The sequence below is a fragment of the Streptomyces sp. YS415 genome, assembly GCF_023544665.1.
Classification (GTDB): Bacteria; Actinomycetota; Actinomycetes; order Streptomycetales; family Streptomycetaceae; genus Streptomyces.
Window position 1 is genome coordinate 1 of the sequence record NZ_JAMJFL010000017.1, and the last position, 113512, is coordinate 113512.

100 protein-coding genes and 2 pseudogenes are annotated in these 113512 nt (G+C 72.4%); 44 read left to right on the top strand and 58 right to left on the bottom strand.

Annotated elements, in window-relative coordinates:
- The 7 genes and pseudogenes from M8H82_RS21895 to M8H82_RS21925 form a co-directional block, all read right to left on the bottom strand.
- A pseudogene (locus M8H82_RS21895) lies at window positions 1–599 on the bottom strand (hypothetical protein); the annotation flags it as partial.
- Window positions 600–879: 280 nt separating this feature from the next.
- Window positions 880–1488: a hypothetical protein gene (locus M8H82_RS21900; protein ID WP_250076568.1), complete on the bottom strand. Its 609-nt coding sequence runs from the start codon at window positions 1486–1488 to the stop codon at window positions 880–882.
- Window positions 1489–1588: 100 nt separating this feature from the next.
- Complete coding sequence (locus M8H82_RS21905) at window positions 1589–2857, bottom strand: MFS transporter (protein ID WP_284049192.1); 1269 nt, start codon at window positions 2855–2857, stop codon at window positions 1589–1591.
- Between the two features lie 7 nt (window positions 2858–2864).
- Entirely contained in the window at window positions 2865–4259 is a 1395-nt protein-coding gene (locus M8H82_RS21910) for a CitMHS family transporter (RefSeq protein ID WP_250076569.1), read from the bottom strand.
- A gap of 135 nt (window positions 4260–4394) precedes the next feature.
- A complete protein-coding gene (locus M8H82_RS21915; RefSeq protein ID WP_250076570.1) occupies window positions 4395–6626 on the bottom strand; it encodes a molybdopterin oxidoreductase family protein in 2232 nt (743 codons plus the stop codon).
- Window positions 6627–6760: 134 nt separating this feature from the next.
- The gene (locus M8H82_RS21920) at window positions 6761–7378 is read right to left on the bottom strand and encodes a TetR/AcrR family transcriptional regulator (protein ID WP_250076571.1); all 618 of its coding nucleotides are present in this window, start codon (window positions 7376–7378) and stop codon (window positions 6761–6763) included.
- Entirely contained in the window at window positions 7375–7953 is a 579-nt protein-coding gene (locus tag M8H82_RS21925) for a hypothetical protein (RefSeq protein ID WP_250076572.1), read from the bottom strand. Before M8H82_RS21925 ends, M8H82_RS21920 begins: the two co-directional genes overlap by 4 nt.
- A gap of 163 nt (window positions 7954–8116) precedes the next feature.
- On the opposite strand from M8H82_RS21925, the gene hmgA reads away from it, so the two are divergent.
- From hmgA to M8H82_RS21945, 4 genes are all read left to right on the top strand, one after another.
- Window positions 8117–9433, top strand: a complete 1317-nt coding sequence (hmgA, locus tag M8H82_RS21930; protein WP_250076573.1) for a homogentisate 1,2-dioxygenase — start codon at window positions 8117–8119, stop codon at window positions 9431–9433.
- 27 nt (window positions 9434–9460) lie between these two features.
- Window positions 9461–10210 carry a GntR family transcriptional regulator gene (locus M8H82_RS21935; RefSeq protein WP_250076574.1) on the top strand — a complete coding sequence of 250 codons (750 nt, stop codon included), beginning with the start codon at window positions 9461–9463 and terminating at the stop codon, window positions 10208–10210.
- A gap of 16 nt (window positions 10211–10226) precedes the next feature.
- Window positions 10227–11369 (top strand): type ISP restriction/modification enzyme, encoded by a 1143-nt coding sequence (locus tag M8H82_RS21940; protein ID WP_250076575.1) that lies wholly within the window; start codon window positions 10227–10229, stop codon window positions 11367–11369.
- A 91-nt stretch (window positions 11370–11460) separates the two neighbouring features.
- Window positions 11461–12657: a CaiB/BaiF CoA-transferase family protein gene (locus M8H82_RS21945; RefSeq protein WP_250076576.1), complete on the top strand. Its 1197-nt coding sequence runs from the start codon at window positions 11461–11463 to the stop codon at window positions 12655–12657.
- Between the two features lie 17 nt (window positions 12658–12674).
- Here M8H82_RS21945 and M8H82_RS21950 read toward each other — a convergent pair whose 3' ends face one another.
- The 3 genes from M8H82_RS21950 to M8H82_RS21960 form a co-directional block, all read right to left on the bottom strand.
- Window positions 12675–12944 (bottom strand): hypothetical protein, encoded by a 270-nt coding sequence (locus tag M8H82_RS21950; RefSeq protein ID WP_250076577.1) that lies wholly within the window; start codon window positions 12942–12944, stop codon window positions 12675–12677.
- A 126-nt stretch (window positions 12945–13070) separates the two neighbouring features.
- Window positions 13071–13859 (bottom strand): anti-sigma factor domain-containing protein, encoded by a 789-nt coding sequence (locus tag M8H82_RS21955; protein WP_250076578.1) that lies wholly within the window; start codon window positions 13857–13859, stop codon window positions 13071–13073.
- Window positions 13856–14398, bottom strand: coding sequence for a sigma-70 family RNA polymerase sigma factor (locus tag M8H82_RS21960; protein ID WP_250076579.1), 543 nt, complete (start codon window positions 14396–14398; stop codon window positions 13856–13858). The genes M8H82_RS21955 and M8H82_RS21960 overlap by 4 nt, the downstream gene beginning before the upstream one ends.
- A 207-nt stretch (window positions 14399–14605) precedes the next feature.
- Here M8H82_RS21960 and M8H82_RS21965 point away from each other — a divergent pair, with 207 nt between their 5' ends.
- The 4 genes from M8H82_RS21965 to M8H82_RS21980 all read left to right on the top strand — a co-directional run bounded on the left by M8H82_RS21965 (window position 14606) and on the right by M8H82_RS21980 (window position 20709).
- Window positions 14606–16132 (top strand): DUF4331 domain-containing protein, encoded by a 1527-nt coding sequence (locus M8H82_RS21965; protein WP_250076580.1) that lies wholly within the window; start codon window positions 14606–14608, stop codon window positions 16130–16132.
- 243 nt (window positions 16133–16375) lie between these two features.
- Window positions 16376–17551 (top strand): tetratricopeptide repeat protein, encoded by a 1176-nt coding sequence (locus M8H82_RS21970; protein WP_250076581.1) that lies wholly within the window; start codon window positions 16376–16378, stop codon window positions 17549–17551.
- Window positions 17548–19074: a nickel transporter gene (locus tag M8H82_RS21975; RefSeq protein WP_250076582.1), complete on the top strand. Its 1527-nt coding sequence runs from the start codon at window positions 17548–17550 to the stop codon at window positions 19072–19074. The genes M8H82_RS21970 and M8H82_RS21975 overlap by 4 nt, the downstream gene beginning before the upstream one ends.
- A 33-nt stretch (window positions 19075–19107) precedes the next feature.
- The gene (locus tag M8H82_RS21980; protein WP_250076583.1) at window positions 19108–20709 is read left to right on the top strand and encodes a serine/threonine-protein kinase; all 1602 of its coding nucleotides are present in this window, start codon (window positions 19108–19110) and stop codon (window positions 20707–20709) included.
- Window positions 20710–20713: 4 nt separating this feature from the next.
- On the opposite strand, the gene M8H82_RS21985 is transcribed toward M8H82_RS21980, so the two are convergent.
- Window positions 20714–21508, bottom strand: a complete 795-nt coding sequence (locus M8H82_RS21985) for an SGNH/GDSL hydrolase family protein (protein ID WP_250076584.1) — start codon at window positions 21506–21508, stop codon at window positions 20714–20716.
- A 222-nt stretch (window positions 21509–21730) separates the two neighbouring features.
- Here M8H82_RS21985 and M8H82_RS21990 point away from each other — a divergent pair, with 222 nt between their 5' ends.
- From M8H82_RS21990 to M8H82_RS22015, 6 genes are all read left to right on the top strand, one after another.
- On the top strand, window positions 21731–22105 hold the full coding sequence (locus M8H82_RS21990) for a hypothetical protein (protein WP_308293270.1): 375 nt from the start codon (window positions 21731–21733) through the stop codon (window positions 22103–22105).
- Window position 22106: 1 nt separating this feature from the next.
- Window positions 22107–23204, top strand: a complete 1098-nt coding sequence (locus M8H82_RS21995; RefSeq protein WP_250076586.1) for a GNAT family N-acetyltransferase — start codon at window positions 22107–22109, stop codon at window positions 23202–23204.
- A gap of 333 nt (window positions 23205–23537) precedes the next feature.
- On the top strand, window positions 23538–24365 hold the full coding sequence (locus M8H82_RS22000) for a glycosyltransferase family 2 protein (protein WP_250076587.1): 828 nt from the start codon (window positions 23538–23540) through the stop codon (window positions 24363–24365).
- Complete coding sequence (locus M8H82_RS22005) at window positions 24362–25360, top strand: glycosyltransferase family 2 protein (protein WP_250076588.1); 999 nt, start codon at window positions 24362–24364, stop codon at window positions 25358–25360. Before M8H82_RS22000 ends, M8H82_RS22005 begins: the two co-directional genes overlap by 4 nt.
- Window positions 25353–26153 (top strand): polysaccharide deacetylase family protein, encoded by an 801-nt coding sequence (locus tag M8H82_RS22010; protein WP_250076589.1) that lies wholly within the window; start codon window positions 25353–25355, stop codon window positions 26151–26153. Before M8H82_RS22005 ends, M8H82_RS22010 begins: the two co-directional genes overlap by 8 nt.
- Window positions 26146–29811, top strand: a complete 3666-nt coding sequence (locus M8H82_RS22015) for a lipopolysaccharide biosynthesis protein (protein WP_250076590.1) — start codon at window positions 26146–26148, stop codon at window positions 29809–29811. The genes M8H82_RS22010 and M8H82_RS22015 overlap by 8 nt, the downstream gene beginning before the upstream one ends.
- A gap of 4 nt (window positions 29812–29815) precedes the next feature.
- Here the strand turns inward: M8H82_RS22015 and M8H82_RS22020 are convergent, their stop codons facing one another.
- Window positions 29816–31228 carry a xylan 1,4-beta-xylosidase gene (locus M8H82_RS22020; protein WP_250076591.1) on the bottom strand — a complete coding sequence of 471 codons (1413 nt, stop codon included), beginning with the start codon at window positions 31226–31228 and terminating at the stop codon, window positions 29816–29818.
- Between the two features lie 131 nt (window positions 31229–31359).
- On the opposite strand from M8H82_RS22020, the gene M8H82_RS22025 reads away from it, so the two are divergent.
- Window positions 31360–32454, top strand: a complete 1095-nt coding sequence (locus M8H82_RS22025; RefSeq protein ID WP_250076592.1) for a DUF5925 domain-containing protein — start codon at window positions 31360–31362, stop codon at window positions 32452–32454.
- A 15-nt stretch (window positions 32455–32469) separates the two neighbouring features.
- Window positions 32470–33240 carry a DUF72 domain-containing protein gene (locus M8H82_RS22030; RefSeq protein ID WP_250076593.1) on the top strand — a complete coding sequence of 257 codons (771 nt, stop codon included), beginning with the start codon at window positions 32470–32472 and terminating at the stop codon, window positions 33238–33240.
- Here the strand turns inward: M8H82_RS22030 and M8H82_RS22035 are convergent, their stop codons facing one another.
- Complete coding sequence (locus M8H82_RS22035; RefSeq protein WP_250076594.1) at window positions 33241–33609, bottom strand: GntR family transcriptional regulator; 369 nt, start codon at window positions 33607–33609, stop codon at window positions 33241–33243.
- Between the two features lie 72 nt (window positions 33610–33681).
- Here M8H82_RS22035 and M8H82_RS22040 point away from each other — a divergent pair, with 72 nt between their 5' ends.
- The 3 genes from M8H82_RS22040 to M8H82_RS22050 all read left to right on the top strand — a co-directional run bounded on the left by M8H82_RS22040 (window position 33682) and on the right by M8H82_RS22050 (window position 35547).
- A complete protein-coding gene (locus tag M8H82_RS22040; RefSeq protein WP_250076595.1) occupies window positions 33682–34614 on the top strand; it encodes a GNAT family N-acetyltransferase in 933 nt (310 codons plus the stop codon).
- Window positions 34595–35095 (top strand): DUF402 domain-containing protein, encoded by a 501-nt coding sequence (locus M8H82_RS22045; protein WP_250076596.1) that lies wholly within the window; start codon window positions 34595–34597, stop codon window positions 35093–35095. Before M8H82_RS22040 ends, M8H82_RS22045 begins: the two co-directional genes overlap by 20 nt.
- A 314-nt stretch (window positions 35096–35409) precedes the next feature.
- Window positions 35410–35547 (top strand): hypothetical protein, encoded by a 138-nt coding sequence (locus M8H82_RS22050; RefSeq protein WP_250076597.1) that lies wholly within the window; start codon window positions 35410–35412, stop codon window positions 35545–35547.
- An 8-nt stretch (window positions 35548–35555) separates the two neighbouring features.
- Here the strand turns inward: M8H82_RS22050 and M8H82_RS22055 are convergent, their stop codons facing one another.
- Window positions 35556–36005 carry a GNAT family N-acetyltransferase gene (locus M8H82_RS22055; RefSeq protein ID WP_250076598.1) on the bottom strand — a complete coding sequence of 150 codons (450 nt, stop codon included), beginning with the start codon at window positions 36003–36005 and terminating at the stop codon, window positions 35556–35558.
- A gap of 170 nt (window positions 36006–36175) precedes the next feature.
- Between M8H82_RS22055 and M8H82_RS22060 the strand changes: the two genes are divergently transcribed.
- Entirely contained in the window at window positions 36176–37204 is a 1029-nt protein-coding gene (locus M8H82_RS22060; protein ID WP_250076599.1) for a lytic polysaccharide monooxygenase, read from the top strand.
- 56 nt (window positions 37205–37260) lie between these two features.
- Here the strand turns inward: M8H82_RS22060 and M8H82_RS22065 are convergent, their stop codons facing one another.
- The 5 genes from M8H82_RS22065 to bagM all read right to left on the bottom strand — a co-directional run bounded on the left by M8H82_RS22065 (window position 37261) and on the right by bagM (window position 42364).
- A complete protein-coding gene (locus tag M8H82_RS22065) occupies window positions 37261–38121 on the bottom strand; it encodes a triacylglycerol lipase (RefSeq protein ID WP_250076600.1) in 861 nt (286 codons plus the stop codon).
- A 236-nt stretch (window positions 38122–38357) separates the two neighbouring features.
- Window positions 38358–39443: a prephenate dehydrogenase gene (locus M8H82_RS22070; RefSeq protein ID WP_250076601.1), complete on the bottom strand. Its 1086-nt coding sequence runs from the start codon at window positions 39441–39443 to the stop codon at window positions 38358–38360.
- Window positions 39444–39668: 225 nt separating this feature from the next.
- A complete protein-coding gene (gene bagN, locus M8H82_RS22075; RefSeq protein WP_284049203.1) occupies window positions 39669–41138 on the bottom strand; it encodes a bagremycin/ferroverdin biosynthesis UbiD family decarboxylase BagN/FevL in 1470 nt (489 codons plus the stop codon).
- Window positions 41122–41778 carry a hypothetical protein gene (locus M8H82_RS22080; protein ID WP_250076603.1) on the bottom strand — a complete coding sequence of 219 codons (657 nt, stop codon included), beginning with the start codon at window positions 41776–41778 and terminating at the stop codon, window positions 41122–41124. The genes bagN and M8H82_RS22080 overlap by 17 nt, the downstream gene beginning before the upstream one ends.
- Entirely contained in the window at window positions 41717–42364 is a 648-nt protein-coding gene (gene bagM, locus M8H82_RS22085) for a bagremycin/ferroverdin biosynthesis UbiX family decarboxylase BagM/FevK (protein WP_250076604.1), read from the bottom strand. Before bagM ends, M8H82_RS22080 begins: the two co-directional genes overlap by 62 nt.
- A 61-nt stretch (window positions 42365–42425) precedes the next feature.
- Between bagM and bagL the strand changes: the two genes are divergently transcribed.
- From bagL to bagJ, 3 genes are all read left to right on the top strand, one after another.
- A complete protein-coding gene (gene bagL, locus M8H82_RS22090; protein ID WP_250076605.1) occupies window positions 42426–42881 on the top strand; it encodes a MarR family transcriptional regulator BagL/FevM in 456 nt (151 codons plus the stop codon).
- A 74-nt stretch (window positions 42882–42955) separates the two neighbouring features.
- Window positions 42956–44332, top strand: coding sequence for a bagremycin/ferroverdin biosynthesis FAD-dependent oxygenase BagK/FevA1 (gene bagK / locus M8H82_RS22095; protein WP_250076606.1), 1377 nt, complete (start codon window positions 42956–42958; stop codon window positions 44330–44332).
- 66 nt (window positions 44333–44398) lie between these two features.
- Window positions 44399–45757: a bagremycin/ferroverdin transporter BagJ/FevB gene (gene bagJ / locus M8H82_RS22100; protein ID WP_250076607.1), complete on the top strand. Its 1359-nt coding sequence runs from the start codon at window positions 44399–44401 to the stop codon at window positions 45755–45757.
- Between the two features lie 96 nt (window positions 45758–45853).
- On the opposite strand, the gene bagI is transcribed toward bagJ, so the two are convergent.
- From bagI to bagA, 7 genes are all read right to left on the bottom strand, one after another.
- Complete coding sequence (bagI, locus tag M8H82_RS22105; RefSeq protein WP_308293271.1) at window positions 45854–46861, bottom strand: AfsR/SARP family transcriptional regulator BagI/FevR; 1008 nt, start codon at window positions 46859–46861, stop codon at window positions 45854–45856.
- 164 nt (window positions 46862–47025) lie between these two features.
- Window positions 47026–47949 (bottom strand): bagremycin/ferroverdin biosynthesis o-aminophenol oxidase BagH/FevF, encoded by a 924-nt coding sequence (bagH, locus tag M8H82_RS22110; protein WP_250076609.1) that lies wholly within the window; start codon window positions 47947–47949, stop codon window positions 47026–47028.
- Window positions 47950–47983: 34 nt separating this feature from the next.
- The gene (gene bagZ, locus M8H82_RS22115; RefSeq protein WP_250076610.1) at window positions 47984–48358 is read right to left on the bottom strand and encodes a bagremycin/ferroverdin biosynthesis copper chaperon BagZ/FevE; all 375 of its coding nucleotides are present in this window, start codon (window positions 48356–48358) and stop codon (window positions 47984–47986) included.
- Window positions 48359–48484: 126 nt separating this feature from the next.
- Window positions 48485–49861 carry a bagremycin/ferroverdin biosynthesis FAD-dependent oxygenase BagG/FevA2 gene (bagG, locus tag M8H82_RS22120; protein ID WP_250076611.1) on the bottom strand — a complete coding sequence of 459 codons (1377 nt, stop codon included), beginning with the start codon at window positions 49859–49861 and terminating at the stop codon, window positions 48485–48487.
- Between the two features lie 131 nt (window positions 49862–49992).
- Window positions 49993–51015 (bottom strand): phospho-2-dehydro-3-deoxyheptonate aldolase BagF/FevY, encoded by a 1023-nt coding sequence (bagF, locus tag M8H82_RS22125; protein ID WP_250076612.1) that lies wholly within the window; start codon window positions 51013–51015, stop codon window positions 49993–49995.
- A gap of 15 nt (window positions 51016–51030) precedes the next feature.
- On the bottom strand, window positions 51031–52359 hold the full coding sequence (gene bagE / locus M8H82_RS22130; RefSeq protein ID WP_250076613.1) for a bagremycin/ferroverdin synthetase BagE/FevW: 1329 nt from the start codon (window positions 52357–52359) through the stop codon (window positions 51031–51033).
- Window positions 52356–53945, bottom strand: a complete 1590-nt coding sequence (bagA, locus tag M8H82_RS22135) for a bagremycin/ferroverdin biosynthesis tyrosine ammonia-lyase BagA/FevW (RefSeq protein ID WP_250076614.1) — start codon at window positions 53943–53945, stop codon at window positions 52356–52358. Before bagA ends, bagE begins: the two co-directional genes overlap by 4 nt.
- 169 nt (window positions 53946–54114) lie before the next feature.
- Between bagA and bagB the strand changes: the two genes are divergently transcribed.
- The 9 genes from bagB (at window position 54115) to M8H82_RS22180 (ending at window position 62985) form a co-directional block, all read left to right on the top strand.
- Window positions 54115–54888 (top strand): bagremycin/ferroverdin biosynthesis DhnA-type aldolase BagB/FevI, encoded by a 774-nt coding sequence (bagB, locus tag M8H82_RS22140; RefSeq protein ID WP_250076615.1) that lies wholly within the window; start codon window positions 54115–54117, stop codon window positions 54886–54888.
- Between the two features lie 18 nt (window positions 54889–54906).
- The gene (gene bagC, locus M8H82_RS22145) at window positions 54907–56013 is read left to right on the top strand and encodes a bagremycin/ferroverdin biosynthesis 3,4-AHBA synthase BagC/FevH (protein WP_250076616.1); all 1107 of its coding nucleotides are present in this window, start codon (window positions 54907–54909) and stop codon (window positions 56011–56013) included.
- A gap of 4 nt (window positions 56014–56017) precedes the next feature.
- Window positions 56018–56380 (top strand): SAV_915 family protein, encoded by a 363-nt coding sequence (locus M8H82_RS22150; protein WP_250076617.1) that lies wholly within the window; start codon window positions 56018–56020, stop codon window positions 56378–56380.
- Between the two features lie 135 nt (window positions 56381–56515).
- Complete coding sequence (gene bagY, locus M8H82_RS22155; RefSeq protein ID WP_250076618.1) at window positions 56516–57616, top strand: LuxR family transcriptional regulator BagY/FevT; 1101 nt, start codon at window positions 56516–56518, stop codon at window positions 57614–57616.
- A gap of 200 nt (window positions 57617–57816) precedes the next feature.
- Window positions 57817–58506, top strand: coding sequence for a hypothetical protein (locus tag M8H82_RS22160; protein WP_250076619.1), 690 nt, complete (start codon window positions 57817–57819; stop codon window positions 58504–58506).
- A gap of 1 nt (window position 58507) precedes the next feature.
- A complete protein-coding gene (locus M8H82_RS22165) occupies window positions 58508–60190 on the top strand; it encodes a GH3 auxin-responsive promoter family protein (RefSeq protein ID WP_250076620.1) in 1683 nt (560 codons plus the stop codon).
- 71 nt (window positions 60191–60261) lie between these two features.
- Entirely contained in the window at window positions 60262–61128 is an 867-nt protein-coding gene (locus tag M8H82_RS22170) for an SAM-dependent methyltransferase (RefSeq protein WP_250076621.1), read from the top strand.
- Window positions 61125–62255, top strand: a complete 1131-nt coding sequence (locus tag M8H82_RS22175; protein WP_250076622.1) for a hypothetical protein — start codon at window positions 61125–61127, stop codon at window positions 62253–62255. The genes M8H82_RS22170 and M8H82_RS22175 overlap by 4 nt, the downstream gene beginning before the upstream one ends.
- A gap of 25 nt (window positions 62256–62280) precedes the next feature.
- Entirely contained in the window at window positions 62281–62985 is a 705-nt protein-coding gene (locus tag M8H82_RS22180) for a DUF6182 family protein (RefSeq protein WP_250076623.1), read from the top strand.
- Between the two features lie 52 nt (window positions 62986–63037).
- Here M8H82_RS22180 and M8H82_RS22185 read toward each other — a convergent pair whose 3' ends face one another.
- Both M8H82_RS22185 and M8H82_RS22190 read right to left on the bottom strand, forming a co-directional pair.
- Window positions 63038–64012, bottom strand: coding sequence for a hypothetical protein (locus tag M8H82_RS22185; protein WP_250076624.1), 975 nt, complete (start codon window positions 64010–64012; stop codon window positions 63038–63040).
- Window positions 64009–67422, bottom strand: a complete 3414-nt coding sequence (locus M8H82_RS22190; RefSeq protein WP_250076625.1) for a DNA polymerase III subunit alpha — start codon at window positions 67420–67422, stop codon at window positions 64009–64011. The genes M8H82_RS22185 and M8H82_RS22190 overlap by 4 nt, the downstream gene beginning before the upstream one ends.
- Window positions 67423–67553: 131 nt before the next feature.
- Here M8H82_RS22190 and M8H82_RS22195 point away from each other — a divergent pair, with 131 nt between their 5' ends.
- On the top strand, window positions 67554–68588 hold the full coding sequence (locus M8H82_RS22195; protein WP_250076626.1) for an ABC transporter permease: 1035 nt from the start codon (window positions 67554–67556) through the stop codon (window positions 68586–68588).
- Between the two features lie 134 nt (window positions 68589–68722).
- Here M8H82_RS22195 and M8H82_RS22200 read toward each other — a convergent pair whose 3' ends face one another.
- From M8H82_RS22200 to M8H82_RS22210, 3 genes are all read right to left on the bottom strand, one after another.
- Window positions 68723–69805, bottom strand: a complete 1083-nt coding sequence (locus tag M8H82_RS22200) for a S1 family peptidase (protein WP_250076627.1) — start codon at window positions 69803–69805, stop codon at window positions 68723–68725.
- Window positions 69806–70189: 384 nt separating this feature from the next.
- Window positions 70190–71098 (bottom strand): S1 family peptidase, encoded by a 909-nt coding sequence (locus tag M8H82_RS22205; RefSeq protein ID WP_250076628.1) that lies wholly within the window; start codon window positions 71096–71098, stop codon window positions 70190–70192.
- 227 nt (window positions 71099–71325) lie between these two features.
- A complete protein-coding gene (locus tag M8H82_RS22210) occupies window positions 71326–72489 on the bottom strand; it encodes a DUF5685 family protein (protein WP_250076629.1) in 1164 nt (387 codons plus the stop codon).
- Window positions 72490–72803: 314 nt separating this feature from the next.
- Between M8H82_RS22210 and M8H82_RS22215 the strand changes: the two genes are divergently transcribed.
- Window positions 72804–73241 carry a cell division protein SepF gene (locus tag M8H82_RS22215; protein ID WP_250076630.1) on the top strand — a complete coding sequence of 146 codons (438 nt, stop codon included), beginning with the start codon at window positions 72804–72806 and terminating at the stop codon, window positions 73239–73241.
- A gap of 36 nt (window positions 73242–73277) precedes the next feature.
- On the opposite strand, the gene M8H82_RS22220 is transcribed toward M8H82_RS22215, so the two are convergent.
- Together M8H82_RS22220 and M8H82_RS22225 are read right to left on the bottom strand one after the other, a co-directional pair.
- The gene (locus tag M8H82_RS22220; RefSeq protein WP_250076631.1) at window positions 73278–74456 is read right to left on the bottom strand and encodes an acyl-CoA dehydrogenase family protein; all 1179 of its coding nucleotides are present in this window, start codon (window positions 74454–74456) and stop codon (window positions 73278–73280) included.
- A gap of 88 nt (window positions 74457–74544) precedes the next feature.
- Window positions 74545–76140, bottom strand: coding sequence for an MFS transporter (locus M8H82_RS22225; RefSeq protein ID WP_250076632.1), 1596 nt, complete (start codon window positions 76138–76140; stop codon window positions 74545–74547).
- 580 nt (window positions 76141–76720) lie between these two features.
- Between M8H82_RS22225 and M8H82_RS22230 the strand changes: the two genes are divergently transcribed.
- Entirely contained in the window at window positions 76721–77725 is a 1005-nt protein-coding gene (locus M8H82_RS22230; protein ID WP_250076633.1) for a phosphatase PAP2 family protein, read from the top strand.
- 92 nt (window positions 77726–77817) lie between these two features.
- On the opposite strand, the gene M8H82_RS22235 is transcribed toward M8H82_RS22230, so the two are convergent.
- From M8H82_RS22235 to M8H82_RS22250, 4 genes are all read right to left on the bottom strand, one after another.
- Window positions 77818–78033, bottom strand: a complete 216-nt coding sequence (locus M8H82_RS22235) for an I78 family peptidase inhibitor (RefSeq protein ID WP_250076634.1) — start codon at window positions 78031–78033, stop codon at window positions 77818–77820.
- A 264-nt stretch (window positions 78034–78297) separates the two neighbouring features.
- On the bottom strand, window positions 78298–79323 hold the full coding sequence (locus tag M8H82_RS22240) for a YafY family protein (RefSeq protein ID WP_250076635.1): 1026 nt from the start codon (window positions 79321–79323) through the stop codon (window positions 78298–78300).
- A gap of 104 nt (window positions 79324–79427) precedes the next feature.
- The gene (locus M8H82_RS22245) at window positions 79428–80720 is read right to left on the bottom strand and encodes an ABC transporter substrate-binding protein (protein ID WP_250076636.1); all 1293 of its coding nucleotides are present in this window, start codon (window positions 80718–80720) and stop codon (window positions 79428–79430) included.
- Window positions 80689–81240: a hypothetical protein gene (locus M8H82_RS22250; protein WP_250076637.1), complete on the bottom strand. Its 552-nt coding sequence runs from the start codon at window positions 81238–81240 to the stop codon at window positions 80689–80691. The genes M8H82_RS22245 and M8H82_RS22250 overlap by 32 nt, the downstream gene beginning before the upstream one ends.
- A 131-nt stretch (window positions 81241–81371) precedes the next feature.
- Between M8H82_RS22250 and M8H82_RS22255 the strand changes: the two genes are divergently transcribed.
- The 3 genes from M8H82_RS22255 to M8H82_RS22265 are packed head-to-tail and all read left to right on the top strand — an operon-like array spanning window position 81372 to window position 85161.
- Window positions 81372–81848, top strand: a complete 477-nt coding sequence (locus M8H82_RS22255) for a hypothetical protein (protein WP_250076638.1) — start codon at window positions 81372–81374, stop codon at window positions 81846–81848.
- Entirely contained in the window at window positions 81848–84475 is a 2628-nt protein-coding gene (locus M8H82_RS22260; RefSeq protein ID WP_250076639.1) for an ATP-binding cassette domain-containing protein, read from the top strand. The genes M8H82_RS22255 and M8H82_RS22260 overlap by 1 nt, the downstream gene beginning before the upstream one ends.
- Window positions 84472–85161, top strand: coding sequence for an ABC transporter ATP-binding protein (locus M8H82_RS22265; protein WP_250076640.1), 690 nt, complete (start codon window positions 84472–84474; stop codon window positions 85159–85161). Before M8H82_RS22260 ends, M8H82_RS22265 begins: the two co-directional genes overlap by 4 nt.
- On the opposite strand, the gene M8H82_RS22270 is transcribed toward M8H82_RS22265, so the two are convergent.
- Window positions 85124–85687: a transglycosylase family protein gene (locus M8H82_RS22270; protein WP_250076641.1), complete on the bottom strand. Its 564-nt coding sequence runs from the start codon at window positions 85685–85687 to the stop codon at window positions 85124–85126. The two genes, M8H82_RS22265 and M8H82_RS22270, sit on opposite strands and share 38 nt — an antisense overlap.
- A gap of 404 nt (window positions 85688–86091) precedes the next feature.
- Between M8H82_RS22270 and M8H82_RS22275 the strand changes: the two genes are divergently transcribed.
- Together M8H82_RS22275 and M8H82_RS22280 are read left to right on the top strand one after the other, a co-directional pair.
- Entirely contained in the window at window positions 86092–86877 is a 786-nt protein-coding gene (locus tag M8H82_RS22275) for a hypothetical protein (protein WP_250076642.1), read from the top strand.
- A gap of 61 nt (window positions 86878–86938) precedes the next feature.
- Window positions 86939–87256 carry a hypothetical protein gene (locus M8H82_RS22280; protein ID WP_250076643.1) on the top strand — a complete coding sequence of 106 codons (318 nt, stop codon included), beginning with the start codon at window positions 86939–86941 and terminating at the stop codon, window positions 87254–87256.
- Window positions 87257–87304: 48 nt separating this feature from the next.
- Here the strand turns inward: M8H82_RS22280 and der are convergent, their stop codons facing one another.
- From der to aroH, 5 genes are all read right to left on the bottom strand, one after another.
- Complete coding sequence (der, locus tag M8H82_RS22285; protein ID WP_250076644.1) at window positions 87305–88780, bottom strand: ribosome biogenesis GTPase Der; 1476 nt, start codon at window positions 88778–88780, stop codon at window positions 87305–87307.
- Between the two features lie 58 nt (window positions 88781–88838).
- A complete protein-coding gene (locus M8H82_RS22290; protein WP_250076645.1) occupies window positions 88839–89537 on the bottom strand; it encodes a 1-acyl-sn-glycerol-3-phosphate acyltransferase in 699 nt (232 codons plus the stop codon).
- Window positions 89495–90181 (bottom strand): (d)CMP kinase, encoded by a 687-nt coding sequence (gene cmk / locus M8H82_RS22295; RefSeq protein WP_250076646.1) that lies wholly within the window; start codon window positions 90179–90181, stop codon window positions 89495–89497. The genes M8H82_RS22290 and cmk overlap by 43 nt, the downstream gene beginning before the upstream one ends.
- A 100-nt stretch (window positions 90182–90281) precedes the next feature.
- Window positions 90282–91367 carry a prephenate dehydrogenase gene (locus tag M8H82_RS22300; protein ID WP_250076647.1) on the bottom strand — a complete coding sequence of 362 codons (1086 nt, stop codon included), beginning with the start codon at window positions 91365–91367 and terminating at the stop codon, window positions 90282–90284.
- Window positions 91364–91726 (bottom strand): chorismate mutase, encoded by a 363-nt coding sequence (gene aroH, locus M8H82_RS22305; RefSeq protein ID WP_250076648.1) that lies wholly within the window; start codon window positions 91724–91726, stop codon window positions 91364–91366. Before aroH ends, M8H82_RS22300 begins: the two co-directional genes overlap by 4 nt.
- 232 nt (window positions 91727–91958) lie before the next feature.
- Here aroH and M8H82_RS22310 point away from each other — a divergent pair, with 232 nt between their 5' ends.
- Together M8H82_RS22310 and M8H82_RS22315 are read left to right on the top strand one after the other, a co-directional pair.
- Complete coding sequence (locus tag M8H82_RS22310; protein WP_250076649.1) at window positions 91959–92390, top strand: Rieske (2Fe-2S) protein; 432 nt, start codon at window positions 91959–91961, stop codon at window positions 92388–92390.
- Window positions 92391–92412: 22 nt separating this feature from the next.
- Entirely contained in the window at window positions 92413–93156 is a 744-nt protein-coding gene (locus tag M8H82_RS22315) for a DNA polymerase beta superfamily protein (RefSeq protein WP_250076650.1), read from the top strand.
- Here the strand turns inward: M8H82_RS22315 and M8H82_RS22320 are convergent.
- From M8H82_RS22320 to M8H82_RS22390, 15 genes and pseudogenes are all read right to left on the bottom strand, one after another.
- Window positions 93082–93834, bottom strand: coding sequence for a DNA polymerase beta superfamily protein (locus M8H82_RS22320; RefSeq protein ID WP_250076651.1), 753 nt, complete (start codon window positions 93832–93834; stop codon window positions 93082–93084). The genes M8H82_RS22315 and M8H82_RS22320 overlap by 75 nt on opposite strands.
- Before the next feature lie 3 nt (window positions 93835–93837).
- The gene (locus M8H82_RS22325; RefSeq protein WP_250076652.1) at window positions 93838–94842 is read right to left on the bottom strand and encodes an ADP-ribosylglycohydrolase family protein; all 1005 of its coding nucleotides are present in this window, start codon (window positions 94840–94842) and stop codon (window positions 93838–93840) included.
- The gene (locus tag M8H82_RS22330) at window positions 94839–95555 is read right to left on the bottom strand and encodes an NUDIX domain-containing protein (RefSeq protein ID WP_250076653.1); all 717 of its coding nucleotides are present in this window, start codon (window positions 95553–95555) and stop codon (window positions 94839–94841) included. Before M8H82_RS22330 ends, M8H82_RS22325 begins: the two co-directional genes overlap by 4 nt.
- A gap of 60 nt (window positions 95556–95615) precedes the next feature.
- Window positions 95616–97031, bottom strand: coding sequence for an MFS transporter (locus tag M8H82_RS22335; protein WP_250076654.1), 1416 nt, complete (start codon window positions 97029–97031; stop codon window positions 95616–95618).
- Window positions 97032–97081: 50 nt separating this feature from the next.
- Window positions 97082–97627 carry a TIGR03086 family metal-binding protein gene (locus M8H82_RS22340; protein WP_250076655.1) on the bottom strand — a complete coding sequence of 182 codons (546 nt, stop codon included), beginning with the start codon at window positions 97625–97627 and terminating at the stop codon, window positions 97082–97084.
- Window positions 97624–98583 (bottom strand): sigma-70 family RNA polymerase sigma factor, encoded by a 960-nt coding sequence (locus M8H82_RS22345; RefSeq protein ID WP_250076656.1) that lies wholly within the window; start codon window positions 98581–98583, stop codon window positions 97624–97626. The genes M8H82_RS22340 and M8H82_RS22345 overlap by 4 nt, the downstream gene beginning before the upstream one ends.
- Window positions 98584–98715: 132 nt before the next feature.
- Window positions 98716–99879, bottom strand: a complete 1164-nt coding sequence (locus tag M8H82_RS22350; RefSeq protein ID WP_250076657.1) for a pseudouridine synthase — start codon at window positions 99877–99879, stop codon at window positions 98716–98718.
- Between the two features lie 11 nt (window positions 99880–99890).
- Window positions 99891–100541, bottom strand: a complete 651-nt coding sequence (scpB, locus tag M8H82_RS22355) for an SMC-Scp complex subunit ScpB (protein ID WP_250076658.1) — start codon at window positions 100539–100541, stop codon at window positions 99891–99893.
- A complete protein-coding gene (locus M8H82_RS22360; protein WP_250076659.1) occupies window positions 100538–101617 on the bottom strand; it encodes a ScpA family protein in 1080 nt (359 codons plus the stop codon). Before M8H82_RS22360 ends, scpB begins: the two co-directional genes overlap by 4 nt.
- 18 nt (window positions 101618–101635) lie before the next feature.
- Window positions 101636–102199 (bottom strand): hypothetical protein, encoded by a 564-nt coding sequence (locus M8H82_RS22365; protein ID WP_250076660.1) that lies wholly within the window; start codon window positions 102197–102199, stop codon window positions 101636–101638.
- On the bottom strand, window positions 102184–103362 hold the full coding sequence (locus M8H82_RS22370; protein WP_250076661.1) for a ParA family protein: 1179 nt from the start codon (window positions 103360–103362) through the stop codon (window positions 102184–102186). The genes M8H82_RS22365 and M8H82_RS22370 overlap by 16 nt, the downstream gene beginning before the upstream one ends.
- A 372-nt stretch (window positions 103363–103734) precedes the next feature.
- Window positions 103735–104859 carry an alanine dehydrogenase gene (gene ald, locus M8H82_RS22375; protein WP_250076662.1) on the bottom strand — a complete coding sequence of 375 codons (1125 nt, stop codon included), beginning with the start codon at window positions 104857–104859 and terminating at the stop codon, window positions 103735–103737.
- 130 nt (window positions 104860–104989) lie between these two features.
- Window positions 104990–107051, bottom strand: a pseudogene (locus tag M8H82_RS22380) (tetratricopeptide repeat protein).
- 186 nt (window positions 107052–107237) lie between these two features.
- Window positions 107238–107864: an NUDIX hydrolase gene (locus M8H82_RS22385; protein WP_250076663.1), complete on the bottom strand. Its 627-nt coding sequence runs from the start codon at window positions 107862–107864 to the stop codon at window positions 107238–107240.
- An 83-nt stretch (window positions 107865–107947) separates the two neighbouring features.
- Complete coding sequence (locus M8H82_RS22390; protein ID WP_250076664.1) at window positions 107948–109597, bottom strand: CTP synthase; 1650 nt, start codon at window positions 109595–109597, stop codon at window positions 107948–107950.
- 509 nt (window positions 109598–110106) lie between these two features.
- On the opposite strand from M8H82_RS22390, the gene M8H82_RS22395 reads away from it, so the two are divergent.
- Both M8H82_RS22395 and M8H82_RS22400 read left to right on the top strand, forming a co-directional pair.
- Entirely contained in the window at window positions 110107–111909 is a 1803-nt protein-coding gene (locus M8H82_RS22395; protein ID WP_250076689.1) for a glycoside hydrolase family 15 protein, read from the top strand.
- A 249-nt stretch (window positions 111910–112158) separates the two neighbouring features.
- Window positions 112159–113379 carry an MFS transporter gene (locus M8H82_RS22400; RefSeq protein WP_250076665.1) on the top strand — a complete coding sequence of 407 codons (1221 nt, stop codon included), beginning with the start codon at window positions 112159–112161 and terminating at the stop codon, window positions 113377–113379.
- The last annotated feature ends 133 nt before the right edge of the window (window positions 113380–113512 follow it).

A 113512-nucleotide genomic window follows, 5' to 3' on the forward strand; every position in this document is an offset into this window, starting at 1 on the left:
GGGTCGGTCCTGACCGGGTGCCGGGGGGCGGGGCGCGGGGCGGCTCCCCGCGGATCGGCCGCTGCGGGGCGCGGAGCTGCCCCTCGCGGGTCGCTTCCCGCCGGGTGCCGGGGGGCCGCCTCACGCGGGTCGGCCCCGGCCGGGGGGCGGGCTGTGCCACGCGGGTCGGTCCCCTCCGGCTGCCGCGCACCCGCACCGGTCCCCTCCGGGCGCCGCGCCACCCCGTGGGGGTCCGTTCCCAGGGTGCGCTGTACGGGCGCCCCCTGCTCACCGGCCCCCTGCGGGCGCTGCTGCGATGCGCCCCGCGCGTCGGTCCGAGCCCCTGCGCCCGGCGACGCACCGGCGCCCTGTGCAGCACCGGAGCCCGCCTGGGCACCGCCCTTCGACGGCGTACCGGAGCCCGGCGCCGCGCCGCCCTCGGGCTGCGCACCGCCCCCCGGCTGCGCACCGGAGACCGGCGACGAACCGGAGACCAGCGCCGCGCCGGAGCCCGGCAGGGACCCCGGCCGGGCGGCCTCGGCCGTGCCGCCCGCCACGGTCTTGCCGGGCTCCTCGCCCTGGCCCCACCAGACGACGCCCGCCACCAGCGAGACGGCCACCGCGACCGTTCTCGTCAGGCGGTAGGCGCGCGTCCGGAACCAGGGCCGGCGCCCGCGCCCGGGGGGACGCGGCGCGGCGGCCTGCGGCCCGGCGCCCGCGAGGGGCGCGGGGCCGCGTCGGGGCGCCGCCTGGCGGTGGGGTGCGGCCGGCCGCGACGGCCTCGCCGCACCCGACCGCCCACGGGCCCCGGCACCCGACCGCCCACCGGCCCCAGCTCCACCTCTCCCGGCACCAGCCCCGGCTCCCCCGGCCCCGGCCCCGCCTCTCCCAGCGGAGTGCTTACGCTCCATGCGGGCGGCGACGGAGTCGGAACCACACCACCCCGCTCACCGCGGCCAGGCCCACGGCGGCGGCGCCGGCGACCGGGGCGAAGGCGTCGTCGCGCGCCATGCCGCCGCCACCGGCCGGCGGACCGCCGTTCGGCACGGGGGGCGCCGTGGGCTTGGACACCGGGCAGTTGACGTTGAACAGCTTCTGCTTGCCCACACCGTGACCGAGGTTGGTCTTCCAGGTGAGCTTGTACTGCCCGTTGGGCAGAGCGAGCGGGATGGTCTGCGCGCTGCGGGTCTGCCCGACGGTGACCGTGTTGTCGGGGTACGACGCGTTGGGCAGCTGGCCGCCGCCCGTAATCGGAGGCTGGGTTTTGACGGTCCAGGTGACCACCTCGCTGGGGGCGAAGTTCAACGCGGCGAGGTAGAAGTCGCAGACCTGGGGCTCGTCGCGCTGGTCGTCGAGGGGGGTGCCCACCTTGTGGATCTTGATGTCCCCGGTGTCACCGGCCGGCTGGGCGAGGGCGGCGGGGGCTCCTACGGCCGTCCCGGCGAGGGTCAGGGCCGCGAGGGCGGCGGCGCGCGCTCCGGCGCGGCGTGGCAGAGACGTGGTGGGCATGCGAGTCCTCCGAGTCGGATGATTGTCGTACAAATCCTGCTTCATCTGACTCTTTGTCACATCTCGCCCGCCGAGGGACGAAGCCGCGCCCTACGACCCGTCAGTCATCCCTCTTACGGCTCACAGCCGCCCGGGACCGGCGAGCCCACGGCGGCCTCCCCGCGCGCGCTCCTCGCGGGCCCTGCGCGGGTCCCGGCGCCCGCACCGCGACGCCCGCCGACGCCAGCAGCAGCACGCCCAGCATCACGAACGGCGCCGCCACTCCGGCGACGCCCGCGACCAGGCCCGCCGTGGCGGGCGCGGCGACCTGGCCGAGGCGGTTGCCGGTCAGCCGCAGGGCGAGGGCGGTGGAACGGGCGCCGTCGGGGGCCGCCTGGACGACCGTCGTCATGGACAGCGGCTGGCCGACGCCGAGGCAGAACCCGAGCGCGGCGAGGATCAGGGCCAGCGCCCACACCGGCACCGGCAGCGCGACACCGGCGCACAGCACGGCCGCCAGCAGACAGGTGACCGTCAGCAGGGCGGCCCGGCCGAGCAGGCGGAGCAGCGGTGTCAGCACCAGTCGGCAGGCGATGGTGGCCGCGGCGCGCAGGCTCAGCAGCAGCCCGATCACCGAGGGGGCGATGCCCCGGTGCTCGCCGACCACCGGGAGGTAGGCGGTGAGGACGTCGGTCGCGGACAGCACGGAGAGGCTGATCAGGATGCCCGCCGGCACGCCCCGGCTGCGCAGGATGCGGTGGACGGGGACCCGTTCGCCCTGCCGGGTACGGGAGTTGGGCGCCGTACGACGGTCCTCGATGCGCCACAGCGAGGTGAGCGCCACCGCTGCCCCCGCGCCCGCGACGAGCAGCGCCAGCGCACTGGTGCCCGCCATGTCCCGGCCGCCGATCAGCGCGCCCGCCGCGACCGGGCCGACGAGCTGGCCGAGGGAGGCGCCGATGGTGAAGTGGCCGAAGTTGCGGTCCTGTTCGTGCGGGGCGGACTGGCGGGCCACCAGGGACTGGGCGCCGATCACGAAGGAGAGGTGACCGAGGCCCATCACCCCGCTCCACAGGGCCATGGTCCACAGCGAGTCGGCCAGACCGCTCAGCGCGCAGCCGCCCACTATCAGGACCACACCGGCCGGCAGCAGGGGCGCGCAGCGGCCGTGGTCGGTACGGCGGCCGAGGGGGACGGCGGCGAACAGCGGGAGCAGCGCGTACACCCCGGCGATGACGCCGACGGCCCGCTCGTCGGCGCCCAGCGCCAGGGCCCGGTAGGAGACGGCGGGCCGGGCCATCGACACCGCCCCCTGCGCGAAGCTGAAGGCGATGACGAGGCGGAGCAGCCAGCCGCGGTTCCCACCGGGCCGCACGATGACGTCGTCCATGGAGCGGTCAGATGATGCCGAAGAGGATGCCCGCGCCGAGGATGACGAGGCAGGTGGCCGCGGCCCACTTGACCACGAACCGCGTGTGGTCGCCGAAGTCGACCCGGGCCATGCCGACCAGGACGTACACGGCCGGGACGAGCGGGCTCGACATGTGCAGCGGCTGGCCGACCAGCGAGGCACGGGCCATCTCCAGCGGGGAGACCCCGTGCGCGGCGCCGGCCTCGGCGAGGACCGGCAGGACGCCGAAGTAGAAGCCGTCGTTGGACATGAAGTAGGTCAGCGGAAGACTCAGCAGGCCGGTCACGAGCGCCATGTGCGGGCCCATGCCCTCGGGGATGACGTCCACCATCCAGGTGGCCATGCTGTCGACCATGCCGGTGCCCTGGAGGACGCCGGTGAAGACGGCGGCGGCGAAGACCATGCCGGAGACGTTGAGGACGTTGTCGGCGTGGGCGGCGAGCCGGGCGCGCTGGTCGGGGATGCGGGGGAAGTTGACGGTGAGGGCCAGCGCGGCGCCGAGCAGGAACAGCACCGGGATGGGCAGCCACTCCAGGATCATGGCGGTCAGGAGCACGACCGTGAGCAGCGCGTTGAACCAGTAGAGCCGCGGGCGCAGGGTGGCCCGGTTCGGGTCGAGGCCCTGGAAGCCGTCGTCCTCGGCCTCCGCGCCGGTGCCGGAGCCGGCGGAACCGGCGGGCGGCGTGCCCTGGCCGGCGCCCGTGCCCACCAGCACGGTCTCGGTCTCCTTCTCCGTCTCCTCGACCAGCACCTCGTCCAGCGTGAGCACACCGAGCCGCTTGCGCTCGCGAAGACCGAGCACGTACGACAGCACGAACACGAAGAGCAGGCCGACCAGGAGCGCCGGGATCATCGGGACGAAGATGTCGCTGGCGTCCAGCTTCAGCGCGGTGGCGGCGCGGGCGGTGGGGCCGCCCCAGGGGAGGGTGTTCATCACGCCGTTGGCCATGGCGGCGACACCGGTCAGCACGACCAGGCTCATCTTCAGGCGCTTGTACAGCGGGTACATCGCCGAGACCGTGATCATGAAGGTGGTCGAGCCGTCGCCGTCGAGGGAGACGATCGCCGCGAGGACGGCCGTGCCGACGACGATCCGCATCGGGTCGGCCTTCGCGAACTTCAGGATGCCGCGCACGATCGGGTCGAAGAGGCCGACGTCGATCATCACGCCGAAGTAGACGATCGCGAACATGAGCATCGCCGCGGTGGGGGCGAGGCTGGTGACGCCGTCGATGACGTAGTCACCGAGGTGGGCGCCCTTCCCGACGAAGACGCAGAACAGTGCCGGGATCAGCACGAGCGCCGCGATCGGCGACATCTTCTTCATCATGATCAGGACCAGGAAGGTCGCGATCATGGCGAAGCCGAGGATGGTCAGCATGAAATGGATACCTAACGTTCGCCCTTGAACATCCCACCAGGGCCGGCGGTGCGACGACGTTAGGTCTCTTCAAACCGCGTTAACAAGACGTTGACGTGCGAGCAATAAGCGCAAAACTCCAGGTCAGGGCTTTGCTCAGGTCACCGGGGTGAGCTGGACGGGGAATCCGTTGAGGACGGCGTTGCCCGACAGCGGGTCGAGCAGACTGCCGTCGAGGAGCTGGTTGACGTTGGCGCCGGGCTCCTTGCGGGCATGGCTCAGCCGGGTCCCGGGCCGGTCGTGCCCCCAGCCGTGCGGCAGGCTGACCACGCCGGGACGCACGGCCTCGGTGACCTCCGCGGGCGCGGTGACCTCTCCCCCGGCCCCCTTCAGCCGTACGGCGGCCCCGTCCCGCACGCCGAGCCGTTCGGCGTCGTCGGGGTGGATGTGCAGGGTGCAGCGGTTGCTGCCGCCGGTGAGGGCGGGCACGTTGTGCATCCAGCTGTTGTTGGACCGCAGATGGCGGCGGCCGACGAGGACGAGCCCGTCGGGGCGGCGCTTGAGGGCTTCCCTGAGCCGGGGCAGGTCGTCGGCGATCGGCTCGGGCAGCAGCTCGACCTTTCCGCTCCTGGTCTTCAGCGGCTGCGGCAGCCGGGGCCGCAGCGGGCCGAGGTCGATGCCGTGCGGATGCGCCAGCAGCTGGTCGAGGCTCAGCCCGTCGGGCCGGGCGCCGAAGCCGTCGCCGTAGGGGCCGAGGCGGAGCATCATGTCGAGCCGCCGCTCCGGTCCCGTGTCGCCGCTGAGCCGGTCCTGCAGCTCGCGCGGGTCGCGGCCGTGGACCGGGGAGTGCGGCTCCTTGACCGCCTTGCCCAGGGTCTGGTCGATGACGAGCTGGTCGACGGCGGCCGGATCGGCGCCGTGCATCCCGCTCGCGGCGAGGACCAGCCGGGCCAGGATCTCCGTCTCGGCCATGCGGCCGGGCTCCAGCGGGACGGCGGCGCGGGTGTAGCGGACCTGGTTGCGCACGGCGAGGGTGTTGAAGGCGAAGTCGTGGTGCGGGCTCTGGGAGGGCGGGGGCGGCGGGAGCACGACCGTGGCGTGGCGCGAGGTCTCGTTGAGGTAGGGGTCGACGCTGACCATGAAGTCCAGGGCGTCCAGCGCCTTGTCGAGCCGGTCGCCGTCGGGGGTGGAGAGCACCGGGTTGGCGGCGATGGCGATGAGCGCCCGGACGGGCTCGCCCCGCTCGGTCGGGGTGTCGATCTCCTCGGCGAGGGCGGAGATCGGCAACTCCCCCTTCGCTTCCGGGTACTGGCTCACCCGGGAGTGCCAGCGGGCGAGCCGGAAGCCGTGGCCGGGGCCGGCGGGCCGGGGGGTCCGGTCGGTGGCCGCCTGCGGGAAGAGGGCGCCGCCGGGGCGGTCGAGGTTGCCGGTGAGGATGTTGAGGACGTCCACGAGCCAGCTCGCCAGGGTGCCGTGGGCGACGGTGCAGCTGCCGATGCGGCCGTAGACGGCGGCGGTGGGCGCGGCGGCGAGTTCGCGGGCGAGCGTGCGGATCGTGTCCGCGTCGACGTCACAGGCGTCCGCGACGGCCTCGGGGGTGAAGTCGCCGATGGCGGTGCGGAGTTCGGCGAGCCCTTCCAGATGAGGGGTCAGCTCCCCCGTACCGACCAGGTCCTCCTCGAACAGCACGGCCGCCATGGCGGCGAGGAGCAGCGCGTCGGTGCCGGGGCGGACGGCGATGTGCCGGTCGGCGAGCTTGGCGGTCCGGGTGCGGCGCGGGTCGATGACGGTGAGGGTGCCGCCGCGGGCCTTGAGGGCCTTGAGCCGGCCGGGGAAGTCGGGGGCGGTGCACAGACTCCCGTTGGACTCCAGGGGGTTGGCGCCGATCAGGAGCAGGTGGTCGGTGCGGTCGAGGTCGGGCACCGGGATGGCGTTGGCGTCGCCGAACAGCAGGCCGCTCGACACATGCTTGGGCATCTGGTCGACGGTGGACGCGGTGAACAGGCTGTGGGTGCCGAGGGCGCCGATCAGGACGGGCGGGTAGAGGGCGCCGGCCATGGTGTGGACGTTGGGGTTGCCGAGGACGATCCCGACGGAGTGCGGCCCGTACCGCTCGACGACGGACCGGATCCCCGCGGCGACGGCGTCGAAGGCCTCCTCCCAGGTGGCCTCGCGCAGCACGCCGTCCTTGCGCACGAGGGGCCCGGTGAGGCGGTCCGGATCACCGTCGACGGCCCCGAAGGAGGCCCCCTTGGGGCAGATGAACCCCTTGCTGAACACGTCGTCCCGGTCCCCCCGGGCCGCGGTGATCCGGCTTCCCTCGACGGTGAGCGTCAGGCCACAGGTGGCCTCGCACAGGGGACAGATGCGCAGAGCGGTGCGGGACACGGGTCCTCCTGGGGCGGCGGCAGCGGCGCGCGGACGTGACTGCGAGCATACCGACCGGTAGGGATGCTGGGGAGGGGGTGCGGGAGACAGGTCGCGAAGACGCTGCTCCGGGCGGCCCCGACCTGGGCTCCCGTTCAGCCCAGAACCCTCGCCAGATACGCCCGCAGCAGCTCCCGCGCCTCGCCGATGATCCCCTCGTCCCCTTCCGGGGCGACCCGGAAGGCGAGGTGGACCAAGGTGTCGGCCGTCTCCACGGCGACCAGGAAGACGCGGCGCAGCTCCTCGTCGGGGGTGCGGCCGAGGTAGTCGGAGAGGAGTTCGGTGAGGCGGTCGGCGACCCGGTGGTTGGGTTGCGCGGCGCGGGTGCCCACCGGTATCTGGTTGCCGAAGTCGACCAGGGCGAAGCCGGGGGCGGTGCGTTTCATCAGCAGGTACTCGTCGAGTACGGCGTCCATGGCCGTCCGCCAGTCGCGGACGGCGCCGGCCGCCAGGCGCTCGGTGACGCGGTCGGCGTAGCGGTCGAGGTTGCGCTGGGCGAGGGCGTCGGCCATCTGGCGCTTGTTGCCGAAGAAGCGGTAGACGGAGCCGATGGGGACGCCGGCGCGCTGGGCGACCGCGCGGGTGCTCAGGCCGTCGTAGCCGACCTCGTCGAGGAGGCCGGCGCAGGCGTCGAGGATCCTGGTGAGCCGTTCGGCACTGCGTCGCTGGACGGGCGCGCGGCGGAGCGAGGTCGCGTGGGGCACGGGCTTCATGATGCCTTTCCGGCTCGGTCCGGTGAACCTTGCCCTCCTGTACGGACGCCGCTGTCCCCTGCACTCAAGTACGGCTCCGCCCCGGAAGCCGTGATGTCGGCCGTGCTCTCGACCGGCTCCCCGTCCACCGCCCACACCGTGCCGTCGTCGGCGTAGAGCCGGGCGGTGACGTGGTGCGTGCCGCGCGGGACGAGTTCGGCCGGGAGGCGGTACTCGGGGGTGCGCAGCTCGGCGATCGGCCGGCCGTCGAGATAGAGGTGCGCCACACCCCGGCCGGCCACCGGGACCTCCTTCGTGCCGGCGGGCGAGAAGCGGAAGCCGCGGACGGTCAGCCGCACGTCCCAGCTCTCGTCGGCGTTGGGCTGCACCTCGATCCGGACCTCGGGCGCCTGGTCCTCGTCCACCTCGCGGTAGAGCCGGCCCTCCTCGTCGGCGTCGTCGAGCAGCTCGCCGACCGGCGAGGCCGACTCGCCGTTCCCCTGTTCCTGTGTGCCACTGGAGCCGCAGCCCACGGATCCGGTCAGCAGCAGGACACAGACCGCGAGCGCGGCGAGCAGCGCCCGCGTCCACGACATGCCCGGGAGCGTAGAACACCGGTCCGACACGGCGGATCCCCCTGAGGTCTGGTTCGGGTCGTCCCTAGTGAGGAGAACCCGAGTACCACCCCTGCACCTCTTGCGCCCGCCGAGTCACAATCCTACGGTGATGCATAGGATTGATGAGGGCGAGGGAGCGATCATGAGCAGGGACGTGCGGAAGACCGCGGAGGGGCTGTCGTATCTCCAGGGATTCGGCAACGAACACAGCTCGGAGGCGGTGCCCGGGGCCCTGCCCGAGGGCCGCAACTCACCGCAGCGGGCGCCGCTCGGGCTGTACGCGGAGCAGCTGAGCGGTTCGGCGTTCACCGAGCCGCGGGCCCACAACCGCCGCTCGTGGCTGTACCGGATCCGCCCCTCCGCGGCCCACCCGGCGTTCACGCGCATGGACAACGGCCCGGTCCGCACCGCGCCCTTCACGGAGTCGGTGCCCGACCCCAACCGGCTGCGCTGGAACCCGCTGCCCGACCCGGCGCCCGGGACCGACTTCCTGGCCGGTCTGTGGACCCTCGGCGGCAACGGCGACGCGACCCAGCGCACCGGCATGGCCGTGCACCTCTACAGCGCCAACGCCTCCATGGACCGCGTCCTCAGCGACGCCGACGGCGAGCTGCTGATCGTCCCGGAGCACGGCGGGCTGCTGCTGCGCACCGAGTTCGGGCTGCTGCACGCCGAGCCGGGACATGTGGCGCTGATCCCGCGCGGGGTGCGCTTCCGGGTCGAGCTGCTGGACGGCACCGCGCGCGGCTACGTCTGCGAGAACTACGGCGCCCCCTTCCAGCTCCCCGACCTCGGACCGATCGGCGCCAACGGCCTCGCCAACGCCCGCGACTTCCGGGCACCCGTCGCCGCGTACGAGGACGTCGAGGGGCCGGTGGAGGTCGTCAACAAGTTCTGCGGCAACCTCTGGCGGGCCACGTACGGCCACTCCCCGCTCGACGTGGTCGCCTGGCACGGCAACCACGTGCCCTACGTGTACGACCTGCGCCGCTTCAACGTCATGGGGACGATCTCGTACGACCACCCGGACCCGTCGATCTTCACGGTCCTCACCTCCCCCTCGGACACGCCGGGGCTGGCCGGCGTCGACTTCGTCGTGTTCGCGCCGCGCTGGCTGGTGGGCGAGGACACGTTCCGGCCGCCGTACTTCCACCGGAACGTGATGAGCGAGTACATGGGCCTGATCGAGGGCGCCTACGACGCCAAGGCGGAGGGCTTCGTGCCGGGCGGGGGCTCGCTGCACAACATGATGTCGGCGCACGGCCCGGACCGGGAGACCTTCGACCGGGCGAGCGCCGCCGAGCTGAAGCCGCAGAAGATCGACGACGGACTGGCGTTCATGTTCGAGACGCGCTGGCCGGTGACCCTGACCGCGCACGCGGCCGAGGCGGAGCACCTGCAGCGGCGCTACGACGACGTGTGGCAGGGCCTCGAACGCCACTTCCGCCCCTTGCACTGATCAATTCCTGCCGGTACGGATGACCCCGTGACCTCCTTCGCCCCGGACTCCATCGTCCTCAACCGCAAGCTGCCGCTCTGGTACCAGGTGTCGCAGTCGCTGCGCGCCTCGATACTCGGCCGCCGGCCCCAGGACCCGCTGCGCCTGCCCACGGAGGAGCAGCTGGCGGGGCACTACGGGGTGAGCGTGCTGACCATGCGGCAGGCGCTGAAGGAGCTGGAGGACGAGGGGCTGATCAGCCGGCACCGGCGCCGGGGCACGTTCATCGAGCCGCATGTGCAGCGGGGAGCGCCGGTGCGGCTGCTGGGGTCGGTGGACGCGATCGTGGCCCAGCAGTCGGGGATGACGACCCGGATGCTGGACCACGGCAAGGGGCCGGTCCCCGCCGAACTCGCCGAGTACTTCCCGGATCCCGGCGAGGTGGGGACGTACCACCGCCTGCGCAGCGACGAGAAGACGGGTGAGCCGACCAACCACGCCCGCAACTACGTCCGTCCGGAACTGGCCGCCCGTATCGACCCGGCGGACCTGGCGCGCTGGCCGATGACGAAGGTGCTGCGCGATGTCGTCGGGGCGGACATCAGCCGCATCACGGACACGGTGGAGGCGCGGCTGGCGGAGCCGGAGACGGCCCGGCTGCTGGAAGTGCCGTTGCTGAGCCCGATCCTGCACTACACGGGCGTTACGTACGATTCGGCCGGACGTGTGCTGGATGTGGCGGTCATCAACTACCGGGGCGACCGCTTCTCGTTCACGGTGACTCTCGACGCGACGTAACCGGCCACGTCGTACGATGCCCAGCGTGACGCGCGACGACGCTCCGCCGCTGGCGGACCTCATGCCGTGGTCCGTCGCACCGCTTCGGCTGGGCCGGGGGTGGCCGACGGGCCCCGACGCGACCTGTCTGAAGGCCCGCTGGGACGCCTTCGTCAAGGCGGAGGGCCCCGACCGGGAAGCGCTGCTGGAGCCGACCCGCTCGCGCACCCTGCACTCGGCGGTGGGTCAACTGCCGGGCCACCCGGGCGGTACGGAGAAACTGGTCCGCGCCTCGGGCCCGTGCCCGGAACCGGTGCGGGTGCTCCGCGCGCCCTTCGACGAGCAGTGGCTGATCCCGGACCACCGCCTGATCGACGCGGCCCGGCCGGAGCTGTGGCGGGTGGCGGACGACCACCAGACATTCCTGGTCGAGACCCCCGGCCGGCTGCTCGCCACCTCCCTCCTCCCCCTGCTGCGCCCGGGCCGGATCCGCCCCCTCTACCGCCGCCCCGGCGGCACGGAACCCAACCTGGCCCCGGGCCTGCTGGACCACCTGGCCTCCCGCCTCGGCCTCTCCCCCACCCCCGCCGACCTCCTGGCCTGGACCCTCACGGCGGCCCGCCCGGACCTCACGGTCCCCCTCCCCGACGACCCCCAGGTGTGGGCGCGGGGCGTGGAGTGGGGCCACCGCGTCCTGTGGCTGATGCGCCGCGACGGCGACCGGCCCAAACTCCCCGGCGGCCGCCGCCCGTACGTCCGGGCCCCGCTCCCCTCCCGTCCGCTGACTCTCCTCTACGACCGCGAGGAGGAGGCCCTGCACCTGGACGAGGGCCGCATCTCCCCGGTGCCGCCCGAGGCCTGGGACTACGAGATGGACGGCGTCCGCGTGCTGGAGCAGTGGTTCACGGTCCGTACGGCCGAGGCGGCGGAACCGGGCACCCTGGCGGCGATCCGCCCGCCGACCTGGCCGCAGGCGTGGACGTCGGAGCTGCTGGAGCTGATCACCGTGCTCGCCCTGCTGGCCGAACTCCAATTGCCGCAGGAGGATTTGACGTCCGGGATCACCGCGCGGGAGCTGCGCGAGGCGGGCGTGCTCCCGGTACCGGAGTCGGCACGCCGCCCGGCCTCGGTGCTCGACGGCCACGAGGAGGGCCCCGAGGGCCAGCTCGCCCTGATCTAGGCCCCTCCGAGTTCGAAGCAGCCCCAGGGGCGCCGGCCGCCCCCACGGCGCCCATGGCGCCGGTCGCCCGCCGCCAGGCATGATCGCCCGCATGGAATCTCAGCCGCTTCCCCTCGCCGGGGTCACCGTCGTCGCCGTCGAGCAGGCCGTCGCGGCCCCCTTCGCCACCCGGCAGCTCGCCGATCTGGGCGCCCGGGTGATCAAGGTCGAGCGGATCGACGGCGGTGACTTCGCGCGCGGTTACGACACCGCCGCCCGCGGTCTCGCCTCGCACTTCGTGTGGTGCAACCGCGGCAAGGAGTCGATCGCCGTGGACCTGAAGGACCCTCGCGGCCTGGACGTCGTACGACGCCTCGTGCGTGACGCGGACGTCTTCGTGCAGAACCTCGCCCAGGGCGCCGCCGCCCGGCTCGGCCTGGACGCGGCCACTCTGTGCGCCGCGCACCCGCGCCTGATCGCCGTGGACATCTCGGGGTACGGCGCCGGCGGCCCGTACGCCGACAAGCGGGCCTACGACATGCTCGTGCAGTGCGAGGCGGGCCTGGTGTCGGTGACCGGGACGCCCGCGCAGCCTGTGAAGGCGGGGATCCCGGCGGCGGACATCGCGGCGGCCATGTACGCCTTCTCCGGCGTGCTCGCGGCGCTGGTGCGCAGGGGCGTGACCGGGCGGGGCGGTCCGGTGGAGGTGTCGATGCTGGAGTCGCTGGCGGAGTGGATGGGACATCCGCTGCACCACACCCTGCACGGCGGCACGGCACCGGCGCGCACCGGCCTCGCGCACGCCGTCATCGCGCCCTACGACGCCTATCCGACGGCGGACGGGGGCCGGGTGCTGCTGTCCGTGCAGAACGACCGGGAATGGCGGCGACTGGCCGAACAGGTACTGGGACGGCCGGAGTTGGGCAGCGACCCGGCCTTCGCCACGAACGCGGCGCGGGTGGCGCACCGGGAACGCACGGACGAACTGGTCGGGCAGGCGCTGGGCGCGCTCGGCACGGACGAGGCGCTGGCGCGTCTGGAGGGGGCGGGTCTGGCGTGTGCGCGGTTGCGGGATCTGCGCGAGGTGGCGGACCATCCGCAGCTGGCGGCCCGGGAGCGGTGGCGGGAGGTGGGATCGCCGGTGGGACCGCTCAGGGCGCTGCTGCCGCCCATCACGCTGCCGGGCGGGGACGCGGCACGCATGGGGGACGTGCCCGCGCTCGGGGAGCACACCGAGGAGCTGCTGCGCGCCGTGGGAATGACGGACGACGAGATCGCAGCGCTGCGCCGGGACGGTGTGGCCGCCTGAGCGCGGGGCGCGAATGCCTAGTGGCCGCCGAACAGCGAGCGGCGCAGCCGGCGCAGCGGCGCGAAGAGCGAGACGCGACGGACCCGCGCCCGCCGGTCGCTCTGCTGACGCACGGGCTCACGGGCGGTCAGCTCACGCATCAGCAGGGTCGCCTCGGCCGTCTCCCGCTGCGGCACGGCGGGACCACCCAGCACCGAGAGATGGCGGTCGAGGCGCGAACTGGTCGCACTGCTCCCGCAGGTGATCGCAGGGACCCTGGCCCTGCTGCGCACTGTTATCTGTTCCATGTCACTCCCCACCCGTACGAGTCCACCCGGCCCGGGCAGGGTAACCCTATCGCCCCCTCGGGGCACTCGTGTATCGCGGTCACAGGATTCACCTTCCCCGTAAGGGTGTTGACGACTCATCCATGATTACTCTCCGAATCCGACAGATTTCAGGGCGAGTTGGACAACCGGCTGAGTAGTGGGCTGCGGCGAGCCGCCGTCCGGCTCGACGGTCACAGCCAGTGACGTGGCGGAGGTGTCCAGTCCGGACGCGACCAAGGGCGTGTCACCGTCGAAGAGCCCGAGGGAGCGCGGTTGCGCGCCCGGGCGCATGAGCCACAGTTGGCGCACCCGGTCGCCCGGAAGGTCGCCGTAGCCGCCGAGGGTGATCACCGCGCTCCCCTCCGACGCGGAGGCGATCACGCCGATGCTCCGGCCCTCGGCGTCCCGCCCGGTGCTCGCGCGCGCGTCCGGAGCGGCGAGAACGTGGGCGATCTCACGTGCCTGCGCCCGCTCGGCGTCCAGCTGCTCCTGCTGCCGGTTCGCCTGTACGGCGAACAGGGAGGCGACGACGAGGGCAGCGGCGGCCGTGGCGGTGGCGAAGGGCGCGAACAGCGGCCGCCTCGCCCGCACCCGGCCCGGCGGCGGCCGCGTCCCCCACACGTGCGGCGGCAACTGCGGCTCCCGCGCCCGCACGGGCTCCTGAGCGGTCGTCCGTACGGCGGCCAGGACCCGTTCGCGCAGCGCGGCCGGCGGCGGCGCGGACGTCGACCAGGCCAGCCGTACCGCGTCCTCGGACAGGGTCCGTACCTCCGCGGTGCAGCGCTCGCACGTGCGCAGGTGTTTCTCGAAGCGCACGCGCTCCCCCGGTTCCAGGGCGTCGAGGGCGTAGGGGGCGGCGAGGGAGTGGAGGTGCCCACGGCGGAAGAGGCTCATGCGGCACCTCCGAGGCACTCACGCAGCCGGGTCAGTCCGTCCCGCATCCGGGTCTTCACCGTGCCCAGCGGCAGGGAGAGCCGCTCGGCGACCTCGCGGTAGGTGTAGCCGTCGTAGTAGGCGAGGGTGACGGACTGCCGTTGCAGGGCGGTCAGCCGGTCGAGGCAGCGGCGCACCCATTCGCGCTCCAGGCCCGCCTCGACCTCCTCGGACACCTGGTCGAAGGCGGGGTGATGGGACCGCCGTGCCTCGCGCTGCTCGCGTTCGCCGGCCGCGCGGGCGCTGCGCACCCGGTCCACGGCCCGGCGATGGGCGAGGGTGAGGATCCACGACAGGGCGCTGCCCCGGCCGGGGTCGAATCGCCCCGCGGACCGCCACATCTCCAGCAGCACCTCCTGCGCCACCTCCTCCGACTGCGCCGGGTCCCGCACGACCCGCCGCACCAGGCCGAACACCGGCCCCGACACGATCCCGTACAACTCCTCGAAGGCGAGCTGGTCCCCGCTCGCCACGAGCAGCAGCAGCTCGTCCGCCTCCAACTCGCCTCCCCCTCCCGCGAGACCGCATCTCGGCCGTCCCGTCCCACGAGGTATTCGCAACGCACCCACCTCCGGATGGGGTTACGGATCAGCGGGCCGAAAACGCGGGTCGGCGGGGCGCCGAATCAGTTTCGCCCCGGACCAATCCGCCCGGCACCCCGCTCCGAATCCCGGTGCGTCAGGCAAGCTGAACCGAGGACGGACGGCATGACACCAATCTCCAGGAGCGGCGCGGGACGCGCGAGTGTCGCGACCCTCATCTGTGGGGCGCTGGCCGCCGGTGGGCTCGCAGCCGCCGGCGTGACCGCGCTGGAACCGGGGGCGGCCGCCGCCTCCAGCCACCGGGAGGCCCCGCTGATCTCGGGGACCCCGCAGTACGACAACACGGACGTGTACGCGTTCGTCAGCCCCGACAAGCCGGACACGACGACGATCGTCGCGAACTGGATCCCCTTCGAGGAACCGGCCGGGGGACCGAACTTCTTCACGTTCGCGGAGGACGCGCAGTACGACCTGCACATCGACAACAACGGCGACGCGCAGGGCGAACTGGTGTACCGGTTCACCTTCCGGACGCACGTGAAGAACAAGAAGACGTTCCTGTACAACACCGGGCCCGTCGAGAGCCTGGACGATCCCGACCTGAACATCACGCAGACCTACGACGTCGAGCTGCTGCGGCTGAAGAACCAGCACCTGGTGTCGCGGACGAAGGTCGCGAACGACGTGCCGGTGGCGCCGTCGAACGTCGGCAAGGCGTCGATGCCGGACTACGCGAAGCTGCGTTCCCAGGCGGTCCATGAACTCGCCGGTGGCGCCACGTCGTTCGCCGGCCAGGCCGATGACCCCTTCTTCCTCGACCTGCGGGTCTTCGACCTGCTGTACGGCGGGGATCTGAGCGAGGTCGGCAACGACACGCTCAAGGGGTACAACGTCAACTCCATAGCCCTCCAGGTGCCCACGCACATGATCACGGAGTCGGCCGAGCAGCCGATCGTGGGGATCTGGTCGACGACCCAGCGCAAGAACGCGCGGGGGCACTTCACCCAGGTGTCCCGGCTGGGCATGCCGCTCGTGAACGAGGTCGTCAACCCGATCAGGGACAAGGACAAGTTCAACGCGAGCGCGCCCTGGAACGACGGGCAGTTCCTGAAGAACGTGACCGAGCCGGAACTGCCGAAGCTCATCGAGGGGATCTACAAGATCCCGGCGCCGGCCGAGCCGCGCAACGACCTCGTCGAGGTGTTCCTGACGGGCGTGAAGGGACTCAACCAGCCGCCGCACGTACGTCCCGCGGAGGAGCTGCGGCTGAACACCTCCATCGAGCCGGCCGCCGAGCCGAAGCGGCTGGGCGTGCTGGACGGGGACAACGCCGGGTTCCCCAACGGGCGGCGGCTGACCGATGACGTGATCGATGCGTCGCTGCAGGTCGTCGAGGGTGAACTGGTCGGCGCCAAGAACGACTTGGGGGACGCGGTCGACAAGAACGACAAGGAGTTCGAGAAGGCGTTCCCGTACGTCGCGCTGCCGACGGAGGGGTCCCGGGGGCCCCTGGCGAAGGGGACGTCCGGGGAGAACGACGTGCGCAACCAGCTCGGCGACGCGTTGTCCTCCGGAGGTTCGGCGGACGACACCACGCTGATCGCGGCTTCCGCGGGGGCGGGGGCCATCGGGGTCGTTCTGGTCGGGGCCGGGCTGCTGTGGTGGCGGCGGATGCGGGAGCGGGCCTACTAGGCGCCGTCGGGGTGCGGGGGTCGTTGTCGGGTGCGGCTTCGTTGTGGCTGGTCGCGCCGTTCCCCGCGCCCCTTACGGGCGTATTCCTACCGTTTCATCGTCAGTGATCTAGGAGAGGGCATGACATCGCGCGTCCGACTTGGGCTTTGTGGCGGACTGCTGGCTGTTGCGCTCACCGCGGGGGCCGTTGCCTTCGGAGGGGGCCAGGACGCTCCGGGGCGTGGGGTCTCTGCTGTGTCGCCGGTGGCGCTCAGGTCCGGTGACCTTGGGGCGCTTCAGGAGCATCTGCGGCGCCAGCCAAGGGACTTCACCGGCTGGGCGGCCCTGGGGCTCGCGTATGTGGAGCAGGCCCGCACGACCGGCGACGCCTCCCGCTACCCGCAGGCCGAGCGGGCCCTGAAGCGGTCGCTCGCGGTGGAGCCCGGCAACGATCCGGCCCTTGCCGGGCAGGCCGCCCTGGCCGCCGCCCGGCACGACTTCCCCGGTGCGCTCAGGTACGCCGACCGGGCCCTGTCCGCCAACCCCTACAACGAGCGCGCCCTGGCCACCCGTATCGACGCCCTCGTCGAACTCGGCCGCTACGACGACGCCGCACGGGCCGCCGACACCGCCGACGCACGTCGGCCGGGCGTCCCCGTCTTCACCCGGTACGCCTACGTGCACGAGCTGCGCGGAGACGTGCGGACCGCGCGGCGCGTCCTGGAGCAGGCCCTCTCCTCCGCCACCGCGCCCCCGGACGTGGCGTACGTGGCCACGCAGCTCGGCCAACTCGCCTTCCAGCAGGGCGACTACGAGGAGGCGCTGCTGCAGTTCGCGCGCGCCCTCGGCGCCGACGACTCCTTCCTGCCCGCGCTGGAGGGACGGGCCCGCGCCCAGGCGGCCGGAGGGGACCCGGAAGCGGCCGTGCGGGGCATGGAGGCCGTCGTCGAGCGGTCACCGCTCCCCGGGCCGCTCGTCCTGCTCGGCGAGCTGTACGAGGCCGACGGCCGGGAAGAGCGCGCCCGCGACCAGTACGCCCTCCTCGACGCCTGGAGCGCGCTCGCCCGCGCCAACGGCGTCAACGCCGACCTGGACACCGCGCTCGCCGCCGCCGACCACGGCGACCCCGCCACCGCCCTGCGCGCGGCCCGCGCCGAGTGGGACAGGCGCCGCACCGTGCACACCGCGGACGCCCTGGCCTGGGCGCTGCACCGGAGCGGCCGGGACGAGGAGGCGCTGCCCTACGCGCGCCGGGCCACGGCCACCGGCTACCGCAACGCCGCGTTCCTGCACCACCGCGGCATGATCGAGCGCGCCACCGGCCACGAGCGGGACGCGAGGAAGCACCTGTCGGCGGCCCTGCGCCTCAACCCGGGCTTCTCCCCCCTCGGCGCCCGCGAGGCCCGCGCCGCGCTGAAGGACCTGGAGGCGGGCGAGTGACCCTCCGTCGAACGGTCGCCTCCGCGGCGGCCCTGCTCACGGCCGTCGGCGCGCTCCTGCTGGCCGGCTCCCCGTCCGCGAGCGCGCACCCCCTCGGCAACTTCACGGTGAACCGGTACGACGGACTCGTCGCCGCGCCCGGCGTCCTGCGCGTGGACCATGTCGAGGACCTCGCCGAGATCCCGGCCACGCAGGCGAAGCCGGACGTCGAACGGCTGGGCCTCGACGCGTGGGCCGGACGGCGGTGCGCCGCCGCCGCCCGCGACAGCGCCCTCACCGTGGACGGCCGGAGCGTCGCCCTCACTGTCGGGACCGCTCACGCGCGCCGGGGGCCCGGACAGGCCGGGCTCGACACGCTCCGCGTCGAGTGCGTGCTGTCGGCACCGCTGCCCGACGCCGACAGCCTGAAGCTCGGCTTCCGGGCCGCCGGCGCGGAGTCCGGGCCCGGCTGGCGGGAGATCACCGCACGCGGCGACCGGATGACACTCACCGTCTCCGACGTACCCGAGGAGTCGCTGTCCCGGGAACTCACCGACTATCCGGCGGAGTTGCTCTCCTCCCCCGCCGACACCCCGGCCGCCTCCCTGACCGTGCGGCCGGGCGGTCCCGCGCTGGCCGAGGAGGAGCGGGACGCGCCCGCCGCCTCCGTGCTGCCGCGCGGCGCCGACCGCTGGACGCGGGCCCTGGACTCCCTGGTGGCCCGCAACGACCTCACCGTCGGCTTCGCCGCGCTCGCCCTGTGCGTCGCGGTCGGCCTCGGCGCGCTGCACGCCCTCGCCCCGGGCCACGGCAAGACGCTCATGGCGGCGGTGGCCGCGGCCCGCGGTGGCCGCGCCCGGATGAAGGACGTCCTGCCGCTCGCCGCCTCGGTGACGGTCACCCACACCCTGGGCGTGGTCGCCCTGGGCCTGCTGATCACCGCGGGGTCCACCGCGGCACCGTCCGTGATCGCCTGGCTGGGCGTCGCCGGCGGCGCCCTCGTCACCGCCGCCGGCGCGACGCTCGTACGGCGGGCCTGGCACGCCCGCGGCCACCGCCACGCGCACACCCCGGCCCACGTCCACGAGCGCACCCCGGTACTGGCCGGCGCGCACACCCACGAGCACGCCCACCCGGTCACCCACACCACCCATGCCACCCACACCCACGGTGGCCACACGCACACCCACGCCACCGCCCCCACCGTGCGCGGCACGATCCTGCTCGGGTTCGCCGGAGGGCTGGTGCCCAGTCCCTCGGCCGTCGTGGTCCTGGTCGGGGCCGCGGCGCTCGGGCACGCCTGGTTCGGGCTGCTGCTCGTCGTGGCGTACGGGATCGGGCTCGCGCTCACCCTCAGCGCCGCGGGGTTCGCCGTGGTGCGCCTGGGGGCCGGGGCGAGCCGGGCGCTGGAGCGGCGCCCGCGCTGGGCCGCCCGTCCGGCGGCGGCCCTGGTCCGCCGTACCGCACCGCTGGTGTCCGCGGTGGTCGTCGTAGCTCTTGGGGTCGGATTGGTGTGCAAGGGGGCGGCATCCGCACTCGGTTGAGCTACTTTGTGAGGAAAAGGAGATTTCGCGCGCATGCGAATGGGGGCGCCCGTGTCCGACGCACCGGGCAGTGAACGAGTGATCGCGGGCCGCTACCGTCTCCTGTCCCCCCTCGGCGAGGGCGGCATGGGGACGGTCTGGCGCGCCCGGGACGAGGTGCTGCACCGCGAGGTCGCCGTCAAGGAGGTGCGGGCCCCGCACGGTCTGCCGGCCGCCGACGTGGAGCGGATGTACGCCCGTCTGGAGCGCGAGGCGTGGGCGGCGGCCCGGGTCGCGAACCGGAACGTCGTGACGGTGTACGACGTGGCCCTGCAGGGCGGCCGGCCGTGGATCGTGATGGAGCTGGTCCGCGGTATCTCGCTGGCCGAACTCCTGGACGCCGAGGGCCCGTTGTCCCCGCAGCGCGCGGCGCACATCGGGGCCGAGGTGCTGGCGGCACTGCGGGCCGCGCACGGGGCGGGGGTGCTGCACCGGGACGTGAAGCCGGCCAACGTCCTGCTGTCGAACGACGGCCGGGTGGTGCTCACCGACTTCGGGATCGCGACGGTCGAGGGCACCTCCGCGCTGACGATGACCGGCGAGGTGATCGGCTCGCCCGAGTTCCTCGCCCCGGAGCGGGCGCTGGGCCGCAGACCGGGACCGGAGTCCGACCTGTGGTCGCTCGGCGTGCTGCTGTACGCGGCCGTCGAGGGCAACTCCCCGTTCCGCCAGGACACCCCGCTCAGCACCCTGCGCGCGATCGTCGACGACGAGCTGCCGGCGCCGCACCGGGCGGGCCCGCTCGCGCCGGTGATCGAAGGGCTGCTGCGCAAGGACCCCGCCGAGCGGCTGCCGGCGGAGCGGGCGGAGGAGGAGCTGCGGATCGTCGGCGCGGGCGGCACCCCGCGGGCGGGGACGGTGCGGGCGTCGCCGTACGCCCCGACCCTCGCCGGGCACCGGCAGCCGCCGCCGACCCCGCCGCTGCCCTATGCGGCGGCGCCCACCGCTGCCACTGGTGCCACCGCTGCGGAGCGCCCAGGCCGGAACCGTCGGGCCGCCGTCGTCCTGGTCGCCGGTCTCGCGGTGCTCGCGCTGGCAGTGGCCGGTCTGATGTACGCGCTGCTCAACGGCGAGAGGGACGGCGACCGCGGCGGGAGCGGCACCACCAGCCAGGCGCAGACGGAGGCGGAGGCGACCCCCTCCGAGAGCGAGGAGGACAGCGCCCCGGAGCCGACGCCGAGCGAGACGCGGACGGAGTCGAGCCCGCCGCCGCAGTCGGTGGAGGTGTCGCTGGCCGGATCGCACACGGAGTACGAGGGTTCCTGTCCGCCGCCGGAGGGCGAGGCCCCGGCCTTCACCGCGACGTTCACCGTGGGCCGGCTGCCCGCGGAGGTCAGCTATCGCTGGGTGTCGCGGGACGGCGAGGTGATGGACCAGGGCTGGAAGACGCTGTCGTTCCCCGAGGGGGGCTCCCGCACCAAGGAGGACCGGGCGTTCGTGACCACGTACGACGACAGCGGGACGTTCGAGAACGAGATCAGTGTCGAGGTCCGGGACCCGGTGGAGACGACATCCGACCCGGTCGCGTTCTCGGTGACCTGTGTGACGGAGACCCCGACGGGCGGGGTCTCCCCTTCCCCTTCGCCGAGCGACTGAAGGATCAGGCCGCGCTGTTGAGGACCGGCAGATAGCCGCCGGACTGGCCGGCCGCGGTCGGGTGGTACGAGTCGCCGATGTTGAGCCAGTTGACACTGTGCAACCAGGAGCTGCCGGAGCAGATCTCGTGGCCGGTGAAGGTGGTGCGGACGTCGCCGAACGTGAAGGAGTGCGCGGCGGCGCGGCGGGCGACGGCGGCGTCCAGGTAGTCGGCCGCGTCGTTGATGGCCTTGCGCTTGGTCTCCGACAGGCCGAGGCAGGCCTGGCCGAGCTTGTAGAAGCGCGGGTAGCCGAGTACGACCACCCGGGCGGACGGGGCCTTGGCGCGGATCGCCGAGTAGACGCTGTCGAGCTTGCCCGGGAGCGTCGAGTCGACATACGCCTTGGCGGTGTTGATGCGGGAGATGCAGGAGCTGTCGGACTGGAGCACACAGGTCGTCATGACGTCGGCGAACCCGGCGTCGTTGCCGCCGACGCTGATGGAGACCAGGGCGGTGCTGGAGCTGAGCGGGCCCATCTGGTTGGCGAGAACATCACCCGTTCGGGCGCCGGAGCAGGCGGTGAAGGCGAACGACGAGGGTGAGTTGGCGGCCGCCCAGAGGTACGGGTGGGCCTTCGTGCTGCGCTTGCAGTCGCCGCTGGAGCCGATGTAGCTCCCGGCGCCGACGCCCGAGGCGTAGGAGTCGCCGAGGGCCACGTACGGGCCGGGGGCTGCCTGGGCCGCGCCGGCGCCGGTGAGCACGGTGCCGGCGGCGAGGAGGAGTGAGCTGACGTAAGCGGCGATTCGGGAACGTCTCATGGAACCTCCCTTTAGCAGGATTGCTGCCATAACTGTGGTAGCAGCTACGCGTGTTGACGGGAAGTGTGCATGTCAACAATTCAGCCGCGCGCCCCCCGCGCCGTCTTGACGGCCGCCGCGGGCCTGCGCCACATTGAAGCCCGGCATCCGGCGCTTCGGGGGGCAAAGTCGCCAATGCAGACGTTCAGGCTGAAGACATCTTCATCGGACGGCGTTCAGCGCGTGCGACCGGGCCCTGAGGACCTGGCGCCGCTGCTGGCGGGCGCCGCGACGGCCGTGGGGGCGGCCGGAGCACTGCTCGCGCTCGCCGGCAGCGACTCTCCGCTGCGCGGCCCGCTCACACTGTTCTTCCTGCTCGCGGCACCGGCCGCGGCCATCGCCGCCGCCCTGCGCGGGCTCGAACCCTTCGGCCGGACCCTCGCCTCGCTGGCGGGCGCCGTGGTCGTCAACATGCTGGTCGCCCAGGGGATGCTGACCCTGCACCAGTGGTCGGCCACCGGCGGCATCGTGGCCGTGACCGCGCTGAGCTCCCTGCTCTTCCTGCTGGTCCTGGCACGGCGGCTGCACGGCCGTACGGAAAGAAAGCGGAATCCCTGACGTGGACATCAGCGTGTACCGTCCCGGCGAGCTGACGGCCGCCGACCGGACGGCGTGGACGGCGATGCAGTCCAAGGCCCATCTGCACGGGTCGCCCGAGCTGGCCAACCCCTTCCTGTCACCGGAGTTCGCGCTGGCCGTCGGCCGCTGCCGCTCCGGCGTGCGGATCGCCGTCGTACGCGAGTCCGGCGAGCCTGCCGCCTACTTCCCGTACCAGCGCACGGCCGGCGGAGTGGGCCGGGCCGTCGGGCTCGGGGTCTCCGACGCCCAGGGCGTGGTGCACCGGCCCGGTTTCACCTGGGACGCCCGCGACCTGCTGCGTGCCTGCGGGCTCGCGGTCTGGGAGTTCGACCACCTCGTCGAGGGCCAGCAGGCGTTCCGCGCCGGGGCCACCGGGACCTTCCCGTCGCCGGTCATGGACGTGGAGCAGGGTTACGAGGCGTACCTCGGCGAACTGCGGGAGCGAGCGCCGAAGTTCACCCGGACCACGCTCGCCAAGGAGCGCAGGCTGGGGCGCGACCACCCGGGCGTGCGGTACGTGCACGACGAACGGGACCCGGCGGCGCTGCACACCCTGATGGGCTGGAAGTCGGCGCAGTACCGCAGGACCGGGCGCAGCGACCGGTTCGCCCAGGACTGGATCACCCGCCTGGTGGAGCAGCTGTTCCACTCCCGCACCGAGTCGTTCGCCGGGGTTCTGTCGGTGCTGTACGCCGGGGACAAGCCGATCGCGGCGCACTTCGGGCTGCGCAGCGAACGGGTGCTGGCCTGCTGGTTCCCGGCGTACGACCCGGAGTTCGCGAAGTACTCCCCGGGCCTGGTGCTGCACCTGCGGATGGCCGAGGCGGCCGCCGCTGACGGCATCGCCTACCTGGACCTCGGCCGGGGCCAGAAGGAATACAAGGACTCCCTGAAGTCACGCGAACTCAGCGTGGCCGAGGGGTGGGTGACCCGGCGTCACCCGGTGGCGTTCGGGCACCGGGCACGCCGTGCCCCGGTACGGGCCCTGCGCAATGTCGTGGTGTCCCGGCCGGAGCTGTTCGAGCCCGCCGACCGGCTGCTCAAGAAGGTGGGAAAGATCAGGTCAGGTCGGTTGTAACGGATAAACCGTCAAAAACGTGAGGCCTCGTTCCAGGTCTTGCCATACAGGAGCAATCGTCAATATCGTCATACATCTCACCCGCATCGGACCACCATTCAGCGGACCAGGGGAGGGCTCAGGGCCGCGGTGGCAACCGGCGCGGGGCGCGGTAGGGGGGTGCCGCACTCGGTCGGCGTACTTCGAGTACGGGTGACCGAGGCGTGCCGCGCAATCGGCTGCCGCTTCGCGGGAGCCGACGAGCTATGCCAGTAATAACCCCCCTTTCGAACCGGACACACAGCCGGGCCGCCCCAGGGGCGGGCGGCCCACCGGACGAGAGGGATCAGACTCATGAGCTCAGTTCTGCGCCCGGCCACCACGGGTGACACCTACGAGTACCGCACGGCACGGACCTACCGGCCCGTCTCCTCGCATCTGGCGATAGCGCCGCCGGTGAGCGTGGTGATCCCGGCCATGAACGAGGCGGAGAACCTTCCGTACGTCTTCAAGACCCTGCCGGACTGGATCCACGAAGTGGTGCTGGTCGACGGCAACTCCACCGACGGCACCGTCGAGGTGGCCCGCGAACTGTGGCCGGACGTCAAGGTCGTGGAGCAGCGGGGCAAGGGCAAGGGGGATGCCCTGATCACCGGGTTCGAGGCGTGCTCCGGCGACATCATCGTGATGGTCGACGCGGACGGCTCCGCCGACGGGCAGGAAATCGTCAGCTACGTCTCCGCGCTGGTCTCGGGCGCCGACTTCGCCAAGGGGTCCCGCTTCGCCAACGGCGGCGGCACCGACGACATGACCTTCATCCGCAAGCTCGGCAACTGGGCGCTGTGCACGATCGTCAACCGCAAGTTCGGCGCCCGCTACACCGACCTGTGCTACGGCTACAACGCCTTCTGGCGGCACTGCCTGGACAAGATCGACCTCGACTGCACCGGCTTCGAGGTGGAGACCCTGATGAACATACGGGTGGTCAAGGCGGGTCTGCGGGTGCAGGAGATACCCAGCCACGAGTACCTCCGCATCCACGGCACCAGCAATCTGCGCGCGGTGCGGGACGGGTTCCGGGTGCTCAACGTGATCCTCAGGGAGCGCTCCAACCGGCGGGCCCTGCGCCGCCGCACCGAGCGCTCCGTGCTGCTCGACTCGGTCCGGGGAGAGGTGTCTTGAGCGGTCCCGGCATCTCCGTCGTGATCTGCGTCTACACCGAGGACCGCTGGGAGGACATCCTCGCGGCGGTCGCCTCGGTGCGGGCGCAGTCCCGCCCGGCGCTGGAGACGCTACTGGTCGTCGACCACAACGACCTCCTGCACGAGCGCCTGGCCCAGGAGTACAAGGAGGCCACGGACGTGCGGGTGCTCGCCAACGCGGGTCCCCGCGGCCTGTCCGCCGGCCGCAACACCGGTATCGCCGCCTCCTACGGCGAGGTGATCGCCTTCCTCGACGACGACGCCGTGGCCGAGCGGGACTGGCTCCGGCACTTCGCCGCCTCCTATACCGACCCGCGGGTCATGGCGGTCGGCGGACGCACCGAGCCGATCTGGGCCTCGGGCCGCCGCCCGGCCTGGATCCCCGAGGAGTTCGACTGGGTGGTCGGCTGCACCTACCGCGGCCTGCCGCCCGGCCGGGTCCGGGTCCGCAACGTCCTCGGCGGCAACGCCTCCTTCCGGCGCACGGCGTTCGACGTGGCGGGCGGTTTCGCCACCGGTATCGGGCGCGACGGCGACAAGCGGCCGCTGGGCTGCGAGGAGACGGAGCTGTGCATCCGGCTCAGCCGGGCCAGGCCCGACGCCGTACTGCTGATCGACGACCGCGCGGTGATCCACCACCGGGTGCCCGAGGCGCGCGAGCACTTCGGGTACTTCCGCACCCGCACCTATGCCGAGGGTCTGTCGAAGGCGCTGGTGGCCCGGAGTGTCGGCGCGGACAAGGGGCTTGAGTCCGAGCGCCGGTACACCACCCGGGTGCTGCCGGCCGGGGTGGTCCGCGGGCTGCGGGACGCCGTGCTGGCCCGGCCGGGGGGTGCGGGCCGGGCGGGCGCGATCGTCGCCGGGGTGCTCACCGCGGCCGGTGGGTATGTCGTCGGGAGCGTGCGGGCGCGCCGGGGTGCGGTGACGTACTCGGTGGCGGCGATCGGCGACGACCGAGGGGGCGGGGATGGGTGAGCAGGCTGTTCCGATCCTCATGTACCACGCCGTGTCGGCCGAGCCGAGCGACGCCGCCCGCACGCTGTCGGTGACGCCCGAGGCGTTCGCCGAGCAGATGGCGGTCGTCGCGGGACTGGGTCTCGCCCCGGTCAGCACGGCCGAGCTGGCGTCCTGTTGGCGCGACGGGCGCCCGCTGCCCGCCCGGCCCGTGCTCATCACCTTCGACGACGGCTACGAGGGCGTGCACCGGCACGCCCTGCCCGTGCTCGCCGGGCACGGCTTCCCGGCCACCCTGTTCGTCTGCACCGGCTGGCTGCGCGGCCCGTCCGGCACCGGCGGCGCCCCGGACACCATGCTCGACTGGGACCAGGTCCGGGACCTGGCCGCCGCCGGGGTCGAGATAGGCGGCCACAGCCACACCCACCCGCAGCTCGACCAGCTCCCGGACGACGCGCTGCGCCGGGAGCTGATCCTGTGCAAGGAGATCGTCTCGGACCGGCTCGGCGCGGTCCCCGCCTCGTTCGCCTACCCGTACGGCTACTCCAGCCGCCGGGTGCGCGAGGCGGTGCGCGAGACGGGATACGCCCAGGCGCTCGCCGTGGGCAACGGCCTCGCCCGGCGCCGGCAGGGACCGTACGCGCTGCGCCGGGTCACCGTGCGGCGCGGCACGGGCGCCGAGGAGTTCCAGCGGCTGGTCGAGGGCCGCGCGATCACCCGTACGTTCGCCCGGGACCTCGCCCTGACCAAGGGGTACGCCCTGGTCCGCAGAGCCCGCCAGGTCCGCCGGAAGGCCATCCGTTCACGTGTCTGACACGACGACCACGACCGAGACCCCGCAGTCCGGGACCGAGCCGCCCGAGCCGTCGGGGCGCGGCAGCCAGCTGTTCCGCAACGCCTACGCCCTGATGCTCAACACCGGCATCTCCGCGGTGCTCGGTCTCGGCTTCTGGCTGGCCGCGGCCCGCTACTACTCCGAGTCGGCGGTCGGCCAGGGTTCGGCCGCGATCGCCGCGATGAAGTTCCTCGCGGGCCTGACCGCGGTGACCCTGACCGGTGCGCTGGCCCGGTTCATCCCGGTTGCGGGCCGGGCCACCGGGCGGCTGATCTTCCGTACGTACGCGGGCAGTTCGGTGATCGTGGCGCTGGCGGCGGGCGTCTTCCTGATCACGCTGGACCGGTGGGGGCCGTCGTACCGGTTCCTGGACGGGCCGGTCAACGGGCTCGGGTTCATCGCGGCCGTCGTCGCGTGGAATCTGCTGACCCTCCAGGACGGGGTGCTGACCGGGCTGCGCAGCGCGCTGTGGGTGCCGGTGGGCAACACCGCGTTCTCGGCGGTGAAGCTGGGCCTGCTGATCGCCTTCGCGGCGGCCGTTCCGACGACCGGGGTGTTCGTCTCCTGGGTCGCGGCCATCGCGATCTCGGTGCTGCCCCTGGGCTGGCTGGTGTTCCGGCGGCTGGTGCCCCGGCACGTGAGGTCCACCGAGGAGCACGCCGAGCCGCCCTCGCTGCCGGAGATCGGCAGGTTCCTCGCGGGCGACTACACCGGCTCGCTGTTCTCGCTGGCCGTGGTCTATCTGATCCCCGTGATCGTGGCCGCGCAGGTCAGCTCCGAGGACAACGCGTACTTCTACATCACCGCGACCATCGGCGGCACGGTCAATCTGCTCGCCATCAACATGGGCGCCTCTCTCACCGTCGAGGGCTCGCACGACCCGGGCCGGCTCGCCGCCAACACGCGGGCCGCGCTCAAGCGCATGGCGAAGATCATGATCCCGGTGGCGGCGGTCCTGTTCTTCGGGGCGCCGTGGATCCTCGGCGTGTTCGGCTCGGGGTACGCGGACGCGGCGACCCCGCTGCTGCGCTGGTTCGCCCTCGGCGGGCTGCTGCGGGTCGTGATGGAGACGTACTTCGCGGTGCTGCGCGCGCAGAGCCGCACCGCGGGACTGGCCTGGCTCCAGGGCCTGCTGTGCGCGCTGGTGCTCGGGCTGACCCTGGTGCTGCTGCCCCGGATGGGGCTGACCGGTGCGGGGGTCGCGGAGATCTGCGCGCTGGCGGTGATCGTGGCCATCGCGGCGCCCAAGCTGTACCGCACGCTCCTGACCGCCCCGGCCGACGCCCCCGGGAGCGCCGCGCCCGACGGCGGCCACGACGCTCCGGAGGCGCGCGAGCCGGCCAGGCGAGGCGCTGCCTGGGCGCTGGACAGCGACACGCTCGCGCTCGGCATACACGTCGACTTCGACCACCTGGACCGCCGCCCCGACGTCCGCCCGGGGCCCGGCACCCCGCCCATGGGGCTGCCCGCGGTGCGTCGGCCCACGTGGGCGGTCGCGGCGCCGGTGGAGAAACCGCTGCCGGAGGTGGACGCGCCGTTCGAGACGGAGGAGAAGGCGGTCGTACCGGAAGTGCCGGAGCGGGTACGGGAGGAGCAGCCCGAGGAGCCCGCGGGTTCACGGCTGCTGCCCACCCGCAAGGGTGTCGTCCTCGGCTGCCTGCTGACGGCCGCGCTGCTGCTGTACTGGGTGCCCGCGCTGCGACTGGGCGAGGCCAACCTGGACGAGATGGGCGGGCTCGGGCTGGTCTCCGTGCTGCCCCTGCCGACGCTGGTCGGCGCCGGGCTGCTGGTCACGGTCTTCGCGTCGCTGCTCTGGCTCGGCCGTGAGCACCGGGCCCTGCTGCTGGTCACCCTGCTGGCGACCGTCGTCTCGCTGCACGCCCTGCCCGCACTGATCGAGACCGAGCCGCGGTTCGCCACGGCCTGGCAGCACCTGGGCTTCCTCGACCACATCGACCGCACCGGGTCCGCCGTACCGGATCTGGACGCGCGCTGGAGCTGGCCCGGGTTCTTCGCGGTCGCCGCGTTCGTGGCGCAGTCCTGCGGGGTCTCGGACCTCACCGAGGTCATCCGCTGGTGGCCGCTGACCATGCAACTGCTGTACCTGGTCCCGGTGTTCCTGCTGACCCGCTCCCTGCGGGCGAGCTGGCGGGCGCGCTGGACCGGCATCTGGGTGTTCGTGCTGAGCGGCTGGGTGGGCCAGGACTACTTCTCACCGCAGGGCTTCACCTATCTCCTCTACCTGGTGTTCGCGGCGATCCTGCTGGTGTGGTTCCGCACGCCGCGGGTGATCTGGACGAAGGTGCGGCCGGGCGAGCTGGAGGTCGAGCCGACGGACCGGCGGCAGCGGGCGGTGCTGCTGCTGGTCGTCATGGGGCTGTTCACGGTGAGTGTGCCGGCCCACCAGCTGACACCGTTCGTGATGCTCGGTGTGCTGACGGTCCTGGTGCTGGTCGGCCGCAGCGAACTGCGCGGCCTGCCGGTGCTGTTCGGGGTGATGGTGGTGTCCTGGACCGGCTTCATGGCCGAGCCGTACTGGTCGGGACACTTCGACGAACTCTTCGGCGGGGTCGGCGGCGTCGGCTCCAACGTGTCCTCGTCGGTCTCCGGCCGGATCGAGGGCGGCAGCTCCACCCACAAACTGGTGCTGTACACGCGGGTGCTGCTGGCCGGCTCGGTGATGGCCATGGCCTGCTGGGGCTGGTGGCGCCGCCGTGACCACAAGTACCGCGAGCGTTCCCTGCTGGTCCTCACCTTCGTCCCGTTCCTCGGCTTCGGCATGCAGAGCTACGGCGGCGAGATGGCGCTGCGCGTGTTCATGTTCGCGCTGCCCGGCGCGGCCCTGCTGACCGGGCTCGCCCTGTTCCCGCGCACCGGCGTCACCGCCGAGGAGCGCGACAAGGACCGGGTGAGCCTCGCTCCGCTGGCCGCGTTCCTGGCGGGCCTGGTGCTCATGGGCGGCTTCCTGGTGGCCCGCTGGGGCAACGAGCCGTTCGAGCGGGTCCGGCCGGGCGAGGTCGCGGCCATGGAGTACGTCTACGCCCATGACGACCCGAGTGTGCGGCTGCTGTGGCTGAGCAACGACCCCGTCAACGTCGTGACGCCGTCGATGCCGTGGGGCGCCCGGGACATGGAGAAGGTCGAGTACCTGCCGACGCTCGCGCCGGTCGACCCGGTGCTGGTGTCGGGCCTGGTCAAGGCGCTGAAGGACGCGGGCCCCCACTCGTATCTGATGATCAACCGCGGTCAGGTCACCTATCTGCGGATGGACGTCGGCTACTCGGAGAGCTGGGAGCCGCGGCTGCTGCAGAACCTGGACCGGCGCCAGGAGCTGAAGAAGGTCTTCGCCAACGAGGACGTGACCATGTACGCGCTGCGCAAGCAGCCCGCGGGCGAGGTTCCCGAGGCCGATCCCGGGCCGGCCGGACCGCTGGTGACGTGGACGCCCTGGTCGGTGGTCGGGGCGCTGGCGGCGCTCGCGCTGATCGTGCTGCTGGCGACGCGCGAGCTGGTCCGGGTCGCGGTGCGGCCGAGCGTGCGCCAACTGCGCTGGCTGCAGGGCAGTTTCTGGTTCTCGCTGCCGCTGCTGGCGGTGCTGCTGGCCTCGCTGGTGCAGCGGTTCCTGACCATCGAGTAGGGGCTCAGGTGGCTCGGTCGAGCCACCTGACCTCGTAGGCCTGCAACGTGATGCGTTTGCCGTCGACGGTCACTCGCACGGACCGGTCGAGGGGGTTGACGACGAGGGCGGTCCGCTCGGTGGCCAGCACCCTGGCGTGCGGGCCGGCGCCGAGGTCCGCGTACTCCGTGCCCGGCGGGAACTCCTCGGCGAACCGGGCCAGCAGGTCGTACAGGGGCAGTTTCCGCCCTCCGTCCGCGCCGCTGGTGGGCGTCCACAGGCAGCCGGGGCAGTCGGTGCCCCGTTCGGCCTCCGGGTTCCAGTAGAAGCCGGAGGTGGCGCCACCCTCGGCCATGGCGATCAGTCCGGCGGCGTGGACGGCGGCGCGCCGGGCCTCGGACCAGTCGTGCCGGTTGTCGTCGCCGTCGGCGGGTTCGACGTAGTACTCCGCCCACCACAGCGGCAGTTCGTCACCGGTCTGCCGGCGCACCCACTCCCCGACGGCCGTGAACTTGTCGGTCGCCGCGAACTCGTCGGGCAGCAGCTCGTCGTCCCGGGTGTAGCTGGAGCCGTCCACGACGACGAAGTCCGCGCCCGCCTTGTGCTCGTTCCAGTAGGAGAAGGCGTCGAGGACCCGTCGGTCCATCGCACCCCAACTCCCCCTGAAGCTCGGGGAGGCGTGCTCCTCGCGGGGATCGAGGCTGTCCATCACCAGATACGGCCCGCCGACCATGATCTCCGGGTTGACCTTCTTCAGCGCCCGGTGGACCAGGTTGTACAGCTCGGTGTAGCCCTCGTGGTCCCAGCGGGCCTCGGCGTCGTTCCAGAAGCCCTTGAACTCGTTCCAGACGATGAAGTGCCGTACGTCCGGGTAGCGTTTGGCGACGGTCGCCGCGAGCGCGGCGAAGTCGTCGAAGTGCTCGGGCTCGGGCGCGGTCTCCAGGGCGGCCTGACTCCAGTCGGTGCTGTCGACACCGGCCTCGCCGCCCTTCATCCAGTCCGGGGCGCAGCACAGGGTGACCACGGGGGTGCCGCCGGAGGCGCGGACGAAGTCGATCCGGCGGTCCATCGCCTCGAAGTCGTAACGCCCCTTCACCGGCTCGGGGTTGTCGGCGCCCCAGCCCATGATGTGCTGGATCTGCGGCATTCCCTCGGGGAGCCGCTGCTCGACCCGCCGCACGGCCGCCGCGTCGCCCTCGTCGGCGCTGAACTGGGTGTGGGTGAACCCCCAGCCCACCTCCGGGCCGGTGCCGTCCGGCGGGGCGGTCGGGGTGCCGTGCACCTTGTCGCCGTCGCGTGTGGTGCCCTCGGTGCTCGCGCCGCCTCCGGGCAGCGTGTTGAACAGGGTCACCACCAGGGCCAGAGCGGCCACCCCCACACCGAGCAGCGCGGTGAGCCGCCACCGCCGTGCCCCCGAATTCCACCCATGTCGTCCCATCGAGGGCAACGGTACGGGGGTGACGGGCGCGAGGGCAGGCTTCTGCGGAGAACAGTTCGGCGGCCGTGTCCGGGGAGGGCGTCCGGGGCAATTCCGGTGCGCGAGGAGCGTTCGTGCCGGATCATGACGGCATGTCTGCGAACCCACACGACGCTCTGCCGATCCGGCTCAACGTCGACGACAGCGACTCCCCGTCCGACGTCGTCGACGCGCTGTTCCTCGGCCGCTTCGCGACGGGCGAGCAGCCTTACTCGCACGCGGCGAACATCGACCGCGTCCGGTCCGGCGCGACCCTGATGCCGCCCGGCGCCCGGGTGCTGCGGGCCGCCCGCGACGACGACCGCAGCGCGACCCTCGCCGAGGGCGACGGCTGGACGGTGCTGGTCTCCCGCTGGAACCGCGGCGCCGATGTCACGGTCACCGCGACCAGCGCGGAACTCGCGGAGAAGGTCCTCGGCCAGGCCACCGACGGCGCGGCGGACGAGCCCGAACCCCAGCCGGAGAACGTGACGATGGGCTTCTGGTACGTCTCCCCCAGGCGCGGCCCGCACCGCACGACCCGCCAGATCTCGGCCGGCACCTGGGAGGAGGTCCGCGCCAACTACACGGCGCCGGTGGCGGACGCGATGGACCGCCTGATGAAGACGACCCCGGAGGACATCGCCGGCCGGCTGCTCCTGCTGCACGGCCCGCCGGGCACCGGCAAGACGTCCGCGCTGCGCACCCTCGCCCGGTCCTGGCGCGACTGGTGCCAGGTGGACTGCGTACTGGACCCGGAGCGGCTGTTCGGCGACGTCGGCTATCTGATGGACATCGCGATCGGCGAGGAGGACGGCACCGGCAAGGGGCGCTGGCGGCTGCTGCTCCTGGAGGACTGCGACGAGCTGATCCGCGGCGAGGCCAAGCACACGGCGGGCCAGGCGCTGTCCCGGCTGCTGAACCTCACCGACGGACTGCTCGGCCAGGGCCGCAACGTCCTGGTCGGCGTCACCACCAACGAGGACCTGGAGCGCCTCCACCCGGCCGTGGTCCGCCCCGGCCGCTGTCTGGCCCGGATCGAGGTCGGCCCGCTGACCCGGTCGGAGGCGGTGGGCTGGCTGGGCACCGAGGAGGGCGTGGGCCGGGAGGGCGCCACCCTCGCGGAGCTGTACGCGCTGCGCCGGGGCACGTCCCCGACGTCGCTCCCGGAGCCGCGGCCCGGGGCGGACGCGGGCCTGTACCTGTAGTGCTTTCATGAAGGTATGACCGTCTACGTCGGCACGTCGGGGTGGCAGTACAAGGACTGGCGGGACGTGCTGTACCCGTCGGGCTGTCCCGTGCGGCGCTGGCTGGAGGAGTACACGGCCCACTTCACGACGGTCGAGCTCAACAACGCGTTCTACCGGCTGCCGTCGCGGGAGACCTTCGAGGCGTGGCGGGAGCGGGTGCCCGGGGACTTCGTGGTGGCGGTGAAGGCGAGCCGCTATCTGACGCACATCAAGCGGCTGCGGGAGCCTCAGGAGCCGGTGGACCGCCTGATGACGCACGCGCAGGGGCTGGGCGACCGGCTGGGGCCGGTGCTGCTCCAGCTCCCCCCGACCCTGCGCGCGGACCCGGGCCTGCTGGACGCGTGCCTCGCCTGCTTCCCGGCCGGTACCCGGGTGGCGGTGGAACCGCGGCACGACTCGTGGTGGACCCGGTCGGTGCGCGAGGTCCTGCAGGCGCGGGGCGCGGCCCTGTGCTGGGCGGACATCCAGGCCCGCCCGGTCACCCCGCTGTGGCGCACCACGGACTGGGGTTACGTCCGCTTCCACCAGGGCCGGGCCCAGCCGTGGCCGCGCTACGGCCGGCAGTCGCTGGCGACGTGGGCGGCCCGGATCGCGGACACCTGGCCGGACAGCCGGGACGTGTACGCGTACTTCAACAACGACCCCGGAGGGGCGGCGGTGCGGGACGCGGCGGTGTTCGCCCGGCTGGCGGCCAAGGCCGGGCTGACGGTGACCCGCACGCCCGACCGGGTGCCCGCTCCCTAGTCACTCCTCGTACACCGCCCGCAGCGCGTCCCGTACGGCATCCAGGGCGGCCCCCTCGGCCAGGCCCAGCCGCCGCACCCGCTCCGCGTACGCCTGGGCGGCCGCCGCCGCCTCCCGTTCCGCGGCGGAGCCGGCCGCGGCCACGAAGGTTCCGTTGCGACCCCGGGTCTCGATCACGCCGTCCGTCTCAAGCGCCCGGTACGCCTTGGCGACCGTGTTCGCGGCGAGCCCCAGTGACTCCGCGAGTCCCCGGACCGTCGGCAGCCGGTACCCCACCGGCAGCACCCCGGTCCGCGCCTGCTCGGAGATCTGCGCCCGCACCTGCTCGTACGGCGGCGCGCTGTCATCGATGTGGATCTTCAAGGTCACGGGACCGATTGTTCCGTACCCGCGGGAAAATGAGAGGCACGCGGGTGCGGACCGCCCGTAACGTGCGACCCCATGACTGTCATCGTGCGCGAGATCAGACCCGGAGTCCGAGCTGATCTGGAGGGTTTCGCCGGCGTCCGGCACCGGGCCCTGCCCTTCTACCTCGTCACCGCGGACTCCCTCGCCCACGATCTGGCCCACCTCCATCCCGATGCCCGCTACCGGCCGCTCGTCGCCGAGGAGGACGGCGAGATCATCGGCAGCGCGCAGGTCGGCCTGCTGCACGAGAGCGCGGAGCCGAACCAGGCGTTCGTCAATGTGTACGTCGACCCCGAGCGCACCCACCGCGGCGCGGGCACGCTGCTGGTGCGCACCGCCGAGGAGTACCTCGCGGCGCTGGGCGCGACCCGGCTGCTGGCGTGGGTCCTGGACGCGCCGGGCAACCGCGCCTTCGCCGAGGCGCACGGCTACCGGGCGAGCCGGTCCGCGCACTTCCTGCGGCTGGACCTGGCGAACGGCAAGCTGCCGCCGCTGCAGCCCCCGCCGCCGGGGGTCGAGCTGCGCCCCGCCTCCGACTTCGCGGACAATCCGCGCCCGGTGTTCGAGCTGGACGCGGAGACGACGGCGGACGAACCCAGCGAGGCCGGCGCCGCGGAGCTCACGGACTACGAGTCCTGGCTGCGGGAGACCTGGCAGCACCCGCTGACCAGCCTGGAGCTGACCACGATCGCCCTCGTGGACGGGGTGCCCGCCGCCTTCACCGCCGCCCGCACGGACGGCGGCACCCGGTACAGCACCGGCATGACCGGCACGGCCCGCGCCTTCCGCGGCCGGGGCCTGGCCAAGCTGGCCAAGAACGACTCCCTGCACCGGGCGCGCGCGGCCGGGTACACGGAGGCTTTCACCGGCAACGACACCGGCAACGAGCCGATGCTCGCGATCAACCGGTGGTTCGGATACGAGGTCTGCGCGACGGAGGTGCGCTATGTCCGCGAACTCGGCTGAGCCGGGGACCCTGGTGGACGTGGTCCTGGTCAAGGGCGGCCGGGAGAAGATCCGTTACCCCGCCGAACTGCTCCAGGACGACGGCACCCGGGTCGTCGTGCGGGCGGACTTCGCGGGCGCCCAGGTCCGCGACTTCGGGTTCGTGCGCTTCGAGCCGGGTGACGTCTTCACCGAGTACTACTGGCGGGACCGCTGGTACGCGGTGATGGAGGTACGCGGCCCGCACGGCACCCTCAAGGGTTGGTACTGCGACATCACGCGCCCCGCGACACTCTCGGGCACGCAGCTGACCGTGGAGGACCTCGACCTGGACCTGTGGCGCTCGGCGGACGGCACGGACGTACGGCGGCTGGACGAGGACGAGTTCGAGGAGAGCGGCCTCACCGAGCGCGATCCGCAGGCCGCGGCGGCGGCCGTCGCCGCCCTGGACACCCTGGAGAAGCTGGCCCTGGAGGGCGGCTTCGAGTCCCTGCTGGCCTGAGCCTCAGGGCAGCGCCACCACCGCGTACCGCTCGTCGTCCACGGCCCTCCCCCACAGCAGCGGTGCCCCTGCTCGGCAGCGAGCAGCGACAGGCTGCCGGTGCCGCAGCACCCCAGCACCCCAATCAGTACGCACCGTTGTCGTGTCGTCACTGTGTGCTGCGGCCAGATAGGGATGACACCCGCCACTGACAGTTGAAACGCAGTCGAATGGTGAGAACGGCCACTGACAGAACGCCGTCGATGAGGAACCCTCGCCAAAAGGGTCTACCTCCGTGAGAACGCGGAACACGGTAGGCACTGAAGGAGGCAGCCATGCGCCGCATCACCGTGCAGAAGCCCCTGAAAAAGACGGACTCGCGCCGGGTGGCCGGCGAGGAGGCCGAGGATCGTCCCGCGGGCAGACCCGAGGTCCGCAAGGACATCGCGCGCACATGGTGGCCGGACGGCTGACCGGGCCTTCACCCCAGCCGCTTGCGGTAATGGAAACGGTCGTAGCCGCCTTCCACCCGGCGCTCGACCGTCTCGTAGCCGAACTTCGGATAGATCTTCTGGTTCTCCCACATCTTGGCGTTGGTGTAGAGCCTGATCTCGGGCAGCCCTCGCACGCGCGCGCGTGCGTCCACGAACTCCAGCAGCCGTCGTCCCACGCCCGTCCCCCGGGCGTCGGGATGGACGGCGATGCTGTCGACGTACAGATGGTCCGCGCGCTCCTCGACCACCACGAGGCCGATCACGGGGTCCCCCGTCACGAACACCTGCCCCGCGGCCACGCTCGCCGCGTGGTCCCGCTCCATGGGCTGCGGCACCTGGCCGATCCGCTCGATGTAGGGGTGGTAGGCGGCGTCGGTCACGCTTTTCACGGCCGCCACGTCGGCGGCGTTCGCGGGTCGGATCTCATCGTCTGGCATGGCCCGCACCGTACCTACCTGAGCGCAGTCTCAGCACTCCCTTAAAGGGACCATAAGGATCTCCGTCACCCGCCTCCAGCAGGCGATTTCGCGGTTTTCTCGGGCTAGCTTGCTGATCGCCCCCACGGGTTCCGCCTCAGCAACCGACGACCGTTCCCCAGGAGTTCCTCATGCCCGCACGCCGCAGGGTCGCCACCGCTGCCTCCGTCGCCGTGGTCGGCGTCGCGCCGCTCGCACTGACCGCGCTGGCCGCCGCGCCCGCCGCCGCGCACGGTTCGATGGGCGACCCGGTCAGCCGGGTGTCGCAGTGCTACGCGGAGGGCCCGGAGAGCCCGAGGTCCGCGGCGTGCAAGGCGGCCGTCGCGGCCGGGGGGACCCAGGCGCTCTACGACTGGAACGGCGTCCGGATCGGCGACGCCGGCGGCCGGCACCAGGAGCTGATCGCCGACGGCGAGCTGTGCAGCGCGGGCAACGACACGTTCAAGGGCCTGGACCTGGCCCGGGCCGACTGGCCGGCCACCGGCGTGCGCAGCGGGTCGTACACCTTCAAGTACCGCGTGACCGCCCCGCACAAGGGCACCTTCAACGTGTACATCACCAAGGAGGGCTACGACCCCGCCCAGCCGCTGGCCTGGGACGACCTGGACCTGAAGAACCCGGTGGCGACGGTCACCGACCCGGCCGCGTCCGGCGGCTTCTACACCTTCTCCGGCACCCTGCCGAACCGTTCCGGTAAGCAGGTCCTGTACGCGGTGTGGCAGCGCTCGGACAGCCCGGAGGCGTTCTACTCCTGCTCGGACGTCACCTTCGGCGCCACGAGCGGCGGCAGCGGTACGACGGAGGAGGAGACCCCCGCCGCGCCCACCGCCTCCGCGCCCTCCGAGGAGCAGATCGAGGACGGCGCCGACGAGTCGACGATCGAGCACCACGGCCACGGCGACCAGGACGCCGGCACCTCGGCCGAGCCGGTCGCGGAGACCACCGCGGCACCCACCGCCGCACCCACCGAGGCGGCCCCGGAGGCCGTCGCCAACCGGCCCAGGGCGGCCGGTGCCGGGGAGAACCTCGCCGAGACCGGCGGCGACAGCAGCACCTCCTACCTCGCGATGGGCGGCGCCGGGGCGCTGGCCGTCGGCGCGGCGGCCCTGTTCCTGTCGGTGCGGCGGCGTGCCGTCGGCGGTGGCCGGCACGGCCGCTGACCCTCTGACTCCGGGGGCCTGACCGGCGGCTCAGGCCGGTCAGGCCCCCGGCGGGCTCAACTGAACGCCGACGCGCAGGTGGTGGGCCGGGCCCGCGCCGGATCGAGGGCGTTGGACACCTCGTGGAAGGCGATCCGGTCGAAGAGACCGATCGCCAGATGCTCGGACAGGTCCACCGGGCACAGCTCCTGGAGCAGGACGTTGCGTACGTCCGCCCCGTCGAGGAACTGGCTGCGGTAGGGCGTGACCACCTGGTCGTACTTGGTGGCGATCACCGTGTAGCGGACGCCGGGGACGGTGTCGCCGCCCTCGTTCAGCTTGGTGAGGAACGGGGAGCCGGCGATCTGGTCGGCGAGGGCGGGGGTGGCGGTGGACAGCAGGTCCTCGGCGCCGGGGAAGTACGGCAGCAGGTTCGTCAGGCCGGACAGGGTGGTGCCGTGGTTGTCCGGCGCGATGCCGACGAGGGCGTTCACCTCGGCGGCCCCGCCGAGGAACCGCAGGTAGTAGCGGGGCATCATGCCGCCCTGCGAATGGCCGACGAGGTCGGCCTCGGCGGCGCCGGTCGCGGCGAGCACCTTGTCCACGAAGCCGTCCAGTTGCTCCGCCGACTTGTCGATCGGCCCGAGGCCGTGGAAGAACGGCACGCCCGGCAGTTGGCCGTAGTCGAGCGAGAAGACGCAGTAGCCGCGCTTGGTCAGATAGGGCGCGAGGCCCAGCCAGTTGTCGACGGAGTTGCCGAAGGTGCCGTGCACCAGGACGACCGGGCGGGGATGGGCGGCGGACGGCTTGCAGGAGTAGTCGTTCCATCCGCTGCTCGGCGCTTCGGCGGCCTGCGCGGCGGTGGCGGGGACGACGGCGACCGCGGCGGTCAGCAGCAGCGCGGTCAGGGGTCTGAGCAGTCTCTTCCAGGGCAGCATCGGGTGATCTCCTTGCGGCTCAAGGGAGTTGCGATGGCCTTACGCCCTGTGATCCGGATCACGGGATGCTGGTTCACTTGTCAAGTTACGAGTGAGTAGTTCAAGGGGGAAGTTACGCGTCAGTAAAAACTTCCAGTGGTAGTTGATGAGCCGTCACCAGGTGCTGCGCACGGGCCCCTTGGGCGCAGTGAGCAGCACGTGGTGCCCCAGGTCATGTGCTGCCCGGACTCGTGTCGTCAGCGGTGGATCGACCAGCCGCGTTCGCTGAGGGCCGCGCTCAGGGCGGGGGCCGCGGCGGGGCCCACCATCAGTTGGACCAGGCCTGCCCGGCGGCCGGTCGCGTGGTCGATGTGGATGTCCTCGATGTTGACACCCGCGCGGCCGGCGTCCGCGAAGATGCGGGCCAGTTCGCCCGGCTGGTCGCTGATGAGGACGGCCACCGTCTCGTAGGCGGCGGGCGCCTCGCCGTGCTTGCCGGGCACTCTGGCGCGGCCCGCGTTGCCCCGGCGCAGGACCTCCTCTATGCCCGCTGCGCCGCCGCGCCGCTTGGCCTCGTCGGCGGACTGCAGGGCGTGCAGCGACGCGACGGTCTCCTCCAGGTCGGCCGCCACCCCCGCGAGCACCTCCGCGACGGGACCCGGGTTGGCCGCGAGGATCTCGGTCCACATCCGCGGGTCGGACGCGGCGATCCGGGTGACGTCGCGGATGCCCTGGCCGCACAGTCGCACCGCTGTCTCGTCGGCGGTCCGCAGTCGTGCGGCGACCATCGAGGAGATGAGCTGCGGGGTGTGCGAGACGAGGGCGACGGCCCGGTCGTGGGCGGCGGCGTCCATGATCACGGGTACGGCGCGGCAGAGCGCGACCAGCTCCAGGGCGAGGTTCAGCACCTCCGTGTCGGTGTCCGGCATCGGGGTGAGCACCCAGGGCCGGCCCTCGAACAGGTCGGCGCTCGCCGCGAGCGGGCCGGAGCTCTCCTTGCCCGCCATGGGATGGGTGCCGATGTACGAGCCGAGAGCGAGACCCAGGTCCTCCAGCTCGCGCCGGGGGCCGCCCTTGACGCCGGCGACGTCGGCGTAGCCGCGCGCCACCCCCGCACGCATCGCCCCGGCCAGCACGGTGGCGGTGTGCGCGGGCGGCACGGCGACGAGCGCCAGGTCCACGGGGCCGGGGGGCGGCTCGTCGCTGCCGGCGCCGAGGGCCGCCGCCGTCCGGGCCCGGTCCGGGTCGGTGTCGGCCAGATGGACGGTGACGCCGCGTCCGGCGAGCGTCAGGGCCGCGGACGTGCCGATCAGGCCGGCTCCTATGACCAGGGCGGTCCTCATCGGACGCCGCCCTCGTGCCAGGACGCCGCGCGGCGGGAGAGGGTCGCGAGCGCTCGGTGCTGCTGCTCAGTGTTCACGTGCTCCATCCATGTGAGGAAGGGCCCCTTCACCAGGGCCGCACCGGTCCCGTTGACCGGGGCCGCGCCTGTCCGGAGAGCGGGCGCGATGCGCGTGGTGGGCGTGGTGCCCGCGGCTTGGCCCGGTCCGGTCCGGTCCGGGGCGGCGTCAGTCGTCCCAGTGCTCGAGGACCCGGTGGCGGATCCGCTCCGGGTACGCCTCGGCGAAGGAACTGTGCGGGAGCCGGTCCTCGCCGGGGGCGGGCAGCAGCCCGTCGTGGAAGACGATCGGGCCGGACTGGGCGGCGCGCTCCTCGCGGGTGTAGCAGTTCAGCAGCGGGTGGACGAAGCCGTACCACGCCTCCGCCCGGTCCAGGGGGTGGATCCGGGTGGCCAGCGCCCACAGCAGGTCGGTGTCGTCGGCCGGGTCGACGTCGTCGTCCAGGACGAAGGTGGCGGCCGTGGCGCGGCCCGAGTGGGACTCGGAGAGCACCTTGCCGATCCGGTGCGTGAGTTCTTTGGAGTCGACGCCGGGCAGCCGTTCCCGCCAGTCCCGCGGGACGGTGACCACCATCCAGTGCGACGCGGCGCGCAGCGGTGACCAGGCTGTGGTGACCGGCAGGCCGGCGGCGCGCAGCTCCGCCAGGACCTCGGCCGCCTGGCCGACGCCCGTCACGGTGTGGAACTCGTCCACCGGCCGCCCTTCGGCCACCAGCGGCCAGATCGGGTCGTCGCGGTGGGTGATGGCCTCGACCGTGTACACCGGCTGCATCGACGTCTCGGTCGAGCCGTATCCGGCGAACTCGCCGAACGGTCCCTCCCGGGCGTCGCGGCCGACGGACAGGTGCCCCTCGATGACGATCTCCGCGCCCGCGGGCACGTCCAGGTCCACCGTCTCGCACCGTACGACGTCGACCGGCTCGCCGTGCAGCGCGCCGATGTAGCCGGCCTCGTCGACCCCCGGCGGCAGCGGAACGCCTCCGACGAACGGGACGGCCGGGTCGCCGCCCTGCACCAGCGCGTACGGCATCGGCTCGCCGGTCTTCACCCACTCCGACCAGATCATGCCGATGTGCTGCGCCGGGATCACCAGGCCGGTCATGTGCTTGCCGTCGATCAGCATGATCCGGGCGATCGACCAGTTGGTCCACCGGCCGTCCGGTGTCCTGGCGACGATGATGCCCCAGGTGTTGGCATAGGGGCCGCCGTCGAACTCGTGGACCCGGGGCACCGGGAAGCGGTCGAGGGTGGCGTCGTCGCCCAGCAGCACGTTCTGCTTGCAGGGCGCGTCCTCGCGCGCGACCGGCCGAGGGGGGACGGGCTTCGCGTCGCGGGTACGGGCCAGGTGGTCGACCAGTTCGGCGGCGGTGGTCCCGGCGGGCAGGCCGACGGACAGGGCGACCCGGGCCAGCGGCTTGCCGGGGGCGGAACTGAGCGCGGCGGGCGCCCCGAGCAGCCGGAAGCCCGGCGCGACGCCCTCCACGTTCTCGAACAGCGGGGCGGGGGCCTGTCGTTCGCAGGACAGGCGGCTGATCGCGGCGGCCTCCAGATCGGCACTCACCGGCCGCGTGACCCGACGCAGGTCGCCCAAGGCCTCCAGCGCGTCGAGATAACCACGCAGCTCACCGAACCGGATCAGCGGCCGAGGGGCGGCCGCGGGGGCGGTTGCGGGGTTGGTCGCCGGGGCGGTTGCGAGGCTGGTCGCCGGGGCGGTCGCGGGGGCGGTTGCGAGGCTGGTCGCCGGGGCGGTCGCGGGGCTGGTCGACGGGCTGGCCGCGGGGCTGGTCGCCGGGGCTGCCGTCGGGGCGTTCGTCGGGGCGTTCGACGACCCCGCCGTCGGGGCCGTCGACAGGCTGGCCGTCGAGGCGGTCGATGGACTGGCCGCCGGGCCGGTCGATGGGCTGGCCGCCGGGGCTGCCGTCGGGGCGTTCGACGACCCGGCCATCGGGGCCGTCGACAGGCTGGCCGTCGGGGCCGTCGATGGACTTGCCGCCGGGGCTGCCGTCGGGGCGTTCGACGACCCCGCCGTCGGGGCCGTCGACAGGCTGGCCGTCGAGGCGGTCAATGGACTGGCCGCCGGACCGGTCGTCGGGCTGGTCGCGGGGCTGGTCGACGGGGCGTTCGTCGGGGCCGTCGACGGACCGGCCGCAGGATCGGTCGCCGACCCGCTCGCAACCTCGGTCGCCGACCCGGTCGTAGGTTCGGTCACAGGCCTGCTCATGAACGCGCGCTCCTCTGCTGCGTACCGTTGTGGCGTATCGCGGGGACGTCGGCCGCAAGGCCCGCCCGGCCGGCCGGCGGGCGCGGGAAGCCCTCCCAGCGGCGGGCGCCGGCGGTCTCGAGACCGAACTGGTCGAGAACCCGCATGACGATGTGGTCGACGATGTCGCCGACCGACTCCGGCCGGTTGTAGAAGGCGGGCATGGGCGGCACGATCGAGACGCCCATGCGGGCGAGTTCCAGCATGTTCGCCAGATGGATCTCGTTGAGCGGCGTCTCCCGCGGCACCAGGACCATCCGGCGCCGCTCCTTGAGCGTCACGTCGGCGGCCCGGCCCATGAGCCCCTCGGCGTATCCGGCGCGGATGCCGGCCAGCGTCTTCATGCTGCACGGGATGATCACCATGCCGTCGGTGGGGAACGAGCCGGAGGAGATCGCCGCCCCCTGGTCGTCGGGCGAGTAGGTGACGTCGGCCAGTGCGGTCACCTCGCGGGCGCTCAGCCCGGTCTCCAGTTCCACCGTCGCGCGTGCCCAGCGGCTGAGCACCAGATGTGTCTCCACCTGCGGGTTCCGCTGCAACTCGGTGAGCAGTCGAACCCCCAGCACCGCGCCGGTGGCACCGGTCATTCCCACGATCAGCCGCATCCTGGCCCCCACCGCAATCTTCCGTGTACGGAATATCCTTGTACTGAATATACTGGTCGGCATGACGAACACAAGCCCTGGGCCGCGGCCACAACTGGAAGACGCGCTGCCGCATCAGCTGCGCCGAGCCGGACAGGCGTGGGCGGCGCTGTGGCAGCAGCGGCTGCCCGACCTGACCAGTCCTCAGTTCGCGGTGCTGCTCGCCCTGGACGACCGCGGCAGCATGGACCAGTCCGCGCTCGGGGCCCTGACCGCCGTCGACCGCTCCACGCTCACCGTGCTGCTGGACCGCCTGGAGGCGCGCGGCCTGGTGACCAAGGAGATGGACCCGGCGAACCGCCGGCGCCGCATCGTCGCCCTCACCGACGCCGGCCGCCGACGTCTGGCCGAGGGGGTCGAGGAGGCCGCGCAACTGCACGCACGGGTGGAGGAGTTGCTGGGCGAGAAGCGGACGAGGCAGCTGGTCGAGATGCTCCGTGTCATGGGCGACATGCCGCAGCCCACTTCCCCTCAATAGAGGGATGGGCCCTCCGAGCCGGCGCTGGAAGTGTGATCAGCGAACAGACCGGCTCCGCCTGGGAGGGCTGACGCATGTACAGACCGGCAACCGCGCAACGGCTTGCCGGCCGCCTTTCCGGTCCGGTGCTGGGGCCCGGGGACGAGGGATACGCGGCCGAGGTCACCGGGTTCAACCGGGCCCTGCGGCACCGGCCCGCGATGGTCCTCGGCGCACGGAACGCCACGGAGGTGCGCAAGGCCGTCGCCTTCGCGGCCGAGACCGGACTGCCGACGGCGGTCCAGGCGACCGGCCACGGTCCCTCGCGTGTCACCGAGGGAACCGGGCTGCTCGTCAACACCCGCCGGATGACCGGCGTGACCGTCGACCCGGCCACCCGGGTCGCCCGGGCCGGGGCCGGCGCGCGCTGGCACCAGGTCGTCGACGCGGCCGCCGTCCACGGACTCGCTCCGCTCAGCGGCTCCTCACCGCTGGTGGGGGTGGTCGGCTACACCCTGGGCGGCGGACTGGCGCTGCTGTCCCGCGCGTACGGTTTCGCCGCCGACCACGTCACCGCGGTGGACATCGTCACCCCCGACGGACTCCCCCGCACCGCCACCGCGCGGCGGCACCCGGACCTCTTCTGGGCGCTGCGCGGCGGCCAGGGGAACTTCGGCGTGGTGACGGCCCTGGAGTTCGGGCTCGTGCCGGTCACCCGGCTCTACGGCGGCGGCCTCTTCTTCCCCGGCGACAGTGCCGCCGAGGTGCTGCACGCCTGGCGGTCGTGGACGGAGTCCGTGCCGGAGGAGACCGCCTCCTCGCTGGCGCTGCTGCGGATGCCCGACCAGAGGCCGGTCCCGCCCTTCCTGCGGGGCGGGCTCGTGGTGCACGTCCGCGTCGCCCACCTCGGCCCAGGCGACGAGGGGGAGCGACTGGTCAGGCCCCTGCGTGCCGTCGCCCCGACGCTCGCGGACACGCTGAGGGTGATGCCGTACACCCGCTTCGCGGACATCCACGACGACCAGGCCTTCCCCCACCCCTACGACGAACGCTCCGCCATGCTGCGCGAGCTGGGCCCGGACGCGGTCGACGACCTGCTCCGCCTCGCCGGTCCGGGAAGCGGCTGCACGGACGCCGTGGTCGAGTTACGGCACATGGGCGGCGCGCTCGGCCGGCCGGCCGCGGTGCCGGGCGCGGTCGACCACCGCGACGCCCTGTACTGCCTGACCACGCGCGGACTGCCCGGCGGACGCCCGGAACACGTCGTGGACGGCATGGCGCACCGCGGCACAGGCCGCAGTCACCTCAACTTCCTCAGCGGACCGGGCACCGCCCGGCCGGCCCACCGGGGTTACCCGCCCGCCGGTTACGCGCGGCTGGGCGAGATCAAGGCGCGGTACGACCCGGAGAACCTCTTCCGGTTCAACCACAACATCTCACCGCGCGTGCGGGCTGCCGAACGCCCCGCGTGACAACCGCCGATCACCCGAAGACGCCGACTCGGCGCACCTCACGAATCCTGGAAGGGACGACTCTCGATGACCACCAACAGCGCGGTGCAGGCTCCGCCGCAAACCGCTTCCGGTGCGGGCTTGACCGGGCTCAGGCTCGGAGCCCTCTTCGGCCCCGTGATCTTCGGAGTGACCGCCGCGGGCGTGGCGCTGCCCGACGTCGCCATGGAGATGGACGTCCGCCCGGCGGTCGCCGGCTGGGTGCTGACGGCGCATGCCCTGGCGCTCGGCGTGGGCACCGCGTTCTTCGGGCGGCTCTCCGAGAAGTGGGGCGTTCGCAACACCCTCCTCACAGGGGCCCTGTTCCTCGCCCTGGGCGCGGTGCTGTGCCTGGTCGCACAGGACTTCGGCACCTTGATCGCCGGCCGGTTCGTGCAGGCGGCGGGCTCCGGCGCCATGACCTCCAGCGCCCTCACGCTCGCCTCGGGAGCGGCGGCCGAACACCGGACCAAGATCCTCGCCATCTTCGGCGCGTCCATGGCGCTGTTCTCCTCCACCGCCACCCTCATGGGCGGCATGGTCACGGACTGGCTGGACTGGCGGCTGACCCTGGTGCTGCCGGCGCTCTCGCTGCTGCTGGTGCCCTTCTGCCTGGAGCTCGCGGCCACCCGCCCCGGCTACGGCAAGGCCGTCGACGTGACCGGCGGCGTCCTGCTGGGCGCCGGCGCGACGTCCCTGCTGCTCCTCATCCAGGCGTCCTCCCTCGACCTCGACACCCCGCTGGTGATCGGGCTGGCGGTGCTCCTCGTGGTGTCGGTGGCCGGCCTGCTGGTGCGGATCGGCAAGCGGCCCGACGGCTTCCTCCCGCGTGAACTGGCCACCGACCGGACCTTCCTGACCTCGGCGATGATCGGCGTGGGCGGTTACGCCGGCCTGTTCGCCGCGATGTACGCGGTGCCGCAGATCCTCACCGTGCAGTACGGCTGGGGCGTGTTCAAGATCGGCGCCTGGCTGCTCCCGGGCGCGGTCGTCGGCGCCGTGGCCGCCCGCGTGGCCAGCAAGCTCACCGTCGGCAAGGGCGGCAGCCTGCTGCTCGCCGGGACCGCCGTCAGCTGCTCGGTGTTCCTCGGCATCGTCGGCATCGTCGACGGCGGCATCGTCGTCATGCTCATCGGCACCTCCATGGGCATGGCGACGTTCGCCGCCACTCAGGTGCTCACCACCGCCGTGCTCTCCAGCCGCCTCGCGCCCGCCCAGCGCGGTGGCGCCATGGGCGTGCTCAACCTGCTGTTCTTCGTCGGCGGCGGCATCGGCTCGGCCGCGGCCGGGGCCCTCTCCGAGCACATGGACCTCACCAGCGCGCTCGCCTTCGTCGCGGTGCTCCCGCTGCTGGCCGGTCTGATCGCCCTGACGCTCCCGCCCGCCCGGGCGCAGCAGGAGGCCTGACGCCTCCGGGACAGAGGCCCCGAAGGTGAAACGCAGCACGCCCCTCCCTCCGCTCCTCGACGAGGAGCGGAGGGAGGGGCGCTGCCGTGAGCCGGTTCAGTGGACCGCGACGCCCAGGTCGACGTCGCTCAGGTCCAGCCAGAGGGACAGGAGCCGGCGGAGCCCGTCACGTTCCGTGCGGAGCAGGTCGTTCTCCTGCCGCAGTCGCTCCAGCGGGTCGGCCGTGACGGTGTTCGGCGCGGTCCGCGAGAGCAGCGCGACGCCGGCCGGGCGGCGGCCCTGGCGACCGTCCGGGCGAGGGCCGGCGCACGCCGGCGAGTGCGAGGGAGGCGAGCCCGCCGAGGGGAGTCGCCCCACCAGGATCGACTGGTGCAGGACGTGCAGGTCCCGCGCCGGCTCGATGCCGAGGTCCTCGGAGAACCGTGCCCTGGCGGCGCGGAAGGTCTTCAGGGCGTCCGCCTGACGGCCCGAGTGGTAGAGCGCCAGCATCAGTTGGGCGCAGGCGCGCTCCCGGAAGGGGTTCTCGGAGACGAAGCCGGTCAGATCGCCGATGATCCGCTGGTGGTGCCCCAGCTTCAGCGCCACGTCGAAGTACTCCTCCTGCACGGTCAGCCGGTTCTCGTGCAGCCTGACGACGAGCGCGCCCAGCGCCGGGCTGTCGAGGCCGGCCGCGACCGGTCCGCGCCACAGCGCGAGCGCCGACTTCAGCAGTTTCTCGGCGCGCTCCACCTGGCCGTCGCGGACCATGGCCCGCCCCTGGGAGACGAGCCGCTCGAACGTGAACAGGTCCACGGCGTCCTCGCCGTGGACGCTGATCCGGTAGCAGGAGGGGTGCGTCTCGATCACGCTGTCGCGCTCGCCGCCCCTGAGCAGGCGGCGGAGCCCGGAGACGCAGATGCGGATCTGTCCGTGGGCGGACGCGGGCGGCTTGTCGTCCCACATGACGTCGACGAGCCGGTCGAGGCTGATCATCTGATTGGGCTGCAGAAGCAGCGCGGCGAGTAATTTCTGCCTGCGGATACCGCTTATTTCTATTGGCTCCCCGCTGTTCGTGACGAGCAGCGGGCCAAGTATGTGGAACACATGGTCGGCGCACATATCCATACCCCCGGTAATGATGTGCGAGAAAAAATGACGCACGGGCGCGTGAAGACCCGTAGTTGCGCCAATGCAGTTGCCATCGGCATCAGGTGAATGTCGATGGCAACTGTCGTCAGCGGAACAGGACTGCGGTCGTGCGAGCTGTTTCCTGGACCAATGGAAGAACCCTATTCGTAGCGGTAGAACTTCGTGTGATCGAGCAAATCGGCCGGTGTCATCGAGTACCAGGGCGCGAGCTTGGTGTGCAGCGAGGGCACGTCCGGGTGCTCTTCCACCGGAAGGTACTGAGGCACGTCCGGGTGCTGCTTCTGCCAGATCGACCAGGCCTTGTCGAGGAAGGAGTGGTGCATGAAGAAGATGGGGTCGTTCGGCGACCCGATGTACAGCATGTGGCCGCCCACCCAGGTGTGGCCGGCGCCGTGCAGCTTGCCCAGGTTGGCCTCGTGGGGGAACTTCGCGTACCCCTCCAGGTGGTTGCGCAGGGACTGCGTCTCGGTGCCGTACCCCGAGGTGTAGTTGTAGGGCGGCGTGTCGTACGTCGGCAGGGCGAGGGTGTCCTCCAGCTCCTTCGTCGTCGGCAGGACGGGGTTCGTGGTGCCGAAGTCGCGGACCAGGTAGTCCCGGTCGTCCGCGGTGTAGTTGCCGTTGAACGCCGGGTGCTCGTCGCCGACCGGGACGACGCTGACATTCAGCTTCCAGCCGTTGCAGCGGGCGAACGGGCCGGTCGTGACCCTGCCGTCGCCGGGCCGGCCGTTGCCGCCCATGAAGTCGGCCGCCCACAGGGGCGAGTCGGGACTCTGGTCCTTGGTCCAGTCCCAGTACGGGATGGTGACGGTGGGGTCGAACCGCTGCATCGCCCGCTCCAGGACCAGCAGGTACTGGCGGTGCCACGGGAACAGGCCCGGGCTCATGTGGCCCCAGCGCTTGCCGACGCCGCCGTCCTTGTCCAGGTAGTCGCCCGAGTTGATCTTTATGTGTATGCGGACCAGCTCGTCGTAGACGCCTGTCTCCTTGACCCGGAGCAGGGCACGGATGAATCGTTGCCGCTCCGCGCGGGTCATGTTGAGGTGGTTCTTGCGAACGGGAACCATCAGTTTTTTCCTTCTCGGTTCACTCGCGTCCGGGTCAGGCATGGTGGTGGCCGCCGGAGGGCAGCAGGTTCGCCCCCCGCAGCTCGTCGACGGCCTGGCGGCCGGCGGCCAGCGGGGTGGCCTCGAACCGGTAGTGGCACATCGAGCTGAGGTACGCGCCCTCGCCCAGCTTCATCAGGTGCAGTTCCCGGCCGTCTATCCGCACCTTCTCGGTGCTCTTCGACACGGTGATCGTGCGGCCCTTGTACTGCTCGGTGTACAGGTCCCCCGCCTCTTCCCCGGCCGCCCGGGGGACGGCCGCGTCGTCGTTCGAGGCGGCCCAGGTGTTGCCCGCGTGGATGACGGCGGCGGGCGCCGCCGCGACCGCGACGGCGGCCGTCATGCCCTTCATCACATCACGTCGTTTCACTGCTGTCCTTCCGATTGAACAAACCATCAAAAAGTGGTAAGAGTCGCGTCCAGCCTCGCAACGGGATGTATCGGCGGGATATCGCGCCGGCGGTACCGCGGCCGCGCCGCGCGGCTCTTCGCGAGATCAGACCTGCCGGGGACGCGGCGCGATGTTGTGGTTGAACCGGAAGAGGTTGTCCGGATCGATCCGGGCCTTGATCTCGGCCAGCCGGGCGAAGGTGGCCGGTTCGTAGCCGCTCTCGGCGAGGTCCGCCGCGTCGGGACTGGCCAGGAAGTTGAGGTAGCGGCGCCCGGTGCCCCACGCCGCCATGCCGTCCACCACGAGCGGGGGCCGGTTGTCGGGCAGCGAGAGGGTCGACAGCGCGAAGGCGGCGTCCCGGTGGTCGACGGCGTTGGGCGTCTTCGGCGGCCGGCCGACCGCGCCGCCCAGCTGCCGCAGCTCCACGGCCAGGTCGATGCAGTCGGCGTCCGGTCCGGCCAGCTCCAGCAGCGCGCCCACGGCCGCCTCGTCCAGCTCGCGGAGCATCATCGACCGCTCGCTGTAGGGGATCGGCTCGGTGGGGTCGTTGTGGATCTCTCCGCACCTCGTGTACGGCATGTCGGCCAGCGTGTCGACGACCAGCGGGCCGGCGGCGCGCAGTGGCCCGACCAGCTTGTCCCCGTCCTCGGCCGAGCCCAGGTAGGCGATCCGGACGTGCACGGTCAGCCGGCCGCGCAGGAAGGGCGGGATCGACTCGACGTCCGGCAGCCGCAGCAGAGCCAGCGAGGAGGTGAGGTCCTCCGGCACGGTCGCGGCCCACTCACGCCAGGCGTGCAGCACGTCCGCAGCGGCCTCGCCGGCGAAGAACAGCCCGCCGCCGTAAAGCCGCTCCACCGGGACGAGGCCGAACTCCAGGGCGGTGACGACGCCGAAGTTGCCCTTGCCGCCGCGCGCGGCCCAGAAGAGGTCGGTGTCCTGGTCGGCGGTGGCCCGGTGCGGCTGTCCGTCGGCCGTGACGATCTCCAGGGCGGTGACGTGGTCGGCGGCGTAGCCGTACTTGCGGGCCATCAGCCCGAGGCCGCCGCCGAGCGTGTAGCCGATCACCCCGGTCAGCGGGGAGGAGCCGTTGAGCGGGGCGAGGCCGTGCTCGGCGGCCGCCTCGACCACCTCGAACCACTGCGTGCCGCCCTCGACCCGGACCGTGCGCGCGGCCGGGTCGACGCGCACGCCGCGCATCCTCCGGGTGCTGATCAGCAATCCGCCGTCCGCCGCGGCGGACGGGCCGTGGCCGGTGGCCTGGACGGCGACCGGCATCTTGCGGGTGGCGGCGAAGGACACGGCCTCGCGCACGTCATCGGCTCCCGTCACGACCGCCATCAGGTCCGGAGCGTGCTCGGTGATCTGGTTGAACCCGTCCAGCTCCGGGGCGAAGTCGTCGTCCCCCGGCAGCAGGACCCGGCCCCGGAGCCGTTCGGAGAGTTCCGCCGCGGCCGGCTTCTCGATGCTCTTGCCTGTCGTCATCCTCAGTCCTCCCGGACCCGGTTGTGTGGCGGGACGGAAAGGACTCTGCCAACGGCGGGGGCCGCGGCCCATCCCCCGTTTGAGGAGGATGCGGCGATCGGCCGCCGGACCGGGCCCGGCGGCCGTCGCCGTCACGGGAGGGAGGCGGCCCCGTCGAGGATCCGGTGCCGTGCGGGCAGCTCGCCGCGCATCGCCGCGCCGAGTTCCTCCAGGTCCCCGTGGACGAGCGCCTGGGGCCCGTCGCACAGCGCGGTCGCCGGGTCGGGGTGCACGTCGACGATGACCCCGTCGGCGCCGACGGCCAGCGCCGCCCGGGTCAGCGGGAGCACGAGGTCGCGCCGCCCGCCCGAGTGCGAGGGATCGACGATGACGGGAAGGTGCGACAGCCGCTGGACGATGGGCACGGCGGAGATGTCCAGGGTGTTGCGGGTGGCCGTCTCGAACGTCCGGATGCCGCGTTCGCACAGCACGATGTCGAGGTTGCCGCGCTGCGCGACGTACTCGGCGGCCATCAGCCACTCCTCGATGGTCCCGGACATCCCCCGCTTGAGCATGACCGGCTTGTCCACCTCGCCGACGGCCTGCAGCAGCGCGTAGTTCTGCGCGTTGCGGGTGCCGATCTGCAGCATGTCGGCGTACGAGGCGACCAGTTCGACGTCGTGGGCGTCGACCACCTCGGTGACGACGGGCAGGCCGGTCTCGGCGCGCACGTCCGCGAGGATCTTCAGCCCGGCCTCGCCCAGGCCCTGGAAGGCGTAGGGAGAGGTCCTGGGCTTGAAGGCACCGCCCCGCAGGACGGTCGCGCCGGCCGCCCGGGCCATCAGCGCCGCCCGCAGCGTCTGCTCCGGCGTCTCCACCGCGCAGGGCCCGGCGATCAGCGTCGGCGTGCCGGGACCGATCGCCGCCCCGCCCACCCGGACCACCGAGCGGTGCGGGTGGCTCTCCCTGCTGATGAGCTTGTACGGCACGGAGATGCGCACCACCTCGGCGACGCCGCGCAGGGCGCCGAGGCTGAGCGTGCCGAACTGTTCGATGTCGCCGACCAGCCCGACGACGGTGCGGCTCGTCCCGCGGCTGACGAAGGCCTCTCCGCCCGCCGACTCGACCCGCGCGACAACTGCGGCGACGTCGGATGCCGTGGCCTGTGAGGCCATCACGATCACCATGTCTCAACCCCGGACAACGGCTTGCCCCCAGTCCTCGTCGGGCCCGAACAGTTTGCGCGGTTTCATGGCGTCCAGTTGCTCCGCCAGCAGCGCGGTCGGCACCAGCGTGCCCGCGGGCACCGCGTCGGCCGCACAGGGCACCCCGAGTTCCGTCTCGACGGACGCGGCGAGCAACGCGGCGGCCTCCGCGCCGTCCGGGCCCGGCGCCTCGAACTCGACGACCAGGCGGTCCCGTTCGGCCCGGGCCCGCCAGAACAGCACACCGTGGGAGGCGGGCAGCCGGTAGACCATCTCCTCCACCTGGATCGTCCCGAGGCGCCGCCCGGCGACCGTGTAGCCCTGGCCGAGCCGGCCCATGACCCGCACGGTGGGCAGCTGCCACCCGCAGGGGCAGTCCTCGTACCGCAGTTCCACCAGGTCTTCGAGGTTGTAGCGCACCAGCGGCATCGCCTCGCGGTACAGCGGGGTGATGACCAGCTGCCCGGCGCCCTCGGCGGTGATCCGCCCGGTCTGCGGGTCGTAGATCTCCGGCAGCACCCGGTCGGCCCAGAAGTGCATCCGGCCGTACGGGCAGTCGCTGCCCAGGGGGCCGACCTCGGTGCAGCCGTACTCCTCGATGACCGGGGCGCCCCAGATCTCCTCGATCCGGCGGCGGCGCGCGTTGCTCATCGGTTCGCCCGCCACGTACAGCGCCCGCAGTGACTTGAAGGAGTCGGTGGGGCAGCCGGCGGCCTTGGCCGCGGCGACCCACAGCAGGCTCTCGCTCGGCGTCGACCAGGTCAGCGTCACCTCCAGGTCGCGCAGCACGCGCACGACCCGCGAGTAGGGCACCGCGAGCGAGCGGCAGTCGCCGGGGACCACGGTCGCGCCGCCGCGCATGGCGGCCCAGTGGGCCATGTGCCCGGCGAGCACCAGCCCGTACGGGATGCGCACCAGCATGGTGTCCTCGGGACCGAGCGGGACGGTCTTGCGGAGGAACCGGTCGGCCAGGTCGGTCCACTCCGCCTCGGTGAAGTAGGCGGGGGTCGGGTTGCCGGTGCTGCCGCTGGACTCGTGGTAGGAGGCCAGGCGTTCCCTGGGCACGGCGAGCATGCCGAAGGGGTAGCTGTCGCGCAGGTCCGACTTCCCGGTGAGGCCGACGGTGGACAGCTCCTGCCCGGCCCGTAGACGCTCGGCGTAGAACGGCGAGTCGAGGGCGTGCCGCAGCGTCGGCCCGATCCGTTTCCGCTGGAGCGCGCGCAGTTCGCCGAAGGTCTTCCAGTCGCCGATGGCGGGCAGCGCGCCGGCCGCCGGACCGGAGGCGGCCGCTTCGGTGTTCGGGGCGACGGTCACGACGTGCCTCCCGCCCGAGCGGCCTCGGTGACGGCGCCGGAGGCGATCATCTCCACGACCGCGGTGATGTCGCCGTCCATCTGCCGGTCCGTGGCGGCGAAGGGGACCTCCTTGCGGATGCGCGCGTGCACGGCCCTGGTGCGCGGGCTCGTCTCGTCGACGCCGCGCAGCTCGACGGCCTGGCAGGCGGCGAGGAGGTGGATGGCCGCGACTTCACGGGTCAGTTCGATCACGTTGCGCGCGTCGCGGGCGGCGATCGGGGCCATGCTGACCTTGTCCTGGTTGTGGGCCTCGGTGGAGCGGGAGAACGTGGAGGCCGGACCCGCGTTCTTGAGCGCCTCGGCGGTGAGCGACGAGCACGCGATCTGCATGCCCTTGAAGCCGTGCTGCAGTCCGGCCTCGCTGTCGTCGTCGTCCACCCGGGCGATCAGGTTCGGGGTGAGGCCGTTGTTGAACTTCTCGTCGACCAGGAGCGCGAGCTGCCGGTCGAGCAGGTCGGCGACGCCGGCGACGGCCGTCTTCAGCGAGTCCATCGCGGTGACGACGTGCCCGCCGTAGAAGTTGCCGCCGCTGTACACGGCGCCCGTGGAGGGGTCGAACAGCGGGTTGTCGCTGGAGGAGTTGATCTCCACGGTCATCCAGGTGCGGACCCAGTCGAGCATGTCCCGCAGCACGCCGTTGACGTGCGGGGCGCAGCGCAGCGAGTAGCGGTCCTGGATGCTGCGGGCGAGCTTCTGGTAGTGCCGGCCGTCCAGCGGGACGTTCAGGTCGACGACCTGGTCGTACGTCATCGCCAGCGAGGAGCCTTCGAGCATCTCGTGGATGAACGCGGCGCTGGCGCCCTGGCCGCTGTGCGGCTTCTCCTGGTGGATGAACGGCGCGTAGTGGCCCCGGTTGCCGAGCATCCCCTCGCTGGCCAGCGCGGTGCAGATGTCGGCGACGTCGGCGAGTTCGGCCGCCGCCTCGGTGTTCAGGACGGCGAACGCCGCGCTGAAGGACGTGCCGTTGATCAGCGCCAGCCCGTCCTTGGCCTCCAGCGTCACCGGTTGGAGGCCCAGCTCGGCCAGTACGTCCGCGGTCTGGCGGGTCTCGCCGCGGTGGCGCACCTTGCCCTGGCCCGTCAGGGCGTTGGCGAGGTAGCAGAGCGGGACCAGGTCGCCGCTGGCGCCGACCGAACCGCGCTCGGGGACGGCCGGCAGGATGTCGTAGCGGAGGAAGTCCAGCAGCAGGTCCACGACGGGGAGGCTGACGCCGGAGTTGCCCCGGGCCAGGCAGTTGGCGCGGATCAGCACGGTGGCGCGCACGACCTCGTCGGAGGCCAGCGGGCCCGTTCCGTTCAGGTGGTAGCGGATCAGCTCGTTCTGCAGTCGTGCGGTTTTCTCCGGTGATATCTGCCGGTTGACGCTGTCACCGAAACCCGTTGTCACCCCGTAAATGGGCTTTCCGGTCGCGAGGATCTCCAGCTTCAGATTCCGGGAGGCATTCATCGCCCGCAACGCGTCCTCGGAGACCGCGAATTCCGAACCTTCGCGGGATGCGGCGGCCACGGTCTGGGCGATGCTCAGGCCGTGCCCGTCAATCTTCATGGTCGTCACTTTGTGGACACCTTTCTCGCCGGTTGCCCACGAGTCTTGACCGCTGATGTTCCCCGTCGATATCGGGAAGGCGCCGCCCGCGATATACGGATGAGACGCCGAAGATACCCGCCCTCTTCAGGGTTGTTCCAAGACCGGCCCGGAGAAATGAGGAATCCCCATGATCTCCAACGGCGCGTTCGGCAGGCGGCTACGCCTGCGGCGCCTCTACCGACACCATTCCGAACGGCTGCTGATCGTGCCGATGGACCATTCGGTGAGCCAGGGACCGATCACCGGCGGCGAAGGGCTCGACGCACTCGTGGGCCGGCTGGCCACCAACCGGGTGGACGCGATCGTCCTGCACAAGGGCAGTCTCCGGCACGTCGATCCCGCCTGGTTCGCCGGCACCTCGCTCATCGTCCATCTGAGCGCCAGCACCGTGCACGCTTCCGACCCGGACGCCAAGTACCTGGTGGCCGGCGTCGAGGAGAGCCTGCGGCTGGGCGCGGACGCGGTGAGCGTGCACGTCAACCTGGGCTCGGACGGCGAGCAGCAGCAGGTGTCCGACCTGGCGGTGGTCGCCGAGGCCTGCGACCGCTGGAACGTACCGCTGCTGGCGATGATGTACCCCCGCGGCCCCAGGATCAGCGATCCGCGCGACCCCACGCTGGTGGCGCACGCGGTGACCCTGGCCGCCGATCTCGGCGCGGACCTGGTGAAGGCCCCGTACGTCGGCTCGGTGACGGAGATGAAGGAGATCGTCGCCCGCTCTCCCGTCCCGGTCATCACCGTCGGCGGTCCGCGCAACGACGACGAGGGCCAGGTCCTTGCCCACGTCGGCGAGGCGCTGAGCGCCGGCGTCGCGGGCGTGGCCATGGGCCGCAACGTTTTCGAGGCGCCCGATCCCGGCGTCATGGCCGGGAAGCTGGCCGACCTCATCCACAGTGAGTGACCACGAGGAGCCCTGCACATGAAGCTCAGTTGGCTGGACATCCGAGGCGTCGACGAGGCGCGGGACGCCATCGTCCAGGAGGCGCTGCACCAGCGGGTCGACGGCATCGTCGCGGCGGACCCGGCATCCCTGGAGGGTCTGCCCCCGACCGTCACCAAGGTGCTGTTCCCCCGCGGCAAGACCCTCCCGGAGGACTTCGGCGAGGCCACCGTGGTCATCGTCGACCCCGACTTCCACAAAGTCACCCCCGCCGAGCTGCGGCTCGCGTACCCGGGGCTGGAATTCGGCCGGTTCGTGGAGATCGTCGACGCGAAGTCGCTGGAGGACGCCTGTCAGTCGGCGCGCACCGAGCAGTGGAGCCTGCTGCTGTTCCGCGACCCGACCAAGATCCCGCTGGAGATCGTCATCGCGGCGTCCGCCGCCGCCCACGGCAGCCTGATCACGGTGGCGGCCGACGTCGAGGAGGCCGAGATCATCTTCGGCGTGCTGGAGCACGGCTCCGACGGCGTGATGATGGCGCCCCGCAAGGTCGGCGACGCCACCGCTCTGAAGGCCGTGGTCGACGCCGAGACCCCCGACCTGGCCCTGACCGAGCTGGAGGTCGTCGGCACGGAGCACGTCGGCATGGGCGAGCGTGCCTGCGTGGACACCTGCACCTACTTCCGCGAGGACGAGGGCATCCTGGTCGGCTCGCACTCCAAGGGCATGATCCTCTGCGTCAGCGAGACGCACCCGCTGCCGTACATGCCGACCCGCCCGTTCCGGGTGAACGCGGGCGCCATCCACTCGTACACGCTGTCCAAGGACGGCCGGACCAACTACCTCAGCGAGCTGAAGGCCGGCAGCAAGGTCGTGGCGTCCGACGTCGAGGGCCGCACCCGGCTCGTCACCGTCGGCCGGGTCAAGATCGAGACCAGGCCGCTGATCTCGGTGAACGCGGTCTCCACCGACGGCCGCGAGGTCAATCTGATCCTCCAGGACGACTGGCACGTGCGGGTGCTCGGCCCGGGCGGCACGGTCCTCAACAGCACCGAGCTGAAGCCCGGCGACAAGGTGCTCGGCTTCCTGCCGACGGAGGACCGGCACGTCGGCTACCCGCTCGACGAGTTCTGCCTCGAGACGTGACGTAGTGGACGCGCTCCTGTACGTCCCGGTGCGGGTCGGCGACCTCGACGGCGCGGTGGCCGTCGTGCGGACGGCCCGGCCGGGTGCCGGAAGGGAACGGGTCGGCCTCGCCTTCACCGGCGAGGAACGGCTCTACGCCGCGCTGGGACCCAGCCAGCGGTGGATCCGGCTGTCCCGGCGCGCGCTCCTGGCGCTGCTCGGGCCACTGGGCATCGAGCACGTCCGGATCGACCCGCTCTACGTCGGACCGGAGATGCCGAGGCTGCCGGAGGCGGCCGGCCTGCCGACCGGCGGCATCCGCGAGGACGGGCCCGTCCTGACCGGCCCGCGGCGGTACGCGCAGTGCCTCCCGGACGACGTGTGGTGACGGTCGGCTCCGGCCGGCGTCACCGCCCCGGAACCGCCAAGTGGCGTACGGTGGTGACCAGGTTGTGACAGGCAAGGCTGACTCTTCATCCGCAGACCACCCCGGAAAGACCACCCCGGAACGGAAGTGCCGGAGATGCCCACTGCTCTCGGTCGCGACGAACTCCTCCTGCGCGCCGGACGTGCGGACAGCCCGCACAGGCTGTTCAGCACGCTCGCGACGCAACTGCGCAGGGCGGTTCCGTACGATGCCGCCGTCTGGCGGGCCACCGACCCGGAGACCGGCATGATCACGTCGCCGATCTTCGCGGAGAACATCGAGGATCACAGCTGCGCCGTCTACTGGCAGTACGAGCTGTTCACGGAGAAGATCAACCTGTTCCGGGACCTCGCGCTGGCGCCGGTGCCGGTGGCCAGCCTGTGGGAGACCACGCGGGGCGAGCCGGAGCGCAGCTCCCTGTACCGGGGTTTCCTGGCGCCGCGCGGGGTGCACGACGAGTTGCGGGCCGTGCTGCGGGTGGACGGCCGGCCCCACGGGTACATCAGCCTGTTCCGGGAGAAGGGGCGGGCCGAGTTCTCCACCGGGGAGCGCAGGTTCATGGCGGACCTGGGCACCCCCGTCGCCCGCCTGCTCAGGGCGTACGCCAAGCAGCGCCCCGAGCCCTCCAGCGACGCTCTGACCGGCACCGGGCTGCTGCTGTTCGACGCCGAGGGCGCCCTCGTCTCGGTCAACGACGAGGCGCGGCGCTACCTGGAGGAGATGCCGCAGGGTCCCGCCTCGCTCACCGCGCTCGGTCTGCGGGTACCCCTGTGGGTGCACGGCACCGCGATGCGGGCCAGGGCGATCGCCGAGGAGCGCGGCGAGGACACCGCGCGGATCAGGATGCGCACCCGCACCGGCCGCTGGCTGGTGTGCCACGCGTCCTGCCTGCGCGGGGCCGACGGCCGCCCGGGCGCCTCCGCGGTGATCATCGAACGCGCCCCCGTCTCCGACGTCACGCCGCTCGTCGTGCAGGCCTACGAGCTGTCGGAACGGGAGCTCGAGGTCACCCGGCGGGTGGCGCGCGGCCTGTCCACGAGCGGGATCTCCGAGGAGATGCACCTGTCGCCGCACACGGTGCGCGACCACATCAAGGCGATCTTCGAGAAGCTCGGCGTGTCCAGCCGCGGCGAGTTGGTGGGCCGGCTGTTCACCGAGTACTACGAGCCCATGGGTTCGTCCCCCACCGGGAGTTAGGCACCGGCCGCCGCCGCGGATCAGGCGGCGGGCCCCCCGGACCGGCACACGCCGAAGGAACCGGCACAACCCGAAGAACCGGCCGCGCCCCGGCCCCGGGCCGGCCGCCGCCCGAGCGGCCGTGCCCGCGCGCGCCCGCGGCCGTGCGCAGGGCCGGCATGTGCCCGGGCCGGCCGCGAACCAGCTACCAGGAAGTGACGATGCCGACCTTACCCATGCCGTACGGCGGGCAGCCGTACGCGCCGCCCCGGGCCGACGGCCCGGAATTCACCGTTCTGCTCGGCCCGGACTACTCGGGCAAGTCGTCGGTGCTGCGGCGTCTCGCCGACAGCGGTCGCTGGACGGTGGTCACCTGCGACCAGGCGCCGCTCGACACCGATCACGCGCTGATCGGCCGGGCCCGCCGGGAACTGCTGCCCGAGGCGCTGAGGGCACCGGCCGGACGCTACTCGCCGGACATCCTCCTCACCCTGATGCAGCTGGCCGTGGTGCACATGCGCGACCGCGTGACCGGCGCACCGCCCGGACGCCCGGTGATCGTGGACTCCTACCACCTGAAGATCATGGCCAAGTGCACCCTGCTCGGGTACGCCAATCCGTCGCTGTTCTCCTGGTGGCGGTCGTTCCCGCGGCCCGCCCGGGTCGTCTACCTCGACGTTCCGTCCGCCGTCGCCTGGGAGCGCAGTGGGCGGGGAGCGGCGCTGAACCCGATGGAGCACTACGGCGACACGCCCACCGAGGAAGCGTTCACCCGGTTCCAGGACGATCTGCGCGACCTGCTGCACGCGGAGGTGGCGGGCATGGAAGTGACCACCCTCGAACCGGGCTCCGGCATCGACCGTGCCGTCGACGCCGTCGTGCGCGCGACGGGACTTCGGGCCGGTGTCTGACATGGAAGCAGAACTGTTCGCCGCGTACCGGGACAGGGTGCTGGCCGAGCGGGACGGGCTGCGAAAGGCGCTCGGTGACCTGCGGGCGGCGCAGGACGGCGCACTGCGGCACCTGCTGAGCGCGAACGCCGACACCGAATTCGGGCGGCGGCACGGCTTCGCCGGCTGCCGGAATGTCGACGACTTCCGCGCGGCCGTCCCCATCGCCGACTACGAGGCCCTCGGCCCCTGGATGGAGGCCGCCGCGGCCGGCCGGCCGAACGTGCTGAGCGCCGATCCCCCCGTGGTCTTCTTCAAGAGCAGCGGCAGCACCGGCGACAGCAAACGGATACCGGTCACCCGGGAGTTCATGCGGACCTCCTTCTTCCCGCCCTACTACGCGGCCTGGGCGAACATCGTCGAGCACCACCCGGAAGCCGTCCGCAGGCCCGACGCCACGCTCAACCTCAAGCACGATCCCGCGCCCGCCGCGGACGCGACCCGCTCCGGCCACCCCCATCTCGGGGCCAGCCAGGTCGACTTCGGGCGGGCCTTCGGTGAGCGGCTGTCGGCGGAACCGGGCAGCCGCGCCCCCTGGAGCACCCTGCCGTCGTTCGTGGACCCGGCCGACCATCCGCGGCGCGAATACGTACGGCTGCGCACCGCCATGGCGCACGACGTGCGCTGCGTCATCGGCATCAACCCCGCCGTGGTGGCCGCGCTGCTCCACCAACTGGTCCAGTGGTGGCCGCGCCTGGTCAAGGACGTGTACGACGGCACGGTCGACGGCCGTCCGGGTCCCGCCCCCGACCCGGAGCGCGCCCGTCTCCTGGACCGGCTCGCCGAACGCACCGGCGCCCCGCTGCCCGCCCATGTCTGGCCGCGCATGGAAGTGCTGTTCTGCTGGACCACCGGACTGGCCTCCCTCTATCTCCCCCGGCTGCGCGAGGCGTTCGGGTTCGGGGTGAGCGCGCTGCCCGCTCCGGCGGCGGCGTCGGAGGGCTTCGTCGCCGTGGCGCTGGACCGGCATCCCACGGCCGGGTCGCCCGCGATCACCGGCGGACTTCTGGAATTCGTCGACGCCGACGAGGAACTGTCGCCCGGCAGCGACACGCTGCTCTGCGACGAACTGGCGACGGGCGGCGAGTACCACGTCGTCCTCAGCCATGTCGGCGGCCTCTACCGGTACGCCCTCGGCGACGTGGTGCGTGTCGTGGACCGGGCCGGGGGCGTGCCCCGGCTCGAGTACGCCGGCCGGCGCACCCTGTCCGACGCCGCCGGTGAGCGGCTGCGCGAGGGGCACGTGGTGAGCGCCCTGCACGGCGCGACGCGTGCCACCGGCCTGGAGATCCGCAACGCCACCTGCCGGGTGACCGGGCACCCCCCGCGGCCGGGCGCGCCGGAGCCCGGTGCGGACGGCCCGCAGCGGTACGCCTTCGCCGTGGAGCCGTTCGGCCGCTGGTCGCACGAGGAGACCGAGGCGTTCGCCCGGGCCCTGGACAGCGCGCTCGGCGGGCGGTCCGACGGATACCGGGCGGCTCGCGCGAGCGCCCGCCTCGGTGCTGTCGTCCTGCACCGCGTGGCGCCCGGCGGCTTCGCCGCCGACTGGCAGGCCAGGGTCGCCCGGGGCACACGGCCGGCGCAGGTGAAGGACCGGGTCTTCCAGAACGACGACGCGGCCTGGCGCCGGCTGCTGGGCACCTGAAGGGGCGCCCACACCCGCCGGGCCCGGGCAGAACAGACGGCCGGCACCTTCCCCTCCATCAAGGAGCAAGCGTGGAAATCCTCGACGCGGTCGCCAGGACGTCCCTCCTCACGGCGGCACTGCGGGCCCAGGAGAGCCGGCGCCCGGACGGGTTGTTCCGGGACCCGTTCGCCGCCCGGCTGGCCGGTGTCCTCGGCACCGACCTGTTCGGCCGGATCGGGGACGTCACCCAGCCGAACCGCGCCGGCCCCGCGGAGCCCGTACCGAGCACGTTCGCCTACAACGCCATCAGGACCCGGTACTTCGACGACCTCCTGCTCGCCCGCGTCGCGGAGGCCGACCGCCCCCAGGTCGTGATCGCCGCGGCCGGCATGGACACCCGGGCCCACCGGCTGCCCTGGCCGGGCCCGGTCGACGTCTTCGAACTCGATCGCGCGGACGTCCTGGCGGCCAAGGAGTCGGTGCTGCGCGCCGAGCCGGCGCCCCCGCGGGCGACCCGGCACCGGGTCGTCGCCGACCTGCTCGGCCCGGACTGGGTCGCCGCGCTCACCGAGGCCGGCTACGACCCCGGCCGCCCCTCCGTCTGGCTGCTCGAAGGAATCCTCTACTACCTCACGCGGGAACAGGTCGGCCAGGTGCTGGGCCGGGTGCGGGACGCCACCGCGCCCGGCAGCACGGTCGCCGCGGACCTGGTGAGCGCCACCGCCCTCACCGCACCCGCCGTCGCGCCGCTGCTCGCGGTGTTCGAGAGCTGGGGCTGCCCGTGGCTCTCCGGGCACGACGAGCCGGAGGCGCTCTTCGCCGGGTACGGCGTAGAGGCGACGGTCCTGCAACCCGGGGAGCCCGGCGCCGACTTCGGCCGCTGGCCCGACCCGGTCCCCCCGCGGGACCTTCCCGGGGTCGGGCGCGTCTTCCTCGTCCACGGCCGGCGCCGGTGACCGCGCCCCGCCCCCGGGTGCTGATCGCGCCGGTCACCGTCACCCCCACCAAGGCACTCGGCCTCAGCCACCTCAAGGGCCTGCTGTGGGTGGACGTGATGTACCGCGCCACGCGGATGCTGGGCGACCACGACGTCGACTACCTCTACAGCAACACGACCTTCAACGGAACCCAGCAGACCGCCGGCTTCTGGGAGTACCTCGACCGCGTCCACGGCGACACCGACCCGGGCACCGTCACCGAGGACGAAGTGGGCCTGCTCTACACGGAGTTCCAGACCCGCGGCGACCCGCCCGGCGACGCCGCCCTGCTGCCGTACGTCCGCGCCGTCGAGCAGACCGGCTGGACCCATCCGGTGAGCCGGCGGCTGCTGGAGTCGTGGCGCGGCCACTTCGCCTGGCTGGGCATGCGCGACCCGGGTCTCACCGCGACGCGGCGGCCGGGGCTGGAGTTCGAGGAGACGGTCGAACGGCTCGCCAAGCACGGACTCTGCCTGGACACGCGCGACGACGGCGGCCCCGTCTACCTGGACGCCACCGCCCAGGGACTCCCCCTGCGCCCCGCCACGTCCGCCACGGGCCGCCCCAACTACCTGGGCTGCGCCCTGCGGGATCTGCTGCCTGCGGTGGCGGAGTACGACGAGATCGTCCTGCTCCACGACCGCGAGCTGACGGAGGACTACGTCCTGCTGCAGAAACTCCTCGGTGCGCTCGGCGGCGCCCGTGCGCACCGGGTCTGCCTGGACCGGGTCCCGCTGGACGGCGCGGTGCGCTCCAGCCGGCACGGCGTCGCCCACGCGCACACCGTCGCCGGACTGGCCGGCGCGCTGCGGGACCACGCCTCACCGGAGGCCGTCCGGCTCGGCACGAGGCTGTACTTCGTCGCCGGGCTCGGCAAGGGCGTGAACGGGCCGTCCTACCGCGAGGACCTGCTGCGCCAGACCGTGGAGCGCGCCGCCGGACTGCTCGGCCGCGAGGACCCGCCATCCGCCCCGGACGCCGAGGAGTTCGTGCGCCGGCAGACCGGCGGGCGGGCCCACGTGGATCCCTATCGGCTCACCTCCGCGCTGCTGCGCAGGCACCAGCAGGTGCCGCTGCGCGCCGTGGCCTCCGTCGTCTACCTCTGACCGCCCGGCAGAAGGGGAACCACCCGTGTTCACCCAGCAGTACCTCCGGGAGCACGCCGAACGCCGTGCCGGGGCCGCGCCCGCCGGCCAGGCGGCCGAGCCGGGCCGGACGGCCGTCACGGTCGTGCTGCGGCGCTTCGAGCCCACGACGTTCGCGCGGTCCGCGGTGGCCTACGCCTTGGACCTGCCGGCCACGTCGAGCGAGCCGTGGCTGCGCGCCTACACCCGCACGGTCTTCCTCTCCGGCAACCCCGACAACCTCCGTACGCGCTTCGCCTTCCACCACGTCAGCGCGGACGGCGCCATGGCGTGGACGCTGCCCGAGGACTCCGGCGGAACCCCGCCGCTGCGGCGCCTGCTGCGGCTCTTCCCCGCGGCCGCCCTGCCCCCGCTGCCCGCCCGGATGGAGATTCCGCCCCGGGCCGGCGCCGGCCCGGACCTTCGCACGGCACGGGTCGACGTCGTCACCACGCGGGTGTCCCTGGCCGACTACCTCGTGCACGTCCACCACGCCCTGGCGGAGGCGGTCCTGTCCGGGCTGATCGGCGCGGGCACGGAAGTCGGGCTCCGGCATCTGCCCCGACTCGACCCGGCCGAGGGGCCCTACGCGATGCTGCGCGCCGTCCCCGACCGGGACGCGGCCGACGGCCGGCTGCGCGCCTGCGCCGGGGTCGCCCGGGTCTGCGTCGAAGGCGAGGAGAGCGAAGGGACTCGGGTTCTTTTGGAGTGAGATGAGAAGGATGGAGCGAGATGAGAAGGAAGCCCTTCCGGCGAAGTGCGGCTCACGCCGCCAGCGCCCCCGGCATGACCGCCCGGGGCCCGAACTTCGCGCGCGCCCGGTCCGCGACCTCCTCGATCCTGCGGACCTTCTCGTCCACCGGGTCGAAGCTGAGCTGATGGGAGGCCTGCTCGGCGGGGTCGAGTCCCTCCGCCCGCAGGGCCAGCACCCGCACCCGGGCGCGCTGCAGCCCCAGCCCCTCGTACATCCCGTACGCCACCCGGGTCAGGGCGGCGGAGTGCGCGGTCGGCTCCTTCAGGGACCGGCTGCGCGACGTCGCCGACCGGTCCGCGTACCGCACGGTCAGCGTCAGCGTCCCGCACACCTTGTCCAGCGCCCGCAGCCGGGCCCCCAGCTCCTCCGCCGCCGAGAGCAGTGCCCGGCGGTGCCGCTCGGCGTCCAACTCGTCCCGCTCGAAGGGCCGTTCCGTCATCAGCGACCGGGCCACCCCGTTCGGCACCACCCGTCCGCGGTCCACCCCGTTGGCCTTCTCGTGCAGCTCGCGCCCCGCCCTCGCACCGACCAGCCGCTGGAGCGTGGAGAGCGGCGCGGAGGCGACCCGGCCGAGGCTGTCCAGGCCGTACTCGCACAGGGTGCGCGCCGTGGCCGTCCCGACCCCCGGAAGCGCGGTGACGGGCTTGTCCGCGAGGAACTCCACCACGCCGTCCCGCTCCTCGGGGACGGCACAGGTCACCCCGGGCCTGGCCTCCCGCAGCGCCATCCGCGCCAGCATCGTCCCCGGGCCTGCCCCGATCACGCAGTCCACGCCGTACCGGGCGAGCGCCCGCACCCGGATCACCGAGGCCAGCTCGACCGCGCTGCGCCCGAAGTACCGCTCGGCCCCCCGCAGATCGACCAGCGCCCCGTCCGGCGGCAGCGCCTCGACGACGGGCGAGAACTCCTCCAGCAGTCCGAGCAGGCCGGGCAGCGCCGCCTCGTGCGTCGGCGGCAGGTGGAAACGTACGCAGAGAATGGTCATCCCGCACTCCCCGGACTCTGGTGCCACAACTTCCTTGTCTGCGTGGGCTCCTGACCCGCAGGACGCAGATCGGCCCACGGATGCATTGCGTATCCGGTCGGCAGCTGGATGCGCCGCCCGCCGGTGGCGTCCCCTCTTCCCTCGGGCACGGGCTCCGCGAGCCGCGCCGCGACCACGTCGAGCCCGCCCTGCGTCCGCAGTTCGGCCAGCTCGGCGAGGTTCCACGCGGCGGCGCCCACCACACTGAGGCTGCGCGGCCCGCGCCGCTGGACGACCCCGCGCACCAGCAGCAGCCAGGAGTGGAAGACGGTGTGCGCGCAGGCGTCGTGGGAGTCGTCGAAGAAGGCGAGGTCGACCAGGCCCGTGCCGTCGTCCAGGGTGGAGAAGATGACCCGCTTGCCGGACCGGATCGGCGGCGTCTGGGTGGCCGCCTTGGCGCCCGCCACCAGCACCGTCTCCCCGTGCCGCGCCTCGCGCAGCCGTCTCGCGCTGACGACGCCCAACTCCTCCAGGAACTCGCGGTGGTCGTCCATCAGATTGCGTGAGGCGTCCATGGACAGCACGCCCAGCTCGGCGCTGAGCTTCTCGGCGGAGGACAGGTCGGGCAGCCCGGCGGGCGCGGTCTTCCGCCCGCCCGCCAGCGGGAGCTGGCCACCGCCGGCCCCCCGCGCTCCCCGGTGCAGCTCGGTCAGGTGCAGTTGCAGATCACGCCGGTTGGCGCCGAAGGCGTCCAGCGCGCCGACCTGCGCGAGCCGTCCGGCCAGGGGCCGGCTCGGCCGTGCCCGCTCCCAGAAGTCCAGCAGCGAGGCGTAGGGCTGCCCGTCCGCGATCCGCGCCGCCTCCGCCTCACTGATGCCGTGCACGTCGGAGAGGGCGAGCCGCAGCCCCCACACCGCCGGGGATTCAGACACCAGTTCGATACGGTGGGCGACCGCGGACCGGTTCACGTCCAACGGCAGGATCGGCACCCCCCGCCGCCGCGCGTCCGCCAGCAGCAGCCGCTTCGGGTACATCCCGGGGTCGTGGGTGAGCAGCCCGGCGTAGAAGGCGGCCGGGTGGTGCGCCTTCAGCCAGGCCGACTGGTACGTCGGCACGGCGAAGGCGACCGCGTGCGCCTTGCAGAAGCCGTACGACCCGAAGGCCTCGACGATCTCCCAGGTCCGCCGGATCGTCTCGGCGTCGTACCCCTTGGCCGCCGCGTGCTGCGCGAACCAGAACCGGATCCGCGCCTGCGACTCCGGGTCGGAGAGCCCGCGCCGCACCCGGTCCGCCTCGGCGCGTCCGCAGCCGGTCATGATGTCGACGATGTCGATGATCTGCTCGTGGAAGACGACGACGCCGTACGTCCCCTTCAGCGGCTCCGCCAGATCCGGGTGCGGATAGCGGACCGGCGCCCGCCCGTGCCGGGCCTCGATGAACGGCCGCACCATGTCGGCGGCGACCGGGCCCGGCCGGAAGAGCGAGATGTCGACGACGAGATCGTGGAAGGTGGCCGGCTGGAGCCGTCCGACCAGATCCCGCTGCCCGGGCGACTCGATCTGGAAGCAGCCGAGCGTCTCGGTGGAGCGGATGAGTTCGTACGTCGCCGGATCGCCCGGCGCCACCCCGTCCAGGTCGATGCGCTCCCCCGTCGCCCGCTCCACCTCCCCGACCGCGTGCGCCATCGCGGACTGCATCCGCACCCCGAGCACATCCAGCTTGAGCAGCCCGAGGTCCTCCACGTCGTCCTTGTCGAACTGCGCCATGGGAAAGCCCTCGCCGCTGGTCGGCATGACCGGCGTACGGGCGAGCAGGGAGGCGTCGGACAGGAGCACTCCGCAGGGGTGCATGGCGACTCCGCGCGGGAGGGCGTCCAGGGCCTCGGTCAGCTCCCACAGCCGCCCGTACTTCTCCTTCTCCCCCGCCAGCGCGCGCAGTTCGGGCAGTTCCGCCAGCGCGGCCCGGGCGTCGCGGGCCCGGATGTGCGGGAAGGACTTGGCGATGCGGTCGATGTCGGCGGGGTCCATCGACAGGGCCGCGCCCACGTCCCGGATGGCGTGGCGCACCCGGTAGGTCTCCGGCATCGCGACCGTCGCCACCCGCTCGGTGCCGAACCGGTCGATGATCGCGCGGTAGACCTCCAGACGGCGGGCGGACTCCACGTCGATGTCGATGTCGGGCAGGACGAGCCGGCGCTTGGACAGGAAGCGCTCCATCAGCAGCCCGTGCTCGACGGGGTCGGCGTGCGCGATGCCGAGGAGATGGTTGACGAGTGAGCCCGCGCCGGAGCCGCGCGCGGCCACCCGGATCCCCATGTCCCGCACGTCGTCCACCACTTGAGCGACCGTCAGGAAGTAGGTGGCGAAGCCGTGATGGGCGATGATGTCCAGTTCCCGGTGCATCCGCTCCCAGTAGTCGCGCCGGCCGGCATACCCCTTGCGCACCATCCCCGCCGCCGCCCGGGAGGCGAGCACCCGCTGGGCGGTACGGCGCCCCGCGCCGACGAGGTGCGGTTCGGGGAAGTGGACGGTGCCGATGCCGAGGTCGTCCTCGGGGTCGACCAGGCACTCGGCGGCCGTCGCCCGCGTCTGCTCCAGCAGCCGGTGGGCGGTGTCGCGCCGGAAGCCCGCGGCCTCCACGATCCGCTCGGCGGCCTGCAGCATGGCCCCGGTGTCCTTGAGCCAGGCCTCGCCGGAGTCCAGTTCCCTGGTGGGGTCGATGGGGACGAGCCGGCGGGCGGCGTCCAGGACGTCGGCGACCGGGCCCTGGCCGGGGTCGGCGTAGCGGACGGCGTTGCTGAGCACCGGCCGGATCCCCTGCTCGGCGGCGAAGCCGACGGTACGGGCGGCAAGCCGCAGGGAGCCGGGTCCGGTGCCGTCGCGGCCGTGCCAGACGGTCTCCAGGCGCAGCGCGTCGCCGTAGACCTCCCGCCAGGGGGCCAGCAGCCGGGCCGCGCGGTCGGGGCGGCCGGCAGTGAGGGCGCGGCCGACGTCGGAGTCGGGGCCGAGCAGGACGGTCAGGCCGTCGCCCCGGTTGGCGGCCCGGGGCAGCAGCGGTGCGCCTTCGCCGGCGTGCGAGGCCGTGACGATGGCGCAGAGGTCGGCCCAGCCGCGGGCGCCGTCCCGGGCGAGGAAGGTGACCCGGGGTGCCGACTCGTCGACGAAGGCGCCCCCGCGCACCGGGGTGCGGCGCCTTTCCTCTCGTAGGGGCTCGGCGCGCTCCACCGCCAGTTCCGTGCCGAACAGCGGGCGCACCCCCGCCTTCGCACAGGCCTTGGCGAAGCGGACCGTGCCGGCGAGGGTGTCGCGGTCGGTGAGGGCGAGGGCGTCCATGCCCCGTTCGGCGGCACGCTCGGCCAGCCGCTCCGGATGCGAGGCGCCGTAGCGCAGCGAGAACCCGGAGACGGTGTGCAGATGCGTGAACCCGGGCATCCACACCTCCGATCGAACATCAGTTCCCGACAGCCTCATCTCCACCATAGACCAAAACTCGAACGCTTGTACGACAACCGTTCGGCCCCGCCCCACCTGCGGAAACGTCCTCCTCCTCGGACTGTAGGGACATGACACGGAACGGCTTTCTCGGTGAGGTGAAGGACGCGGTCACCCCGCGTGCCACGCTGCTCGTCCTCGGCGTGATCGCCCTCCAGCTGCTGTTCATCGCGTCCTATGTGGGGGCACTCCATGATCCGAAGGCGAAGGACGTGCCGTTCGGTGTGGTCGCGCCGGGAACCGCGGCCGAGCAGGCGGTGACCCGGCTGGACCGGCTGCCCGGCTCACCGCTGGACCCGCGCACGGTCGCCGACGAGGCGGCGGCCCGGGAGCAGATCATGAACCGGGACATCGACGGGGCACTGATCGTCAACCCGGCGCGGACGACCGACACCCTCCTGGTCGCGACCGGCGGCGGCGCCGTCCTCGCCACCACCCTGGAGAGGTACCTCACCGCCCTGGAGTCCTCCCAGCAGCGGTCCCTCCGCACGGTGGACGTGGCCCCGGCCTCACCGGACGACTTCGACGGCCTGTCGTCCTTCTACGTGGTCGTCGGCTGGTGCGTCGGCGGCTATCTGTGCGCCTCGATCCTGGCGATCAGCACCGGCGCCCGGCCCGCCAACCCGCGCCGCGCGGTGATCCGGCTGGTCGTGATGGCGCTGGTGGCGATCGTCGGCGGGCTCGGCGGCGCGGTGATCGTGGGACCGATCCTGGACGCGCTGCCCGGCAGCGTGCTGGCCCTGTGGGGGCTCGGCGCCCTGGTCACCTTCGCGGTGGGGGCGGCCACGCTCGCCCTCCAAGGGGTCTTCGGCATCGTCGGCATCGGCCTGGCGATCCTGCTCGTGGTGATCGCGGGCAACCCGAGCGCGGGCGGCGCCCTCCCGCTGCCGCTCCTGCCACCGTTCTGGCAGGCGATCGGCCCCGCGCTCCCCCCGGGCGCCGGAACCTGGGTGGCCCGCTCCATCGCCTATTTCGACGGCAACGACACGACGGCTGCCCTCCTGGTCCTGTCCGCCTGGGCGGCGGCGGGCATCGCGATCACCCTGCTGGCGGCAACCCTGCGCAAGAAGCGAAAGGACGAACGCCTGCCGACGGAGGCAAGGTAGCCCCGCCACGCAGGACAGACGCATGCAGCCGCCGACGGCGCTCCGCCCCCACGAGGGCCACCCGCACCCGACCACGCACCCGCACGCAAAAGTCCCGCCCCTCACGCGCGGGGCGGGACTTCCCGGTACCGGCGTCAGCCGATCTGCGTACCCGTCGCCGACAACGCCTCCGTCACCGGCTGGAAGAACGTCTCCCCACCGGAGGTGCAGTCACCGCTGCCCCCGGACGTGAGTCCGACCGCCTTGTCCCCGGAGAACAGCGAGCCCCCACTGTCACCGGGCTCGGCGCACACATCGGTCTGGATCAGCCCGTTGACGATGTCGCCGTTGCCGTAGTTCACCGTGGCGTCGAGGCCGGTGACCTTCCCGGAGTGCACCTGCGTGGTCGAGCCGCTCCGGATGACCTCCATGCCGACCGTGGCGTCGGCCGCACCGGAGATCGCCTGCGTGGACCCGTTGTAGAGGTTGACCTCGCTCGGGTGCTCGACCTCGCCCGCGTACTTGACCAGGCCGTAGTCGTCGCCCGGGAAGCTGGACACCTCGTTGGCCCCGAGCGCGTTGCCCTGCGCGTCCTGCCAGTTGGTGATGCCCTCCGTGCAGTGCCCCGCGGTCAGGAAGTACGGCTCGCCGCCCTTGACCACGTTGAAGCCGAGGGAGCACCGGCCGCTGCCGTCGGTGATGGCGTCACCGCCCGCGATGAAGGGCTTGAACTCCCCCTTGGTGCGCCGGAGTTCCGCCGTGGACCCGAGCCCGTCGACGACCTCGCCGAGCTTGCTCCACTCGGCGTCGGAGACCGTGCGGTCGGCCGTGACGACGATTCTGTTGGTCGTCGGGTCGGTCACCCAGGAGGTGCCCGGAATGGTCGCGTCCTGCTTGAGCGTGCCGCGCGCGCTCCTGAGCTCCGCGAGGGAGTTCGCCACGATCCGCGCCTCGGCGCCGGCCGCCTCGACGGTCTCGGCCGCGGCCTTGTCCAGCACGTTCACGACGAGGTTCTTGTTCCGCGCGTCGTAGTAGGTGCCGGCCGCGGCGGTCCCGAGATCCTCGACGAGCGTCGAGGCGAGCTTTCCGGCCGCCGTGACCGACAGGGTCTCGGGCGTGGCGGCCGGCGAGGGCTCACTGGCGTTCGCAGTCTGGAAGGTGACACCCGCGGCCACCAGTGCGGCGATGCCCGCACCTGCCGCGGCGGCCCGCCGCCTGGGTATGCGTCGGTGCTTCAACTCACGTCCTCCTGTGGGGGGTCGGTCCGGAGGCCGTGGGGGCCCCGTGAACCGGAAGGCGTACGGACACGGAGGCGGCGTACAGCAAAAAGCCGCGTCCGTGCCGGTTGATCGGCGCCTACTATTCCGAGGCACACAGGGCGCACACAAGGTCGACTCCCAGACGTACACACGGCCACCACACCGCATCCCCGCCCTCTTGACCGTGCACGGTCATCCCAGGCGGATTCGCACTGCAAACACCCCCGAGCGATCAACTCGTATGCGGCGCGTGAGGTCTGCTCCTGTCCTGAAAGCGGCAGTTGAGGCCGCGGGCATGGGCGAGCCCCCGCACGACACTGCGTGCGGGGGCTCGCTTGCTGCCGGCTGTGGAGCGGGGTGTCTCTAGAAGACGCTCATCCCGTAGGCGTTCAGGGCCTCCACGACGGGCTGGAAGAACGTCGTGCCGCCGGAGGAGCAGTTGCCGCTGCCGCCGGAGGTCAGACCGTACGCGGTGCCGTTGCTGCCGTAGAGCGGGCCGCCGGAGTCACCGGGCTCGGCGCAGACGTTGGTCTGGATCATGCCGTAGACGACGTCACCGCCACCGTAGTTGACGGTCGCGTTCAGAGCGGTGACCCGGCCGGTGTGGATACCGGTGGTGGAGCCGTCACGGATGACGTTGGTGCCGACGGTCGGGTTGGCCGCCCGGAGGATGTCCGTGTTGCCGGCGGTGCCCGACTTGGCGATCGAGGTGTTGGTGTAGCGCACCAGACCGTAGTCGTTCGTCGGGAAGCTGGAACCGGAGGTCGGCCCCAGGACCGTCGTACGGCCGGAGTTGGCGTACCAGGTGCCCGCGCCGTCGGTGCAGTGACCGGCGGTCAGGAAGTAGTTGGCGCCCGCGCTGTTGCGGACGTTGAAGCCGAGGGAGCAGCGACCGGTGCCCGAATAGATGGCGTCACCGCCCGCGATGTACTTCTGGAACTTGCCCGGGGTGTGCTTGATGACCAGGGCGTCGGCGTCGCTGCCCGCCTGCTGCCGGATCTTGGCGATCTCGGCCTTGGAGACCGTGCTGTCGACGGTGACGACGACACGGTCGGTCTTGCTGTCGACGGCCCAGGCGGTACCCGGCACGTCGGCCTTGAGCACGGAGTTGCTCGCGCTCCTCAGCTCGGCGGAGCTGAAGGTGGTGGGGGCGTCGGCCGCGGTCGCGCTGGGGATCGCGATGGCTGCTGCGGCTACGAGACCGGAAGATACGGCGATCAGCCGGGTCCGTCTCGTCACGCCGCTGCGGGGGGTGGTGCGCTTGATCCTCACTTTTCGTTCCTCCACATGGGAAGTCGGGGGCCCTCGTGGGGTTTCGGGCCCGTGAGGCGCAGCCAGGAGCCGGGCTGTCCGGATTCCGAACACGCCGTGCCCCTGACAAGCGCTGTGGGGGGAGTATTCGGCGGCACGCCCGGGACGCGCAAGAGCGCCTTTCGGCCGTCAATCTTTGAACGACCTCAGCGGCAACCCCGGTCACGGGCGCGCGACGACGGCTCCGCTCAGCAGTTGCACCCACAATCGCAGCCATCGCAGCCGCAGGTGTCGCAGCAGTTCGAGCAGCAGTCGCAGCAGCTGCAGCAGTCGCCGCACCCGCTGCAGTCGCAACTGCTGCAGAGCCCTTCCCGCCGCTGCCGCGACCAGGGGTCCTCGAACTCACCGCAGCACATCTGACAGGTACAAGCCAATCCGGCCCATACAGCGCACCCCGCGAGCAGTCCCCGGCGATCCCGCCGAGGCGGCTCCGGCGGCAGCGGCGGACCGCCCGGACCGCCGGGCGGCGCGTACGGCCCCGGCATGTGCGCACACGACGCGCCGCCGAACGCCCGGTCCACCGACCGCCGCAGCTCGTGCACCAGCAGCAGGTGCGCCAGCTTCGGATCGGTGAAGGCCACCTCGCGCAGCGCCAGCCGGATCCCGTGCAGCGCGTCATCGGCCAGCCGCCGCGCCTCCGCGAGCGACGTCCCGGTCGCGGTCAGCGGGTTCCACGCTCCTGACGCGGCATCGGCCTCCCGGTCCTCCACGGCGTCCAGCAGATGCGCCAGCCGCCCGAACAGCCGCCCCGCCTCGGCGAGCGGCTCGGCGTTCAGCGGACGCCCCGCCAGCACCGCCGTGTGCGCGAAGGCCGCCGCCGTGGCCGTCTCGGTCGGCTCGGTCACCACCAGCACCGGGGTTCCCGGCCCCGCCAGCGCCTCGATCCCGACCTGCCGCTCCACCGCGTCGACCAGCAGCCCGGTGTCGAACCCCACGGCCGAGCCACTGCGCGCCCCCGCGGCCGCCCAGCTCGAAGCGACCCGGCGCGCGGCCACCGCCGCCGGCTTGCGCGCCAGCAGCCCGTCCCCGTCGGCGAGATGGTCCCGCACCTTCGCGGAGGCCAGCACCAGCGACACCGCCGCGGCCAGCCGCGCCCCCTCGCCCCGCGCGACGGACGCGGTCCGCATCCCGCGCAGCGGACACGGCCCGGCCGTGCGCCGCAGCCCCTCGTCCGCCTCGGCCTGAGCCTCCGTCAGAACGGAGATCAGCAGCCCGTCGTAGTTCGTCACCACCCGTGCGAACTGTCCGTGGTCCCCGCGCAACGCCAGGCAGAGACCGCACAGATGGGCCATCCACTGACCGGCGAGACGCTCCCCGAGCCGATGGCGGCAGGGCCTGACTATTCCGAACACGACGCTCCCCCGTGGTTCGTACGACATCGAGCCGCCGCATCGTATCGGCCACCCCCGTGGCCGCTTTCACACCCTCCCGCTTCACCCGTACGCCCCGCAGATCACCCATACGCCGTGAAGAATCATATTTCACTCACAGTCAGCAGCCATGCGTGGCTGGGCCCTTGGCACGCCTGGGCTCTCGACGTACGCGCTGTGCACCAGTACCGTCACAAACCCCCCGCGCGGCGTCTATTCACTTGGCGCGCCGTCCGCATCATGGATGACCATAGGGATGCGGAAAGCAAGCAAGACCGCTGTGAGAGGAGGCGTCCATGGGATCGGTGCGCAAGGCGAGTGCCTGGCTGGGCCTCGTTGACGACAACGATGACGAGCGTTACTACGACGACGACTACTCCGAGGGGACCGAGTCCGGGGATGCCTGGGTCACCGACCCGAGGGTCAAGGTGGCGGCCGACGTCGCCGAGGAGAAGGGCCGCCGGATCGGCACGGTCACCCCGGACAGCTTCCGGGACGCCCGCGCCATCGGCGAGCTGTTCCGGGACGGTGTCCCGGTCATCATGAACCTCACGGCCATGGAGGCCGGCGACGCCAAGCGCGTCGTCGACTTCGCGGCCGGCCTGATCTTCGGTCTGCGCGGTTCCATCGAGAGGGTCTCCACGCGGGTGTTCCTGCTGACCCCGGCCGACACGGAGATCATCAACGGTGAGCCGGCCGCGCACCGGACGGACGGCTTCTTCAATCAGAGCTGAGGCAGGGCCGATCGCCGGCCCTGCCCCCCTCGGGGCTCACCGGAAGGCGTCGAGCCCGGTGAGCGCCTTGCCCAGCACGAGCTGGTGCATCTCGACGGTGCCCTCGTAGGTGAGCACCGATTCCAGGTTCGTCGCGTGCCGCATGATCGGGTACTCCAGCGAGATCCCGTTGGCACCGAGGATGGTCCGCGCCGTACGGCAGATGTCGATGGCTTCACGGACGTTGTTGAGCTTGCCGAAGCTGACCTGCTCGGGACGCAGGCGGCCGGCATCCATGCGCCGCCCGAGATGGTGGGCGAGCAGAATCCCCTTGTGCAGTTCGACCGCCATGTCGGCGAGCTTGGCCTGGGTGAGCTGGAAGCCACCGATGGGCCGCCCGAACTGCTCCCGTGACTTCGCGTAGTCGACCGCGGTCTCGAAACAGGAGCGGGCCGCGCCCATGGAGCCCCAGACGATGCCGTAGCGCGCGTGCGAGAGGCAACTGAGCGGTCCGCGCAGGCCGGTGACCTCGGGCAGGACCGCGTCCGCGGGCAGCCGGACCTCGTCCATCACCAGCTCGCTCGTGACCGAGGCGCGCAGCGACAGCTTGTGCTTGATCACGGGCGCGGAGAAGCCGGGGCTGTCGGTGGGCACGACGAAGCCGCGGATGCCGTCCTCGGTCCCCGCCCAGACGACGGCGACCCCGGCGACGGAGCCGTTGGTGATCCACATCTTGCGGCCCGTCAGGACCCAGTCGCCGCCGTCGCGTTTGGCGTACGTCCGCATGGACGCGGGGTCGGAGCCGTGGTCCGGCTCGGTGAGGCCGAAGCAGCCGATGACCTCGCCGGAGGCCATCCGGGGCAGCCAGTTCTGCTTCTGCTCCTCGCTGCCGTAGCGGTGGATGGCGTACATGGCGAGGGAGCCCTGCACCGACACCAGGGACCGGATGCCGGAGTCGGCGGCCTCCAGCTCCAGGCAGGCGAGGCCGTACTGGACGGCGGAGGCCCCGGCGCAGCCGTAGCCGCTCAGCGACATCCCGAGGGCACCGATGGAGCCGAGCTCACGGGCCAGTTCGCGGATCCCGGGCAGTTCGCCGGTCTCGTACCACTCGGCCACGTACGGCAGGACGCGGTCGGCGGCCCATCGGCGGACGGTGTCGCGGACCGCGAGGTCCTCGGGCTGAAGGAGGTCGTCGATCCCCAGCGGATCGGCGGGATCGAACGGGGGCAACGGCATGGGACCCTCCGGCAGCTCAAAACTAGCAGCGCTAGTCACGGGGTTGAAGGCCGACGTTACGTCGCAGTCTTCCACCCCGTCCAGGGGGTCAGGCCGACACCCGGGACTCCGCCACCTCGCGCGGCGCCGGGACCTCCACCGCGGCCGCCGGCTCACAGCTCATGGTCCGCGGCAGCCGCAGCGCCATCACCGCGCCGAGCAGCAGCAGCCCGGCGCTGACCAGCAGCGTCACGTGCAGCCCGTGGACGAAGCAGTCCCGCGCCGCGGCGCGCAGGGTCTCCCCGGCGGCGCCGCCCAGCTGTCCGGCCACCTCGTAGGCCTCGCCCAGCGAGTTCCCCGCGGCCGCGGACGCCGAGGCGGGCACCCCGGGCACGGAGGACAGACCGGGCGCGTACGCCGCGTTCATCACGGTGCCCAGCAGCGCGATGCCGATGCCGGCGCCCAGCTGGTAGGAGGTCTCGCCGATCGCCGCCGCGCCGCCCGCCTGCTCCGGCGGAGCCTCGCTCAGCATCGACTCGTACGCCCCGAACAGCGTGGTCTCCAGACCGAAGCCCAGCAGGACGAACCCGGACAGCATCAGCGCGGGATCGTCCGTGCCGCCCATCGCCGTCAGCAGCACCACCGCGAACGCCGTCAGGAAGAACCCGGAGCACACCATCCGCCGCGGCCCGAACCGGCGCAGCATCCGCGCTCCGGCGAGCCCCGCGCCCATCGCCGCGAAGGTCAGCGGCAGCAGCCGCAGCCCGGTCTCCAGCGGCGACAGGCCGAGGACCAGTTGCAGGTACTGCGCCGCGATCAGTTCCAGGCCGACCAGGGCGAGCATCGCCAGCACGATGCAGCCCACCGAGGTGCTGAACGCGGGACGGGCAAACATCCGCAGGTCCACCAGGGGGTGCGCGCGGCGCCGCTGGCGTCGTACGAACAGGGCCAGCAGGGCGCCGCCCACCAGGAGGGGCAGCACACCGACGACGTCGAGGTCGCCGCCGCCGAGCCGCTTGACGCCCAGCACCATCCCGAAGAGGCCGGCCGCGGCCATCAGCGCGCCGACCACGTCCCAGGGACCGCGGCCGTCGCCCTTGGACTCGGGCAGCAGCAGCCGGCCCACGGGCAGGCTGACCAGCATCAGGGGAATGTTGACGAGGAAGACCGAGCCCCACCAGAAGTGCTCCAGCAGGAAGCCGCCGAGCAGCGGTCCGACCGCCGCGCCGACCGCGGCGACCGCGCTCCAGATGCCGATGGCGAGCGCGCGCTCCCGCCGGTCGGGGAAGACCTGGCGGAGGATCGAGAGGGTGGCCGGCATGATCATCGCGCCGCCGACGCCGAGCAGTGCCCGCGCCGCGATCAGCACCTGGGCGGTGTCGGCGAGGGCGGCCAGCGCGGAGGCGACGCCGAACAGGGCGTATCCGAGCAGCAGGATCCGTCTACGGCCGACGCGGTCGCCCAGCGTGCCGAAGAGGATCAGCAGCGAGGCGCAGACGAGCGGGTAGATGTCGACGATCCAGAGCAGTTCTATACCGCCGGGCCTGAGGTCCTCGGTGACAGCGGGCACCGCCACGTGCAGCACGGTGGCGTCGACGGCGACCAGCAGCAGGCTGGCGCAGAGGACCACGAGGACGACCCAGCGGTTGGCACCGGCCCCGGCCGCCCGACGGCGCAGCGCAGCGGCCGTGGTCGTCCCGGACATGTACGTACCTCCCAGATGTTCCCTCGCGTTCGGCGGGCTCACGGGGTGGGGACTCCCCGTGACTCGGCCGGAGAGGAGCGGTGGTCCCCGGCCCGCGCAACGAAGCGAGTGACTCGCCAGCGTACGCGAGTCCGCGCCGGTGGCCAGTGGTGGACCTCTCAGAGTCCGGACGGAACAGGTGTGGCGTACGCCACTCCCCTCCCCCGCCGGATCACGTCCTCGTTCGGGCGGGAGCGAAGCGCGGCGCCCGCCGACCGCGCGCACGGCGTCGGGCACGCCCCCCTCCTCCCGGAGGCCCGGTCCCACCGGGCGCATCCGTCACCCGGCGCGCCCCGGGCACGCCGCTCGCGCCCGCGGTGATGATCGGCAGGGAAAGTTCGGGCCGACTTCCGGTGAACGAATTCGTCAACCCCATAAAACGGCGCTCTGGAATGATCAAAGGAATTGAAGGGCGGAGCGCCCGCTCATTGCGAAGTCATAGGAAATAAGGCCCGCCTTGAGAGGTATCCCACATCACATCGTCATCACAAACCGGCGGTATGGAGGGGGTTCCGAGCTCACTCGCTGTAACGTCGATTGGGTGCGTACCGAACGAAACCTCACCCGTCTGGACCGGGTGTTCGCGAGGCTGGACCGGGAGCCGGAACGGCCGGCCCACATCGATGTGCCGAGGATGAGCCGGCACAGGGTCGCCCTTTTCGCGGCCACCCTGGCCTTCTACGGAGCCATCGTGTGGGCCGTGGTCATCACCTCGTGGCTGGTCCGGCTCGACTGGCAGGTCATGTTCTTCCGGCCCTACCAGCAGTGGTCGGAGATCCACGCATTCGTCGACTACTACGTGGTCCTCGGCCAGCGCGGCCCCACCGCGGTGATGATCGCGGCCTGGCTGGGCTGGCGCTCCTGGCGCCAGCACACACTGCGGCCGCTGCTCGCGCTCGGCGTCTCGCTGCTGCTGCTGAACGTGACGGTGGGCGCCGCCAAGCTCAGCATGGGCCGTCTCGGACCGCACTACGCGACCACCGTGGGCTCGAACGAGATGTGGCTGGGCGGCGATATATTCCCTAGCGGCCACACCGCAAATGCCGTGGTGACCTGGGGAATCCTGGCCTATCTGGCCTCCACCCCGGCGGCCCGCCGCTGGCTGTCCGCCCTGTCGGCGGTGACCTCGCTGGGCGTCGGCCTGTCCACGGTGTATCTCGGTACGCACTGGCTGAGCGATGTGCTCCTCGGCTGGGCCGCGGGTCTGCTGATCCTGCTGGCGCTGCCGTGGTTCGAGCCGCTGATCGCCCGCGCCGAGGCCGTGATCTTCGGTCTGCGTGACCGCCTGCGGGCCCGCCGCGCCGGTACGGCGACCGTGCCGGCCGCTCCGGTGGAGGTCCCGGTGCGGGTCAAGCCGCGCGACTCGGCCCAGGACGTCTCCCCCACGGCCCGTTCGCCCCGGGCGCCGGTCCATCTGGCGCCGGGGCCGCACACGGCCCGCTCGGAACGCACCCCGGTCACCCCGGCCGGCAGCCGCAGACCACCGCAGACCGACCGCGTCACGCGCGGTACGACCACGTCGGCCCGCCCTGTCACGGGCGGCTAGCAACCGCAGGACGGCGGGGCTCGGTACGCACAGCCACCCCGCGGCGACGGCCCCGGTTCCTCTTCGTGAGGAGCCGGGGCCGTCGCGCTGTCTCAGCCCTTCCAGGCGCGGGTGACCAAGCCGTCCCGCACCTCGAAGTTCAGCCGTCCCACCCGGTACTCCATGGTGATGATCGCGCCGGGAGGCAGCGACCGGACGGTCGTCCAGCCCCGTTCGCGGGCGAGCCGCTCGGCTCGGTCGGCGTCCAGGCCGAGGTAGCCGTCCGGCTGGTCCTGGGGTTCGGCGGGAGGTGTCGGAATCGGTGCCATGCCGCCACGCTAGGCCCTGTGCGGCGGCCGGGGCCAGGGCAGCGGCCACTCGCCGTCACTCGTCCCTCCGCGGTCACACTTCTGTCACAGGATCACGACACGCGTTTCAACTCGGCTCACTCGCACGTACGAACGGCCGCTTACGCCTTTCGCAGGCATTGGAGCGTAATTCCTGCGTGTCGCGACGGCTGCTCTTATAACCCGCAGGGAAAGCGCCGGGAGAAATTCCCCCGGACTCATTTTCTCCCCGCCCTCTTCACCACTTCACCACTCCGGCCCGGATCCGCTCGGCGTACCCGGTGTTCGATCCGCACCGTCCCAGGTGCGCGGCACTCGCTCCAGGGCGCGGGAAAGCCGGTCCCGGGCGGTCCTGATCGCGTCGGTGAGCTCGAGGGGCTCCAGCACCTCGAACTCGAAGCCCAGCAGCATCACATGGATCACCATCACGTCCAGGCTCGCCGCTCCGGTGCGCAGCAGACAGCTGCGCGGGCCCTCGGGTTCCAGCACGCCGGCGGAGGGCGATATGTGCTGGGCGGCCTCCCGCAGCGGCACCAGCAGGCGGACGAGGGCGTGGGTGGCGTACGCGCGCGTGGAGACGCCCTGGGAGACATAGGCGGCGAGATCGTCGGCGGGCGGGCGGCGCGGGGTGAAGCGGGGGCCGTGCGGGGGCTTGGGCGTGATGCGGTCGGCGCGGAAGATGCGCCAGTCGTCCCGGTCGAGGTCCCAGGCGACCAGGTACCAGCGGCGTTCGGTGCAGACCAGGCGGTGCGGTTCGGCGTTGCGGCGGGTGAGCGAGCCGTCGTGGCCCCGGTACTCGAAGCGCAGCCGCTCGGCGTCCCGGCACAGGTGGGCCAGTTCCGTGAGCAGGCCGGGATCGACGGCGGAGGGCTGGCCGCGCAGCATCGGCACGGTGAAGGCGTTGAGCGCGCTGATCCGGTGACGCAGCCGGTTCGGCAGGACCTGCTCCAGCTTGGTGAGGGCACGTACGGAGGTCTCCCCGATGCCCTCGATGCCCTGTCCCGCCGCGGTGCGCAGTCCCACGGCGACGGCGACCGCCTCGTCGTCGTCCAGGAGCAGCGGCGGCAACTCGGCGCCCGCGCCCAGCTGGTACCCGCCGCCGGTGCCCGGGCTGGCGTTGACCGGGTAGCCCAGCTCGCGCAGGCGCTCCACGTCCCGCCGGACCGTGCGGGGAGTCACCCCGAGCCGGTCGGCGAGTTGCGCGCCGGACCAGTCCCGGTGGGCCTGGAGGAGTGAGAGCAGGCGCAGCAGTCGCGCCGAGGTGTCCAACATGGCGCCGAGTCTGCCAGCGCAACCGGACAGTAACGGTCCGCAATGCTCAACTCACGGATATAAATAGGCGACGCGTTGTCACACCGGTCCGCGGCGGCCCTCGCTCAGGGCGAGTAGGACAACTGCGGAACCTCGAAGCAGGTGCTGTCCATGTCCCCCTGGGAGACCCAGCCCCGGTCGTCCGTCCAGCGCGCGACCGACAGACACGTCCGGCGGGTCGCGGGCGGCTCGGCCAGCCGCTCGAAGCGCACGGGGAGCAGCAGGCCGTCGGCGGTCCAGCCCTGGCTGCGGCTCATCCAGCCGTCGACGCACGCGCGCGTGACGCCCGTGCCCGCGCAGGAGCGGGCCGCCTCCGTGAACCACTGCGCCGCCGCCCACCCCTCCAACTGCCACTGCGCATGCGTCTTCAGCCCCTCGGTGGCGTCCCGGAACTCCCGTACGGCCGGGTGGCCGGTGTCGTCGAAGTTGCGGCTGGACCCGGTCGCCCACAGGGCGTTGCGGCAGCGCGGGGCGTCCCGGTAGTCGTCCGCCACGGTGGACGTCCAGCTCTGTACGTTCGTCACCTTGGCGGTGAGCTCGACGCCGGCGTCGTCCAGGGCCGCGCACAACCGGGCGTTGCCGTGGCTGTCGATGGCGTCGAAGACGAGGTCGGCGCCCTGTTCCTTCAAGTCGGCCGCGACGGCGCGGAAGTTGGGCAGTGCGAAGTCGACCTGCTCGGTGACCACCTCGTAGCCCTCGGCCTTCAGGCCCCGTTCGACGAGCCGGGCGTAGGAGGCGGACGCGGCCTGGTTGTAGGAGACGACGGCGGCGGTACGGGCCCCGTGCTCGCGCTTGAAGTAGCGGTAGACCTCGGTGCCGCCGTACAGCTTGCCGTCCCAGCCGGCCGTGCCGTCGCGGGGCGCCAGGCTGCCGTAGATGCCGTACAGGTGCGGCCAGGTGTCGTAGGCGGCGCCGATGGGCTGGCCGCCGATGTCGGGCACGCGCGCGCGGGAGACGCGGGAGGCGCCCGCGTAGTCGAGGGCCGTGGTGGCGACCAGGGCGACCACCCGGTCCTCGTCGATCAGCCGGTGCACGCACTCGTTGTTGCCGACGCCGCTGCCCCCGTCGTCGCACAGCCGCACCTCGACCGGGCGGCCGTCGATGCCCCCGCGCGCGTTGAGCCGCTCGAAGTACGCCTTCGCCCCGTCGCGCGGGCCGGTGAAGGCGTCGCCGCCGACCGGGCTGGTGGCGCTGGTGATCACGCCCACCCGGATCGGGGCGGTGTCCGGAGCGGGAGTCGTACGCCCGCGGTCCTCGAAGTCGCTCTCCGGAAGCCGGCTGCCGCAGGCCGCGCTCAGGACGAGCAGCAGCACCGCGACGGCGGCCTCAGCAGCCCGGGACCGGCGAGGCCGAGCCATTGCCGCTCAGTTGCACCAGCGCGCATAGCGTCTTGGCGGACACCTTCCAGGTGCCGTCCTGCTCCACGGCCGTCCCCGCGGCGTCCGGCAGGGCGGTCGCGCCGTTCAGGGTGAGCGTGTACGTCACGTCCGCCTCGGTCGGTGAGGTGAAGGCGACCTCGGTGACCCGCGCCCCGACCTGTCCGCCGCGCTCGTCGCCGCTGAACGCCCGGAGCACCGGGGCCATCCGGTCGCCGTTCTCCAGGACGGTCTCCTTGTCCTCCAGGGACGTCTCGGGGTCGAAGAACTTCTGCCAGTTCCGCATGATCTCCTGCTCGGCCGCCCCGGCGTCGGCGGGCGCGGTCGCCGCGGGGGCGCTCGTCGTCCGCTCGGCCGAAGGGGTGGGCGGGGTGGCGTCTCCGCCGCCGCCCTCGTCGTCGCTGCAGGCCGCGAGGGCCGGGGCGAGGAAGAGAAGCAGGGCGGCCGCCAGTGCCGTACCGCGTCCCGCGTTCCGCCGACTGAGGTCGCTCCCGAGAACCATCTGGCTCACCACCGGGTGTCGGTCCGGGCCGTGCACGCCCGGTTCTTTCAGGGTCAGCTGACAGAAGGCATAGTGCAAGCCATCGGCTGGCATGGACAGACACATGACGTGTGAAGCCTGAGGAGCCACAGATGCGGACAGCCCGACTGCGGACCGTGCATCCCGTCCTGTGGGCCGGCTGGGCCGCTCTGGCCGCGGGCGCGGTGCTGTGCGTCCTCGGCTGGTACGGCGTCTCGGGCGAGCGGTTCGCCGAACGGCAACTGCCCTATCTGGCCTCCTGCACGGTCCCCGGCGCCGCGTTGATCGTCGCCGCGGCGGTGCTGCTCACCCAGGGCCGCAACGCGCTCGCCGCCGCGCGCGTGGAGGAGCTGTACGGCCTGCTCGTGACCGCCGACACGACCGAGGCGGAAGCACCGGGGCTCTCGCCGGCCGCGCCCCTCGCGGTCAGCGGGGACCGGCTGATGGTGCCGGGCGGCACGCTGTTCCACCGTGCGGACTGTCCGCTGGTGAGCGGGAAGGCGGAGGCGCTGCCGGTGGACGCGAAGCTGGTCAGGAGCGGCGAACTGGGCCCCTGCCCGATCTGTGAGCCGGCCGAAGCGGACGGCTGATGTCGTCCCTGACGTACGACCTCACCCTGGCCGGCCTCTCGGTCGGCAGCGCCGCCGCCCTCACCGGGATCGGTCTGGTCGTGACCTACCGGGCGACCGGGGTGCTCAACTTCGCGCACGGGGCCATCGCCATGGTCTGCGCCTATGCGCTGCGGCAGCTCGTGGTGGAGTGGGGCTGGCCGCTGTGGGCGGGGGCGACGGTGACCCTGCTCGTGCTGGCGCCCGCGCTCGGGGTGGCGCTGGAACGGTTCGTCTTCCGTCCGCTGTCCGTCCTCGGCGGTGATCCGGCGCAGACACTGGTGGCGTCGATCGGGGTGTTCGTGCTGCTGGTGGGCGGGGCGGCGCTGCTGTGGGGGCAGGGGGCGCGGGACGACGCGCCCGGGCTGCTGGTGGCGGCGGACCCCTGGGGGCAACTGGCGGTAGTCCTGGTGCTGGCGGCGGCGGTCGGCGCGGTCATCCGGTGGACCCGGTTCGGGCGGGAGCTGCGAGCGGTCGTGGACGACCGCCGGCTCGCGGTGCTCGGCGGGATCGACGCGGACCGGGTGGCCGCCGCGGGCTGGGCGTTCGGCTCGTTCACGGCGGGCCTGACCGGCGTGCTGCTGGCTCCTTACGTCCGCCTGGACCCGTTCGGGCTGCCGCTGCTGGTGATGGAGGTGGTGGCGGTGGCGGTGGCCGCCCGGATGCGGAGCCTGCCGGTCGCGGTGGTGACGGCGCTCGGCATCGGCGTGGCCCAGAGCCAGTTGACACGCCTGCATCCGCGGGGCTGGGGCGAGCCGCTGCTGCAGGCGGTGGGCGCCAACCTGTTCGTGGTGGCCCTGCTGATCGCGGCGCTGGCCCTGCCCCGCGTCGGCACCCGCGACGCCCTGCCCCGCACGGCCACCGCGCGCGTGCCGACGCCACCGGGCGCCTGGATCGTGGCGCTGGTGCTGTTCCTGCTTCCGCTCGGCTTCGCGGGCTCGGACCTGCACACCTCGGTGCAGGTACCGGCGCTGGGCGTGGTGCTGCTCTCCCTGGTGGTGGTGACCGGCCGCGGCGGCCAGATCTCCCTGGGCCAGGCTGCGTACGCGGGCCTGGGCGCCCTGTTCACGGCCCTGCTGGCGGCGGGCCGCTTCCCGGGCCTGCCCCGGCTGCCGGAACTGGCCGCGCTGGCGCTGGCGGTGCTCCTGGTGGCCCCGCTGGGGCTGCTGACCGGCTGGCCGGCGATCAGCCGCAGGGGCCTGGCGCTGGCGCTGGTGACGTTCGCGGTGGGGGTGGGGGTGAGTCGCTTCGTGTTCGCCCAGCCGTACGCGACCTCGGGCCTCTCGCTCGGCCGCCCGGCGGGCTTCGACGACGACCGCGCCTACTACGTGCTGGAGCTGGCCCTGCTGGGCGCGGCACTCCTGGCCACCCGCGCGCTGCGCACGGGCCGTACCGGGCGGGCCCTCGCGGCCATGCGCGACCACGAGTCGGGCGCGTCGGCCGCCGGAGTCCGCGTCCCGGCCCTGAAACTCCTGGCCTTCGTCTCCGGTGCGGCGCTGGCCGCCCTGGGCGGCGGCATGCTCGGCATGGGACTGCGGGCCTTCGACCCCGCCGCCTTCGACCCGGTGCGGGGCCTGCTCTGGTTCGCCGCGGTGGTGGTCCTGGGCGCCGACAGCACCCTGGGCGCGCTGGCCGCGGCGGCCCTGCTGGTGGGCCTGGACGCGGGCGCCCGGGGCGGGGTGGCGGCGGCCCTGATCGGCGTCCTGGCGGTCCTGGTGGGGCGCTTCCCGGGCGGCCCGTACGAGGCGCTGCGGAGCGCGGCGACACGGCTGCGGCCGGGCGGACGGGCGAGTCTGACGGAGCGGGGTGAGGCGGTGCGCCGCTCCCTGCGGGGGACCGCCCCCGGCCCTCCGCCGGAGGGTCCCGTGCCGCCCGCGGTCGCCGAGCCCTCCCCACGGGCGCCCGGATCCGACAGCGCCGTCCTCAGCGCCCATGCCCTGCAGGCCGGTTACGGCGGCTTCCGCGCCCTCGACGGCGTGGATCTCCAGGTGACCCCCGCCCGGATCACCGCGATCGTCGGCCCGAACGGCGCCGGAAAGAGCACCCTGTTCCACTGCCTCGCGGGCACGCTCCGCCCCGCACAGGGCCAGGTCCGTTACGGCGACCGGGACATCACCGGGCTGCCCGCCCACACCCGCACCCGCCTCGGCATCACCCGCACCTTCCAGCAGCTGGCCGTCTTCCCCTCCCTCACCGTGGCCGAGAACATCCGCGTCGGCGCGGAGCAGGGCCGCGTCGACGACCCGGCCGCCGTGGAACGGGCCCTGCGCCTGCTGGGCCTCGACTCCGTACGGGACGCCCCCGCCGCCGGCCTCCCCACCGGTACCCTGCGCCGGGTCGAGCTCGCCCGGGCCCTGGCCGGCAGTCCTCGCGTGCTGCTGCTGGACGAACCCGCGGCGGGCCTGGACACCGCGGAGGTCGCCGCGCTGGCCCGCGTCCTCAAGGCGCTCGCCGCCGACGGCACCGCTCTGCTCGTCGTGGAGCACGACCTGGACCTGGTGGCCGGCCTCGCGGACGTCGTGCACGTCATGACGGCCGGCCGCATCGTCGCCTCGGGCCCCCCGGCACACGTCCTCGACGCACTGGACGCCCGGGAGACCCCCGTATGACCCTCTCCCTGCGCCACGCGCGCGTGCGCTACGGCCCGCTCGAAGCCCTGCACGGCGTCACCCTCGCCGCGCCCGCGCCGGGCCTCACCGTGCTCCTCGGCCGCAACGGATCAGGCCGTACGACCGCACTGCGCGCCCTGGCCGGAGCCGTCCCGCTGTCCGGGGGCGCGGTGGTGTGGGACGGCGCGGACGTGACCGGCGTACCGGCGTACGAGCGGGCCCGCCGGGGCCTGTGCCTGGTCCCGGACCGGCGGGCGGTCTTCGGCTCGCTCACCGTCCGCGAGAACCTCGAACTCACCGCACCCGCCTTCGATACGGCCCTGGCCGCCTACCCGGCCCTGGAGGCGCTGCTCCCCCGCCGCGCGGGCACCCTCTCCGGGGGCGAGCAGCGCATGCTGGCCCTCTCCCGGGCCCTGCTGGCCCGCCCGCGCGTGCTGCTCGTGGACGAACCGGCGCAGGGCATGTCGCCCGCGGTGGCGGCCCGGACGTACGAACTGCTCGCCGGGCTGGACGCGTGCGTGGTCCTCGCCGAGCAGCGGCTGCCGCCCGTGCCGCGCGACCGCCCGACGCTGGTGTACGAACTGCGTCGTGGGGCCGTGGTGTTCAGCGGTGAGGCGACGGAGCCGCGACAGGCGCCGGGGGCGGCCCTCAGAGCGCGGCGGAGCGGGTCGCACCCTCCGGAATGACCAGCAGCATGTCCGGCCGCAGCCGGTCGGGAGAGGGGCCGACCGTCTTCTTGTTGGCCTTGTAGAGGGCCGGCCAGCCGCCCTTGATGCCGTACCTGCGGGCGACCGACGAGAGCGTGTCACCGGGTTTCACCGTGTGCATCCGGCCCTTGAGGCCGTACCGCTTCGAGCACACGGGCCAGGCCTTCCAGCCCTGGACGGCCAGCACCTTCTGCGCGACCGCGATCTGCTGCGCGCGCGTGGCGAGATCCGCGCGCGGGGCGTACTTCAGACCGCCGAACGCCTTCCACGTCGGCTGCCAGAACTGCAGGCCGCCGTAGAAGCCGTTGCCGGTGTTGATGTGCCAGCGGCCGCTGCTCTCGCACTCGGCGATACAGCCCCAGGGCCACTGGTCCTTGGCGCAGGCGTAGGGCGCGGGGGCCGCCGGTCCGGTGGCCGTCGGGGGCGGTGCCGCGTGGGCGGCGCCGGGGGCGAGGACGGGGAGCAGGGCGGCCGCGAAGGCGAGCGCGATCGGCGTGCGGATCATCGGGCCACGCTAAGCAGCGCCGCGCGCGGTGGGGCCCCGCCGCGTCGGTGCGGGCCGGGGCCCCACCCGGTCGGCGGACCGGGGGGCGGTGCCGCGCCCAGGTAGCGGAGAATTTCGGCCACCCACTTCATTCGCCGATTTCATGATTTATCGACCAGTCGCCTCACCGATGTGTGACTCACATCAAGCACCCAACTACCTGGAGGAATCGCAGAGTTGACGAAAAGTACCCAGTTCCGGCCCCGAAGTGACCGTACGCGTCGGATGGTTCGATTCCATTCGTCCTGATGCGTTACTCCCGCCACAGATCAGCCGTTGTCTTCTGCATGAGCCCGGGGCCCACCCGGTTCACGGGCCGGGAGCCACCCGGCCGCGCCACGCACCACATCCCGAGGGAGCCACCCGTGCCGCGCATGCTCGACGTCAGCGACGAGGTACGCGCCGAGATCGGCGACGAAGAAGCCGACCGGCTGCTCGCCGGAGAGAACGCCCCCGGCAGTTACGACTGCACGTCCTGCCGCACCCCGGGCGACTCCGAACAGGAGCGCACCAGCACCGTCCTGTTCATCGGCGACGAGACCGCCGTACTCGCCTTCGCCCACGCCTCCTGCCTGCCCTCGCAGGTCGTCCAGGTCACCGAGGAGCAGCTCAAGGGGGCCGTGCGGTCCATCACCGGTGACCAGGTCGCCCCCCAGGAGCCGGAGAAGGTCGTACCCGAGCAGGCGGTGCTCGGGGTGACCAGCGGACTCGTCCTGATCGCCGGGGAGTTGCACCCGGCGCTGGTGGTGGAGCCGACCGGGCCCATCGTCCGGCCCGGGTCCACCGCCCTCGGCGACGACTTCCTGCCGCTGCTCATCGAGCAGGGGTTCATGCCGGTCACGGCGATCGACGCGGTGCCGCCCGTGCTGCACGGCTGGTCGGTGCTGCTCGCCATGGGGCAGCTGCACGCGGTGCTCCAGCCGAGCAGCAACGGCGGCCAGCCGGTGGCCTGGTGGCAGGCGCACCAGCCGCTCCAGGTCACCGAGGGCTGGCGGGCCGCGGCCAACAAGCACCAGCAGGTGCTGATGTTCGCGGCCCCGGTGGGGTCCATCGGGCGCCAGCCGCGGGAGGACCTGCTGCGGGACGCGCTGGACAAGGCCGCGGCCAACGGCAAGTTGGTCGCCTCCGCGCTGCCTCTCGCGGGCACCTGAGCGCCGCCGACGGCCCGCGCCCCGGCCGCATCCCTTGCTGTGCCCGGTCGTTTGGACATACGTGCACGCATACGATGTTTCGCCATCGGCCACGCCGATCTACGACGCGCTCTACGCCGAGTACGTCAAGTCCTTCCGGACGCTGCCGGGTGACCGCAGCGGGGAGGAGGAGCTGGGGTTCACCGCCTTCGGGAGCATCCCGCACAGTACGGGCTCGTACGGCGGACACCGGTCGGGGTCCTTCTCCAGCTCGTACAGCGCCTACAGCGCGGGTGCGCACAGCGCCCGGCAGTCGCAGTGGCAGCGGGTCGGACACATCGGGCCGCAGGGGACGGGGCTGCAGCCGGCCCTGCAGCCCGTTCCGCGCAGAGGCATCTGAACGACGAAGAGGGCGGTCCCAGCCGGGGCCGCCCTCTTCGTCGCCGTACTACTTCTTCTTGCCGCGCTTCTCGCGGACCCGGACCGAGATGTGGATCGGGGTGCCCGCGAAGCCGAACTCCTCGCGCAGCCGGCGCTCGATGAAGCGCCGGTAGCCCGCCTCGATGAAGCCGGAGGCGAAGAGCACGAACCGCGGCGGCTTGGTGCCGGCCTGGGTGCCGAAGAGGATGCGCGGCTGCTTGCCGCCCCGGATCGGGTGCGGGTGGGCGGCGACCAGCTCACCGAGGAAGGCGTTGAGCCGGCCGGTCGGGACCCGGGTCTCCCAGCCCGCGAGAGCCGTCTCGATCGCCGGGACCAGCTTCTCCATGTGCCGGCCGGTGCGCGCGGAGACGTTCACCCGCGGCGCCCACACCACCTGGCCGAGCTCGGTCTCGATCTCCCGCTCCAGGTAGTAGCGGCGCTCCTCGTCGAGGGTGTCCCACTTGTTGAAGGCCAGCACCACCGCGCGTCCGGCCTCGACGGCCATCGTCACGATGCGCTGGTCCTGCACCGAGATGTTCTCCGAGGCGTCGATCAGGATGACCGCCACCTCGGCCTTCTCGACGGCGGCGGCGGTGCGCAGCGAGGCGTAGTAGTCGGCGCCCTGCTGCAGGTGGACGCGCTTGCGGATACCGGCCGTGTCGACGAACTTCCAGACAACACCGCCGAGTTCGATCAGCTCGTCGACCGGGTCCCGGGTGGTGCCCGCGATCTCGTTGACGACGACGCGCTCCTCGCCCGCCACCTTGTTCAGCAGCGAGGACTTGCCGACGTTCGGGCGGCCGATCAGGGCGATGCGGCGGGGGCCGCCGACCGCGGTGCCGAAGGTCTGCTCCGGGGCGTCCGGCAGCACCTCCAGCACGGCGTCCAGCATGTCGCCGGTGCCGCGGCCGTGCAGCGCCGAGACCGGGTGCGGCTCGCCGAGCCCCAGGGCCCACAGGTACGAGGCGTCCGCCTCACCGCTCGGGCCGTCCACCTTGTTCGCGCACAGCACCACGGGCTTGCCCGCCTTGCGCAGCAGCCGTACGACCGCCTCGTCGGTGTCGGTGGCGCCGACCTTGGCGTCGACGACGAAGACGACCGCGTCGGCGGCCTCGATGGCGTACTCGGCCTGCGCGGCGACGGAGGCGTCGATGCCGAGGACGTCCTGCTCCCAGCCGCCGGTGTCGACGACCTTGAAGCGGCGGCCGGCCCATTCGGCCTCGTAGGTGACCCGGTCACGGGTGACCCCGGGCTTGTCCTCGACGACGGCCTCGCGGCGCCCGATGATGCGGTTGACGAGGGTCGACTTGCCGACATTGGGGCGGCCGACGACGGCGAGCACGGGCAGCGGGCCGTGGCCCGCCGCCTCGAGGGCACCCTCGACGTCCTCCGGGTCGAAGCCCTCTTCCGCGGCGAGCTCCATGAACTCCGCGTACTCGGCGTCGCCAAGTGCTCCGTGGTCGTGCGCCTCGCCCGAGCCCTCGGAGGGGATCTGGTCGTTCATGAAGTCCGTACCTCGTTCAGTGTGGTGATCGGTGGAACCCCCCGTTTCGGGTGATCCACTACTCAAGTGTCGACCGGCGACCGGTGAGCCGCCTGGCGTTTTCCAGGTGCTCGGTCAGCTGCTTCTGGATGCGCACGGTCGCCTCGTCCAGCGCCGTGCGGGTGCGCCGTCCGCTGCCGTCGCCCGCCTCGAAGGGGTCGCCGAAGACGACGTCGACGCGGGAGCGCAGCGCGGGCAGCGCCTTTATCAACCGTCCGGGCCGCTCGGTGCTTCCCAGTACGGCGACCGGGACGATCGGCGCGCCGCTGCGCACCGCGAAGTACGCGAGCCCGGCCCGCAGAGCGGCGAAGTCGCCCTCGCCGCGGGTGCCCTCGGGGAAGATCCCGAGCACGCCGCCGGACGCCAGCACGGCCAGCGCCTGGGTGATGGCCGTACGGTCGGCGGTCGAGCGGTCCACCTTCAGCTGGCCGACGGCCCGCATGAAGGGATCGAGCGGGCCGACGAACGCTTCCTTCTTGACCAGGAAGTGCGACGGCCGGGGCGCCACGCCGATGACCATCGGGCCGTCGATGACGTGCGAATGGTTGACGGCGAGGATCACCGGGCCGGTCGCGGGGACCTTCCAGGCACCCAGGACCCGCGGCTTCCACAGCCCGTACATCAGGCCTACGCCGATGCGCCGCCCGACCTCCGCACCCCGCTCCGACGGTGGAGTCACTTCCCGGCCCGCTTCTCCTCGACGAGGGTCACCACGCATTCGATGACCTGCGCGAGAGTGAGTTCGGTGGTGTCCACCTCGACCGCGTCGCCGGCCTTGGCCAGCGGCGAGGTCTTGCGGCTGGAGTCGGCCGCGTCCCGCTTGATCAGGGCCTCGCGGGTGGCGTGCACGTCGGCGCCCTTGAGCTCACCGCTGCGGCGGGCGGCGCGCGCCTCCGGGGAGGCGGTGAGGAAGATCTTCAGATCGGCGTCGGGCAGCACGGTCGTACCGATGTCCCGGCCCTCGACGACGATGCCGCCCTCCGCGGACGCCGCGATCGAGCGCTGCAGCTCGGTGATCCGCGCCCGCACCTCGGGCACCGCGCTGACCGCGCTGACCTGGGAGGTGACCTCCTGGGTGCGGATCGGGGCGGCGACGTCGATGCCGTCGACGGTGATCGTCGGCTTCTCCGGGTCGGTGCCGGAGACGATGTCGGGCTTCCCGGCGACGGCGGCGACGGCGTCCGGGTCGTCGATGTCGATGCCGTTGTTCACCATCCACCAGGTGATCGCCCGGTACTGGGCGCCGGTGTCGAGGTAGCTCAGGCCGAGCTTGGCGGCGACGGCCTTCGAGGTGCTCGACTTACCCGTGCCGGAGGGGCCGTCGATGGCGACAATCACGGGCTGGGCGGCGCCGTTTTCCACGGGAGGACACCTTCCTGGTGCGGTGCGGAGGGGTGTAGGGGCGCGAGGGTGCCCCGCACAAGGTTACTGGGTGCGGGTCACTCGTCCGGACCCGCGCGCCTCACTGGCGGATCGCCCAGCCCCGCTCCCGCAGCGCCGCCGTCAGCACCGGCACCGCGTTCGGCTCCACCAGCAGCTGGACCAGACCGGCCTGCTGACCCGTCGCGTGCTCGATGCGGACGTCCTCGATGTTGACCCCGGCCCGGCCCGCGTCGGCGAAGATCCGGGCCAGCTGACCGGGCTGGTCGTCGATCAGGACCGCCACGACGTCGTACACCCGCGGCGCGGAACCGTGCTTGCCCGGCACCCGGACCTGCCCGGCGTTGCCCCGGCGCAGGACGTCCTCGATACCGGCCGTGCCCTCGCGGCGCTTGGCCTCGTCGGAGGACTGGAGCGCCCGCAGCGCCTGCACCGTCTCGTCGAGGTCGGCGGAGACGTCCGCGAGGAGGTCGGCGACCGGCCCCGGGTTAGCGGAGAGGATGTCGATCCACATCCGGGGATCGGAGGCCGCGATCCGCGTCACGTCCCGGATGCCCTGGCCGCACAGCCGTACGGCGGCCTCCTCGGCGTTCTCCAGCCGCGCGGCGACCATGCTGGACACCAGGTGCGGCATGTGGGAGACGAGCGCCACGGCCCGGTCGTGGGCGTCGGCGTCCATGACGACCGGCACGGCCCGGCAGTGCGAGACCAGCTCCAGGGCGAGGTTCAGGACCTCGGTGTCGGTGTCCCGGGTCGGGGTGAGCACCCAGGGGCGGCCCTCGAACAGGTCGCCGGAGGCGGCCAGCGGGCCGGACTTCTCACGGCCCGACATGGGGTGGGTGCCGATGTACGCCGACAGGTCGAGCCCCAGTGCCTGCAGCTCCCGCCGCGGACCGCCCTTGACGCTCGCCACGTCCAGGTAGCCCCGGGCCACCCCGCGCCGCATGGCGTCGGCCAGCACCCCGGCCACATGGGCGGGCGGCGCGGCGACGATCGCGAGGTCCACCGGGCCCTGGGGCGCCTCGTCCGTACCGGCGCCGAGTGCGGCGGCCGTGCGGGCCTGCTCGGGGTCGTGGTCGGCGAGGTGGACGACGACGCCGCGGCTCACCAGGGCGAGCGCGGCGGACGTGCCGATGAGGCCGGTGCCGATGACGAGTGCGGTTCTCACTGGGCGATGTCCTTGCGCAGGGCGGCGGCGGCGCCGAGGTAGACGTGGGCGACCTCGGAGCGGGGCAGGTCGGACTCGACGTGGGCGAGGACGCGGACCACTCGGGGCATGGCACCCGCGATGTCCAGCTCCTGCGCGCAGATCAGCGGCACGTCGACGATGCCGAGCTTGCGGGCGGCGGCCGCGGGGAAGTCGCTGTGCAGGTCGGGGGTGGCCGTGAACCAGATGCTGATCAGGTCGTCCCTGGTCAGGCCGTTGCGATCGAGGACGGCGGTGAGCAGGGCTCCGACCCGCTCGTCCATGTGGCCGGCCTCGTCCACGTCGAGTTGGACGGCGCCCCGGACCGCTCGTACCGCCACGGCTTGGCTCCCTTGCTGCTGTTCGGATCGGCTTTGTGCGCATCCAGCCTAGTCAGCGCCGACCGGGCCGGTGCGCGACGCCCGCCCGCTGAGATGAGTGCGGGGCCCGCCGGGATTGCGCGCTTCTGTAGCGTTTCCTCCCGGGTTGCTTCGTCTTCGGTGTTTTCAGTGCCAAGATGCTGGTCCGACCGGCCTCCGCCCCTTGGTTCCGCCCCACACTCGGAGTGACGACATGACCATCCGTCCGAACCGGCGCACCGTCCTTCTCGCCACCGGCGCGGCGGCACTCGTCGTGGGCTGCGGCGACTCGGGCGACGACGACAGCGGCTCCACCACCGCCGAGACCTCCGAGACGTCGGGCGCGCCCGAGGCCGGCGGCGAGGAGCTGACGACGACGGACGCCGTCCCGGTGGGCGGGGGCAAGATCTTCAAGGACGAGGAGGTCGTGGTGGTGCAGCCGGAGGAGGGCGAGTTCAAGGCCTTCTCCGCCATCTGCACCCATCAGCGGTGCACGGTCGCCAGTGTCTCGGACGGCACGATCAACTGCCCCTGTCACGGCAGCAGGTTCAGCATCACGGACGGCGCGGTGGCCAACCCGCCGGCGACCCGGCCGCTGCCGGAGAAGAAGCTCACGGTGGAGGGAAATTCCATCCGCCTCGCGTGAGGCGCCGCGTACGCTCCGGGCCATGCACCCCGAGGCCCTGGTCCGCGACCACACGATCTACGCCTGCGTGATGGGTTCGCGCGCCTTCGGCCTCGCGACGGACGGCAGCGACACCGACCGGCGGGGCGTCTTCCTCGCCCCCACTCCCCTGTTCTGGCGCTTCGACAAGCCGCCGACGCACGTCGAGGGGCCCGGCGAGGAGCAGTTCAGCTGGGAGCTGGAGCGCTTCTGCGAGCTGGCCCTGCGCGCGAACCCCAACATCCTGGAGTGCCTGCACTCCCCGCTCGTGGAGCATGCCGACGACACCGGCCGCGAGCTGCTGGGCCTGCGCGCGGCGTTCCTGTCCCGCCAGGCCCACACCACCTTCGCGCGGTATGCCGTCGGCCAGCGCAAGAAGCTGGAGGGGGACGTCCGCAACCACGGCGCCCCGCGCTGGAAGCACGCGATGCACCTGCTGCGCCTGCTGATGAGCGCCCGCGACCTGCTGCGCACCGGTGACCTGCGGATCGACGTCGGCGACCAGCGCGAACCGCTGCTCGCGGTCAAGCGCGGCGAGCTCTCCTGGCCGGAGGTGGAGTCGTGGATGACCCGGCTGGCGGAGGAGGCGGAGGCCGCCGCCCGGCGCAGCCCGCTGCCCGCCGAGCCGGACCGGCGGCGCGTGGAGGACTTCCTCGTACGTGTCCGCCGTGCCTCAGCGCTCCAGCCGGATCCGTACGACGAGGTCGTGCAGGGCGTCGTGGACGGTCGCCGCCTCGGGCAGGGCTGAGCCGGCCTGCGCCTCGTCCAGCAGGGCGTGCAGCCGCTCCACGTCGGCCGCCACGCGCGCGTGCTCCACTTCGGCCGGCCCGTGTTCCCGCTCCGCCTTGGCCGCGATCAGCTCGGGCAGGTAGCCGGGCGCCTCGCGCACCTCGCCGAGCAGTGTGGGCAGATGGGCCTGCACCTCACCGGTGCGCATCAGGTGGATACCGGTGAGCAGGACCCGGAAGGTGTACAGCAGCGGCTTGAGCTCCTCGGTCTTCGAGTGCAGCCGCCACTGGGTGTTCGCGAAGCCCCGGTAGTGGTGGGCGTGGTGGCGGGTGACGACGCCGGGGGCGAGCGCGACCAGCTCGCGGTGCGCGTCGGTGGTGTGCACGACGAGCGGGGAGAGCAGCTGTTCCAGGACATAGCCGTTGCGGCGGAGCATCAGCCGGACGAACTTGCGCAGGTCATGGGTGACCAGGTCCATCTCCACACCGTCCCGGTCCCACATCCTGGACCGGGTCTCGTGGGGCTCGCGCAGCCCGAGCAGTTCGGCGGCGGACAGCAGGTGCACCCCGCGCAGGTCCACGTCCGAGTCGCGGGACGGGAAGCCGTACAGATGGGCGCCGGAGACGGTCGCGAAGAGCACCGGGTCGGGCTGCTCGGCGACGACGGGCGCGAGGTCGATGTCCAGGGCGTCGATCATCCGCTAAGCGTCCCAGAGGGCGCCGAGAGCGAGCAGTTCGCCCCGGTACTCGATCCGGTCCGCCCACGCGCGGGGCCACGCTTCGGCCCCGAGGTACGCCCCCGCGAAGGCGCCCGTCAGGCAGGCGATGGAGTCCGAGTCGCCGGAGGAACAGGCGGCGCGCCGCAGGGCCGTCACCGGTTCGTCGACGAACAGCAGGAAGCACAGCAGCCCGGTCGCCAGCGCCTCCTCGGCCACCCATCCGGCGCCGGTGGCCAGGCAGGGGTCGGTCTCGGCCGACCCCGCGCGCACGGCCCCCTGCAGCCGCTCCAGGATCTCCAGGCACTCGTCCCACCCGCGCGCGATGAAGTGCTCGGGTGTCGGGTCCTGGCTGCGGGTCCACAGGTCGCCGAGCCAGGTGTGGTGGTAGCGGGAGCGGTTCTCGTAGGCGTACGACCGCAGCAGGCCGACCAGTCCGGTCGGCTCGGCGCCCTGCGCGAGCAGCCGTACGGCGTGCGCGGTGAGGTCGGAGGCGGCGAGCGCCGTGGGGTGGCCGTGGGTGAGCGCGGACTGCAACTGGGCGGCGCCCGCGCGCTGTTCGTCGCTCAGCCCGGGGGCGAGGCCGATCGGCGCGACGCGCATGTTGGCGCCGCAGCCCTTGGAGTCGATCTGGCTGGCGTTCTGCCAGGACCCGACGCTCTCCAGCAGCTCGCAGGCCCTGAGGCAGGTGGTGCCCGGGGCCCGGTTGTTCTCCGGGGAGCGGTTCCAGGCCACGAACTCCTGCCGTACCGGCTCGGCCATCGACAGCGGCCCGAGCACCCCCCGTTCCATCGCCGCCCGCAGCCCCCTCCCCAGCGCCAGCGTCATCTGGGTGTCGTCGCTGACGAACGCCCGCTCCGGCAGCTCCATCTCCCGCCACGGCCCGCACTTGGCGAGGATCGACGGCACGTCGTTGAACTCGGTCGGGAAGCCCAGCGCGTCCCCGAGGGCGAGGCCCAGCAGAGATCCAGTGGCGGCACGCTTCGTCATGCGGAGTGTCCTTCCGGGGTGGGCCGGAGCAGCGGTGGGTGGAGGGCGGTGGCAGCACCCGGGCGGTACAGCGCGGCCGGCTTGCCACGGCCGCCGGTGAGGCGGGAGGCACCGGGGACGGGCTCGACGAAACCCGGCGTGGCGAGCACCTTGCGCCGGAAGTTCGGCCGGTCCAGGCCCGTGCCCCACACGGCCTCGTAGACCTGCTGGAGCTCGCCGAGGGTGAACTCGGGCGGGCAGAAGGCGGTGGCCAGGCAGGTGTACTCCAGCTTGGCGCCGACGCGTTCACGGGCGTCGGCCAGGATCCGGTCGTGGTCGAAGGCGAGCGCCCCGGCCTCGTCGTACGGCGTCCAGCGGGCCCGGGCCGCGTCGCTGCCGCCGTGCACCTCGGGCGCGTCGGGCAGCAGGGCTGCGAAGGCGACCGAGACGACCCGCATCCGGGGGTCGCGGTCCGGCTCGCTGTAGGTCCGCAGCTGTTCCAGGTGCAGCCCGGACACGTCGGACAGGCCGGTCTCCTCGGCGAGTTCGCGGCGGGCCGCCGTCTCCGCGGACTCGTCCGGCTGCAGGAAGCCGCCGGGCAGCGCCCAGCTCCCGGCGTACGGCTCCTGGCCGCGCTCGACGAGCAACACATGCAGGGCGCCGGCCCGGAGCGTGAGGACGGCCAGGTCGACGGTGACGGCGAAAGGTTCGTAGGCGTGCTTGTCGTACTCCACGTCCGCCTCCTTTATAGTCAGTACGACTATAAAGGAGGCGGACGTGGGATGACAACCCCCTTACGCGGACCGGCGCGAGGGCGCGAACACCGACACCGCCGCCCCCGCCGCGGCGACGCCCGCCGACACCCACAGCGCGGGCGCGGCCCCGTCCAGGAAGTCGGCCGGGGAGGCATAGCCGCCGTAGGCCGTGAACACCGCCGCGGCGGCCGCCACGCCGAAGACGCCGCCGAGTTCACGCAGCGCGTTGTTGACGCCGGCCGCGACGCCCGCCTCGGTCAGCGGCACCGAGGAGGTCACGGCGTTGGCGACGCTCGGGAACACCAGGGAGATGCCGATGCCGGCGATGACCAGCGGGACGACGAGGCTGCCGTAGCCCACGCCCGGTTCCACCTGCCAGGCCAGCAGGCCGAGGCCGAGGCCCTGGAGGGCGAGGCCGCCGAGCATGAACGGCCGGGTGCCGTACCGGTCCGCCAGCGCGCCCGCCACCGGCGCGACCAGGAGCGGCATGGCGTTCCAGACGAGGATCCGCACCCCCGCCTCCAGCGGCGAGTAGCCGAGCCCGAACTGGAACAGTTGGGTGATCGTGAAGAGCGAGCCCAGCAGCGAGGCGAAGAGCAGGAAACCCGCCGCGTTGGCGGTGGAGAAGCCGCGCCGGCGGAAGTGCCCGAGCGGGAGCATCGGATGCCGGGCGCCCCGGCGCTCCCAGTCCAGGAAGGCCGCCGTGAACACGATCCCGACGGCCAGCGCGGCCAGCACCTCGGCGCTCCCCCAGCCCGCCTCCGGTGCCCGCACCGGCCCCCAGGCCAGCCCGGTCAGCCCGACGGCCACCAGGACCAGGCCGACGATGTCCAGTTGGGGCCGCGTCCCGTAGCTCTCCGTCAGCTTCCGGGCGGCCAGCGGCAGCATCACGAGCCCGATCGGCACGTTCAGCCAGAAAATCCACTGCCAGGACAGGCCCTCGGTCACGGCCCCGCCCAGCACCGGCCCGGCCGCCACCCCGAGACCGGTCACCCCGCCCCACACCCCGATCGCCACGCCCCGCTTCTCCGCCGGGAACGCCTCGCTGATGAGGGTCAGCGTGAGCGGCAGCAGTACGGCGGCCCCGGCGCCCTGCACCAGGCGGGCCCCGATGAGCTGGTCCGAGCCGGCCGCGAGGGCCGCGGCGGCGGAGGCCAGGGTGAACACGGCGAGGCCGACGACGTACATGCGCCGCCGTCCGAACCGGTCGCCGAGCGCGGCGCCGGTCAGGGTGAGGCAGGCGAAGGCCAGGTTGTAGGCGCTGATCGTCCATTCCAGCTCGCTCAGGCTCGCCCCGAAGTCGGCGCGCAAAGCGGGCAGCGCGGTGGCGACGACCACCACGTCGAGGGAGCACAGCAGCGCGCCGAGGCCGGCGAGGACGACCGTCCACCCACGCGGTGGTGATGCCCGGTCGGGGGTCGAGGTGCTGAGGGGAGCCTTGACGGTCTCGGTCATGTGCGTGCCTTCCGTGAGGTGTGTGGTCACTCACGGAAGGCAGACCCGCCTCACCCCGGAAAGGAATCGTGCCGTCCCAGGAACGCGAGCAGCCGGACGTCCGGCCGCGCGCCCCGCGGCACGGCGAGCGGCGCGGCGAACCGCACCCCCCGGTCCTCCCCCGCCACCACGCACTCCGCCACGGGGAGCAGATCGGCCGCGAGGGCGACCGGCAGGGGCCGGGGCCGCCCACCGGCCTGCGCCACGTCCCAGCCGTGCACGGCGATCTCCACGGCACCCACCGCGGCCAGCACCCCCGCCTCCAGCGGGCGCTCGCCGATCCGCACCCGGTCCGGCGGCCCCGCCGCCCAGGCGCCCAGCACCGCGCACGCGCGCGTACGGAAGCGGCACGCCCGGTCGTCCCGCGGGACCAGCCCGATCCGCCCGCCGGTCAGCCCCTCATACAGCGCGTCCAGGGAGTCGTCCAGGTGCCCGAGCAGGTCCGCCAGGTCCCACTGCGCGCACGGGGTGCCCCGCGCGAGGGTGTCGGCGCGGACCTCGGCCACGCTCCCGAGGGCGTAGGCGAGCGAACGCTCCAGCAGCTCCCCGGGGTTCACCGCAGCTCCCCGGGCAGCCCGAACCGGCCGATCGCGGCGCCGTCCAGGAAGGCGGTGATCCGGCCGACCGCGCCCTCCTCGACGGTGAGCACCTGCACGGAGTGCGGGCGCAGGACGCCGTCCTCGCCGCGCACGTACATGGCGGCCGCCGGCTGCCCGTTCGCGCGCGTGGGCAGCATTCGCAGGGTGCCCTTGTCGTGCAGCCGGGCCACCAGGAAGCGGTGCACTTCCTTGGCACCGCGGAACCACTCCTGGAAGGGCGGCATCTCCAGTTCCACGCCGTCCCGCAACAGGGCGAGCAGGGCGTCCATGTCGGCGTTCTCGAAGGCGGCCACGTACCGGTCGAGCACCTCGCGGTCGGCGGCGCCGGACGGCTCCGTGACGAGGTCCTCCTCGGGTGCCACCTCCTCCAGCCGGGCACGCGCGCGCTGCAGGCTGCTCTTCACGGCCCCCGTGGACGTCCCGAGCAGCGCGGCGACCTCCGGAGCCCGCCAGGCCAGCACGTCCCGCAGGATGAGCACCGCGCGCTGGCGGGCGGGCAGATGCTGGAGCGCGGCGACCAGGGCGAGCCGCAGGCTGCCCCGGGCGGCCACCACCGAGGCGGGGTCGACGAGCGCGTCGGGCAGCGGCTGGAGCCAGGGAACATCCGCCACAGGGGCGCTCAGCGGCTCCTCGGGCGCCTGGGAGGGCTCACCGAGCCCGGTGGGCAGCGGACGCCGCGCGCGGCCCTCCAGCGCCGTCAGACAGGTGTTGGTGGCGATCCTGTGCAGCCAGGTCCGCAAGGACGCGCGGCCCTCGTAGCCGTCGTAGGACCGCCAGGCCCGCAGATAGGTCTCCTGCACCAGGTCCTCGGCCTCGTCGACCGAGCCCAGCATCCGGTAGCAGTGCGCGAGCAGTTCCCGCCGGTACGGGTCCGTCAGCCGTACGAAGTCCTCGCGGTCCGTCGTCGCCACCATGGCCCTTCCTCTCGCCGATCATGAGCCCGGTCATGAGTCCGGACATGAGCCCCGGTCATGAGTACAGACCGGCGAGAGGGCGAAAAGGCATCGGCGGTGCGGGCCCGGAGTCCGGGCCCGCAGGTCAGAGACCTAGAGGTCGACTTCCTTCAGCAGCATGCCGACCTCGGTGTTCGACAGGCGGCGCAGCCAGCCCGACTTCTGGTCGCCCAGCGTGATCGGCCCGAAGGCCACCCGGACCAGCTTGTCGACCGGGAACCCGGCCTCGGCCAGCATGCGCCGCACGATGTGCTTGCGGCCCTCGTGCAGGGTGACCTCGACGAGGTAGTTCTTGCCGGTCTGCTCGACGACGCGGAAGTGGTCCGCCTTGGCGTACCCGTCCTCCAGCTGGATGCCGTCCTTGAGCCGCTTGCCCAGGTCTCGCGGGATCGGGCCCACGATGTGCGCGAGGTAGACCTTCTTCACGCCGTACTTGGGGTGGGTCAGCCGGTGCGCCAGCTCACCGTGGTTGGTGAGCAGGATGACGCCCTCGGTCTCGGTGTCGAGCCGGCCCACGTGGAACAGCCGCGTCTCGCGGTTGGTCACGTAGTCGCCGAGGCACTGCCGGCCCTCGTTGTCTTCCATGGTGGAGACCACACCGGCGGGCTTGTTCAGCGAGAAGAACTGGTACGACTGCGTCGCCACGGTCAGGCCGTCGACCTTGACCTCGTCCTTCTCCGGGTCGACCCGCTTGCCCTGCTCCAGCACGATCTCGCCGTTGACCTCGACCCGCGCCTGCTCGATCAGCTCCTCGCAGGACCGGCGGGAGCCGTAGCCCGCGCGCGCGAGGACCTTCTGCAGCCGCTCGCCCTCCTGCTCGGCGCCGGGGAAGGTCTTGGGAAGCTTGACCTCCGGCTTGCCGGCGTACCGGTCGCGGTTGCGCTCCTCCGTGCGCGTCTCGTACTCGCGGGAGCGTGCCGGAGCCGTCCGGCCGCCGGAGCGCTGGCCCTGCTTGGGGCCGCCCTTGGCGCCACCGCGGGCCGAGGGGCCACGACCCGACTTCGGGCCGTCCTGCGTGGCGCCGGGGCCGACGTCGTAGCGCCGCTCCTCCGGGCGCGGGTTCTTCGGACGGCCGCTGCCCGGCTTGTCGTCGCGGTTGTTGCCGGCACCGCGGAAATTACCGCGGCCACCGCCACTCCCACCACGGCCACCGCCGCTCCCGCCGCGTCCGCCGCCACTCCCGCCGCGGCCGCCGCTGTTGCCACCACGGCTCCCGCCGTTGTTTCCGCTGCTGTTCCTGCCGCTGCTGCTTCGCATCAAAATTCCGTCTAGTCGTCTGCGTCGTCGGAACCCGGCGCATCGGGTGCGTCCGGATCGAACGACGGAACGCCTTCCAGGGTCTCGGCCTCGATCGCCTCCGCCTCGGGGAGGAAGGGCGCGAGTTCCGGTAGTTCGTCCAGGCCGCGCAGGCCCATCCGCTCCAGGAAGTAGTTCGTCGTCCTGTACAGGATCGCACCTGTTTCGGGTTCCGTGCCCGCCTCCTCGACCAGACCCCGCTGGAGGAGGGTGCGCATGACGCCGTCGCAGTTGACTCCGCGCACCGCCGAGACCCGGCTGCGGCTGACCGGCTGCCGGTACGCCACCACCGCGAGGGTCTCCAGCGCGGCCTGGGTGAGACGGGCCTGCTGGCCGTCCAGGACGAAGCCCTCGACGGCCGCCGCGTACTCGGGACGCGAGTAGAAGCGCCAGCCGCCGGCGATCAGCCTCAGCTCGAAACCGCGGCCCTGGACGGTGTACTCGTCGGCCAGCTCGCGCAGCGCGTCCCCGATCTGCCGCCGGGGCCGCTGGAGGATCTTGGCGAGGTGCTCCTCGGTCGCGGGCTCGTCGACGACCATGAGGACGGCCTCCAGGGCCGGCTTGAGCTCGAGGTCGGCCGTGGCACGCGGCCCGGCGGGCGGCTCGCTGATCTCCTCGCTCACTTCTTCTCCTCCCTGGACGGCTCCGGCGACCCGGGCGGCTCGGGCGGCCGGTCGAACTCGTCGGTCACCATCGGGCGGTCGTCGCCCGCTCCGCCGGTCCACCGCACGATCAGGTCGCCGAGGGCGGTCTCCTGGTCGAGGGCGACGGCCTTCTCCCGGTACAGCTCCAGCAGCGCCAGGAACCGCGCCACGACGGTCAGGGTGTCGTCGGTGTCCGCGACGAGCTCGCGGAAGCTGGCCTCGCCGAGCTCCTTCAGCCGCGCGATGACGATCCCGGCCTGCTCCTGGACGCTGACCAGCGGGGCGTGGATGTGGTCGACGTACACCTGCGGCTTGGGCCGGGGCTGCATCGCCTTCACGGCGAGCTTCGCGAACCCTTCCGGGCCGATGCTGATGACCACCTCGGGCAGCAGCTCGGCGTGGTGCGGTTCGAGGCCGACGGTACGGGGGTAGCGCCGGCCCTCCTCGTCGAGGCGCCGGTTGAAGATGTCGGCGATCTGCTTGTACGCGCGGTACTGGAGCAGCCGCGCGAAGAGCAGGTCCCGCGCCTCCAGCAGGGCGAGATCGGCCTCGTCCTCGACCTCGGCGGCGGGCAGCAGGCGGGCCGCCTTGAGATCCAGCAGGGTGGCGGCGACCACGAGGAACTCGGTCGTCTCGTCCAGGTCCCAGTCCGGTCCCAGGGCCCGGATGTACGCCATGAACTCGTCGGTCACCTTCGACAGGGCGACCTCGGTGACGTCCAGCTTGTGCTTGGAGATCAGCTGGAGCAGCAGATCGAAGGGGCCCTCGAAGTTGGCGAGCCGGACCTTGAAGACCCCGTCACCGGACGCCGGCCCGGGCTCGGTCGGCCCGGCCTCGGCGAACCCGGCCTCGATGGACCCGGGTTCAGCGGACCCGGGTTCAGCGGTGACCGCCTCGGGCCCCGGCTCCGGCTCGGCGGGCGGCGCCTCGGGCTCCGGCCGGGCGGGCACCGCCTCCGGCTCGGCCGGCCGGACGCTCCCCGGCCCCCGGCCGAGCGCACGCCGCCGGCCGCCGGAGGCACCGGTGCCGGGGACGGGAGCGTCGTTCGAGGTCATAGCCCTCGCAGGCTACCGCTACCGCCCGCGAAGCCGTCGTACGAGGATGCTGGCGTCCCCGCGGCTCTCCAGATCCGCGAGCACCACGGCCACCGCCTCCCGGACGATCCGCCCGCGGTCCACGGCGAGGCCGTGCTCGCCCCGGAGCACCAGACGGGCGTGCTCGAGATCCATCAGCTCCTCGGCCGACACGTACACGGTGATCTTCTCATCGTGCCGCTCACGCCCGCTCGGCCGCCGCGAGGCGGCCCGTCCGCGCTTGGTGCGCGGCGCCGAGGCGTCGCCAGAACCTTCCTGCACCGCCGGCCGCCGCCCGGAGCGGTCCGCGCCGGCGCCCCGGCTGCGGGACTCGCCGGACTCCGCCGGCTCCGCATCCGCGGCGACGTGCTCCGCGCCCTCGCCGCCCTGTGCGGGCACCGAATGCGGGGCGTCCTCCGCGGCGGCGCTGTCGCTCTCCCCCGCGGGAGCGGGCACCCGGGCCTCGCCGTTGGCCCCTCGGCGGGGGGTGGACGCCTGGAGCGCCATCCCCCCTGTCGTACGGAACAGTTCGTCGGCCCCCGGCAGACTCACTCGGCGTGACACCGGGCGAGCACCTCCCTGGCGAGCTGGCGGTAGGCGGCGGCACCGACGGAGTTGGAGGCGTAGGTGGTGATCGGCTCACCGGCGACCGTGGTCTCCGGGAAGCGGACCGTGCGCCCGATGACCGTGTGGTAGACGTGGTCGTCGAAGGCCTCGACGACGCGCGCGAGCACCTCGCGGCTGTGCACGGTGCGCGAGTCGTACATCGTGGCGAGGATCCCGTCGAGCTCCAGCTCCGGGTTGAGTCGCTCCTGGACCTTCTCGATGGTCTCCGTCAGCAGTGCCACACCACGGAGGGCGAAGAACTCGCACTCCAGCGGCACGATCACCTTGTGCGCGGCCGTCAGGGCGTTGACCGTGAGCAGGCCGAGCGAGGGCTGACAGTCGATCACGATGTAGTCGTAGTCGGCCATGAGCGGCTTCAGGGCGCGTTGCAGCGTCGACTCGCGCGCGACCTCGGAAACCAGCTGGACCTCCGCCGCCGACAAGTCGATATTGCTCGGCAGCAGGTCCATGTTGGGGACCGCGGTCTTCAGCAGGACCTCGTCGGCCGCCATGCCCCGCTCCATGAGCAGGTTGTAGACGGTGAGGTCGAGCTCCATCGGGTTGACACCGAGTCCGACCGACAGCGCGCCCTGCGGGTCGAAGTCCACGAGCAGGACCCGGCGTCCGTACTCCGCGAGCGCGGCACCCAGGTTGATGGTCGACGTCGTCTTGCCGACGCCGCCCTTCTGGTTGCACATCGCGATGATCTTCGCGGGGCCGTGATCGGTCAGCGGGCCCGGGATCGGGAAGTACGGCAGCGGCCGGCCGGTCGGGCCGATGCGCTCGCGACGCTGGCGGGCAGCGTCGGGCGCGAGCGTGGCCGCGTACTCGGGGTCGGGCTCGTACTCCGCGTCGGGATCGTAGAAGTGCCCCTCGGGCAGTTCGTCGTAGTCGGCGAAGTGGTTGTGGGGCGCGCCACTTCCGTCGCCGGCCATGGCGTTCACGTGATGGCCATCCATGCTCTGGTGTGCTGACAGAGTCGTCCCTGTCATCTGGTGACTCTGGTGGGCTGCGAAGGTGCGCACCGCCACGGAGCCGACAGCCTCGTACTCCGCAGGAGCCTGGCCCCGCGCAGGGCTTCCTGGTTGACCACCCCCGGGAGAAAATGTCGACTCATTCACAAGTCGTCTTACCTCCTTAGGGACCAGGAAACTTCTAGACAAGGTCAGCGTGGCACCATGCCGACGGTTGGCGACTCTATGGCGTGTCAGCGGTCCGCAGCAACACAATCCGCCGGACCCGGCAGGATGTGTCGGCAATGAAACATCCCTCTGTCAAGGGCGTACGGCCGTCGCACGGTAGGTTTCACCGGTGTGCGAATCGGTCGAAGAGTTACGTTCGAGGCGAGTTGACCGAGCGTCGCAAAGTGACCATACACACATCCGGCCGGACCTTGTCGGGCAAGGTCCGGCCGGGTGTGCGACGTTGACGACCAGTGTTGACGTATCGCCTTTACGAAAAGGTGACTTAGCAGTTCACCGGGGTCGGCGGGCTCAGCCGAGCAGCGTCTCCAGCTCCACGTGCTCCAGGCCGTGCGCCTCGGCGACCTCGCGGTAAACGACCTTGCCGTCATGGGTGTTGAGGCCCTTGGCGAGCGCCGGGTCGCGGCGCAGCGCCTCCACCCAGCCGCGGTTGGCCAGCTCCACGATGTACGGCAGCGTGGCGTTGGTGAGCGCGTAGGTCGAGGTGTTGGGCACCGCGCCGGGCATGTTGGCGACGCAGTAGAAGACCGAGTCGTGGACCTGGAAGGTCGGCTCGGCGTGCGTGGTCGGGTGCGAGTCCTCGAAGCAGCCGCCCTGATCGATCGCGATGTCGACAAGGACACTTCCCGGCTTCATGCGCGAGACGAGCTCGTTGGTGACCAGCTTCGGGGCCTTGGCGCCCGGGATCAGCACGGCGCCGATGACGAGGTCGGCGTCGAGGACGGCCTTCTCCAGCTCGAAGGAGTTGGACATGATCGCCCGCACCTTGGTGCCGAAGACCTTGTCGGCCTCGCGCAGCTTGTTGATGTCACGGTCGAGCAGCGTGACGTGGAAGCCCATGCCGACGGCGATCTGGGTGGCGTTCCAGCCGGAGACACCGCCGCCGATCACGACGGCCTTGGCGGGCTGGGTGCCGGGGACACCGCCGGGCAGCACGCCGCGGCCGCCGGCCGAGCGCATCAGGTGGTAGGCGCCGACCTGCGGGGCGAGGCGGCCCGCGACCTCGGACATCGGGGCGAGCAGCGGCAGCGCACGGGAGGGCAGCTCGACCGTCTCGTAGGCGATGGCGGTGGTGCCGGACGCGATCAGGGCGTCCGTGCACTCCTTGGAGGCGGCCAGGTGCAGGTAGGTGAAGAGGGTCTGGTCCTTGCGGAGGCGGTGGTATTCCTCGGCAATGGGCTCCTTGACCTTCAGCAGCAGGTCAGCCGTGGCCCACACCTCGTCGGCGGTGTCCAGGATCCGGGCGCCCGCGGCCACGTACTCGGTGTCGGGGATCGAGGAGCCGACGCCGGCGCCGCGCTCGATGACGACCTGGTGGCCGTTGCGCACCAGCTCGTGCACACCGGCGGGGGTGATGGCCACCCGGAACTCGTTGTTCTTGACCTCGCGGGGGATGCCGACCTTCACGTCGATCACGGTCCTTGGCTCAGAGGGTGTATTGCAAGACATACCCAGGCATGCGAGGGCACACCGGGAGACACCGCAGGAGAAGGTGCGGCAGAGCCAGTCTAATGAAGGTGTTCCCGCTGTCTAGCCTTTCATTGCATCAATCTTCAGCGGGTGTACTGCGGATTTCGCAGGTGTTAGCTGGTTGTAGCGCCCCTATCCGGCTCTGGCTCCCCCTCCGGGAGCTCTTCACCCAGCATGCGCTCGGCCGCCGCGCGGTGCAGTCGAGCGGCGGCGGAGTCCCCGAGGCGGTCCAAGGTGTCGGCGAGACGCACGTGCAGCGCCGCCTGGAGTCGTACGTCCTCGGCAAGGCGCGCCCGGTCCACCGCCTCCTGGCAGGTGCGCAGCGACTCCTCGGGCCGGCCCGCGTACTCCTGGACCCGGGCCAGTTCGCTCAACGCCCGCGCCTGGGCGGCGACATCGCCGCTCTTGCGGTACCCGGCCACCGCGGCCCGCCAGCTGCGCTGCGCCTCGCCGTAGCGCCCCGCGAAGGTGTGCGCGGCGCCGATCCGGCCGTACAGCCGGGCCGCCTCCGCGCGCTCGTCCCGGGCCAGGCGCTGGGCGAGGGCGCGGCCGAACCAGTCGGCGGCCCGGTCGTAGTCCCCGAGCTCGAGATGGGCACCGCCTACGGATTCCATCGCGCGGCCCGTCGCATACGGATCGTTCGCCTCGCGTCCGGCGTCCAGCGCGGCCCGGTAGCGCGCCAGCGCCTCCCGGGTCCGGCCGGTCCGGGCGTCCAGGTCGCCGAGGTTCAGCAGGGCGGCGGCCCGCTCGCGGGGCAGATTGCGGCGTTCGGCCACGTCCAGCACCAATCCGTGGATGCCGTAGAGGTCACCGGCCGCGGCCTGGGTGCCGAAGTGGGCGACCATGGCGCGCACCAGCTGGGACATCAGCCGCCGGGCCAGGGTGTCGAGCTCCCCGTCGGCGACGGCGAGGCGGGCCGCGGCGAGCAGGGCGGGCCTGCGGATGCGCAGCCAGTCGGCGGCCGCCCGGGGGCTGGGAAAGCGCAGGGAGCGCGGCATGCCGAGGAGCTTCTCGCGCGCCTGCGGGCTGTCGGTCTCGGTGATCGCCCGGCACGACTGGAGCAGCCGTACGGTCCGCTCCAGCATGCGGGCGCGGGCCAGCTGCAGCTCGGCGGCCCGGTCCTGGGTCTCGGTGAGCGCCCGGAGCAGGGGGTGCAGACAGCCGGGGACCTCGTACTGCGGGAGCGGCGAGTCCACGGCGCGCAGCAGGCCGAGGGCGACGAAGTCGTCCAGGGTGGTGCGGGCGCCGCTGACCGAGCAGCCGGCCAGCGCGGAGGCGGTGTGCGGGTCGACCAGGCCGGCCGGGGCGAGGCTGAGCAGGCGCAGTATCCGGGCGGCCGTGGCGGGCAGGGCGGCGTAGGAGAGCCGGAAGACCCGGGCGAGCGGACTGCCCGCGGTGTCCTCGTCGGGCTCGGCGTGCAGCTGCTTGCCGAGGTCGGCGACGGCGGCCTTGGGGCGGGCGGCGAGCCAGCCGCCGGCCAGCATCAGCGCGGCGGGCTGCGCCTGGCACTCCTCGACCAGTCCCTCGGCGGCCCGGGGGTCGACGGTGATCCGCACCGATCCCGCATGCCGGGACAGCAGTTCCACGGCCGACTTGGTGTCCAGCCCGCCGAGGGTGCAGGGGCGGACGTCGGCGATCCCGGTCAGCGGTCCGGCGGAGACGGCGACGGCCAGGCAGTCGGGGGTGTCCGGAAGCAGGGCGTCGACCTGTTCGGCGGTGGCCGCGTCGTCGAGCAGCAGCAGCATTTTGCGGTCGGCGAGGGCGTCCCGCAGCGCCGCGGTGAGGTCGTCCTCGGCGGCGCCGGCCGGGCTCGGCAGGTCCAGGGCGGTGAGCAGCTCGCGGGCGACGGAGTCGACGGGGACGGGGGTGCCGTCGGGCTCGCTGAGCCGGGCGCGCAGCACCCCGTCGCCGTAACGGTCGGCGACCTGCCGGACCAGCTCCTCGGCGAGGGCGGTGCGGCCGGAACCCGGGCGGCCGGCGATCAGCAGCACCCGCGCGCGGGGGGCCTTCTTCCCGGACAGGGTGTCCAGGCCCGCGCGCTCGATGTCGACGAGGAGTTCCTTCAACTCCCGTGTCCGGCCCAGGAAATGACCGGTCGACAGCTCGACGCCGCCTGTGTCCACCGCCTGATCCGTCACGGGCCACACTCCCGTCCCACACCGCACGCGCAAGCCCGCCGGGATTCCGGTACGGGCGTGTTTCAGAGCCTAGTTCACGCTCTGCTACGGGCCGTGTGGAGCGCGGCGGGCGGGAGCCAAGACTCCCCCGATCGGATCAGCGGATCGTAGGACCAGGGGCCCGGCGAGGGCGCGCGACCCCTCCGCCTACGCCACGAAGGGGCGCGCCGGCCACTCCGCGTCCGCCGGCCGCAGGTCGTCCATGCCGCCGGAGGCCCGGGCGGCGACCAGGGACAGCACGCCGACCACGAGGCAGTTGTTGTGCAGCTCCCCCGCGAGCACGCCCCGGACCAGCTCCGCGAGCGGTACGCGCGCGTGCTCCAGGTCGGCCTCCTCGTCCTCGACCTCGAAGCGCTCCCCCTCGGCCTCCGACAGATCGCGGGCCAGGAAGATCCGTACCGCCTCGTCGCAGCCGCCCGCCGTGGTGTAGACGTCGGTCAGCACCCGCCAGTCCTCGGCCTTGACGTGCGCCTCCTCGTACAGCTCGCGCTGGGCGGCGTGCAGCGGGTTCTCGCCGGGGACGTCGAGCAGTCCGGCCGGGATCTCCCACAGCTTGTGCCGTACGGGGTGCCGGTACTGCTTGATGAGCAGCACCCGGTCCTCGTCGTCCACGGCGAGGACGGCGACCGAGCCCGGGTGCACCTGGTAGTCGCGGCGGACCACGCTTCCGTCGGGCATGACCACGTCGTCCGTGCGGACCGAGGTCTTGTTGCCCACGAAGGGGGTGTCCGTCGCCCGGATCTCCCACTCCTGCGGGGTGTCCTTGATCGTCATGCCTGCCCTTCCCACGTGCACCAAAAAAGACCGGGGTGCGCGCCTTCGCAGGCATGCACCCCGGCCACCGTACAACTCTCGTCCTACTTCGAGATCTTCCGCTCGACGGCCGCCTTCACCAGGCCCGCGAAGAGCGGGTGCGGGCGGGTCGGGCGCGAGCGCAGCTCGGGGTGCGCCTGCGTCGCCACCAGGTAGGGGTGGACGTCCCGCGGGTACTCGACGTACTCCACGAGCTTGCCGTCGGGGGACGTGCCGGAGAACAGGATGCCCGCCTTCTTCTCCAGCTCCGCGCGGTAGGCGTTGTTCACCTCGTAGCGGTGGCGGTGCCGCTCCTCGACGTACTCCTTGCCGTCGTAGACCTCGCGCACGATGGAGCCCTCGGCCAGCTTGGCCGGGTACATGCCCAGGCGCATCGTTCCGCCCATGTCGCCCTCGCCGGCCACGATGTCCAGCTGCTCGGCCATCGTGGAGATGACCGGGTGGCCGGTGGCGGGGTCGAACTCGGTGGAGTTGGCGTCCGAGATGTCGGCGAGGTTGCGGGCCGCCTCGATCACGATGCACTGCAGGCCCAGGCAGAGGCCGAGCAGCGGGATCTTGTTCTCGCGGGCGAACTTGATCGCGCCGACCTTGCCGAGCACACCGCGGTCGCCGAAGCCGCCGGGGATGCAGATGGCGTCGACGTCACCGAGCTGCGCCTTGGCGCCTGCCGGGGTCTTGCAGTCGTCGGAGGTGACCCACTTGATCTTCACGCGGGCCTTGTTGGCGAAGCCGCCCGCGCGCAGCGCCTCGGTGACCGAGAGGTAGGCGTCGGGCAGGTCGATGTACTTGCCGACCAGGGCGAGGTTGATCTCGTGGTCGGGGTTGTGGACGCGGTCCAGCAGGTCGTCCCAGGTCGTCCAGTCCACGTCGCGGAACGGAAGGTCCAGCTTGCGGACGACGTAGGCGTCCAGGCCCTCGCCGTGCACGGTCTTCGGGATGTCGTAGATCGAGCGGGCGTCGGGGCAGGCGACCACGGCGGCCTCGTCGACGTCGCACATCAGCGAGATCTTGCGCTTGATCGCGGTCGGCACCTCGCGGTCGCAGCGCAGCACGATGGCGTCCGGCTGGATACCGATGTTGCGCAGGGCCGCGACCGAGTGCTGGGTCGGCTTCGTCTTCAGCTCTCCCGACGGGCCGATGTACGGCAGGAGCGAGATGTGCACGACGAAGACGTTGTCCCGGCCTACCTCGTGCCGGACCTGGCGGACGGTCTCCAGGAACGGCAGCGACTCGATGTCGCCGACCGTGCCGCCGACCTCCGTGATGACGACGTCCACCTCGTCGGTCGCCATCCGGCGGATCCGGTGCTTGATCTCGTTGGTGATGTGCGGGATGACCTGCACGGTGTCGCCCAGGTACTCGCCGCGCCGCTCCTTGGCGATCACGGTCGAATAGATCTGTCCTGTAGTGACATTGGCGGAGCCGTCCAAGTCACGGTCGAGGAAGCGCTCGTAATGTCCGATGTCCAGGTCCGTTTCGGCGCCGTCGTTGGTGACGAACACCTCACCGTGCTGGAAGGGGTTCATCGTCCCCGGGTCGACGTTCAGATACGGGTCGAGCTTCTGCATGACGACGCGCAGGCCCCGCGCCTTGAGCAGCATGCCCAGGCTGGAGGCGGTGAGGCCCTTGCCGAGCGAGGAGGCGACACCCCCGGTGACGAAGATGTGCTTGGTCGTCGTGGAATTGGGCGTCATGGCCAAGGCGGGGCTCCCGTGGTCGCTATCTGGGGTGCGATACGGCTTTCCCACCGGGGATTCCGGAGTCGCCGTCGCTGCGGTTCGGGGGTTTTTCTCCCACCGGTCCACGGGCTACCAGGGTATCAGCGCCGCGGGGCGATGGCTTCCGGCCACGCTCCGCGCACGTACCGACACGGGGCCACACGGGTGCACCGGTTTCTCACCCGTTGCTCACCCGTTCGGCCCACCCGCGTTGTCCGGAGCGGCACGCAGATCATCTACGTGCGTCGTATCCTGCTCGGACACTCACTGCCGAGCCGGACCGGCAAGACGGCACCACCCCCGCCCGTACCACCGGAACATCACGGACTCGTCAGTTCGTTGAGCAACAGATGGCGTTTTGCCTCATCGGCGGAGCGGCTGCTTTGCTTCACCGCTCAACGACGCATTACAACGACCCCTTGACCGCATCAGCGACCGCCCCCTTCTTGATAGGGGGTGACGTGGCCGTTCGACTGGAGTTGCACGTGGCCGGGCGCATCGAAGACTACGCACTCATCGGAGACATGCAGACCGCGGCACTGGTCTGCCGGGACGGCACGGTGGACTGGCTGTGCCTGCCCCGCTTCGACTCGCACGCCATCTTCGCCGGTCTGCTGGGCACCGAGGAGCACGGTTTCTGGCGGCTCGGGCCGGCCCACGCGGCGGACACCGAGCCGCCGACCGCGGCCCGGCGCAGCTACCGCGGGGACTCGCTGGTCCTGGAATCCGAGTGGGACACCCCGCGCGGCACGGTCCGAGTGACCGATTTCATGCCCCCGCGCGACGGCGCCCCGCAGCTGATCCGGATCGTGGAGGGCGTCTCCGGCCGGGTCCGGATGCGCTCGGCCCTGCGGATGCGGTTCTCCTACGGCCGGGTCGTGCCCTGGGTGCACAAGCACGAGGGCCGCACGGTGGCCGTCGCGGGCCCGGACTCGGTGTGGTTCGACACCGAGTGCGAGACCTACGGCAAGGCCCTGACGACGTACTCCGACTTCACCGTCGCCCCCGGCGACCGGATCGCGTTCACCATCTCCTGGCAGCCCTCGCACCACCAGCCGCCGCCGCTGCCGGAGCCGGAGCAGTCGCTGGCGGCCACCGAGGACTTCTGGCGCGACTGGGTCGAGCACTGCACGTACCACGGCCCCTACCGCGAGGCCGTGATCCGCTCGCTGATCACGCTGAAGGCGCTGACGTACGCCCCGACCGGCGGCATCGTCGCCGCGCCCACCACCTCGCTGCCCGAGGAGATCGGCGGCGTCCGCAACTGGGACTACCGCTACACCTGGCTGCGCGACGCGGCGATCACCCTGTCCTCGCTGCTGCGCACCGGCTACCGCGAGGAGGCCCGCGCCTGGCGCGAGTGGCTCCTGCGCGCGGTCGCGGGCGACCCGGAGAACCTCCAGATCATGTACGGCATCGCCGGCGAGCGCGAGCTCGGCGAGGCGGAGCTGGACTGGCTGCCCGGCTACGAGAACTCCGCGCCGGTCCGGGTCGGCAACGGCGCCGCCCACCAGCTCCAGCTGGATGTGTACGGCGAGGTCACCGAGGCCCTGCACCTGGGCCACATGACCGGGCTCGCCCGCAACGACTACGCCTCCCTGCTCCAGCTCAAGCTGATCCGCTACCTGGAGGACCACTGGGACGAGCCGGACGAGGGCATCTGGGAGGTGCGCGGTCCGCGCCGCCACTTCGTGCACTCCAAGGTGATGGCCTGGGTCGCCGTGGACCGCACCATCAAGCTGATCGAGTCCGGTGACGCGGACGGCCCGCTGGAGCGCTGGCGCGAACTGCGCGACGACATCCACCGGGACGTGTGCGAGAAGGGCTACGACAAGGAGCGCAACACCTTCACGCAGTCGTACGGCTCCAAGGAGCTGGACGCCTCGCTGCTGCTGATCCCGCAGATGGGCTTCCTGCCGCCGGACGACAAGCGGGTCATCGGGACCATCGAGGCGATCCAGCGCGAGCTGTCCACGCCGGACGGCTTCATCCTGCGCTACCCGACGCAGGGCGAGGCCGAGGGCGTCGACGGGCTGCCGGGCGACGAGGGCGCCTTCCTCGCCTGTTCGTTTTGGATGGCGGACGACCTGGCCATGATCGGCCGCGTGGACGAGGCCCGCAGGCTCTTCGAGAAGCTGCTGTCACTGCGCAACGACCTCGGTCTGCTGGCGGAGGAGTGGGACCCGCGCCTGCAGCGCCAGGTGGGCAACTTCCCGCAGGCCTTCAGTCACGTGCCGCTGATCGACACCGCTCTGCGGCTGACGGCTTCGGGGGCCTACGGCGGCTGAACCGTGATTGGTTTATCCGCGCTTCAGCCTGTCTACAGACTTGCTCGAATGTGACCTGCACCACAGGTTTATTCCTGGACAGCCGCGCCGAAATCCCGTTTCGATAGATCCCGCGAGGCCGACAATCTCGGCCTCGAATCCACGGGGGAATTACCCGAATCTTGTCGTTGGCAATGGCGCTGAACGAGAGGTGTAGGGCATGTTGGCGATCCTGACGTGCGCAGCAGGAATTGAGAGCACGGCCCGGTCATGCTGAGCAGGCTCCTCCCGTCAGGGGGGCCCGCGCGCGTCCTCACCGGCATCACCCTGGTCCACACCCTGGGCCAGGGCCTGTGGATGGCGCTCAGCGCCATCTACGCGACCACGGTCCTCGACCTCACGCCCGGCCAGTTCGGCGTCGGCGTCGGCATCGCCGCGGGCATGGCCCTCGCGGTCAGCACCCCGACCGGTCTGCTGGCCGACCGGGTCGGCCCGCGGTCCGTCCAGATCTGGTCCTTCCTCGCCCTCGGGCCGCTGACCGCGGCGCTCCTGGCGGTGAACGGGTTCGCCCAGTACGTCGTCGTGCTCAGCGTGCAGGCCGTCGCCTACAGCGCCAGCCGCAGTGCCCGGATGGCCATGGTGGCGGGCCTCTTCCCCGCGGCGGAACGGGTCTCCGTACGCGCCTATCTGCGGGCCACGAGCAATGTCAGTGTCTCCGTGGGCGCGGCGCTGGCCGGCCTGCTGCTGGTGGTCGACTCCGACCAGGCGTACCGGCTCGCCGTCGTGTTCAATGCGGCCACCTACCTGGTGACCGGGCTGCTCACGCTGCTGCTGCCCGCCGTTCCGGCCCAGCCGGCCCGGCCGGGGCCCGCGCTGATCGTGCTGAGGGACCGGCCGTACCTGGCCTTCATCGCGCTGGACGGGCTGCTGTCCATGCACAATCTGCTGCTCGACGTCGTGCTGCCGCTGTGGATCCTGCACCACACCGACGCCCCGCGGTGGACGATCGCGGCCATCCTGCTCACCAACACCGTCACCGTGGTCCTGCTCCAGGTCCGGGCGGCACGCGGGACGGACGAGCCACGCGCCGCGGCCAGGGCCTCGCGCTCCGGGTCGCTGTGTCTGGCGGTCGCCTGCCTCGTGTTCGCCGCCACCGGCGGGGTGTCCGCCGCGGTCGCCGGGGCGCTGCTCCTGCTCGGGGCGCTCGCCCACGTCCTAGGTGAGATGCGGCAGTCTGCCGGCAGCTGGGGCATGTCGTTCGGTCTGGCGCCCGAGCACGCCCAGGGCCAGTACCAGGGCACGTACGCCATGGGTGCCGATCTGGGCAAGATGATCGCTCCCGCGCTGCTGACCTGGCTCGTGATCGAGCACGGCACCCTCGGCTGGATCAGCATGGCCGTCGGCTTCGTGCTGATCGGCGCCGCCATTCCGGCCGTCGTGAACCGGGCGCTGCGCGGCAACAGGACGGCCTCCGAATTCGTCGCGGCCTGAGCCCTTATTCCCGCATTCCGTGACGCCTTCTTCCGCCGTGCCCGCAATTCGGCACCCGCACGTACGTATTCGGTAATTCGCGCGGCACGTGAACACCTGACAAGGAGGGGACCGTCATGACAGTGGGCGCTAT

Excerpts from the sequence above, each read along its gene's own strand:
- M8H82_RS21900 (WP_250076568.1), bottom strand. The coding sequence starts at position 1,488 with ATGCCCACCACGTCTCTGCCACGCCGCGCCGGAGCGCGCGCCGCCGCC.
- M8H82_RS21905 (WP_284049192.1), bottom strand. The coding sequence starts at position 2,857 with ATGGACGACGTCATCGTGCGGCCCGGTGGGAACCGCGGCTGGCTGCTC.
- M8H82_RS21910 (WP_250076569.1), bottom strand. The coding sequence starts at position 4,259 with ATGCTGACCATCCTCGGCTTCGCCATGATCGCGACCTTCCTGGTCCTG.
- M8H82_RS21920 (WP_250076571.1), bottom strand. The coding sequence starts at position 7,378 with ATGAAGCCCGTGCCCCACGCGACCTCGCTCCGCCGCGCGCCCGTCCAG.
- M8H82_RS21925 (WP_250076572.1), bottom strand. The coding sequence starts at position 7,953 with ATGTCGTGGACGCGGGCGCTGCTCGCCGCGCTCGCGGTCTGTGTCCTG.
- hmgA (WP_250076573.1), top strand. The coding sequence starts at position 8,117 with ATGAGCAGGGACGTGCGGAAGACCGCGGAGGGGCTGTCGTATCTCCAG.
- M8H82_RS21940 (WP_250076575.1), top strand. The coding sequence starts at position 10,227 with ATGCCCAGCGTGACGCGCGACGACGCTCCGCCGCTGGCGGACCTCATG.
- M8H82_RS21945 (WP_250076576.1), top strand. The coding sequence starts at position 11,461 with ATGGAATCTCAGCCGCTTCCCCTCGCCGGGGTCACCGTCGTCGCCGTC.
- M8H82_RS21950 (WP_250076577.1), bottom strand. The coding sequence starts at position 12,944 with ATGGAACAGATAACAGTGCGCAGCAGGGCCAGGGTCCCTGCGATCACC.
- M8H82_RS21955 (WP_250076578.1), bottom strand. The coding sequence starts at position 13,859 with ATGAGCCTCTTCCGCCGTGGGCACCTCCACTCCCTCGCCGCCCCCTAC.
- M8H82_RS21965 (WP_250076580.1), top strand. The coding sequence starts at position 14,606 with ATGACACCAATCTCCAGGAGCGGCGCGGGACGCGCGAGTGTCGCGACC.
- M8H82_RS21980 (WP_250076583.1), top strand. The coding sequence starts at position 19,108 with ATGCGAATGGGGGCGCCCGTGTCCGACGCACCGGGCAGTGAACGAGTG.
- M8H82_RS21985 (WP_250076584.1), bottom strand. The coding sequence starts at position 21,508 with ATGAGACGTTCCCGAATCGCCGCTTACGTCAGCTCACTCCTCCTCGCC.
- M8H82_RS22000 (WP_250076587.1), top strand. The coding sequence starts at position 23,538 with ATGAGCTCAGTTCTGCGCCCGGCCACCACGGGTGACACCTACGAGTAC.
- M8H82_RS22010 (WP_250076589.1), top strand. The coding sequence starts at position 25,353 with ATGGGTGAGCAGGCTGTTCCGATCCTCATGTACCACGCCGTGTCGGCC.
- M8H82_RS22020 (WP_250076591.1), bottom strand. The coding sequence starts at position 31,228 with ATGGGACGACATGGGTGGAATTCGGGGGCACGGCGGTGGCGGCTCACC.
- M8H82_RS22025 (WP_250076592.1), top strand. The coding sequence starts at position 31,360 with ATGTCTGCGAACCCACACGACGCTCTGCCGATCCGGCTCAACGTCGAC.
- M8H82_RS22030 (WP_250076593.1), top strand. The coding sequence starts at position 32,470 with ATGACCGTCTACGTCGGCACGTCGGGGTGGCAGTACAAGGACTGGCGG.
- M8H82_RS22040 (WP_250076595.1), top strand. The coding sequence starts at position 33,682 with ATGACTGTCATCGTGCGCGAGATCAGACCCGGAGTCCGAGCTGATCTG.
- M8H82_RS22045 (WP_250076596.1), top strand. The coding sequence starts at position 34,595 with ATGTCCGCGAACTCGGCTGAGCCGGGGACCCTGGTGGACGTGGTCCTG.
- M8H82_RS22050 (WP_250076597.1), top strand. The coding sequence starts at position 35,410 with ATGCGCCGCATCACCGTGCAGAAGCCCCTGAAAAAGACGGACTCGCGC.
- M8H82_RS22055 (WP_250076598.1), bottom strand. The coding sequence starts at position 36,005 with ATGCCAGACGATGAGATCCGACCCGCGAACGCCGCCGACGTGGCGGCC.
- M8H82_RS22060 (WP_250076599.1), top strand. The coding sequence starts at position 36,176 with ATGCCCGCACGCCGCAGGGTCGCCACCGCTGCCTCCGTCGCCGTGGTC.
- M8H82_RS22065 (WP_250076600.1), bottom strand. The coding sequence starts at position 38,121 with ATGCTGCCCTGGAAGAGACTGCTCAGACCCCTGACCGCGCTGCTGCTG.
- M8H82_RS22070 (WP_250076601.1), bottom strand. The coding sequence starts at position 39,443 with ATGAGGACCGCCCTGGTCATAGGAGCCGGCCTGATCGGCACGTCCGCG.
- bagM (WP_250076604.1), bottom strand. The coding sequence starts at position 42,364 with ATGCGGCTGATCGTGGGAATGACCGGTGCCACCGGCGCGGTGCTGGGG.
- bagL (WP_250076605.1), top strand. The coding sequence starts at position 42,426 with ATGACGAACACAAGCCCTGGGCCGCGGCCACAACTGGAAGACGCGCTG.
- bagK (WP_250076606.1), top strand. The coding sequence starts at position 42,956 with ATGTACAGACCGGCAACCGCGCAACGGCTTGCCGGCCGCCTTTCCGGT.
- bagJ (WP_250076607.1), top strand. The coding sequence starts at position 44,399 with ATGACCACCAACAGCGCGGTGCAGGCTCCGCCGCAAACCGCTTCCGGT.
- bagI (WP_308293271.1), bottom strand. The coding sequence starts at position 46,861 with ATGGATATGTGCGCCGACCATGTGTTCCACATACTTGGCCCGCTGCTC.
- bagH (WP_250076609.1), bottom strand. The coding sequence starts at position 47,949 with ATGGTTCCCGTTCGCAAGAACCACCTCAACATGACCCGCGCGGAGCGG.
- bagG (WP_250076611.1), bottom strand. The coding sequence starts at position 49,861 with ATGACGACAGGCAAGAGCATCGAGAAGCCGGCCGCGGCGGAACTCTCC.
- bagF (WP_250076612.1), bottom strand. The coding sequence starts at position 51,015 with ATGGCCTCACAGGCCACGGCATCCGACGTCGCCGCAGTTGTCGCGCGG.
- bagA (WP_250076614.1), bottom strand. The coding sequence starts at position 53,945 with ATGAAGATTGACGGGCACGGCCTGAGCATCGCCCAGACCGTGGCCGCC.
- bagB (WP_250076615.1), top strand. The coding sequence starts at position 54,115 with ATGATCTCCAACGGCGCGTTCGGCAGGCGGCTACGCCTGCGGCGCCTC.
- bagC (WP_250076616.1), top strand. The coding sequence starts at position 54,907 with ATGAAGCTCAGTTGGCTGGACATCCGAGGCGTCGACGAGGCGCGGGAC.
- bagY (WP_250076618.1), top strand. The coding sequence starts at position 56,516 with ATGCCCACTGCTCTCGGTCGCGACGAACTCCTCCTGCGCGCCGGACGT.
- M8H82_RS22160 (WP_250076619.1), top strand. The coding sequence starts at position 57,817 with ATGCCGACCTTACCCATGCCGTACGGCGGGCAGCCGTACGCGCCGCCC.
- M8H82_RS22165 (WP_250076620.1), top strand. The coding sequence starts at position 58,508 with ATGGAAGCAGAACTGTTCGCCGCGTACCGGGACAGGGTGCTGGCCGAG.
- M8H82_RS22185 (WP_250076624.1), bottom strand. The coding sequence starts at position 64,012 with ATGACCATTCTCTGCGTACGTTTCCACCTGCCGCCGACGCACGAGGCG.
- M8H82_RS22190 (WP_250076625.1), bottom strand. The coding sequence starts at position 67,422 with ATGCCCGGGTTCACGCATCTGCACACCGTCTCCGGGTTCTCGCTGCGC.
- M8H82_RS22195 (WP_250076626.1), top strand. The coding sequence starts at position 67,554 with ATGACACGGAACGGCTTTCTCGGTGAGGTGAAGGACGCGGTCACCCCG.
- M8H82_RS22215 (WP_250076630.1), top strand. The coding sequence starts at position 72,804 with ATGGGATCGGTGCGCAAGGCGAGTGCCTGGCTGGGCCTCGTTGACGAC.
- M8H82_RS22220 (WP_250076631.1), bottom strand. The coding sequence starts at position 74,456 with ATGCCGTTGCCCCCGTTCGATCCCGCCGATCCGCTGGGGATCGACGAC.
- M8H82_RS22225 (WP_250076632.1), bottom strand. The coding sequence starts at position 76,140 with ATGTCCGGGACGACCACGGCCGCTGCGCTGCGCCGTCGGGCGGCCGGG.
- M8H82_RS22235 (WP_250076634.1), bottom strand. The coding sequence starts at position 78,033 with ATGGCACCGATTCCGACACCTCCCGCCGAACCCCAGGACCAGCCGGAC.
- M8H82_RS22240 (WP_250076635.1), bottom strand. The coding sequence starts at position 79,323 with ATGTTGGACACCTCGGCGCGACTGCTGCGCCTGCTCTCACTCCTCCAG.
- M8H82_RS22245 (WP_250076636.1), bottom strand. The coding sequence starts at position 80,720 with ATGGCTCGGCCTCGCCGGTCCCGGGCTGCTGAGGCCGCCGTCGCGGTG.
- M8H82_RS22250 (WP_250076637.1), bottom strand. The coding sequence starts at position 81,240 with ATGGTTCTCGGGAGCGACCTCAGTCGGCGGAACGCGGGACGCGGTACG.
- M8H82_RS22255 (WP_250076638.1), top strand. The coding sequence starts at position 81,372 with ATGCGGACAGCCCGACTGCGGACCGTGCATCCCGTCCTGTGGGCCGGC.
- M8H82_RS22260 (WP_250076639.1), top strand. The coding sequence starts at position 81,848 with ATGTCGTCCCTGACGTACGACCTCACCCTGGCCGGCCTCTCGGTCGGC.
- M8H82_RS22265 (WP_250076640.1), top strand. The coding sequence starts at position 84,472 with ATGACCCTCTCCCTGCGCCACGCGCGCGTGCGCTACGGCCCGCTCGAA.
- M8H82_RS22270 (WP_250076641.1), bottom strand. The coding sequence starts at position 85,687 with ATGATCCGCACGCCGATCGCGCTCGCCTTCGCGGCCGCCCTGCTCCCC.
- der (WP_250076644.1), bottom strand. The coding sequence starts at position 88,780 with ATGAACGACCAGATCCCCTCCGAGGGCTCGGGCGAGGCGCACGACCAC.
- M8H82_RS22290 (WP_250076645.1), bottom strand. The coding sequence starts at position 89,537 with ATGCGTGGTGACCCTCGTCGAGGAGAAGCGGGCCGGGAAGTGACTCCA.
- M8H82_RS22310 (WP_250076649.1), top strand. The coding sequence starts at position 91,959 with ATGACCATCCGTCCGAACCGGCGCACCGTCCTTCTCGCCACCGGCGCG.
- M8H82_RS22315 (WP_250076650.1), top strand. The coding sequence starts at position 92,413 with ATGCACCCCGAGGCCCTGGTCCGCGACCACACGATCTACGCCTGCGTG.
- M8H82_RS22320 (WP_250076651.1), bottom strand. The coding sequence starts at position 93,834 with ATGATCGACGCCCTGGACATCGACCTCGCGCCCGTCGTCGCCGAGCAG.
- M8H82_RS22325 (WP_250076652.1), bottom strand. The coding sequence starts at position 94,842 with ATGACGAAGCGTGCCGCCACTGGATCTCTGCTGGGCCTCGCCCTCGGG.
- M8H82_RS22335 (WP_250076654.1), bottom strand. The coding sequence starts at position 97,031 with ATGACCGAGACCGTCAAGGCTCCCCTCAGCACCTCGACCCCCGACCGG.
- M8H82_RS22345 (WP_250076656.1), bottom strand. The coding sequence starts at position 98,583 with ATGGTGGCGACGACGGACCGCGAGGACTTCGTACGGCTGACGGACCCG.
- M8H82_RS22350 (WP_250076657.1), bottom strand. The coding sequence starts at position 99,879 with ATGCGAAGCAGCAGCGGCAGGAACAGCAGCGGAAACAACGGCGGGAGC.
- M8H82_RS22360 (WP_250076659.1), bottom strand. The coding sequence starts at position 101,617 with ATGACCTCGAACGACGCTCCCGTCCCCGGCACCGGTGCCTCCGGCGGC.
- M8H82_RS22385 (WP_250076663.1), bottom strand. The coding sequence starts at position 107,864 with ATGACGATCAAGGACACCCCGCAGGAGTGGGAGATCCGGGCGACGGAC.
- M8H82_RS22390 (WP_250076664.1), bottom strand. The coding sequence starts at position 109,597 with ATGACGCCCAATTCCACGACGACCAAGCACATCTTCGTCACCGGGGGT.
- M8H82_RS22400 (WP_250076665.1), top strand. The coding sequence starts at position 112,159 with ATGCTGAGCAGGCTCCTCCCGTCAGGGGGGCCCGCGCGCGTCCTCACC.